This window comes from Janthinobacterium longum, from assembly GCF_051380735.1.
Lineage (GTDB): Bacteria > Pseudomonadota > Gammaproteobacteria > Burkholderiales > Burkholderiaceae_D > Janthinobacterium.
The window spans coordinates 56513-169167 of the sequence record NZ_JBNYXQ010000010.1; the positions used below are offsets into that span (position 1 = coordinate 56513).

Below are 112655 nucleotides of genomic sequence, written 5' to 3' on the forward strand. Positions count from 1 at the left end.
CTGGCGCAGCACGCCTTCCTGCGTAAAGCCGCATTTTTACGCAATCCGCTCGGAGCCGGTGTTGAGCGGATCCATCAGCAGCTCCAGCCGGTGATAAGGGTAGGCCTTGAACAGATAGTCGACCAGCAGTTGCGTCGCCTCGCTGGTATAGCCGCGTCCGTTGTTTTGCGGATCGAACAAACGGTAGCCAATCTCGCGGCTGGTCGGGGTGCGGCTCTTGAAATGGGTAATGGTGCCGATCATGGCCTGGTGCTGGTCTTCAATGATGAACAGCTCGCTGTCTTCGGTGACGAAGCCGGTTTGCATGAAGTCGCGCCGGATCGCCTCGGGCGACCTGAGCTGCGACGAAAAGAATGCCCCGCGCGAGGGCAGGTCGTTGACCAGGGCAATATAGGTGGCCAGGTCGGCGGCCTGCAGGTGGCGCAAGCTGCACAATGTTCCTTTGATCATGATATTTCCCGTAACAAGGCAGGCCCCATGGTAAGCGATAGCGGCCGCGGCAGGCAATCGGCGGGCTTCAAAGTTGCTGCAAACAAAGATCAAATGCGCTATCGTGCCGGGCTGCCCCATCCACTTTTACAGGACTCGCATGCCTTCAGTACCATTTCACCGCTCCCTTGTTTCCGTGCTGCTGGGCAGCGTCGTCAGTGCCGGTGCACTGGCCGCCGCGCCGGGCAATGACCCGGCTGCGCTGGCGCAAGTGCGCGACACTGCGCTGCAAAGCGACTGGGCGTATGCGCGCCTGGCCGACATGACCGACCTGATCGGTCCGCGCCTGTCCGGTTCGGCCGGCGCCGCTGCCGCCGTCGAGCAGGTGGCCGCCACCATGCGCGGCCTCGGTGCAAAAGTCAGCTTGCAGCCAGTCAAAGTGCCGCACTGGGTGCGCGGTGTGGAAACGGCGCAAATCGTCGATTATGCTGGCCGTCCGCAAGGTGTTATGCAGCGCGTGGTACTGACCGCCCTGGGCGGCTCGGGCGCCACGCCTGCCAGCGGCCTGACAGCACCCTTGATCATCGTCAAGAGCTTCGAGGAACTGAACGCACGCGCCGCTGAAGTGAAAGGCGCCATCGTGCTGATCGACGCGCCATTCGACCAGGAAATGGCCGAACGCGGCCTGGCTGGCGTCACCTACGGCCAGGGTTCGCGCTTCCGCTTTGGCGGCCCGAAAGCAGCGGCCGAACTGGGCGCCGCCGCCGCGCTGGTGCGCTCGATCGGCGGCGCCGATTTCCGCATTCCCCACGCCGGTGCAACCGGCCTGGAAGACGGCAAGCGCATCCCGGCCGCCGCCGTGACGGTCGAAGACGCGCTGCTGATAGCGCGCCTGGCTGCGCGCGGACCGATGAAAATGCATCTGACCCTGACCCCGCAAAACCTGCCCGACGCCGACAGCTACAACGTGATCGCCGACTGGCCGGGCACCGACAAGGCCGGCGAAGTGGTGATCGTTTCCGGCCACCTCGACTCGTGGGACCTGGCCACTGGTGCGCATGACGACGGCGCCGGCGTGGTGGCGGCAATGGGTGTGATCGAAACCCTGAAAAAGCTCGACTACCGCCCGCGCCGCACCATCCGCGTGATTGCCTGGATGAACGAGGAAAACGGCGGCCGTGGCGGCCAGGCCTATTTCGAGGCGAACCAGCAATCGCTGGCCAAACAGTACGCCGCCATTGAAATGGACATGGGCGCCGGGCGCCCGTTCGGCATCCTGGCCAGCGTCGGGCCGAAATCGGAAAAACTGTTTGCGCCCTTGCGCTCGGCCCTGCAGCCGATCGGCGCGCACGCCTTTACCCGCCGCGACGCGCTGGGCTCGGGCGATTTGCACCGGCTTGAAAAAGGCGGCGTGCCGAGCTTCGAGCCGCTGGTCGACAGCCATAGTTACTTCCACTACCACCACACGCCGGCCGATACGCTGGACAAGGTGGACCCGGCCAACCTGAAGCGCAACGTGGCGCTGATGTCGTCGCTGGCCTGGTATCTGGCCAATCTCGATGGCGAGATCGGCAGGGCGCCCGAGCAGGAGTAAGCGTAATAAACGCGGTTACTGCGCCCAGCCCTGGCTGAGACCGATGGTCTGGGCCGCTTTTTCAGCTTCCATCATGGTCCAGGTCGAGGAAGTCATCGTTCTCGGAATAATGATTGAGGCAAGAGACAAATTCGTCGATGCTGGCGTCATTTTTTTGCGAATAGGCCAGATCGATGACGTCCTGAAAATTCTGGCAGGAATAATGAAATTCCAGATGATTTTTCAGGACGTGGTCTGGATAGACCTTGTTGTCATTGGCATCAATTTCAACGCACGGGCCAACATATAGCATCGAGTTCGCGTTCAATTCCTCATTTTCAGCGATGTACACGTCGTACAGATTCTCCGGTATATAGCGTTCTTTTCCATTCTGGTCGAAGTCACGGTCGGCTTTGTTCTTTACAATTTCTACCAGTTCCTTGACGCCATATGACCGGCCAATGTCCAATTTCATTCGTATCCTTTGTTGATTTGTCTGCTCTTCAGCATGTTTATTGCATTAGGAGGGGTCAGAGGGCGTTCAGCGGTATTTTCAGATAGCGCACGCCATTTTCTTCCGGCTCGGGCAGCTTGCCCGCGTTGATGTTGACCTGGATCGCCGGCAATATCAATGCCGGCATGTCCAGGGTGGCGTCGCGACCCGTGCGCAGGGCCACGAACTGTTCTTCCGTGATGCCGTCGCGCAGATGGATATTGCTGGCGCGCTGTGCGGCCACCGTGGTTTCCCAGCGCGCCTCGCGGCCGGCCGGCGGGTAGTCGTGGCACATGAAGAGGCGCGTGGCCGGCGGCAGCGCCAGCAGGCGCTGTGCCGAGCGGTAGAGCAGGGCCGCCGAGCCGCCCGGAAAGTCGCAGCGGGCCGAGCCCACGTCGGGCATGAACAGGGTGTCACCGACAAATACGGCGTCGCCGATCTGGTAGGCCAGGTCGGCTGGCGTGTGGCCCGGCACGTGCAGCGCGCGCACTTCCAGCGCGCCGATATGAAACACCTGGTCGGGTGCGAACAGCTGGTCGAATTGCGAGCCGTCGGCGGGGGCGCCATGCTGGTGATAGACGTCGGCAAACGCTCTTTGCACCGTCTGGATGGCAGCGCCGATGGCCACCTCGCCGCCCAGTTGCCGCTGCAGATACGGTGCTGCCGACAGGTGGTCGGCGTGAGCATGGGTTTCCAGCAGCCAGCGGCATGTCAACTTGTGTTCGCGCACAAAGGCGATCACTTTGTCGGCCGAGGCGGTGGCCGTACGGCCCGCCTTGGGATCGTAGTCGAGCACCGAATCGATCACGGCGCAGGCGCCGCCTTCGCCTTCATACACCACATAGGTGACGGTGGCGGTGGCGGGGTCGAAGAAGGCTTGTATTTGGGGCATCATCATGGTGGCGTGGTGCTGGCAGGGATGCTCATTATATCGCCGTGATCGCTTGAGAAATATCTCGGATCGCGATTTGATATGTAAAAACCGCATATCAAGCAGGGCCTGCCGATGCAAGGTGCGCGCATGCGCCCGGGCTTCGTGCTAACCTGATTGTCACAAGGAGGAAGTCCATGAACGATACTACTGCACGTAGCGAACAGTACCGCGGTTTCACGATCTCGGTGACGCCGCAAAAGGATAATGACGACCTGTGGGATTTCACCTACCACCTGCAGCGCGAAGCCGGTGCCGAGGGCGAAGCCAAGGACATTGAGCGCAGCCGCACCCTGGGTGGTTATGCCACGCCCGAGACCGCTTGCACGGCTGGCCTGGAAGTGGCGAAAACGGAAGTGGACAATCTGCTGCGTCCTTGAGACGCCGGTTTTCTTTATTGCGCAAGGAGTAGCCCATGAACAGCAGTTCCAAGATCCACTATAAAGGCTGGGAAATCGTTCCCCTGGCCGTACCGACCAGCGATGGCAAATGGTCGGCCAGTTGCGATATCGAACGCGCCACCGCCGAAAGGCTGGAAGTGTTCGAAGGCTCGACCATGCAATTCGTGCGTGACGACGAAGACGGCGCAATTGCTGCCGCCTGCGAAGAAGCTGTACGCCAGATCGACAATATCATTGCCAACCCGCTGGTGCGCCTCGCCTGAGGCGGCCACGCATCGCCTGTCGCAGCCGGCACTCGCTGGCTGTTTTTATTTCAGCAACGTTTCACCTATGTTTCAAAGTGAAACTTGAAACATAAGTGAAACGTCATGTTGAAACGCCAGACCACTTTCTATTCCATACCCTTTATCACCTGCCACCCGCCAGCCGCCACCAGGCCGCCGTTTTCCCTATGGCGAAGCAATTTTGGGTAGAACAATGCGCTAGCTGGCACGGCATTTGCTGTAACGATGTTCATAGCAGGTCCATGAAACATTCGAACCCATAAGGTGAACATATGAGTCTTTACTCCGCAGGTGCCGCATTTCGCAAGGCCGTCCAGGAAGAATCCCCGTTGCAAGTGGTGGGTGCCATCAATGCCAACCACGCCCTGCTGGCCAAGCGCGCCGGTTTCAAGGCCATCTACCTGTCCGGCGGCGGTGTCGCGGCCGGCTCGCTGGGCTTGCCTGATCTGGGCATCTCCAACCTGGACGATGTGCTGACCGATATCCGCCGCATCACCGACGTGTGCGACCTGCCGCTGCTGGTCGACGCCGATACCGGTTTCGGCTCGTCCGCCTTCAATGTGGCGCGCACCGTGAAATCGATGATCAAGGCTGGCGCGGCCGCCCTGCATATCGAAGACCAGGTGGGTGCCAAGCGCTGCGGTCATCGCCCGGGCAAGGAAATCGTCAGCAAGGAAGAAATGGTCGACCGCATCAAGGCCGCCGTCGATGCGCGCACCGACCCGGACTTCGTCATCATGGCGCGCACCGATGCGCTGGCCGTCGATGGCCTGGAAGCGGCACTGGAACGGGCCGTGGCCTGCGTCGAAGCCGGCGCCGACATGATCTTCCCGGAAGCGATCACCGACCTCGAGATGTACACCACCTTCGCCAACGCCGTGAAAGTGCCGGTGCTGGCCAATATCACCGAATTTGGCGCCACGCCCCTGTTCACGGTGGACCAGCTGCGCGGCGCCGATGTAGGCCTGGTACTGTATCCGCTGTCGGCCTTCCGCGCCATGAACAAGGCCGCCGAAAACGTCTACATGGCGCTGCGCCGCGACGGCACGCAACAGAATGTATTGGACACCATGCAGACGCGCATGGAACTGTATGAATCGATCAACTACCACGACTTCGAACAAAAACTCGACGCGCTGTTTGCCGCGCAAAAGAAATAATCACACCTATATCCGGAGATCACAATGACTGCACCACAAGCTGCCACTTTCAAGCCTAAAAAATCCGTCGCCCTGTCCGGCGTTACCGCCGGCAATACCGCCCTGTGCTCGGTCGGCAAGACCGGCAACGATCTGCACTACCGCGGCTACGACATCCTGGACGTGGCCGACAGCTGCGAGTTCGAGGAAATCGCCTATCTGCTGGTGCACGGCAAGTTGCCGAACACGGGCGAGCTGAAAGGCTACAAGGCCAAGCTCAAGTCCTTGCGCGGACTGCCCGCCAATGTCAAGGCGGCGCTCGAAGCGCTGCCGGCCGGCGCGCATCCGATGGATGTGATGCGCACCGGCGTGTCGGTACTGGGCTGCACCCTGCCTGAAAAAGATGACCACAATGTGCCGGGCGCGCGCGATATCGCCGACCGCCTGATGGCCTCGTTCGGCTCCATGCTGCTGTACTGGTACCACTACAGCCATAACGGCAAGCGCATCGAAGTGGAAACCGACGACGACTCGATCGGTGGCCACTTCCTGCATCTGCTGCACGGCAAGAAGCCGTCGGCCTCGTGGGAAAAAGCCATGCACACTTCCCTGATCCTGTACGCGGAACACGAGTTCAATGCGTCCACCTTCACCAGCCGCGTGATCGCCGGCACGGGTTCGGACATCCACTCGGCCATCACCGGCGCCATCGGCGCACTGCGCGGCCCGAAACACGGCGGCGCGAATGAAGTGGCGCTCGATATCCAGAAACGTTACGACAGTGCCGACGAAGCCGAAGCTGATATCCGCGAACGCGTCGCCAACAAGGAAGTGGTGATCGGCTTTGGCCATCCGGTCTACACGATTTCCGACCCGCGCAACAAGGTCATCAAGGAAGTAGCCCGCTCGCTGTCGCAGGAAGCGGGATCGACCAAGATGTTCGATATCGCCGAACGGCTGGAATCGGTCATGTGGGAGATCAAGAACATGTTCCCGAACCTGGACTGGTTCTCGGCCGTGTCGTACCACATGATGGGCGTGCCAACGGCGATGTTCACCCCGCTGTTCGTTATCTCGCGTACCTCGGGCTGGGCGGCCCACATTATCGAACAGCGCATCGACAATAAAATCATCCGCCCCAGCGCCAACTACGTGGGCCCGGAAGACTTGCAGTTCGTGCCGATCAGCGAGCGCACATAATGAGCATCAACATGAACACACTGTACCGCAAGCCCTTGCCGGGAACAGGGCTTGACTACTTCGATGCGCGCGCCGCAGTGGAAGCGCTCGAAGCCGGCGCCTGGGCGGGCCTGCCATACACCTCGCGCGTGCTGGCCGAAAACCTGGTGCGCCGCTGCGACCCGGAGACTTTGAACGCCTCGCTGCGCCAGTTTATCGAACGCCGGCGTGACCTGGACTTTCCCTGGTTCCCGGCGCGCGTGGTCTGCCATGACATTCTTGGCCAGACCGCGCTGGTGGACCTGGCCGGCCTGCGCGACGCCATCGCGGCCCAGGGCGGCGACCCGGCCTTGGTCAACCCGGTGGTGCCGACCCAGCTGGTGGTCGACCATTCGCTGGCCGTCGAATGCGGCGGCTTTGACCCCGACGCCTTTGCCAAGAACCGCGCCATCGAAGACCGCCGCAACGAAGACCGTTTCGACTTTATCGACTGGACCAGGAAAGCCTTTAAAAACGTCGACGTGATCCCGCCCGGTAACGGCATCCTGCACCAGATCAACCTCGAGCGCATGTCGCCCGTGATCCAGGTGCAGGACGGCGTGGCTTACCCGGACACCCTGGTCGGTACCGACTCGCACACCCCGATGGTCGATGCGCTGGGCGTGATCGCCATCGGCGTGGGCGGCCTGGAAGCGGAGAGCGTGATGCTGGGCCGCGCTTCGTGGATGCGCCTGCCCGACATTATCGGCGTCGAGCTGACCGGCAAGCCCCAGCCCGGCATTACCGCCACTGACACCGTGCTGGCGCTGACGGAGTTTTTGCGCAAGCAGAAGGTGGTGTCGTCGTATCTGGAGTTTTACGGCGAGGGCGCGTCGCACCTGACCCTGGGCGACCGCGCGACGATCTCGAACATGGCGCCTGAATTCGGCGCTACCGCCGCCATGTTCTATATCGACGAGCAGACCATCAAGTATCTGAAGCTGACCGGCCGGGAAGACGCGCAGGTGGCGCTGGTGGAAACCTATGCGAAAGAAACGGGACTGTGGGCCGACAGCCTGGTGGATGCCCGATACGAGCGCGTCCTGCGCTTCGACCTGTCGTCGGTGGTGCGCAATATCGCGGGCCCGTCCAATCCGCATAACCGCGTGCCAACTTCCGAGCTGGCCGCGCGCGGCATCTCCGGCGTGGTGGAAAACGAGCCGGGCAAGATGCCGGACGGCGCCGTGATCATTGCGGCCATTACCAGCTGCACCAACACGAATAATCCGCGCAACATGATCGCGGCCGGCCTGATCGCCCGTAACGCCAATCGCCTCGGTTTGCTGCGCAAGCCGTGGGTCAAGTCCTCGCTGGCGCCCGGCTCGAAAACCGTCGAGCTGTACCTGCAGGAAGCGGGCCTGATGAACGAGCTCGAAAAGCTCGGTTTTGGCGTGGTGGCGTTTGCCTGCACCTCGTGCAATGGCATGTCGGGCGCGCTCGACCCGGTAATCCAGGACGAAGTAGTGGCGCGCGACCTGTACGCCACCGCCGTCTTGTCCGGCAACCGCAACTTCGACGGCCGCATCCACCCATATGCGAAACAGGCTTTCCTGGCCTCGCCGCCGCTGGTGGTGGCCTACGCGATCGCCGGCACGATCCGCTTCGATATTGAAAAAGACGTGCTGGGGACCAGCCCCGACGGGCAGCCGATACTGCTGAAAGACATATGGCCATCGGACGAGGAGATCGACGCCATTGTCGCTGCCAGCGTCAAGCCCGAGCAGTTCCGCAAGGTGTATATCCCGATGTTCGCCAAGCAGCATGACGACGGCATCAAGGTCAGCCCGCTGTACGACTGGCGCCCGCAGACCACTTATATCCGCCGCCCGCCATACTGGGAAGGCGCGCTGGCCGGCGCACGCCCATTAAAAGGCATGCGTCCGCTGGCGGTGTTGGGCGACAATATCACCACCGACCACCTGTCGCCGTCGAACGCCATCATGGCGGGCAGCGCGGCCGGCGAGTACCTGGCGAAAATGGGCTTGCCCGAGGAAGACTTCAATTCCTACGCCACCCACCGTGGCGACCACCTGACGGCGCAGCGCGCCACCTTTGCCAATCCCACCCTGAAAAACGAGATGGTCATCGAGGACGGCAAAGTCAAAGCAGGTTCGCTGACCCGCATCGAGCCGGACGGTACCATTTCGCGCATGTGGGAAGCGATCGAGATTTATATGGAGCGCAAGCAGCCATTGATCATTATCGCCGGCGCCGATTATGGCCAGGGTTCCTCGCGCGACTGGGCTGCCAAAGGCGTGCGCCTGGCCGGCGTGGAAGCGATCGTTGCCGAAGGCTTCGAGCGCATCCACCGCACCAACCTGGTCGGCATGGGCGTGCTGCCGCTGGAATTCCTGACTGGCGTGACGCGCAAGACCCTGGGGCTGGACGGCAGTGAAACCTACGACGTGGTGGGTGAACGCACACCGCGCTCGATGCTGACCCTGGTGATTCACCGCGCCAATGGCGACAGCGAGCAAGTGCCGGTGACCTGCCGCCTCGATACGGCCGAAGAGGTGTCGATCTATGAGGCCGGCGGCGTGCTGCAGCGCTTTGCGCAGGATTTTTTGGAGTCTTCGAAAGCCGCATAATTCACTGGGAACGCAACGTAAATCTGGGGTCAGACCCGTCGGGTCTGACCCCAGCTCTTTGCCTTTGGTTTTAATGACATAGTCAACGCAGGAACTTCAATGACCCATCCCCCCCAAATCAAAATCCCCGCCACCTATATGCGTGGCGGCACCAGCAAAGGCGTGTTCTTTCGCCTGCAGGACCTGCCGCCAGCAGCGCAGGTTGCCGGCGCCGCGCGCGATGCCTTGCTGCTGCGCGTGATTGGCAGCCCGGACCCGTACGGCAAGCAGATCGACGGCATGGGCGGCGCCACCTCGAGCACCAGCAAGACGGTGATCGTCTCAAAAAGCAGCAAAGCTGACCACGATGTCGATTATCTGTTCGGCCAGGTTGCCATCGACAAGCCGTTTGTCGACTGGAGCGGCAACTGCGGCAACCTGTCGGCGGCCGTCGGCTCGTTCGCGATCGCCAGTGGCCTGGTCGATGCGGCGCGCATTCCGGACAACGGCGTGGCTGTCGTGCGCGTGTGGCAGGCCAATATCGGCAAGACCATTATCGCCCACGTGCCAGTGACGAATGGCGCAGTGCAGGAAACCGGCGACTTCGAACTCGATGGCGTGACCTTTCCGGCCGCCGAGGTGAAACTTGAGTTTCTCGATCCGGCGGCCGAAGAGGAGGGCGGCGATGGTGCAACCTCTGCGATGTTCCCCACCGGCCAGCTGGTCGATGAGCTGGAGGTACCCGGCATCGGCACCTTGCGCGTCACGATGATCAATGCCGGCATACCGACAATCTTTGTGGACGCCGATGCGATCGGCTACACGGGCACCGAGCTGCAGGAGGCGATCAATGGTGATCCGGTGGCCATGGCGCGCTTTGAAACCATTCGTGCCCACGGCGCCCTGCGCATGGGGCTGATCAAGAACCTCGATGAAGCGGCCAGGCGCCAGCATACGCCGAAGGTGGCGTTTGTCGCCAGACCGGCCAGCTATGTCTCGTCGAGCGGCAAACAGGTTATGGCACAGGATATCGACCTGCTGGTGCGCGCCATGTCGATGGGCAAACTGCATCATGCCATGATGGGCACGGCGGCGGTGGCCATCGGCACGGCGGCGGCGATTCCCGGCACGCTGGTCAACCTGGCGGCCGGCGGCGGCGAAAAAAGCACCGTGCGCTTCGGCCACCCGTCCGGCACCCTGATGGTGGGCGCCGAAGCGACGCAGGTAGATGGCGACTGGAGCGTCACCAAGGCCATCATGAGCCGCAGTGCGCGCGTGCTGATGGAGGGCGTGGTGCGCGTACCCGGCAACACCGTTCCGACATAAAGCAAACGGCCGGGGCGCCGCCCTGGCCATAACAGATTTGCCACCGGAGGAGACATGGACTTTGCCCAGTTTTACCAGCGTTCAATCGACGCGCCTGAAGCGTTCTGGCGCGACGAAGCAGAAAAAATCGACTGGCACACACCGTTTTCACAAGTGCTGGACTATTCCCGCCCGCCGTTTGCCCGCTGGTTTGTCGGCGGCACCACCAATCTGTGCCACAACGCGGTGGACCGCTGGGTCGGCAGCCGTGGCGACGCGCCGGCCTTGATCGCCATTTCCACCGAAACCAATACCGAGCGAAGCTACAGCTACCGCGAGCTGCAGCGCGAGGTGGAGCGCTGCGCGGCGGTGCTGCTGTCGCTGGGCGTGGCCAAGGGCGACCGGGTGCTGATCTATATGCCGATGATCGCCGAAGCGGCGTTTGCCATGCTGGCCTGCGCGCGCATCGGCGCGATTCATTCGGTGGTGTTCGGCGGCTTTGCCGCCAACAGCCTGGCCAGCCGCATCGACGACGCGCAGCCGAAACTTGTGTTTTCCAGCGACGCCGGCTCGCGCAACGGCAAGCCGATCGCCTACAAGCCGCTGCTGGACGAAGCGATCCGCATTGCCGTGCACCAGCTTGAACATGTGCTGCTGGTCGACCGTCATCTGGTGCCGATGGCACTGGTTGCCGGGCGTGATGTCGACTACGCCACCGCGCGCCAGCAGCATCTGGAGGCGCAAGTGCCGATCACCTGGCTCGAATCGAACGAGGTCTCGTATGTGCTGTACACCTCGGGCACCACCGGCAAGCCGAAAGGCGTGCAGCGCGACGTGGGCGGCTATGCGGTGGCGCTGGCCTCATCGATGCAATACACGTTTTGCGGCAAACCCGGGGAGACTTTTTTTGCCACCTCCGATATCGGCTGGGTGGTGGGCCACTCGTATATCGTGTATGGCCCCCTGATTGCCGGCATGGCCACCATTCTGTACGAAGGCTTGCCGATTTGCCCCGACGCGGGCATCTGGTGGAGCATCGTTGAAAAATATCGGGTCACGCGCATGTTCTCGGCGCCGACAGCGATCCGCGTACTGCGCAAGCACCCGGTGGAACTGATGCGCAAATACGATCTGTCGTCCCTGAAGGCACTGTACCTGGCGGGCGAACCGCTCGATGAAACCACCTCGCAGTGGATTGCCGACGAACTCAAGGTCGATATCATTGACAACTACTGGCAGACCGAAACCGGCTGGCCGATTCTGTCGGTGGCCAGGGGCGTGGCCGACACGCCGACGCGCCTGGGCAGCCCTGGCCTGGCGATGTACGGCTACAAGGTCAAATTGATCAACGAGACGACCGGCGAGGCGTGTGGCGCAAATGAAAAGGGCGTGCTGGTGCTGGAAGGCCCGCTGCCGCCGGGCTGCCTGCAAACCGTGTATGGCGACGACCAGCGCTTTGTCGACACCTACTGGTCCACCTTCAGCGAGCAACAGGTGTACTCGACATTCGACTGGGGCCTGCGCGACGCCGACGGCTATTACTTTATCCTGGGCCGCACCGATGACGTGATCAACGTCGCGGGCCACCGCCTGGGTACACGCGAAATCGAGGAAAGCATTTCCAGCCACCCGAATGTGTCGGAAGTGGCGGTGGTGGGCATGGAAGACAAGCTCAAGGGCCAGGTGGCAATGGCCTTCGTGATCCTGAAAAATCCGCAAGGCGTCGAAAGCGTCGAGGCAAAAGCGGCGCTGGAGCGCGAAGTGATGGCGGTAGTCGACCGCCAACTGGGCGCCGTGGCACGGCCTGCGCGCGTGCTGTTCGTGGCGCAGTTGCCGAAGACGCGTTCGGGCAAGTTGCTGCGCCGTTCCATCCAGGCCATTTGCGAAGGGCGCAGCCCGGGCGACCTGACCTCGATCGAAGACCCGGCCTCGCTGCAGCATATCGAAGCGGCATTGTCCTGAGAATCTTTAGCAGAGTTTATCATCGGATAAACTCTGCATTCAGATCCGTTCGCTTTCCTTGCGCACTACGCGCCCGACGATGATGCATTCATTGCCCCGGCACATCTTGCGATGATATTTGCGCTGGTCCGGGTTGTCCGACGTCAGCCACCATTCGCCGATATCGCGCGCCAGCCGCTTGACCACCGGCTCGCCTTCGTAGTTGACTGCATAGACGATGCCGTCAACGGGGCGGATATCGGCCGTGTTGATGATCACCACATCGTCTTCATACAGGGACGGCTCCATGCTCTCGCCCTTGACCTTGATCGCCACCAGTTTTTCCGGGTGATAGCCATTGCGGTCGACCCAGCCGCGTGGCACGCTGATGGTACTGCCATCATGGGTTTCCGGTTCCACCGCAAAGCCTGTGATGCCCGCCGACAGCCGCAATTTTACCTTGCGGATATCGTAAAAGCGCTCGTCCTCGCCATCGTTGACGAACACCGGCTTGACACCGGCCAGTGCACGGGCGGCCATGGCAGCCTGGTCGGGTGCGGCGCCCTGGTCGAAGTACATGCTGTCCAGGCGCAGATCGGCTTCGAGCTTGCGCGCAATCTTCTCGCTGAAGGCGCGGCCCTCGCGGTAGGTGGGCGACAAAATCTGCGAAATGCGCGCCTCGCTCCAGCCGCTGGCGTCGGAAATTTTTTTGCGCGTGTGCTCATAGCGCTCGCTGATCAGTGCCAGCAGTCGTTCGCGTCTGTATTGATACATATCCATCTCCGCATTAAACCTGAAACTTACTGTTTGATAAATTACCAAATGCTTGACTTTAACATTAGCGATTGATAAAGTCCACTCGTTGCCTGTCGCAAATTCGCACACAGCGTTTCCCGGCAGGCCACTACAGGGAGGATGGAGATGTTGAACAGCAGTCAGGTGGTGCGTAGCGGAGCGCCGCCGCAGACAGGTCGCAGGATTTTGGGGCGCAGCAAGAAATCGCAGTTGCATATTGCCCGCATCGCGCAGCATATCGCCGAGCAGGGGCAGGCCAGCGCCGCGCAGTTGTCGGCCCTGCTGGGGCTTGATGCCGGCACCATGAGCCGCTACCTGCGCCATATGTGTGGCGCAGGACTGATCCACCTGGCGCAGCGCCACTGCACCGAGCCCGGGCGCCAGCGGCCCGCCCTGTATGCGCCGGGCGAGGCGGAAGATGAAGGCGAAGCCTGGGCCGAATTGCCGCCGCAGGTGCGGCGCATGGCCAGCTGGCCCGTCGGCACGGCCAGCCGCGATCCACTGGTGGCGGCCCTGTTTGGGCCAGCCAGCAGTCACCACGGCGCCTAGCGCGCCTCACCACAGGAACGGGCAACATGAATTTCGATATTACCGCCGCCGGCAGCATATGGATCAAACTGTTGGGCCTGCCGTTGCTGGCCGCCTTGCTGGCCACGATGCTGAGTTTCATGGTCATGTGGCCGCGCTCGAGGAAGGAGGCGGTCATCCGCATCTGTTCGAGCATTATTATTGCCACCTTTACCGGTCCGGTGCTGGTGGCGGCCGTGCTGTCCTGGTGGCCCGCGCTGTTCGACAGTGCCAATGCGGTGGCCGTGCTGTATGGCTGCGATCCTGCCACCGGCTTCCTGTTCATTGCCGCGCCGCTGATGGCGGCCATCGGCTTGCCGGCGTGGTGGGTGCTGGGGGCGTGTGTGCGCTGGTTTGATCGCCGCCGCGACAAGGACATCGGCGAGCTGGCGGCCGACGTGGCGGCAGCCGTCAAGGAGGTGCGGTCCGGACGGTGATGCTGGTGGTGGCGCTGCCATGGTGCGCATATGCATGAAAAAAGTGCAAGCCAGTCACGGTTTTCTGCTGAAGGCGCGCCAGGGCTTGAACTGGCGCGCGTGGTTTCTGGCACGATGCATGCATGGCAGGTCACATCCCTTTTCCATCGCCCACTGCCTGGAGCGCATCTTGCCAAAACCTCATTTGACCGCCATCCCCCGCCGTAGTGCAGCGCCTGCCGGCGACGCGCCGTCGCCCGTCGATGAAATGCTGCCGCCTGGTAAGTTGTTCACCCTCGGCCTGCAGCATGTGCTGGTGATGTACGCGGGCGCCATCGCCGTGCCGCTGATCGTTGGCCGTGCCCTCAAGCTGCCGCCCGGGCAGGTAGCGGCACTGATCAGCGCCGACCTGTTCTGCTGCGGCCTGGTCACCCTCATCCAGTCGCTGGGCCTGGGCAAGTATTTCGGCATCCGCCTGCCGGTGATGATGGGCGTCACCTTTGCCGCCGTCAGCCCCATGCTGGCGATGGCGAACAACCCCGAGCTGGGTATCACGGGCATCTTTGGCGCGGTGATCGGCGCCGGTATCGTATCGATGCTGATTGCGCCGTTGATCGGCCGCATGCTGGGCCTGTTTCCGCCGGTGGTGACGGGCAGCATCATCGCCGTGATCGGCGTGTCGCTGATGCGCGTTGGCGTGAACTGGGCCATGGGCGGGCCGCCATCGATGGCGAAAATTCCCGATCCCGCATTCGTCGCCACCGCCGGCAGCGGCATGGCGCCGCTGATCGCCAACCCCGCCTATGGCGCGCTGGACAATTTGGGCATCGCGCTGTTCGTGCTGGTGGTGATACTGCTGGTGGCAAAGTATGGCCGCGGCTTCCTGGCCAATATCGCCGTGCTGACCGGCATTATTGCCGGCACGGCGCTGGCGTTTATGTTGGGCAAGACAGACTTTTCCAAGGTGGCCGGCGCCAAGGCGTTTGCGGTCGTCACGCCGTTCCAGTTTGGCATGCCGACCTTTGACGCAGTAGCGATTCTGACCATGAGCCTGGTGATGATCGTGGTCATGATCGAATCCCTGGGCATGTTCCTGGCACTGGGCGAGATGACCGGCAAACGCATCGATCAGGCTGACATCAGCCGCGGCTTGCGCGTGGATGGCCTGGGTACGCTGATCGGCGGCATCTTCAACACCTTCCCCTACACCTCGTTCTCGCAGAATGTCGGCCTGGTCGGCGTCACGGGCGTGCGCAGCCGCTGGGTCTGCGTGGCCGCCGGCCTTATCTTGCTGGTGATGGGCGTGATCCCGAAAATCGCCCAGGCGGCCGAAGCCGTGCCAGTATTTGTGCTGGGTGGCGCGGGCCTGGTGATGTTCGGCATGGTGGCCGCCACCGGCATCCGCATCCTGGCCGGCGTCGACTACAAGAGCAACCGCAACAACCTGTTTATCGTCGCGCTGGCGATTGGTTTCGGCATGCTGCCGCTGGTCGCCGAGCAGTATGCCCAGCATATGCCCAAGGCCTTGTCGCCACTGCTGCACAGCGGCATCTTGCTGGCGGCAATCGCGGCGGTACTGCTGAACCTGTTCTTCAACGGTATCGGTTCCCGGGAAGAGGCCAACGCCAGGGCGCGCGACAGCAGCCATGGCAGCGAGTAGCTTATAGACTGCTGGCTCAGGCGTCGTGATACGCCGCTTCGAGTTCGTCCCGGCGCGGCGCTGCGGCGATATGCAGTATCAGCGTTGCGCGCAGTTCGGCGGGGTGCACGGCGCGATGCTTGGCGAACCAGAACACCTCGCTCAGCTCCTCATCTTCATGCCAGGTCGTCGCCAGCGCTTTGTCCGGCTCCACGTCGTCGTAATTGGTCGCTTCCAGATAAGCATCGTCGATGGCGTCATGCCAGGCTTCGCACTGCTTGCCCCAAACCGATGCGTACAAGCAACCTGCCGTGACCAGCGCACGGCATGTTTCCCACATCGTCATTTCCGCCACATCGGCTTCGATAATCAAGATGGCTTTGAATGGAGACAGTTCTTCCAGCACGGGGAAATCGCTGTCGGGCGTAAGATGCAGGTAGCGCAGGATTTGTTTTTGCATGGCGGGGAATATTGCAGAAATGAGTGCGCGCCACCGTTGCAGCCAGCATGTGCGCTGGTGCCCGGAGCCGGAATCGAACCGGCACGCCCTTACAGGCGGGAGATTTTAAGTCTCCAGTGTCTACCAGTTTCACCATCCGGGCAGCGCGGCAAGATTCTAGCACAAGAGGTAGCCTTTATGCCATCAGCGGCAGGCTGGCAGGAAAAATGCCGTCCGGCTTGCACCGAACGGCATCTTTGAGCCGATGGTCTTCGTCAGCGATCAGCGATCAGAACGTCGCCTTGAACTGCACCCCATAGGTGCGCGGTTCATTGACGATGCCCGTCAAATTGTCAAAATCGATGGCCCCCAGCGACTGGATCTGGTTGGTGATATTGCGCCCGTAGGCCGACAGTTCATAGCGATCCCATTTGTAGCCGACGCGCAGGCCGCCTTCGAGCAGTTCCTTGGCCTTGTATTCCTTGGCTTCGTACAGGAAGAAGTTGTAGCTGGTGCGGTAGGCCCAGTCGGTGTAGGCATAGAACTCGCCGTTGGCGACCGGGATGCTGTATTTCAGGGTGAAGTTGCCCTGCCATTCCGGTGCGCGTGGCAGCGGGTTGCCGTCGATATAGGCGGTGCCGGGGAAGGGGCCGCGCGGGTCGGTGACGGTGCAGCCGCTGGCGGCATTGTTGCTGGCGTTGCCGCAGCTTTGCACGAACAGGCTCTTGTCCTGGATCTCGGTATGGTTGTAGCTGCCGCCAAGGGTCATGCTCCAGGCATCGCTGAGGTTGGCCTGGAAGTCCAGTTCCACGCCGCGGCCGATGGCCTTGTCGGCATTGATCAGCTGGTTCATGTTGACGGCGCCACTGCCGGCCGTCAGCTGTTTGTCCTTGACGCGGTACTGGAACACGGCCAGGCTCAAACGGGCGCGCTTGTCGAACAGGTCCTGCTTGATGCCGGCCTCGACCGACAGCGCTTTTTCCGCGCCGGCAAACGAAGGGCGGTCGGCCAGGCCGTTCAAGCGGCCCTGCATCGACGGGGCGCGGTAGCCGGTGGCCACGCGGGCGTAGGCGTTGGTCGACGGCGTCAGCACATAGGTGCCGCTCAGGTCCCAGCTGATATTGTGCGAGGTGTCGTCCAGGTTGAACGGGCCGGCCGTGGTCGCTTCCACCCGCTTGGCGGAAAAGTCCTTTTCGTCGCGCGTGTAGCGCACGCCGGCGCGCAGTTTCAGCGCGTCCGATACCGTGTAGTTGAGCGAGCCGAAGGCGGCGTACGATTTCGAGCTCTGGTTCTGCGTCGAATAATTCGGGCTTTGCGGGTTGCCTGGCGACAGGCTGTCAAACGCGATGCTGTCGATCTGGATGTCTTCCTTGAAGTAGAACAGGCCGCCTATCCATTGCAGCGGACCTTTCGCGCTCGATTCAGCGCGGAACTCCTGCGAGATCTGTTTGTGATTCGGAATCACGTCGGCCGTTTCCACCACGAACGGAATGAAGCCTGGCCCCATCGGTGGCGCATACACGGCGCCATAGCCGCCGTCGACGTCGGCGCGGCTGAAGAAATCGAGCTTTTCGTAGCCGGTGATCGAGTGCAGGGTGACGCCTGGCAAGTCCCATTTCAGGCGCATGCTGCCGCCCTTGGTTTTCAGGTGCTGGCGGTTGATGCCGTCGGTTGGATAGTTGTCGTAGTCAAAGCCGTCAACCAGGTCGTTGGTGCCTTGCTTGAGGATATTGGCGCGGAACAGGGTGGCGGTGCCATCGAGGTTGCGCGCGTGCACATTGAACAGGGCGCTGAAGTCGCGGTTGGGCTTGACCAGTACCTGCAGGCGGCCGGCGCTGTCTTCATAGCCTTCGAAATCGCGCGTGCCGGTCGGGCGCGGATTATGCACGCGGTCGTCGCGGCGCTGGGTCTGGCCCGAGAAGCGCAGCGCCACGGTGTCGCTGACGGGCACGTTGAACGCGCCTTCCACGTTTTTCATGCCATCCTTGCCGAAGCCGCCGCTCAGGTAGCCTTCGGTCTTGAAGACCGGCTTGGCCGAATCGAACTTGATCACGCCGGCCGGCGAGTTGCGGCCGAACAAGGTGCCTTGCGGGCCGCGCAGCACTTCCACCTGGTCGACGTCGAAGACGGGAAAGCCCTTGAGCATGGCGTTTTCCATCACCACATCATCCATTACCAGGCCGACCGGCTGCGATGCGTTCAGGTCGAAGTCGGTATTGCCCAGGCCGCGAATATAGAAACGCGGGAAGGTGCGGCCATAGTCGGACTCGACCGATACGCTGGGCGAGCGGCTGTTCAGGAAGCGGATATCGGCGCCGCCGGCAGTCAGCACGTCGAGCTTGTCGCCCTTCAGCGTGGCGATCGACATCGGCACATCCTTGATGTTTTCGGCGCGGCGCTGGGCGGTGACGATCACGGTTTCAAGTTGGCCTGCGCCCGAGCTGCTGGCGGCGGGGGCGGCGGGCGGGGCGTCCTGCGCGACTTCCTGCGCCATGGCCTGCAGCGGGAAGGCGGCGGTAATTGCCAGGGCGATCAAGGTGCGGCGCACCATGCCTGCATGCTGTGTGATCATCAAACGACTCCTATCGGTCTGGTTTTGGGAATGGAAAGGCCGGCTTTCACGGTCATTAAAAGTCATGCTAGCACGGAAACTTTTGCCAATCGGACCATTTTTTGGACGATCAATTCATAGCAATTTCCTCTGAATCCACCAAGAAAATCGTATTTGTCGTTGCTTGCAGGCTGATGCATAGTGAGGAGCCAGCGCGTCCGCGACCAAGCCGGAAAACAGGCTGTTTCCGCCTGAATAGCCACGGAACGTGGTATTGCCCCACGCTTCCGAGACGTAAAAACAACAGTTTGGAATGGCACGGTGGTATGCGCCGCATGTTGCTGCAATGCGACATGCTCCTGTCTTGAAGGCATCTCTGCGATTGCTCCAGCCTTGCCATGCGTCACCGATGGCGAGATAGCTGACCGTCATGCACACAGGCAAGGCATCGCGTAAAATAGAAAATAATTTCACAAAAGAAATTTTAATTTCCACCATGCTAATTTCAAGCAGCACGCCATTGCCAGCTGACAGCATCAAGCTGTCCGAACTGATTGCCGCCCTGAGCCAGGCGCTGGACATTACCGAAGGGCAGCCTGAGGGACACTGCATCCGCTGCTGCTGGATCGGCATGCACCTGGGGCGCGCGACCGGCATGAACGAGGAAGACCTGTGGAACCTGTATTACACGCTGCTGCTCAAGGACCTCGGTTGCAGCAGCAACGCGGCGCGCATCTGCGAGCTGTACATGACGGACGACCTGGCTTTCAAGCAGGGCTACAAGACAGTCGGCGACAGCCTGCCGCAGGTGCTCAAATTCGTGCTCAAGCATACGGGCCTGAAAGCTGGCCTGGCCGAGCGGTTTCGCACCGTCATGACGATATTGCGCGACGGCACGCGCATCGCCCAGGAACTGGTGGCCACGCGCTGCCAGCGCGGCGCCGAGATTGCGCGCCTGTTGCGTTTCCCGGAAAGCGTGGCGGCCGGCATCTACAGCCTGGACGAGCATTACAATGGCCAGGGCAAGCCCGGCAAACTGGTTGGCAACGACATTCCATTGTTCGCACGCATTGCGCTGATGGCGCAGGTGATCGATGTGTTTCATACGGCTGACGGCGCCAGCGAGGCGCGCGCAGAAGTGCGGCGCCGCGCCGGCAGCTGGTTTGATCCGCAACTGGTTGACGCGTTCGAACGGGTGGCCGAATCGGGCGCGTTCTGGTCGATGTTGCGCTCGCAGGATATCGGCGCGGCGGTCGCTGCCCTTGAGCCGGCAGCGCGCATGGTGCCGGTCGATGAAGACTACCTCGACGATATCGCCGCCGCTTTTGGCCAGGTAGTCGATTCGAAAAGTCCGTACACCAGCGGCCACAGCGAACGGGTGGCGCTGTACACCGACATGATAGGCGAGGCGCTGGGGCTATCGGTGGAGCGGCGTCGTTGGCTCAAGCGTGGCGCCTTGCTGCATGACGTGGGCAAGCTGGGCGTCAGCAACAGCGTGCTCGACAAGGCAGGCAAGCTCGATGCCGACGAGTGGCTGGCGGTGCAGCTGCATGCGGGCTACACGGAAAAAATCCTGTCGCGCATCGACGCGTTTGCCGAACTGGCCGTCGTGGCGGCCGCCCACCATGAGCGGCTCGACGGCAAGGGCTATCCGCGCGGCATTGCCGGCGACGCCATTTCGCTGGAAACGCGCATTATCACCTGCGCCGATATCTTTGACGCGATTACTGCCGACCGGCCTTATCGCGGGCCGATCCCGGTGCCGAAAGCGCTCGACATCATGGCCGAAACGGTAGGCACGGCCATCGATGCCCAATGTTTCGACGCCCTCAAGGCGGCCCTCGCACGCTTGCCGCCACTGGACGCGTCGGTGCCGCTGGCCGCCTGATGATGGTTAGATTGGAAACGCGCCGGCGCCCGACACGTTCAGACAGGCCACTTTGTCGCTGGAAAAATACTTGGTCTGGCCCAGGCCGATGGCGTAGCAGCCCTCGGCCAGCGGCGAGATCGGCCCGGTGAGTTTTTCGCCACTGACCAGCGTCACCACCCATGGCGTGCTTGCCGACTTGCCCGCGTGGGCCAGTGCTTGTTGTACCAGATCCGACATGCTGCCTCCGATGAAAGATTGAAGATCAGATCATAGCAGCGACTGGCGCATGGCTTCAACGCGCCCGGCATGCGGGCGCGTCATAAATCGGCAGGCAGCACAAGATCGGCCAGTTGCCAGTCCAGCATGCCACGTCGGCGCAGCACGAAGCTGCCGGCCGCCTGATCGGCGCCGGCGCGCCGCAGCACCACCTCGTTCCAGGAACGGTAGAACATGCGGAAATCGTGGCGCCGGCCATCGGCTCCCTGCTTGCCGTGCAGGATCAGCACTGTCAGGCCGGGCGGCGAGACGATCCTGCCCAGCAACTGCCGAAGTTCCTCCTCGCTGCCCGCTTCACCGGCCGCGCGCAACTGCCGGGCCACGCTGGCGCGCAGGGCCGGCAGGTCGGCGTATTGGGCCAGGCTCGCCGTGCGCACCGACCTGGCGGCCATGCTGATGCGGTACATGGCGATATACGGGCTGACATACGTGAAGCCGACGGCGGCAACGGTAAAAATCGCCGCGACGGCGTGCTTTCTTTTCATGGCTCGATGCCGGGCTGATGGGAGTGGCCGTGATTTTACCCGGTGCGGCAAAGCAGATGGTGTAGCATGCGTGCCGGCGCGCACCATTGCGCCGTATTACAGAGGACATCCATGAATATCATTATCAACCAGGCTCTGCAGTCGTATGTCGACCCGCTGACCGAGAGCGAATACGCCGCGCTCGAGCGCAGCCTGCTGGCCGAAGGCTGCCGCGATGCGCTGGTGCTGTGGAACGACGTGCTGATCGACGGCCACAACCGCTACGCCATCTGCCGCAAGCACAATATCGAGTTCAGGACCATCCAGAACAGCAGTTTCGAGTCGCTCGACGATGTGATGCTGTGGATGATCGACAATCACCTGGCGCGGCGCAGCGTGTCGGATTTCCAGCGCGGCGTGCTGGCCTTGCGCAAGAAGGAAATCGTTGCCGCGCGCAGCCCGGCGCCGGCCGCCGACGAGGAAGCGGCGGAGGGCGAAGCTGTCGCCAGGCCGGCCATGAGCACGCGCGAAGACGTGGCCAGGGCGGCGCGCCTGTCCAGCAACCAGATCAGCCAGATTGAAAAGATCCAGAAGGCGGCCACGCCGGAGCTGGTCGAAGCGGTGCGTTCGGGCACCATCTCCATCAACGCAGCGGCAACGGTCGCTTCCTTGCCGCAGGACGAGCAGGTGGCGGCCGTGGCCGGCGGCAAGAAGCTGCTGCGCCAGGCAGCCAAGGAGATCCGCGAACAGCGCGCCGCCACGCGCACGCCGCGCGAACCCAAAACGCCGCATGTGTCGCAGGATACGCCCGAGACCGGCAACGAGCCATGGGCCGAAAACGCCGCCCAGGCGCCAGGCGAAGTGGAACGCCTGCGTGGCGAACTGGCCAGCCTGAAGCAGCGCGTGGCTCAGCTGCAGGCGGAAAATACGGAATTAAATCAGCGCATTGCGGCGCTGATTGATGGTTCCTGATCCGCCGGCACCGGCCATCAAGGCCATGGTTGCAAGGCAGGCTGTCGCGCTCCCGGCAACAGCCTTATAATGGCGCCTCCAGGAACGTGGTAAATCGTATTGAGACAGGGCAGGCAGCAGTGGCAAAACTTTATTTCAGGTATTCCGCAATGAACGCGGGCAAGTCAACGGCCTTGTTGCAGGTCGCGCACAACTATGAAGAGCAGGGCCAGAAAGTGCGCCTGTACACGGCCGCCATTGACAGCCGCTATGGCGTGGGGCGCGTTACTTCACGGCTGGGACCGCAGCGCGAAGTCGATATTTTCGACGCCAATACCAACTTCCTGCTCGATATTCCGCAAGTCGCCTGCCTGCTGGTCGATGAGGCGCAGTTCCTGACCACCCAGCAAGTGCAGCAGTTGCACCAACTGGCGCAAGTGAAGGGCGTGCCGGTTATCTGCTATGGCCTGCGCACCGATTTCAAGGGCGAACCGTTTCCCGGCTCGGCCTATCTGCTGGCGCTGGCCGACGATATCGAAGAACTCAAGAACATCTGCACCTGCGGCAAAAAAGCCACCATGAATATCCGCGTCGACGAGCAGGGGCGCCGTATCAAGGAAGGCGAGCAGATCAGTATTGGCGGCAATGAATCGTACCGCCAGGCGTGCGGCCGCTGTTTTTATTCCTGAAAAGCGCCCCGGCGCTAATGCCTCACTTGCTGGCCATGGTTGCCTGGGTCTGCTCCACCATTTTTTCCCATGCGATAACGCTGGGCCGTTGCTGCATGCGCTGATGCCAGGCGTGCAGCGCCGCGTATTCCGGCGGCACCGGCAGCTTGACGATGGCTGCAAAAATAAAGGCACCGATCACGGTAATATCCGCCATTGAGAAGGTCTCGCCGGCAACATACGGCTGCTTCTGCAATACCGTGTCAAAGTATTTCATCGCGCGCAAGGCGCGGTCGCGCTGGCGCAAGCCCCATTCCCTGTTCTGATACAGCTCTACCGTTGGCCCCAGGCCTGGCGTGGCGTGGTGAAAATAGGTGCTGATCGCGTCGAGCAGTTCCAGTTCGGCACGCCGGCTCATCATATGGATGGTGCCTTTTTCCAGTGGCGTGGTGCCGCTCAGAGTAGGCGTACCTGCCAGATTATCGAGGTACTCGGTAATGGCCGTGCATTCGGCAATCAGAGTGCCGTCAGCCAGTTCCAGCACGGGCAGGGTGCCGGAATAGTTTTTGGCCAGGAACGCAGGCTGCTTGTGTTCGCCGGTCCACAGATTTACCGCTTCGTAGCGGATCTGTGACTGCATCTGCTTTTCGGCGACAGCAATGCGTACCCGGGCCGGATAGGGCCCATCAAACCAGTCGTGGATCGTCATATTGGCAATAGTTGTGGTGTTCATGATCAGCTTCCATGTATCTACCTAACATTCGGTAGGTTGAGTGTAGGTGCTATAATCTGCACTGTCAACGTATTATTCAAAAGAGAAAGCAGGTAGAAAGAATGGCTGCAAATTATCGGGATGCCATCATGGACGCCGCCAGGAAGGCGGCGCAAGCCCATGGCTACAGCGGGCTGAACATGCGCTCGCTGGCAGACACCGTCGGCATCAAGAGTGCCAGCATCTACTACCATTTCCAGAGCAAGGCCGACCTTGCCGCTGCCGTGGCGAAACGTTATTGGGAAGACTCCGCCGCCGAACTGTTTGCGCTGGAGGAGGCGGGCGACGATCCGCTCGCCTGCTTGAAGTTGTATCCCGGCACGTTTCGGCGTTCGCTGGAGAACGACAACCGCATGTGCTTGTCCAGTTATATGGCGGCCGAATTCGATGACCTGCCCGAGGAAGTCAGGGCGGAAGTGAAGATGTTTGCCGATGTGAATGTGGCCTGGCTGGCCAGGATGCTGCTTGCCGCCGGCAAGGCCAGCGCGCAGGACAGCGGCGACAGAGCGCGTGCGATCTACGCTGCCATGGTCGGCGCGCAGCTGGTGGCGCGCAGCCGGGCCGATATCGCCTTGTACGATACGATGATCAACACTTATCGCGCGGTGGGCCTGCTGCCCGCTTGAACGCCATCATTTATGACAGGTAAGCGCCGAATAATTGATGCGCCTTTGCCCAATCCACGCCAAGCTTCCCTTGCCATCCGGCCCACGGCATTTCCATATCTGAACGGCCTTTGGTGTTATTCGGAGGCACTTCAGGATCTGCGATGTCTTCAAAGGCAGTCCAGGTGCCGGGATTCAATTGGATATGTGAATTGGGAAGAATCCCGGCAAACGACAAGGATTGCAGAACATCACGGCGCGTGCCCGCGTGACCTTTGATTAATTTGCTGGCTGTCAGGCTTTTCTCATACGAACCAGGCGTCATGTCCTGATCTGCCTGATCCAGCTGTTGTAACAGCTTGCGAAAGACAGCGATATCTTGTTTCGTCGGCGATATGGCCGGCAAACTCATGCGCTCTTGCAGATCAGTGTAAACGCCGATCAGGCTGTCATATAATCTTCCTTGATATAAAGCATAACGTATCGCGGCGATATTCTCGCAATGTTCTCGACCCGATGCAGCGTCGTGTTCCGGAAATCCGCAAATTCCACAGGCAAGCAAGCGACGGGCGGGCTGATATGCATGATCAGGTACATGATATGCAAAAAGCGTGCTATGCAAGACCGTCATGCCGCGAGGATAACTTCCGCCAACAGCCGCCACGAATTCGGCGCTCGCACGGGTCAGCGACAACGCCGCATGTTGCCCCCAGCTTCGAACGCATTGAACAAGGGAATCATGATTGACAGCCAGAATATCGTTGGCCTTCCATTCATCTTGTTCCAATTGCTGGCGTTCCTGCGTTGTCAATATGTCTTCTTGATAGATGCTGACATGACGCACTGGGTCATAGTGCGCATTTTGATGGTGGTACAGCTTTTTTAATATTTTTAATGAGGTGAGATTATTTGAAGTCGCCGGCTTCATTGTCTGTTTCCTTGAATATAAATACGACTTATACCATTTGCCTGTCATTCTCTCGCGGTGGGCTTGCCACCTGCCTGAACGCGATCAGCAATTTTCGGCAATCTTTTCAGGGCCAGGAGTTTTTGGGAAAGTTGTGCCTTGAAATCAGCCAGTTGCGATGCTGTCATGCCAAAAGTCACAAACCAGTCGATGCTGTCGTATAGCTGAGCTTCAGACAGGTAATTTGAAAGGTCCCTGATGAGAGCGTCACATTCGTCATCAAAAACATGCATGTTGAAGTGAAGCAGGTCTTTCAAGGGGTGATCGCCGGGTCCGCCTGCTGCCATTTCGTGTGCTTTCAGATCAAGGTGCTACTCGGCTACCGGCGCGCCCACGTCGGCATCGTCCGACAAGGCCAGGTCGCCGCGTTCGAACGCCGCCAGTATTTCTTTCGCGCGCGCCACGTCGTGTTCACGCACCATGATGCGCGCACCGCCGATGGCGGCCGCCAGCAGCATGTCGGCCTGCATATGCTGGTCGTCCGTCAGCAGCACGTCGATGTCCGAGGCGGCCAGGCAGCCGCGCAGCACGTGGGCGTCGGTGGGGATCATCAGGCGGGCAATCAGAACGTAGTCGTCGTGCATGGAAGGCTCCCGGCAGTGGCTGTGCCCGATCTTAGCATTACAGCTTGAACACGCCCACCATGCGCTGCATATCGTGCGCCTGCTCCTGCAGCGCATCGGCCGCCGCCGCTGCTTCTTCCACCAGCGCCGCGTTCTGCTGCGTCACCTGGTCCATCTGTGCGATCGCCTGGTTGACCTGGTCGATGCCGCTGCGCTGCTCTTCGCTCGCTTGCGCCACTTCCGCCATCAGGGCGCTGACCTTGTGGACGCTGTCGACCACCTTGGCGATGGTGGCGCCGGCCTGGCTGACCTGCGCATGGCCCAGGTCTACCGTACTGGTCGAGGCCTCGATCAGGTCCTTGATTTCTTTTGCCGCTGCGCTGGAGCGGTGCGCCAGATTGCGTACTTCGGTGGCCACCACGGCAAAGCCACGACCCTGTTCACCGGCGCGTGCCGCCTCCACCGCCGCGTTCAGCGCCAGGATATTGGTCTGGAAGGCAATGCCGTCGATCACGCCGATGATGTCGGTGATCTTGCCCGACGAGGCGCGGATCGCTTCCATGGTGCTGGTCACTTGCGCCACGGCCGCGCCGCCCTGGGCCGCCAGTTCGGATGACGTTTGTGCCAGGCTGCTGGCCTGCTGCACGTGCTCGACGTTCTGGCGCACGGTCGAGCTCAGTTGTTCCATCGAGGCGGCAGTTTCTTCCAGCGAACTGGCCTGCTGTTCGGTACGGCTCGACAAATCAATGTTGCCACTGGCGATTTCACCGGAGGCGGTGGCGATCTGGCCGGCGCTGCCGCGCACCTGGCCCACCACTTTCGACAGGTTGTCGCTGATATGGTTCAGGGCGCGCAGCAAGCGGCCGATTTCATCCTCGCTGGTGGTGTCCAGGTGCACCGTCAGGTCGCCGCCGGCAATCTGTTCGGCGGCCTTTTCGGCATGCGCCAGTGGGCGCGAGATGAGCTTGTGCACCAGCAGGTACAGCAAGATGGCAAACACCAGCAAAGCGATCAGGCCCGAGATGGCCAGCTGATTGCGCATCTGGCGTGCCTCCGCCGTAATTTCATCGGTAAATGTGCCGCCAGCGATAATCCATTGCCATTTTTTGAACTCGCGGTAATACAGCTGCTTTTCGCGCGCGGCAGTGGCGCTCTGGCCCGGTGCGCTCCAGGTATAGCGCATGGCGCCGGTTTTCTGCTTCAGCATGTCCTGGATAAACAGGCGGCCGTCGCTGCCCTTGAAGTCGAGCGCGCTCTTGCCTTCGCTGTTCGGATGCAGCACCAGGTGGCCATAGTTGGCCCCGGGCGCCGTGTCAATGATATAGATGTAGCCGGTCTGGCCGATCTTTACCTGGCGGATTTTTTCTTTCAGCATCGCCAGGTTTTTCGTGATGTCAAGGCCAATGAACAGCACTCCCACCACCTTGCCGGCGGCGTCGCGCACGGGGTCGTATTGCGTGATGTATTGCTTGCCGAACAGGGTCGCCATGCCAACATAGCTTTGGCCGGCGCGCAGCGGGGCGTAGCTGGGGTGGTTATGGTCGAGCTCGGTGCCGATGGCGCGTTCGCCATCCTGCTTCTTGAGCGAGGTGCTGATGCGCACGAATTCATCGCCGCTGGCAGCGAAAATGGTGGCGATCACGCCGGTTTGTGCCGTGTAGCGGTCAACCAGGGCGGTATCGAGATTAAGCACTTTGTCGCCATTGGACAACTGCGGCGTGGCCTTGCCTGCCACGGCCACCATGGTGGCACTGTCGACCGCGAACGGGCCGGGAAATTCCGCAGCAAACAGCCGGGCGAAGCTGGCTGCTTCATTCACCATGGCTGCATGAAAAACTTCAGTGGTGGTCATGACGCCGTTCAGTTCACTATTGACGGCAGCCTCTGCGCGCTGCTCCAGCACATGCGAGGTACGGAGGCTGGTCAGCGCTGTCAGGCTGGCCAGGATCAGGCTGACCAAGGCAAAGGTAAAAACGGTGATCTTGCCGCCGACACTCCAGTGCCGGGGATGAAAGGAAAATTTCTTCATGGGTAGTAAATTCAAAAAGTCAAAATGGCTGCGCGCGGTGCACGCACGATATGCCTCGCCGGTCAAAAAACAGGCAATGGCAAGCGAATGAAGCGCAGGTACAAGAGTGCTGAAAAAGGGGGTGGGACTGGCCGGTGGCGGTGTTGAAAGCACGGCGACCAAAGGCGGATGATATCACAGCAAGCACATTTGTGTTGCCATGTGGAATTATAAAGTTCAATGAATACAAGCACTTGAGATTAATGTAGGCAAGCATGCCATGTGCAGATGGCACTGGAAGCTGGTCTTTGTGCCAGTGACATCTGCGTGATAATGTTTCAGTTTGTAAGGAATACGCCTGGCTGTTTAACGCGCGCTTAAGCTTCCGGGAAGAAACTGATTGCCTGCCGTAGGCTGGCTGTGTGTATCCTGTAGAATAAGAGCCAGACCAGTCGCAACATCCCCATTTTTTACCGTCTTATAGGCAGCTGCAAGATCGTTATGCGATCAGTTGCACTGCCAGTAAATGATTTAACCAATTTTCGGAGAAGCCGATGAAGAAGCAATTAATCCTGGTCACCCTGGCGCTTGCCATGTCAGCGCACGCTGGCGCAGCCCAGACCGACAAGAGCGCCGCTCCTCCGCCCATCATGAAGCCATTGGCCCAGCAGACGCAAGCAGCGCTGTGGGCTTCGCGCGTGCTGTCGCGCTATCACTACAAGGCCACTCCGCTCGACGATGCGATGTCGGAAAAAATCTTCGACCGCTATTTCAAGTCGCTCGATAGTGAAAAGCTTTTTTTCGTGCAGGCCGATATCGACCGTTTCGCGCCCTTGCGTACCAAGCTCGACGATGCCATCAATGGCGAAGACCTGACGGCGCCGTTCGCCATCTACAATCTGTACCAGCAGCGTTTCGATGAGCGCATGGCGTATGCACGCGAATTGCTCAAGACCAAATTCGATTTCTCGGCTGACGAAAGCTACCAGATCGACCGTGAAAAAGCCGCCTGGCCGAAAAACGAAGAAGAAGTACGCGACCTGTGGCGCAAGCGTGTCAAGAATGACTGGCTGCGCCTGAAGCTGGCCGGCAAGGAAGACAAGGCCATCCGCGAGACGCTCGACAAGCGCTATGAAAGCTACACCGCGCGCTCGCGCAAGCTGAACAATGAAGACGTGTTCCAGATCTTCATGAACGCCTACGCCATGTCGATCGAGCCGCACACCAACTACCTGGGCACGCGCGCCTCGGAAAACTTCGATATCGCCATGCGCTTGTCGCTGGAAGGCATTGGCGCCGTGCTGCAGACGCGCGACGAATACACAGTCGTGCGCGAAGTGGTGCCGGGCAGTCCGGCTGGGCTGTCGGGCAAGCTGAAAGTCGGCGACCGCATCGTTGGTGTGGGGCAGGGCGACAGCGGCCCGATCGTCGAGGTGCTGGGCATGCGCATCGACGATGTGGTGCAGCTGATCCGCGGCACCAAAGATTCCACTGTACGCCTGGACATCCTGCCGGCCGATGCCGGCCCGGACGCCAAGCACACCATTGTGCCGCTGGTGCGCAAGAAGATCAGCATGGAAGAGCAGGCTGCGAAGAAATCCATCATTGAAGTGCGCGACAACGGCGTCAAACGCCGCATCGGCGTGATCTCCTTGCCGACCTTCTACCAGGATTTCGAAGCGCGCCGCCGCGGCGACAAGGATTTCAAGAGCGCCACGCGCGACGTGACCCGCTTGCTGGGCGAGCTGAAGAAAGACAAGGTCGACAATGTACTGATCGACTTGCGCAACAATGGCGGCGGTTCACTGAATGAAGCAGTGGAACTGACGGGCCTGTTTATCGACAAGGGACCGGTGGTGATGCAGCGCAGCGCCGAAGGCAAGGTCGACATTGAAAGCGATACCAATGCGGGCCTGGCCTGGGATGGTCCAATGGGTGTGCTGATCAACCGTGGTTCGGCTTCGGCTTCCGAGATTTTCGCCGCCGCCATCCAGGACTATGGCCGTGGCCTGGTAATCGGTGAAGGCAGCTTCGGCAAGGGCACCGTGCAGACGCTGATCAACCTCGACCGTTTTGGCGGCAGCGAGAAAGCGCGCCTGGGCGAGCTGAAGATGACGGTGGCGCAGTTCTTCCGCATCAATGGCGGCACCACGCAGCTGCGTGGCGTCACACCCGATATCAAGCTGCCGGCCATGTCGGACACCGACAACTTCGGCGAATCGAGCTACGACAACGCCTTGCCATGGGTGGCCATCAAGCCCGCGCCGTTCACGCCGACCGGCGACATGAAGGAAGTCGTGCCGCTGCTGGACAAAAAGCACGAAGCGCGCGTGGCCAAGGACAAGGACTTCCAGTACCTGCAGGACGACATCGCCCTGGTCGTCAAGCAGCGCAAGGAAAATCAGCTGTCGCTGAACGAAACCGTGCGCCGCAAGGAACGTGATGCCCAGGAAGCGCGTACCCGGGCGCGTGAAAAGCGCCTGATCGCGCAAATTTCCAACCCTGCCGACGACCTGGTGGTGATCCAGGATCCGAAAGACGTGTTGAAAGGGGCGAAAGCTGCCGCCAAGACCGCCAAGCAGATCGCAGCTGTCAAGGGTGCCTTGCGCACCGATGACGGCTTGCAGGGTGACGAGCGTGCCTTGAGCGCCGAGCTCGATGCCGAGTCCGCCGCCAAAAGCGCAAAAGACGTGTTGCTGAACGAAACCGTGCGCATCCTGGCCGACGAAGTGGCGCTGATCAAGGCCGATACCCGCCTGGCCGCCAAGGTGCTGCCATATGGCGCCGATACCAAGGCAACGCCGGTAGCGACCAAGTAACGAGCGCGCTATCGACTACCGGGCCGGAACCGCAGGGGACCGGCCCCGTTTTTCATGGTCGTACCGCAGTTATATCACTTGCCTATTTCTATCATTTCCATAATCAATTGGAATAATATGCCGCGATGCAGCATACTTCATTTGTCTCCTCTATTCTCCTCCAAGAAAATAGATTCAGCCCGCTCCCGTAGCGGGCTTTTTTTTTGCGCCTTTGATTCCAATCGAATCGTTCTTGCGAAAAATATAATTCTCATGCTAGCGTACAGTTCCCTTTCCTTGGAGATACTTTATGATCCGTCGCACCACCTTGTTGTCCACTATCGCCTTCAGCCTGTTGCTGGGTGCTTGCAGCAAGCATCCGGAAGCGGCTGACGCCGGGGAGGGCAAGCAGGCCCAGGCAGCCGCCGACGCTCAGGTGGCAGAAGCGCCCGCCGCCGAGCCTGCGCCTGAACGCAAGCTGGATTACTGGAAAGCGCTGGGGCCATTGCTGGCCGGCAGCTACAACGGCAACTGCCTGCGCATGCCGGACGGGCGCAGGATGGAGGCGCTGGTCACGATAGGCGCCGACGGCAAGGTCGCGTCCGGCGACATGCAGCTCGATTTTCATGCTGCGAAAATGGCCATGATGATGCGTTCGCGCGACGAGAAAGGCCAATACAGCACCGTGGGCACGCTCGCCATCGATGACGGCAAGACCGGCATGCTGTCGCTGATGTCCAGTCCGGCTGGCAAGGAAAGCACCATCAGCCTGTCGAGCGGAGACATCGGCCTGATGTGCAGCAATAACAGCGGCGTTGGCAGCTTCAACAATCAGGCACTGTTCCTGACTGCGGCAAAGCTGCTGAACGGCAAGAAGCAGAGCATCGGCTGCCTCGACACCAAGAACCTGCTGGTGCGCCGCAAGGTCGATGTCGAGGTGGTCGACGGCGTGATCAGGATCGGCGACGATGCCTTCGACATGAAGACGGCCGTCAGCGAAGGCTTTACGCTGATGGAGGGCGGCAGCTCGCTGATGCTGAACGTCGTCATGCCGCAGGAAAAAACCGTCAACGTCGCGTATGACGGCGCCGGCAAGCTGGTCAATGTGCAGGCGCGCGACAAGCAGGAAAGCACGCATTTTTGTTCTATTGAGAATTGAGGGGCCGCTATGGATCAAGCCACCGCCCAGAAACTCATGTCGCTGTACCAGGACATCGGTCTAGTCTTGAACGAAGCCGATACCGTGATCCGTACCTTGCCCGATGCCGAACGGCATCAGCATTTGAGCGGCCTGGCCGAGACGGTGATGCAGATATGGAGCAAGCTGCAGCTTCCGGTCGTACGACAGTATCCGGAACTCGACCCGGACCGAGAGCATTTCCGGAAATCATCGGACGCTTGAACCAGCGAACGCTTGAATCAGTGCCGGTCCGGCTGCTGCACATCCTCGTTTTGCGCCAGCAGCGCCGTCAGCCAGGCGGCAAACGCCTGTACTTTCGGCACGGCCAGCCGGCCTTGCGGCGCCAGCAGCGACATCGGCATCGGTGTCGGCGGGCAGTCTTCCAGCACCGGCACCAGCGCGCCGCTGGCCAGGTGCTCGCGCGCCTGGTAGACGGCCAGCTGGCCCAGGCCCATGCCCTGCAGCACGCACGCCAGGTTGGCCTCGGCATCGTTGATGGAGACCATGCCCGTCATCTGCACCCGCACCACTTCCCCGTTCTGCACGAAATCCCATTCGAAGGCGCGCCCGGTGCGGCCTGAAAAATGCATCACGCCACGGTGGCGGGCCAGGTCGGCCAGGGTCTGCGGCCGGCCATGGCGTTCAAGGTAGGCGGGCGCCGCGCAGGTAATGAAACGCATATTGCCGATGCGCTTGCCGATAAAGGCCGAATCCTGCAACTGCCCCACGCGCAGCGCGCAATCGATGCCTTCCCCGGTCAGGTCGACCAGTCGGTCCGTCAAACTCAGGTGCAGCTGCACGGCGGGGTAGGCGGCATGGAATTGGCCGATATACGGCATCACCAGGGTGCGGCCCACGGTGCCAGGCAGGTTGACGCGCAGCATGCCGCGCGGCTTGTTGGCGTCGGGGCCGCGAAACGCCTGCTCGGCCGCATCGACGGCGCCTAAAATCGCCAGGCAATGGTTGAAATACTCGGCGCCATCGGGCGTCAGCGAAAGGCGGCGCGTGGTGCGTTGCAGCAGCTGCGTGCCCAGGTAGGCTTCCAGCTTCTGCAAGGTGGCGGTCAAGGCCGCGCGCGGCAAGTTCAGCGTTTCGGCCGCCTTGGAAAAGCTGTTCGCTTCCACGATGCGCACAAAGGTTTGCATGGCCTTGATCTTGTCCATAAAAAGCACGGCTCCTCGATTGTTCATCTAATGTGAAATGTATAGAACGATTATGCACTAATTATCTTCTTCGATAAATTCCCTACAATGGCCTTACTTTATTCAACCGAGGAAATAACATGAACAAGGCCTCCAAAAATTCCACCAACGTCGGCGAGGTGCCCGATATCTCGTCCGGCATGGTGTTGCTGCTGGCGATCGCATCCGGCCTGATCGTCGCCAATCTGTATTACGCACAAACCCTGGTCGGCCCCATCAGCGCGTCGACCGGCCTGTCGGCCAAGGCGGCCGGCCTGATCGTCACCCTGACGCAGATCGGCTACACGCTGGGCCTGCTGTTCGTGGTGCCGCTGGGCGACTTGCTGGAAAACCGCCGCCTGATCATCACCGGCCTGCTGGTCACTGCCGTTGCATTGATTGTCGCTGCCCTCAGCACCGGCGCCATCGTGTTCCTGGCCGCCGCGCTGGCGATCGGCCTCGGTTCGGTGGCGGCGCAGGTGATTGTGCCGTTTGCCGCCCATTTGTCGAAGGAAGCGACGCGCGGCCAGGCCGTCGGCAAGGTGGTCAGCGGCTTGTTGCTGGGCATTATGCTGGCCCGTCCGGCCGCTTCGCTGGTGGCGGCCCATGCCAGCTGGCACGTGGTGTTTGGCGGCGCGGCCGTGCTGATGCTGGCCCTGGCCGCAGTGTTGCGCCGTGCCTTGCCGCTGCGCCAGCCGGTCTCGACTATCCGCTACCCAGCGCTGATGGCTTCGCTGTGGCATTTGCTGCTGGGCACGCCTGTGCTGCGCCGCCGCGCCGCTTATCACGCTGGCCTGTTCGGTGCCTTCAGCCTGTTCTGGACCGTCACGCCACTGGTGCTGGCCAGCCCCGCTTTTGGCCTGTCGCAAACCGGCATCGCCATCTTCGCCCTGGTCGGCATGGCCGGCGCCGTCGCTTCGCCGATCGCCGGCCGCCTGGCCGATGCGGGCCATACCTTGCCGGCCACGGCCGTCGCTTTGATCCTGGGCATGGTGGCGTTTGCCTTGCCGATGTTTGTACCGAAATCGCAACATCTGGCGCTGGGCTTGCTGGTGATCGCTTCCATCGTCCTCGACATGGGCGTGGCCGCCAACCTGGTGTTGGGGCAGCGCGCCATCTTCAGCCTGGCGCCGGAAGTGCGGGGCCGCTTGAATGGCCTGTATTTCGCGCTGTTCTTTGCCGGTGGCGCAGCCGGTTCCGCAGTCGGCGCCTGGGTGTACGCCAGTTATGGCTGGCAAGCGACGTTGTTGACCGGCATGGCGTTTCCGGCGCTGGCGCTGCTGGTGTGGCTGGGAGAATTCTTGCCGAGCTTGTCGCGCCGCACCGCCTGAAAAGCGAGCGTTCGCATGGTTATCATGAAAACGCATTTCTATCATCATGAATGACAATTGGTTTTATATGCCGCGATGCAGCATCATTCAGTTGTCTCCTCTAACTCCTCAACGGAATTAGATTCAGCCCGCTCTCGCAGCGGGCTTTTTTTTGACGGGATTTTTGTCTACACCACGGAAATGCCCAGCTCGCGCACGAAATTGGCCGCTTGCGCATGCGTAATGACTGCGCCCTTGAACAGCGCCGCTTCCGTCAGCTTGAAGCCGTCGATATCGGCGCCGCGCAGGTCGGCGCCCTGGAACTTGGCCAGTTTCAATACGGCATTGCGCAAGCTGCCGCCTTCGAAGATCACGTCGCGAAAGTCGCAGCCGGCCAGATAGGCTTCGGAAAAATCGAGCTGCTTCAAGATGGACTTGCGGAAGGAAAAGCCGCGCAGGTCGGCGCCGATCAGCAGGCTGTCTTCGAAGCTGGCGCCCAGGTGCGCCACTTCCTCGAACGAGGCGCCGGTCAGCTTGCAGCCGCGCCAGGACGCGGAAGCGAGCTTGGCGCGCCGCCATTTGGTATTGTTCAGGTCGCAGCCTTCGAAGCTGGCGTCGACCGCGTCGACGGATTCGAAATCGGCGCCGCCGGCGCGGCAACGGCGCCAGGTCGTGCGAGCCAGCTTGCAGGCGAACAGGTTGGCACCGGTAAAGGTGCAGCGCTCGAAGGAGCAGCCCTGCAGGTCAAGCCGGGCCAGGTCGGCGTCGTCAAAGGCGCAGCCCTCGAAGGTGCGCACCGCTTGCGCCAGCAGTTGTTCCAGCGCGCTGCGCTCCAGTGTCAGCCCGGTCGCGGTTGTCTCGTGTATTGCCATCCGTTTATTTCCTTGTAAAAGCGGGGGAGGGATGGCGCGGCGGGAAGCGTGCACGGACCATAACGCAGCCCCCGACTGGTGTAACAGCCAGGATCAGCGCCGTGGGTCCGCGTGGGGCGGGAGCATGTTGTGCTTCAACACCTACCGGGTTACCAACCGGTTTGCTCATTTTCGACAGGCAACCATTGTAGCCTTTCAAACGTGCCCTTGCCAGCCTGAACGGCGCCAGGTTAGTATCGCTGCAGGTGCACGCAGTGCGCCAACGTCGCTCGGACGGATCCGGGCGCTTACGTACAGAGGTCTCATGACAAACAGCCAAACTCCGCGCAGCTTTTCGCGCATCAATCGTCTTCCCCCCTACGTTTTCAATATCACCGCCGAACTCAAGATGGCCGCGCGCCGCCGTGGCGAGGACATCATCGACATGTCGATGGGTAATCCCGACGGCGCCACGCCCAGCCATATCGTCGACAAGCTGATCGATACGGTCAAGCGCCCCGACACGCACGGTTATTCCGCTTCGAAGGGCATTCCGCGCCTGCGCCGCGCCATTTCCCACTGGTACAAGCAGCGCTATGAGGTCGAGATCGATCCCGACAGCGAGGCCATTGTCACGATCGGCTCGAAAGAAGGCCTGGCCCATTTGATGCTGGCCACCCTGGACCGTGGCGACACGGTGCTGGTGCCCAACCCCAGCTACCCGATCCATATCTGGGGCGCGGTGATCGCCGGCGCCGATATCCGCTCGGTGCGCATGGGGCCCGGCGTCGATTTCTTTGCCGAGCTGGAGCGTGCAATCCGCGAAAGCTATCCCAAGCCCAAGATGATGGTGCTGGGTTTTCCATCGAACCCCACCGCGCAATGCGTGGAACTGGAGTTTTTCGAGCGCGTCGTGGCGCTGGCCAAGCAGCACAATATCCTCGTGGTGCACGACCTGGCCTATGCCGACATCACTTTTGATGGCTGGAAAGCGCCGTCCATCATGCAGGTGCCCGGTGCGCGCGACGTGGCTGTCGAATTTTTCACCATGTCGAAAAGCTATAACATGGCAGGCTGGCGCATCGGCTTTATGGTTGGCAATGCGGAGCTGGTTGCGGCCCTGGCGCGTATCAAGAGCTACCACGACTACGGCAGTTTCACGCCGGTGCAGGTGGCGGCGATCGCGGCGCTGGAAGGCGATCAAAGCTGCGTGATGCAAATCTGCGCGCAATACCAGCGCCGCCGCGACGTGCTTGTCAAAGGTTTGCATGAAGCTGGCTGGATGGTGGAAACGCCCAAGGCCTCGATGTATATCTGGGCGCATATTCCGGCAGCGTATCGCCACCTGGGTTCGCTGGAGTTTGCCAAGCTGCTGCTGGAAAAAGCCAAGGTCAGTGTATCGCCGGGTATCGGTTTCGGCGAGTACGGCGACGAATACGTGCGCTTTGCCCTGATCGAAAACGAGGCGCGCGTGCGCCAGGCGCTGCGCGGCATCAGGAACATGCTGCGCGCACCGGCAATGGCCGGGGGAGAGGCCGCAAAATAATGCCGCATGGAATCAATGATTGCCACTGTTATCACTCAAGCGTATTTCCCATATCATCAATATAAAGTGGTTTTATAGCTTGCGATCCGGCATGATGCTTCTGTCTCCTCTACTTCCTCACAGGAAATAGATTCAGCCCGCTCCAGTAGCGGGCTTTTTTTTGCCTGCATTTTTGTGACTGTCCGGGTACCATGCGCATCCGTCCAATTATTTGCAGAATGCCAAATGTTCAAGTCCAAGGCCAAGGCCAGGTTTGCACGCCACTCGCCATCGTCCCTGCGCCGGTTGGCCTGGTTTTGCTGTTTGTCGATATTGACCGTGCCGCAGGCGTTTGCGCTGGACAGCCACTTCCGCATCGGCGACTACCGCCACGACGTGTGGGGCGCGAAGGAGGGTGCGCCAGCCATGACGACGGCAATGACGCAGACCAGCGATGGCTGACTGTGGCTGGGTACCACGCGTGGCCGGTACCGTTTTGACGGAACTACCTTCGAACGTTTCGTGCCGCTTCCCGGCGAAGCGTTGACCTATAACGGCATTTCCACCATGTTTGCGGCGCCGAATGGCGATTTGCTGATCGGCTACTTGCTCGGTGGCTTCAGCATTTTGCGCAATGGCCATGTGCTCAACCTGACGTCAGTCCAGAACCGGCCCTTTTCCACGCCTTTTTCCGTGCGTGCCGACGCGGACGGCACGTTCTGTGTCGGTGCCGGCAACGGCTTGCGCCGACTGCGCGGCACGACCTGGGAAACCATCGGCAAGAGCTGGGACTATCCCACCGAGAAGGTGGAAAACATGGTGCTGGACCAGTACGGCAGCCTGTTTGTCGGTGATGGTAAGCAGCTGTTTCTGCTGGACAGGGAAAAGCGCAAATTTCATCCGGTTGGCCCGTCCGGCGACAGTCCGGGCCTGATCATCTCGCCCGATGGCCAGCTATGGCGGCGCGAGGGCACGCAACTGATACGCTTCGATCTACCCCACGCGGGGCCGGCACTGGCGCGCCTTCCGCAGGCGGCCTCGGCATCGATGGCGGTCAACAAGTTGTTTGACCGCGACGGCAACCTGTGGATGTCCTCCTGCCCGGAAAAGGTCTGCATGGTCAGGCGCGGAGCGCTGCCGGCCGGGCCTGGTTCCACGCTGGAAATTGCCCTTGTCTATGCGCCGGCGCATTTCACGCTGCAGGTCACTGACGATGGTGGCGGCATCGATGCCGCCATCCTTGCCGCAGGCGGAAAATCCGCCCATTGGGGCCTGACCGGCATGCGCGAACGCGCGCGCGGCATCGGTGGCAAGGTCAGCATTGCCAATACGGGCGCTGGCACCGAGGTGAAGCTGCAAGTGCCGGCACGCGCAGCGTATGCCAGAGTTGACGGCAACTGGCGGCGCAAATTTCTGCCTTGGTGGCGTCGCACTTGATGGCGATATTGGTAGCACTCCCTTGCCTGATCCATGGACCAGGCCGTTTCCATGCAAGAAGATCGGGTCGTTAATCATTCCGGAAAAGTTGCATTTTTGAGTGCTAGTATCGCCGCACCTGAACGTCAGGGCCGTAAGCCAACTATCACCACCGGGGACCACCGTGAAAAACTTCAACTATCCATTCTCGATCGCTGCCATCATCGGCACCTTGTTTGCCGGCGTCGTTCCAGCGAGCCAGGCATCGGCTGCAGCCGTCAAGCCGACCATCATCCTCGTGCATGGCGCTTTTGCCGATTCGTCGAGCTGGGATGGCGTGACTGCCAGGCTGCAAAAAGATGGCTATACCGTGATCGGCGCAGCCAATCACCTGCGCAGCGTGAAAACCGACGCGGACTCGGTGGCACGCGTGATCAAAAGTGTGCCTGGCGACGTGATCCTGGTGGGTCATTCCTATGGCGGCTCGGTGATCAGCGCCGCAGCCCAAGCTGGCGCCAACGTCAAGGCGCTCGTCTATGTCGCGGCATTTGCCCCGGAAGCGGGCGAGACGGCAGCCGGCTTGTCAGGCAAGTTCCCCGGCGGCACTTTGGGTACGGCGCTGGGCAAGCCGGTGCCACTGGCCGATGGCAGCAATGACCTGTATATCGAACAGGCCAAATTCCACGCGCAGTTTGCGGCCGACCTGCCGGCAGACAAGGCGCGCCTGATGGCAGCGGGCCAGCGCCCGATCACCGATGCGGCCTTGAACGAAGCGTCGCCGGCGCCAGCCTGGAAGGATATCCCGTCGTGGTTTGTCTACGGCAAGGCAGACAAGAATATTCCTGCCGAAGCGCAAGCCTTCATGGCCAAGCGTGCAAATGCAAAGAAAACCATCGTGATCGACGGCGCCTCGCACGTGGTGATGACCTCGCACCCGGCGGAGGTCGCCAAGCTGATCGAAGAGGCGGCCAGCAGCGCCAGGTAAGGCAACCGTTGTCTGGTCCAGATATTGATGAAGCGTATTTCTGTCATCACAACAGATAATTGGATTTATATGCTGCAATGCATCAAGATGCACTTGTCTCCTCTACTTCCTCAAAGGAAATAGATTCAGCCCGCTCCAGTAGCGGGCTTTTTTTTGCGCCCGGTATCGGCGCTCTTGTCCCGGTGGCGCCGTGTTACTGGTAAAATAACGCCCCGGGCAAGGAAAGTGCGTTATCCATGTGGTGAGCGATGCCTGGCGATTCTGGCCGCCGCTGCCACTGATCGTGCCACTGCCGCGCAAAAAAAGCGACTCCACCAATAAAGTTGTATCACTATAGGAAATTCGATGGCAAAAGATGATGTCATAGCAATGCAAGGCGAAATTTTGGAAAACCTTCCCAACGCCACGTTTCGCGTCAAGCTCGAAAATGGACACCTCGTACTGGGCCATATTTCGGGAAAAATGCGCAAGAACTATATCCGTATCCTGCCTGGTGACAAGGTCAACGTGGAACTGACCCCGTATGACCTGAGCAAGGCGCGTATCGTATTCCGTACCAAATAAGCGACTCCCTGTGACGGGGGCGGCAAAGCCGCGTGCTGCGCTGCCGTTCATTCGAGCGAACTGCTCGCGCGTGCGAGCGCTCGATGTGGCTTGCAAGCAGATATAGGTTTTGCATATCGGCACCATAGGAAAAGATGATTGGATAAATATGCTGCGATGCGGCATGATTGTCCTGTCTCCTCTACTTCCTCACAGGAATTAGATTCAACCCGCTCCCGTAGCGGGTTTTTTTTGGCTTCACTACTTGTCAAGCTGGCATCAATGCTACACTGTCAACTTTTAACCTTGGGAAACTGTCAGATGATGGAATTGTTGCGTCATACGCTGGAATCGACGCCTATCCTGGCGCTGTTCCTGGTTATCGGCCTGGGCTATGCGCTGGGACGTATCAGTGTGTTTGGTTTTTCGCTGGGCGTCGGTGGCGTGCTGTTTGCCGGGCTGGCGCTGGGCGCGTTTGCGCCCGGTTCGGTGCCGCCGCCGCTTGTCGGCTCGATCGGCCTGTTGCTGTTTTTGTATGGCATAGGCGTGCAGTACGGCACGCAGTTTTTTGCCGGCCTGCGTGGCGCCGGGCAGAAACATAACCTGATCGCCCTGGCTGCCGTAATGGGCGGGCTGGCCGTGTCCATCTGGGGTGGGCAGTGGATCGATATTTCCCTGCGCATGGCCAGCGGCGTGTTTGCCGGCGCCATGACCAGCACTGCCGCGCTGCAGGCGGCGATGGAAGCGTCGCATGGCAATCGCGATGCGGCCGTCGGCTATGCGGTGGCGTATCCTTTCGGTGTGGTGGGCCCGATGCTGGGCCTGTATCTGGCCGGACGCGTCCTGAAGCCCGTGCTGGCCCCGCCGCCGGTGCCCATCGTTGTCTCTGAAATCGCAATTGACCGCGATGCGCTGGCGGGCGCCACCCTGTCCGAGCTGGCCGACGGCCCGCTGGCAGGCGTGCAGGTGATCGGCGTGCGCCATGGCCATCAGAACAGCCTGCCAGATCCCGGCCTGGTCATCGGTGTCGGCGACGCGCTGATGGTGGCTGGTACGGTGGCCGCCGTCGACGCTGCGCGCGCCGCGCTGGGCCATCTGGACCCGGGCCGGCTGATGAAAGACCGCCGCGATTATGACGGCATCGAGGTGTTCGTCTCGGACGCCGAAATCGTTGGCGTGCCGTTGGGCGAGCTGAACCTGTTCAAGGATTTTCCCGCCAAGCTGGCCTTTATCCGCCGCGGTGACGCCATGATCCTGCCGCAGCCCTTTCTGACGCTGGAGTTTGGCGACCGGGTGACGGTGATCGCGCCAGCCAGCCACGCGGCCGACGTGCGCAAGCTGTTCGGCAATTCGATCACGGCCACGGCCGAGTTCAGCTATGTGTCGCTGGGCATGGGCATGGTGCTTGGCGTGCTGCTGGGCCTGGTGCCGATTCCTTTGCCCTGGATAGGTTCGTTCAGCCTGGGCCTGGCTGGTGGGCCGCTGGTGATGGCGCTGATCCTGGGCCGGCTGGGCCGTGTCGGCAAGATCAGCTGGCGCTTGCCGCTGTCGGCCAATCTGGTCATGCGCAACTATGGCCTGACGATCTTCCTGGCCTCGGTTGGCATGGCGTCCGGCTTGCCTTTCCTGCAGCAGGCCGGCGCCGACGGTTTGCCGATGTTGCTGCTGGGCGCCGTCACGGTGCTGGTGGTGGTCGCGCTGGTGGTGTTGCTGGGCAAGTTCTTCCTGCGCCTGCCGTTCCCCGAATTGCTGGGAATCGCCGCTGGCGCCACTGGCAATCCGGCCGTGCTGGTGTTTGCCAACCGCCTGGCCAAGTCCGACCGGCCCAACCTCGGTTACGCCATGATTTTCCCCAGCATGACCATCGTCAAAATCATCGCCGTGCAAATATTGCTGCACCTGTACGGCTAAGTGCCCCTCGCGCCGGCGGCCTGAAAACCGCTGGCGCCACTCCCATTCTGTTGTACAATCCTTGAGAACGGTCGTGCTTTTTTTGTGCGCTGAGCTTTCTTGCGCGCAATCGCCACGCGACATATAACAAGAGGGAGACAGACATGGATTTGAATTATTCAAGCGACGAGATGGCGTTTCGCGACACGGTGCGCGCCTTTCTGGACAGCCACTTGCCGTTGGAGCTGCAGCGCAAGGTGCGTGGCCACTTGCGTTTGACCCGTGACGATTACGTGCGCTGGCACAAGATCGTCGCGCAGCAGGGCTGGGCTGCGCCGGCCTGGCCGGTCGAATACGGCGGCACCGGCTGGACAGCCGTGCAGCGCCATATATGGGAAGACGAATGCGCGCGCGCCGCCACGCCGCCGATTTTGCCATTCGGCATCAACATGGTGGCGCCCGTCATCATGGCCTTCGCCAGCGAAACACAAAAAGCCCATTACTTGCCGCGCATCCTCAATTGCGACGACTGGTGGTGCCAGGGCTACTCCGAGCCGGGCGCCGGCTCCGACCTGGCCTCGCTGAAAACCACGGCCGTACGCGATGGCGATGACTATATCGTCAACGGCCAGAAAACCTGGACTACCCTGGCCCAGCATGCCGACATGATCTTCTGCCTGGTGCGCACGGATACGAGCGTGCGCAAGCAGGAAGGCATCAGCTTCTTGCTGATCGACATGAAAACGCCAGGCATTACCGTGCGCCCCATTATCATGCTCGACGAAGACCACGAGATCAACGAAGTGTTTTTCGACAATGTAAGAGTGCCGGTGGCCAACCTGGTGGGGCAGGAAAACCGCGGCTGGACTTACGCCAAATACCTGCTGGGCCATGAGCGCACGGGCATTGCCGCCGTCGGCCGCTCGAAACGCGAGCTGGCCTTCCTCAAGCAGCTGGCCATGCAGCAATTCAAAAAAGGCCAGCCGCTGCTGCGCGACCCGGCCTTTGCGGCCAGGGTGGCCGGCGTGGAAATCGAATTGATGGCGCTGGAGATGACGGTGCTGCGCGTGATCAGCGAGGAAGGCAAGGGGCCGGGGCCGCAGGCCTCGATGCTGAAAGTGCGCGGCTCGGAAATCCAGCAGCAGCTGACGGAACTGATGGTCGAAGCGCTGGGCCCGCAAGCCTTGCCCTTCGATCCGGCCTATCTGGACGGTGAACAGGAACACAGCGCAGCCGGCAACGACCTGGCAGCACCGCTGGCCGGCTATTACTTCAATTACCGCAAGACGTCGATCTACGGCGGCTCGAACGAAATTCAAAAAAACATCATCACGCAGATGATCCTGGGCCTGTAAGGCAGACAAGGCAGACAAGGAACACAATATGGACTTTACTTTCAACCAGGAACAGCAGCAGTTCGCCGATGCGCTGCGGCGCTGGGCCGTCAAGGATTACCGTTTCGAGACACGCCAGGCCATTATTCACTCCGCCAGCGGCACCTCGGATGCCGCCTGGGCCACGCTCGCCGAGCTGGGCATGACGGCCTTGCCGCTGCCGGGCGAGCAGGGCGGCTTTGACGGCACGGCCGTCGACATGCTTTTGGTAATGCAGGAGCTGGGACGCGCACTGGTGGTCGAACCGTATTTCGCCACCGTATTTGCTGCGCACTTTTTGAAGCTGGCCGGCGGCCACGCCAGCGTGCTGGAGCAGGTGGCGCAAGGCAGCGTCAAGCTAGCCAGCGCCCTCGGCGAAGCGCAGTCGCGCCACGACTTGCACGATATCGCCACCACGGCCACCGGTAGCGGCGACGGCTTTGTCCTGGACGGCACGAAAACCGTGGTGATCCATGGCGCGCAAGCCGATTACCTGGTCGTCTCGGCCCGCAGCCACGGGGAACATCGCGATACGGACGGCATTTCGCTGTTCCTGGTGCCTGTCAACGCGCCCGGTGTCAGCGTGCGCGACTACCGCACCATCGACGGCCAGCGCGCCGCCAGTGTGACCCTGGTACAAGTGGTGCTGGGTGGCGATGCGCTGATCGGCGGCGCTGGCAAGGGCTGGCAGCTGCTCGACGCGGCAGCAGACTACGGCGCCACGCTGTTATGTGCCGAAGCCGTCGGCGCGATGGACGCCATCTTCGCGGCCACCCTGGAATACCTGAAAACGCGCCAGCAATTCGGCGCGCCGATCGGCAAGTTCCAGGCGCTGCAACACCGCATGGCCGATATGTTCATCCACCTCGAACAGGCGCGTTCGATGGCCATGCTGGCGGCCGCCAGGGTCGATACGGCAGAGCCGGTGGAACGGCGCCGCATCGTCTCGGCCGCCAAGGCCAGGGTAGGGCAGGCGGCGACCTTTGTCGGCCAGCAAGCCGTCCAGTTGCATGGCGGCATGGGCGTCACCAACGAAGTGCTTGCCGCCCACCATTTCAAGCGCCTGACCATGATAGGCCTGAGCCTGGGCGATGCGGACCATCATATCGAGCGCTTTGTTGCCCAACCGGGCTTTTTGCCATCGGAGAGCGCATGACTGCCACGGCGCCAAAACTGTGGTATTTCGAAGGTGAGGCGGCCAATGCATAATATTGATGGTATCGCCGGCTTCCGGGCGCTTGCCGGCCAGCATGTGGCCGTCTCCGAATGGATCAGCATCACCCAGCAGCGCATCGATGCCTTTGCCGCCGCCACCGACGACCATCAGTGGATTCATGTCGATCCTGATCGCTGCGCGCGCGAGTCGCCATATGGCTGCACGGTGGCGCACGGTTTTTTGACCCTGTCGCTGCTGCCGGCCATGCTGCAAAATGCCCTGCACATGGCCGGCATCAGCATGGCCATCAACTACGGCCTGAACAAGGTGCGCTTTCCCGCACCGGTGCCGGTCGGCAGCCGCTTGCGCGCGCGGCTCGATATCTTGTCGGTGGACAATTTGGCCGAAGGCGCCCAGGTGAACTGGGCAGTGACCATGGAGCGCGAAGGCGATGCCAAGCCGGTGTGCGTGGCGCAATTCCTGATGCGCTGTTACGCGTGATGCGACTTTCACGAGCGCTGTAACGAGCTGGCAGCAAGGTTGTCAAATCAAGCAGGCAAAGATATTTTCTTTAAGAAACAACACGTTCTGGAATAGAATGCCGGTGCAATACCGTCAGGCGCGTGGGCGTCGATTCTGTTGAGGAGCAAGCATGGCAAGGCCAGAGAAAGTTCGGCTCGGTGAAATTTTGGTGCAGCAGAACCTGCTGACTGAAGAACAGTTGGGCATGGCCTTGACGGAGCAGAAACGTTCGGGCCGCAAGCTGGGCCGCGTGTTCATCGAGCATGGCTATGTCACGGAAGAACAGATCTCGGGCGCCCTGGCGCGCCAGCTCGACATTCCCTATATCAACCTGAAGTTTTTCAACATCAATGCGGAACTGGTGCGATTGCTGCCGGAAACCCAGGCCCGCCGCTTCCGGGCGCTGGTGCTGGAAGACCGTCGCGAGGGGCTGCTGGTCGGCATGTCCGACCCCACCGACCTGTTCGCCTACGACGAGATCGCGCGCTTGGTCAAGCGCAATATCGAACTGGCGGTGGTCAACGAAACCGAAGTGCTGGCGGCGATCGACCGCATTTACCGCCGCACCGAAGATATTTCCACGCTGACGCGCGAGCTGGAGCAGGACTTGGGCGACGTCTCGGTCGACTTCGGCGCGCTGGCCGCCAATCCGGGCCTGGAAGAAGCGCCTATCGTCAAGCTGCTGCAGTCGGTGTTCGACGATGCGACCCAGGTGCGCGCTTCGGACATCCATATCGAACCGCAGGAAAGCCGGCTGCAGATCCGTTTCCGCATCGACGGCGTGCTGCACCTGCAGACGGAAGCCGATATCAAGATCGCGCCTTCGCTGGCGCTGCGCCTCAAATTGATGTCGGATCTTGATATTTCCGAAAAGCGCCTGCCGCAGGACGGCCGCTTCGCCATACGTGTAAAAAACCAGCGCATCGACGTGCGTATTTCCACCATGCCGACGCAATACGGCGAATCGGTGGTGATGCGTCTGCTGAACCAGGGCGGCACCGCGCTGCGCCTGGACGCGATCGGCATGCCGCCGGCGCTGGTCAAGAAATTTCGCGCCATCGTGCAGCGCCCGAACGGTCTGGTGCTGGTAACGGGCCCGACCGGTAGCGGCAAGACCACCACCCTGTATTGCGCGCTGGCCGAACTCAATTCGGTGGAAAAAAAGCTGATCACGGTGGAAGACCCGGTCGAATACCGCCTGCCCGGCATCAACCAGGTGCAGGTCAACGACAAGATCGAGCTGAACTTTGCCAGGGTGCTGCGTTCGGCCCTGCGGCAAGACCCGGACATCGTGCTGGTGGGCGAGATGCGCGACCAGGAAACGGCGCAGATCGGCCTGCGCGCCGCAATGACGGGCCACCTGGTTCTTTCGACCCTGCACACGAATGACGCGGCCAGTACCCCGCTGCGCCTGATGGACATGGGCGTGCCGCGCTATATGGTGGGCAGCTCGCTGCAAGCGGTGCTGGCGCAGCGCCTGGTGCGCGTGATCTGCGAAAGCTGCACCACGCCATACACGCCGACGCCGACCGAGGCCGAATGGCTGCGCATGGAGCTGGGTGAACTGGTCGACCGCACCCAGTACCACCATGGCAAGGGCTGCTCGCATTGCAACGGCATGGGTTACCGGGGCCGTACCGGCGTGTATGAACTGCTGGAAATGACGCGCGCCGTGGTCGATGCCGCCAACCATGCCGACCCTTCGCACTTCCTGAAGGCCGCCAACGCCGAGATGGCCGGCGAAACCCTGCGCCGCCACGCGGTGCAACTGGTGGTGCAAGGTCGCACGACAATCTCCGAAGCGATGCGCATCAGCAACCAGAACGAGGAGTAACGTGCCTTTTTTCGCCTACAAAGCCCGTAACGCCAGTGGCGAATTGCTGCAAGGCGTGATGGAGGGCGCCGACAGCGGTGCGGTGGCCAACCAGCTGTTCGCCACCGGCGCCACGCCGGTCGATATCGTGGAAACGAAGAAGGCAGTCACCACCAGCGGCGATATCGGCCTGTGGCAGCGCCTGACTGAAAAGAAAGTCACGTCGATGGACGTGCAGCTGTTCAGCCGCCAGATGTATACCTTGCTGAAAGCCGGCGTGCCCATCATGCGCGGCCTGGCCGGCCTGCAGGAGTCGGCCATCAGCCCCGCGTTTGGCCGCGTTATCAAGGATATCCGCGAGTCGCTTGATGCCGGGCGCGAACTGTCGGCCGCCATGGCGCGCCACCCGGCCGTCTTTACGCCGTTTTACCTGTCGATGGTGAGGGTGGGCGAAATGACGGGCCGCCTCGACGAAGTCTTCCTGCGCCTGTTCGATCACCTGGAATTTGACCGTGAAATGCGCGCCCGCGTGAAGTCGGCCACCCGCTACCCGACCTTCGTGGTGTTCGCCATGCTGGCCGCAATGGTGGTAGTCAACATGTTTGTCATTCCGCAGTTCGTCAAGGTATTCGACAGCTTCAATGCCGAACTACCGCTGATGACGCGCGTCCTGATCGGCACGTCGCGCTTCACCACCGACTACTGGCCTTTGCTGCTGCTGGCAGGCGCTGTCGGGCTGTTCAGCTGGCGCGCCTGGCTGAAAACCGCCGATGGTCGCTACGAATGGGACCGTATCAAGCTCCGCGTGCCGATCGCCGGCAAGATCATCCAGAAGGGCACCATGGCCCGTTTCGCGCGCAGCTTTGCCTTGTCAAGCAGCAGCGGCGTGCCCATCGTACAGGCTTTGACGGTGGTATCGCAGACGGTCGATAATCACTATCTGTGCGCACGGGTCGAACAGATGCGGGATGGCGTGGAACGCGGCGAGAGCATTTTGCGCACCTCGGTGGCGGCGAATGTGTTCACGCCGGTAGTGCTGCAGATGATCGCCGTCGGCGAGGAGTCGGGCTCGCTGGACGAGTTGATGGACGAGATCGCCGACATGTACGAACGCGAGGTCGATTATGAATTGAAGACCTTGTCGGCGCAGATCGAGCCAATATTGATTGTGTTTCTAGGCGCAATGGTACTGGTATTGGCTTTAGGCATCTTCCTGCCGATCTGGGACCTAGGCCGGGTAGCGCTGCATTGACGGCGATACGACAACGCCAGCGCGGATACACGCTGTTCGAACTCGGGGTGGTGGTGGCCGTTTTCTCGATCCTGGCGACGGTCTTGCTTAGTCGCCTCAGTTTTTACCAGGAGCAAGCTGAACGCGCGGCCGTCGCGCGCATGATCGGTGCGCTGCGGACCAGTTTGCGTGTGCAGGCGCTGCGGTTGGTAATTGATGGCAAGCGCTCTCAATTGCCGTTGTTGCAGCAGCAAAATCCGCTCGATTGGCTGGCTGAACGGCAATCGAATGACCTGGGTGAGCTGCAAGCACCTGAAATAGATACTTTGCCAGGAGGGAATTGGTATTTTGATAAAGCTGATCAAAAATTGGTGTATTTGTTAAGGGTAGGTAATATTTTTTCAGCTAAAAGTATTGTCCCGCTGAAATTTAAGGTAACCTTGCCCCAAGTTGATGCCAACATTGAGCAGCTGGCAAGCGTGCCTGACATTGTGGCGCTCGATGCGGCACAGTCTGGCAGGAAATAAGCCAGCGGCATGCCGCGTGGTGATCGGTTTCACGGATTTATTTTTTTGATTTTTGGAGAGCAAGCAATGAACAAGTCGTTACGCAGTTTCAAAAGTGGCGCCCAAGCAGGTTTTACCCTGATTGAGCTGGTGGTCGTTATCGTTATCCTGGGTATTCTGGCTGCGACGGCCATTCCCAAGTTTGTTGATATGTCGACCGACGCGCGTGTGGCCAAGATGCAGGCTGCCGCTAGCGCTGTTAAGGCTGGTGCGGCGCTGTATCATGCGCAATGGCTGGTCGCAGGTTCGCCAGCTGACGGTAGTACTGTTCAGATGGAGGGTACGGGTGTTGCTGGCGTGAATGGATATCCGGCAGCAAGCGTCACTGGTATCCAGTTTGCGTCCGGTCTGACGGCTACGGATTATGGTTTGACTGTTGCTGGTACCGGCGCTACAGCCACGCTGACCGTGACGGTCGATCCAACTGCTACTGCAAGCCGTGCAAGCTGCTCGGTGGTCTACACCGCCCCAACCGCAGCTAACGGCTCACCTAATATCGTGGTCAATGCAAGCACCACCACGTGCAAATAATGTTGTAGCCGTTTGACAGAATGGCATGGACAGTCCTGCCATTCTTTGCGTCACCAGCCCAACCCCAGGCCCCCGCCAGTTGGGCTTTTTTACGGGTCTTCCCTTGCAACCAGTATCAACACCCATTGCCTACCCTGACGCGCGCGGCTTTACGCTGATCGAGTTGATCTCCCTGCTGGTTATTGCGGGCATCCTTGCCACCTTTGCTGCCGGCCGCTTCTTTCAGCGCGAGACGTTTGATGCGCGCGCGTTTGCCGACCAGGCGACCGATATGCTGCGCTATGCGCAAAAGCTGGCCGTGGCGCAGAACCGGCCTGTCTACGTGCGCCTCGATGGCCAGAGCGTGGCCCTGTGTTTCGACGCGCTTTGCACTGCGGCGGCCAGGGTGAGGCCGGCAGTAGGAAGTAACAACGGCAGCAAGGAAACGCTGGCGTATTGCAGCAACAGCCCCGACTGGCTGTGCGCAGGGCGTCCGGACAAGGTAACCTTGTCCATCCTGGCGGTGACTCCGCCACACGGCAGCGGCTTTTATTTCGATGCGCTGGGCCAGCCTTATGAGACGGCCGATGTTTTCCCGGCCGCTTCCACCTTTACCCGGGGATTGACGTTGCGTGTGGCGGGCGACGGCATGAACCGCGATATCGTGGTCGAGAACGGCACTGGCTATGTCCACTAGAAGGTTACCTTCGCGCCAGAACGGCGTCACCCTGATCGAACTGGTGCTGTTCATCGTTATCATCGGCGTAGCCACCTCCGCCATCGTGGGAGTGATGAGCTTGACCACCAGCCGTAGCGCCGATCCGCAATTGCGCAAGCAGGCGCTGGCTGTTGCCGAAAGCATGCTCGAGGAAATCACGCTGGCGCGCATCACTTATTGCGATCCGACAGATGCTGCTGCAGAAACAGCGACTAGCAGCGCCGGCTGCACGGTTCCCGAAGGAATGGGACAGGAAGCTGGCGGTGTGCCACGTCCGTTTGACAATGTTAGCGATTATGGCAGCGCCAGCGGCGCGGCTGTCGAGTACAGCAGTGATGCGGCCGGTGTGCCATTTTCAGCCACCGGTGGCATATTGAAGCCTTTGGTCAAAATCACTGCCACCAGCCTGAATGGCCTGCCCGCCAGCGAGGTGCTGCATATCGAGGTGCGCGTGCCGTATGGCGACAAGCAGGAAATTGTGCTCGATGGCTACCGCACGCGCTACGCACCGAATAATATTCCATGAAAAGACATCTGGCTTTCCTCAACCGTGCACGTGGCTTTACGCTGGTGGAGATGATCATTGTGATCGTCATTACCGGCATCATAGGTGGCATGGTGGCTGTGTTCATCCGAGTGCCGGTGCAAGGCTATATAGACGCTACAGCGCGCGCCAGCCTTGCCGACGCCGCCGATACTGCCGCACGCCGCATTACGCGCGACCTGCGTCTGGCCTTGCCCAACAGCGTGCGTGTCAGTACCAACGGCCAATACCTGGAATTGCTGCTGACAAAATCGGGCGGGCGCTACCTGAGCGATGCGGATGGCCCCGGCTTGGGCGACGCGCTGGGTTTTGACCCCAGTATTGCGCGCGCCAATCCGAATAAATTTACCGTCGTGGGCGCCATGCCGGCTGATGCGCAGAGCGCACGCCAGCAAATCCGCCCAGGAGATTTTATTGTTGTGTATAACCTGGGCCCAGGCTACGTACCGGCCGATGCCTATAATTGTGCGGCCGGCTGTAACCGCGCTACTGTCACCGGGGTAAGCGGCAACGTGATCACACTGGAAAACAACCCCTTCCTGGCGCAGTCGCCGCCACTGGCGTCGCCATCGTACCGCTTCCAGGTCGTCTCCACCCCGGTCAGTTATGCCTGCGACAGCGTCAAAGGCACGCTCACGCGCTATTCAGGCTACGCCATCCAGGCCACCCAGCCGGTCGACGCCGCCGCCGCGCCGCTGCTGGGAACCGGCGCCTTGCTGGCGCAGTCGGTGACTGCGTGTTCTTTCAATTACAGTGCCATTGCGAATGTTCAACGTGGTTTGGTCAGCGTTGCACTGTCCCTGGGCGCCGCCAACAGCAATACCGGCACCATCAGCTTGTTACAGCAGACGCAAGTGGTTAATACTCCATGAAGCCGATCAACCCTGCTCAATTTCGCCATCAGCGCGGTTTCAGCATGATCACCGCTATTTTTCTGCTGGTGGTGCTGGCCGGCCTTGCCGTGGCGATGGTCACCATGTCGGTCAGCCAGCAGACTTCTTCGGCAATGGATGTGCAGGGCGTGCGCGCCTTGCAGGCCGCGCGCGCCGGTATCGAATGGGGCGTGTACCGCCAGTTGAGACCGACGCAGGCGGCCAATTGTTTTGCCGATACCTCGTTTGCGCTGCCGGCGGGCGACACATTGTCAGGTTTTACGGTGAGCTTGCAGTGCAGCCGCGTGATTGGACCGGGCACGCTGAGTACTTGGACCATTACCTCCACCGCCTGCAACCAGCCAGCTGCCACGGAGCCGCGCTGCCCGAATCCCGGCAATAACGCCGATTACGTGCAGCGGCGATTGCAGGCAGTGTTGTCGAATTGATGCAGGCGCAAAAAGACTGGCTAATTTATTGTTTTTATGCAATAAGTTAGCTCCATGAATTAAAATTGGTGTGATGCATTATCTGCGCGGTACGCTCGTAGCAGGCACTTAAATTTGGACAGGGCGCATGGGTTTATTCGCTAGAGCAAAAAAACAGGACGGTTGGCTGGCGACGGTGTTCGGTAGCGATGGTATCAGCGGCGCGGTGGTTGTGCGTGAGACTGAGGGCATGCCGCAAGTCAAAAGCCTGCTGTTCCAGGCCTGCTCCCGGCCGGCGTCTGCCGAGGCGCTGGACCGTCTGGGCAAGCAATTGCAGGCGCCGCAGCGCCATTGCACAACCTTGCTGGCGGCAGGCGAGTACCAGTTGCTGTCGGTCGAAGCACCTGCCGTGCCGCGCGAAGAGTTGAAGACAGCGGTGGGCTGGCGCCTGAAAGATATGCTCGATTTTCCGTTGATGGAGGCGACCATCGACGTCTTCAACGTGCCCGCTGACCAGGGCGCCGTGCAGCGCGGCAGCAGCGTGTTTGCCGTCGCGGCGCGCAATAACGCCGTCGCCATGCGTCAGGCACTTTACACTGAATGCAAAATTGCCCTGTCCGTGATCGATATTCCGGAAATGGCCCAGCGCAATATCGCGACCTTGCTGGAAACCCCGGGGCGTGGCATCGCAATGTTGTCGTTCGATGGGGATGGCGGGTTGCTGACCATGAGTTTCAACGGAGAGTTGTGCCAGTCGCGCCGTATTGACGTGAAACTGGCGCAATTGCTGTCCGCCGACGCCAGTTCCTATTACGACAGGATCACGCTGGAGCTGCAGCGTTCCTTCGACCATTTTGATCGTCAGTTTCATTTTATCTCCCTGTCGCGCCTGATGCTGCTGACGGGTGGTGCCGATGGCCTGCACGGCTACCTGGCCGATAACCTGTACATGCCGGTCGAGCGGCTGGACCTGGCCAGTGTGTTCAATCTGGACAGCGTGCCGGATCTGGTCGAGCCAGCCATGCAGGCGCGCTATTTCCTGGCGCTGGGCGCTGCGCTTCGGCTCGAAGCCAAAGGTGATGGCAAGAGTGAAGGGAAGGAGGCATGAGTCAGCAGATCAATCTGTTCAATCCGCAATTTGAACAACAAAAACATCAGTTATCAGCGCGCATGGCAAGCCAAGCCTTGGGTGTATTGGCGGTGTTCCTGTTGGCGCTCAATTTTTACGGGCAGCGCCAGCTATCGGCGCTGCAGCGCGACGATGACGCCGCAAAAGCTCAGTTGACGCAACGCCAGGCGCTGCGCGATAAAACCTTGCAAGAGTTACCACCACGTAAAAAAGATCCCACCCTGGAGCAGCAGATTGCCGCCGCCGAAACGCAGCGCCAGTCGCTGCGTCATGCGGCGGACGTGCTGCGCGGTGGTGAATTGGGTAATACGCAAGGCTACGCCGGGATTTTTCGCGCGTTGAGCCAAGCCCGCGTAGAAGGCGTCTGGTTGACCGGCGTGCGCGTCTCGGGCCAGCAGATCGGGCTTGAAGGGCGCACCTTGCAAGCAGACCTGATCCCCGCATTGATCACTCGCCTTGGCCAGCAAAACGTGCTCAAGGGCAAAACGTTCGCCAGCCTTGAGATCGGCACGCCGCAAGCAGTTAACACCGGTGAGGCGCTGGCACCCGCGCCGAAGTCAGGCTATCTGTCGTTCAGCCTGCAGTCGGTTAACACCGCCGCCAGCACGCCGACTATAGCAAAAGGAGGAGCGCGCTGATGCAAGCCCGACTGAAACAATGGGCGCTGGCGTACGACGCACTGAGCCTGCGCGAGCGCGGTATGCTGCTTGCCGCCGCCGTCGCCGTGGTGATGTTCGTCTTTTACTTCCTGTTGCTTAATCCCATGTTGGTCAAGCGTACCCTGCTGACCGGCGGCATTGCCCAGAAAAACATGGAAATGACCAATCTCGACAAGGAAATCACGCTCATCAGGGCCGCTCACGAGTCGGACCCTGACCGGGACGCGCGCGCCAGGCTGGCGACGATGCTCAAGGAGACGGACGAGCTGCGCGGCGACCTGCGCCGCAGCCAGCATGGCCTGGTGGCGCCCGAGCGCATGGTGTCGCTGCTGGAAAACCTGCTGCGCCAGCATGCCAGGCTGCGGCTGGTATCGCTCAGGACCTTGCCGGTCGAGGCGGTCGGTGAGTCCGTGACCACACCGGCAACGCCGCCGGTAGCAGGTGCTGCGGTAGTCGACGCATCGCCGTCCATCGCCGCAGCCGTGCTGCACCGGCATGGGGTGGAAGTGGTGGTTCAGGGCAGCTACGCCGACATGGTGGCCTATATGCAGGCGCTGCAAACGATGCCCACGAGTGTGTTCTGGGGTCAGGCCCAGCTTGATGCGCAAGCTTATCCTGCCGCCAGCCTCACACTGACCTTGCATACCCTGAGCACTGATGAATCATGGATGGCCTTATGATGCGGCAGCACTTGATCGCTGGACTGTTGCTGGTGGGTGTTGCTGCGGGTGCACAGGCGCTGGATGATCCGACACGACCTCCCGCAAGCCTGCTGGCGCCAAGCCAGGCCAAACCTGTAATACCTGGCAAGCCGAAGCTGCAGTCGGTACTGGTGGCGAGCCAGGCTGGTGGACGTCGCCTTGCCGTGATCGATGGTCAAATCGTGCGTGTGGGCAGCAAGGTAGGCGACGCAGTTGTTCTGGAGATACGCGATACCCTCGTGGTGGTACGGCGTGGCAAGCGGCACGAAACCTTCAGGCTGTACCCAGAAACCAGAAAAGCCGATCGTCAGACCGGCGGCAAGCAGGAGTAAAAGAAGTGGCGATGCAACTCAATCAAGATAAGGCGAGCATGTTCAAGATCAGCACGATGGCGGCGGTAATCAGTGTCAGCCTGGGCCTGTCGGCCTGCAACGTCACGCCACTCAAGCGCGATACCTATAATGCCATTACCGACGCCGTCAAGGGGGCGGCAGTGACCACCGCACCTGCTGCCCAGCCTGATGCCGTGGAGGCTGCCCTGCTGCCGCCCGTCGCCACTCTGGCCGGCCAGTTGCCGAAAGCGCGTGCGGTGCTCGACGAGCGTTTCAACGTGGCCTTCAACAATGTCTCGGCGCGCCAGTTCTACAACTCGATCGCCACCGGCACCCGCTACAACATCCTGGTGCACCCTGACGTGCAGGGCAATGTTTCTGCCAACCTGAAGGACGTGACGATTTTCGAAGCGCTCGACGCCGTACGCGAGATGTATGGCTACGACTACAAGGTCGAAGGCACGCGCATTTCGATCCGCCCGCTGACCATGCAGACGCGCATGTTCCAGGTCAATTACCTGACCGGCAACCGCAAGGGCAGCTCCAACCTGCGGGTATCGTCCACGTCCGTCAATAGTGCCGGTACCAGCAGCAGCGGCCAGAGTTCGGGCGGCGGCAACAACCAGTCGCAGCCCCAGCAGCAGCCGGGCCAGCCGGGGCAGGGCGGTCAGGTGCAGGACAGCGCCAACGTCAGCACCAGTTCCGACAGCGATTTCTGGAAAGAACTCAAGGAGTCGCTCAGTGCCATCGTCGGTGGCGACGCCGACGGGCGCAAGGTAGTGCTCAGCCCGCAGTCGGGCGTGGTGGTAGTGCGCGCCATGCCGGAAGAGCTGCGCAATGTCGACGCCTATCTGAAGGCGACCCAGTTGTCGGTCGACCGCCAGGTGATCCTGGAAGCGAAGATTATCGAAGTGGAATTGAACGACAACTTCCAGAGCGGTGTGAACTGGGCTTCGTTTGCCTCCATCAAGAGCGGCCATACGAACCGCATTTCGACCGGCTTCCTGGCGCCCGGTACCAGCCTCGCGCCGTTGCCGTTTGCCGGTGGCCAGCCACCCGCGATCACCAATGGCGCCAGTGGCATTTCGGCCAGCACCGGCTTTGGCCTCAGTTCCGCGGCGTCGGCTGCCGGCTCGATGTTCGGCTTGGCGCTGCAGACGAGCAACTTTGCCGCCATGATTTCCTTCCTGGAATCGCAAGGCAGCGTGCATGTGCTGTCGAGCCCGCGCATCGCCACCATGAACAACCAGAAAGCCGTGCTGAAGATCGGTACCGACGAGTTTTTCGTCACGGGAGTGAGCACCACCGTCACCTCGACCGGCACCACCGGCGGCAACACGTCCAGCCCGAATGTCACCTTGCAACCGTTCTTCTCCGGCGTGGTGCTCGATGTGACGCCGCAGATCGACGAGAGCGGCAATATCATCCTGCACGTGCATCCGTCCGTCAGCCAGGTGACCACCGTCACCAAGGATGTCGACCTGGGCAGCGCTGGATCGTTGAAACTGCCGCTGGCCGCGTCCAGCACCTCCGAGATGGACAGCATGGTGCGCAGCCAGGACGGCCGCATCGTGGCAATTGGCGGCCTGATGCGCCAGTCGACCACCAATGACCGCTCGCAGGTGCCGGGCGCCGGCAATGTGCCGCTGCTCGGCGCGCTGTTCCGCAATACCGGCCAGACCGTCCAGAAGCGCGAACTGGTGGTGCTGATCAAGCCGACCATCGTTGAAGGCGCCAATAGCTGGAACGAGGATCTGCTCGATTCTGGCAAGCGCATCGAGGCGCTCGACCCGCGCCGGCCGGCGGAGCGGCGCTAAATGTACCGGGCCCATTTCGGCTTGCGCGAGGCGCCGTTCGGCCTCACGCCCGATACCAGTTTCTTTTTCAATGGCCCGCAGTCGCAAAAGGCGCTCAACACCTTGCTGGTGGCGGCGCGCAATGGCGAGGGCTTTATCAAGATTACCGGCGAAGTGGGCACCGGCAAGACGTTTTTATGCCGCAAGTTCATGCAGTCGCTGGGGCCGGAGTTTGTTACTGCGTATATACCGAATCCGAACCTGTCGCCGCAGTCGCTGATCCTGGCGCTGGCCGACGAACTGGCCGTGCTGCTGCCGAAGGATACAGACCAGCACCAGTTGTTGAAATCGATCAACCTGCGCCTGCTGAACCTGGCGGCGCAGGGCAAGCAGGTGCTGCTGTGCCTCGATGAAGCGCAGGCGATTCCCGTCGACAGCCTGGAAGCGCTGCGCCTGTTGACCAACCTGGAAACGGAAAAGCGCAAGCTGCTGCAGATCGTGCTGTTCGGCCAGCCCGAGCTGGACGACAAGCTGGCGCTGCCGGAAATCCGGCAGTTGGCGCAGCGTATTACCTTTCACTACCACCTGGGGCCGCTGTCGCGCGACGACGTGGAATTCTATGTGGCGCACCGCCTGCGCGTCGCCGGTTTCGACGGTGCGCGCCTGTTCAGCCGTGGCGCGGTGGCGCGGCTGTACGACGCCAGCGGCGGCATTCCGCGCCTGGTCAATATCATGGCGCACAAGTCGCTGATGGTGGCGTATGGCGAAGGGCGCCAGCAGGTCAGCCGGGGCCACGTGGCGCTTGCCGCCAGCGACACGCTGGCCAGCAGGGCAGGCTGGCGCGCGCGCTGGCCGTGGCTGGCTGGTGCCGGGGTGGTGCTTGCCGCCTGCACCGTGAGCTGGACCTTACTGAACCGATGAGACGAGATTGTAGATGAGCCTGATTAACAAGATGTTGCAAGATCTGGATGCGCGCAGCAAGGACGGCCATGGCCAGGGCGCTGACACGGGCGGCATCCGCCCGGTGCCGGAACGCGAACGCGGTCTGCCGCGCGCGGTGGTGTTCGGCGGTGCAGCCGGCCTGACGGCGATCGCCATTGCGTTGGGCTGGATTTACTGGAAGCGCCCGGAAGTGCCGCCGGTGCTGGTCAATGTGGCGCAGGCCCCGGTCCCGGTCCCCGTTTCGGTGCCGACACCGGTTCCTGTACGTGTGCCAGTCGTGGCTGCGGCACCCGAGCCTGCGGTGGTGCCGCAGCCCGAGCCCATGGTCGAAGCGGCGCCTGCCGCTGCCGCACCGATGGCGCGCGAGTTCAAGGCGAGCGAACCGCGCCGCGTGGCGCCCAAGCCGGTCACCGTCGCTGCGGTCAAGCCTGTACCAGTTGTCGTCGAAAAGATTATCGAAGGCAAGCAGGTTACACCCCAGCAAAGTATCGACAATACCTATCGCCGCGCACTGGGCGACTTGCAGGATGGCCGCGTCGACGACGCGATGAACGGCTTGCAGCGCACCTTGCAGCGCGATCCGCGCCACCAGGGGGCGCGCGAAACGCTGGTGCGCCTGCTGCTTGAAGCGCAGCGGCCCGACGAAGCAGTGCGCCAGTTGCAGCAAAGCCTGGCGCTGGACCCGAAACAGCCGGCGCAGGCGATGATGCTGGCCCGTTTGCAGCTCGACCGTAGCGGTGGCGGTGCGGCCGCATTGGATACCCTGAAGCGCAGCCTGCCGTTCGCCGGCGAGCATCTCGACTACCGCGCCTTCCTGGCCGGCGTGCTGCAGCGCGAACAGCACTACCGCGAAGCTGCCGAGCAATACCAGCTTGCCTTGCAGTCAGCGCCCGACAACAGCGTCTGGTGGATGGGGCTGGGGATTGCATTACAGGCCGACAATCAAGCGGTGCAGGCCAAGGCGGCTTTCGAGCGGGCCAAAGCCTTGCAGACCCTGTCGCCGCAATTGCAGGCGTTTGTCGAGCGCAAGCTGGTGCAGCTGGCGGGGGCTGGCAAATAGAGAGAAGCTGCACGGCGCGTCGATAGCGTGTATTCTGGTGTGCGAGCTGCCGGCAGTAATAATAGCTTGCAGGCACCGACTGATACTTTGACAGGGCACCACATGAAAAATCCCCAGCAACTGCGCGCGCGTATCCTGGTATTTGGCGGACTGCTCGCCATGTCCGCCTATCAGGTCATGCTGCATGTACAGCATCCTGCCCTGATCGACAACGATCTGGTGCACGGCCTATGGCTGGGTAGCTGTTTCGGGCTTGAGCTGCTTGGGCTGTATCTGATGGCCAGACAAAGCAGGGTGCCGGTGTCGCCAAAGCCGGATCGTTCCTGATCACGGCGCCTGGCAATGATGTCAAATCATCATCGAGTTGCCTGATCAGGCATGGCTTTGTACTTCAATCTGGCACATGGAACCAAACCGTTGCCTTATGCGGCAAACTTTCCATGGCCCTTCGATATTGACCTCTGTTTCGAACCGGTGCCGCACCCGGTCACGTTCAGCGAAGGCGTCGGCCACGGCGCCGCAGGCCTTGCAGTGTCGGCCAGCGACGCGCTGCTGCCGACATGGCGGGCGCATTTCGACATCACGCAGTCGGCATGGCTGATCCCTTATATCGAGCGCCTGGCGCAGGGCATGCCGCTGCCGCGCGAGGAAATGCTGCGCCGCTATGCCGAATTGCATGGAAGGCAGCCGGAATGCTACCACTCAACTTTTTCATGATTTGCTGGCCAAACGAAGCAGGATGCCGCTGTCGCGCCGCCAGCTGGCACCCCCAGTTCAGATAGTGCGCAAGCGCTCAAGTGCCAGCTTCAACGTCTCGTCGCGCTTGGCAAAGCAGAAGCGCACAATGCCCGACTCCTTGCCCTGTGCATAAAACGCCGACACAGGTATTGCCGCCACCTTCAGTTCGGTGGTCAGCCACTCGGCGAACTGCGCTTCGCTGTCCTGCGAGATGGCGTCGTAGCGTACGCATTGAAAATAAGTGCCGTCGGCGGGCAGCAGTTCGAAGCGGCTGCCGGCCAGGCCGGCGCGGAACAGGTCGCGCTTGCGCTGGTAAAAGGCGGGCAGTTGCAGATACGGTTGCGGATCCATCATGTAGCTGGCCAGGCCGTGCTGCATCGGCGTATTGACGCTGAATACATTGTATTGGTGTACTTTGCGAAACTCGGCCGTCATGGTCGAGGGCGCCGCCACGTAGCCGACCTTCCAGCCTGTCACGTGATAGGTCTTGCCGAAGCTTGAAACGATAAACGTGCGCGCCGCCAGCTCGGCGTGGCGGCTCAGCGAGGCGTGCGGCGCGCCGTCGTAGACCATATGTTCATAGACCTCGTCGGACAGCAGCAGGATCTGTGTGCCGCGCACGATGTCGGCCAGTTTTTCCAGGTCGGGCGCACGCAGAATGGTGCCGGTCGGGTTGTGCGGCGTGTTGATGATGATCAAGCGCGTTTGCGCGGTGACGGCGGCGGCCAGCTTGTCCCACGGCACGCTGTAGCCCTGTTCGTTCAATGTCATTGCCACTGGCACCGGTACGCCGCCGGCCAGCGCAATGGCCGGCAAGTAGCTGTCGTAGGCCGGCTCGATGACGATCACTTCGTCGCCCGGATGCACGCAGCACAGAATCGCGGTGGTCAGGGCCTCGGTGGCACCAGCGGTGACGGTGATGTCGGTGGCGGCGTCGTATTCATGGCCGTACAGGTGGGCAATTTTTGCGGCGATGGCGGCGCGCAGGGGCGCCGCGCCCGTCATTGGCGGGTATTGGTTATGGCCGGCGCGCATCGCCTCGCTGACGGCCCCCACCAGTGCTGGCTCGCAGTCGAAATCGGGAAAGCCCTGACCCAGGTTGACGGCGTTGTACTGGGCTGCCAGTGCCGACATGCGGGTAAATACCGTGGTGCCCACCAATGGCAGGCGGGTTTGCAGGACAGGGGTGAGGATGGGGTGCGAAGAGGGCGTCATGGCTGTGCGGAAGTGGAAACGTTGCCTATTCTAGCGCAGCGTGCCAGCCTTCCGGCACCATGATCTTGAACAGGCCCGCTTTGGCCGTCTTGCGCGCCAGCTTCAGCAAGGCCTTATCCTTGGTGATCAGTACATCGGCGCTGGCGTCGCGCGCCAGTTCCAGGAATTTCTGGTCGTCCTTGTCGGTGCACACAGGCAGGCGCACGCCCGAGACAGGCGGCGCCACGACGGTGATCAGCGCGTCGAAACGTGCGGCGGCCACCGCGCGGCTCGCTTCATCGAGCGGCAGGTGCTTGTAGTGCAGGACCACCAGGTATTCGGCGCGGCAATCCTCGCGCGTGATGGCTTGCACCGCGCCGCTTTCCATGGCGGCAAGCAATCGCGCCCAGCGCGGATCGTTGAAGACAAACAGGTCCAGGCAGACATTGGTGTCGAGGACGAGTTTCTGTGGAGCAGGTATCATGTCGGCAATTCTATTTTGTAGTGAATATTATGTTGATCGTGCTTTCGCCCGCCAAGAGTCTCGACCTGGAGACGCCGCCAACCACATCCTTGCACAGCACCCCCGATTTTCTCGACCATTGCGCGCAGCTGATCGAGCGCATGCGCCAGTTTTCGCCTGCCGAAGTAGGCAGCCTGATGGGCATCTCGGACGCCTTGTCGGTGCTGAACGTAGCCCGCTACGCATCGTGGACCCCCGAGCTGACTGATGCACGCCAGGCCATCATGGCCTTCAATGGCGACGTCTACGCCGGCTTCGAAGCGCGCACCCTGGAACCGGCCCAGCTCGATTACGCCCAGTCGCAGGTGCGCATTCTGTCGGGCCTGTACGGCTTGCTGCGTCCGCTGGACCTGATCCACCCGCACCGGCTGGAAATGGGCACGCGGCTGTCGACCGCGCGCGGCAAGGACCTGTATGCGTTCTGGGGCGATACCATCACCGACGCCCTGAACCGCACCGCCAGCGAGAAGAAAGCCAAAGTGCTGGTCAACCTGGCGTCGGAAGAATACTTCAAATCCGTCAAGCCGCGCCAGTTGAACGTGCCGGTGATCTCGCCCGTGTTCGAGGACTGGAAAAACGGCAAGTACAAAATCATCTCGTTCTACGCCAAGCGCGCGCGCGGCATGCTGGCACGCTATGCGGCCGTGCACCAGATCCGCGATCCCGAGCAACTCAAGCAATTCGACGTCGATGGCTATGCATATGTGCCGGACGCATCAAATGACAGCAAATGGGTGTTCCGGCGCAAAGTTGCCGAGTAAGAAAAAACCGGAGCAAGCTCCGGTTTTTTGATGCTTACTGCCAGAACTTCCACCACTTGCGTTCCTTGTTTACCCCTTCAGGGCTGAGGAAGGCGGTGGTCGGGTAGTTCTTGGTCAGCACGCGCAGGGTGTCGTCGCGCAGGTCGGTCAAGCCCAGCTTGTCGTAAGAGCGGTACATGATGAACAGCGCTTCTTCGATCGCCGGCGAGGCGGCAAAGTCGCTGACGGTGGTTTGTGCGCGATTGGCTGCGGCCAGATAGGCGCCGCGGCGGTAGTAATAGCGCGCCACATGCACTTCGTACTTGGCCATGGCGTCGATCAGGTAGTTCATGCGCGCCAGCGAATCGGGCGTGTACTGGCTGTTCGGGAACTTGTCGACCAGTTGCTTGAAGGCCGCAAACGCTTCGCGCGTGGCTTTCGGATCGCGTTCGGTCGGGTCCTGCTCGTACAGGAAGTTCAGGAAGCTGATCTGGTCGTTAAAGCTGATCAGGCCACGCAAGTAGTACATATAGTCCACATTGGCGTGGTTCGGATGCAACTTGATGAAGCGTTCGACGGCGGCCAGTGCCTGTGCCTGGTCTCCCGACTTATAATACGCGTAAGCGATCTCCATCTGCGCTTGCAGAGCGTAGTTGCCGAAAGGGTAGTTAGCCTCCAGCTTCTGGAACAGTCCGATTGCAGCCTCATAGTGCTGACCGGACATTTCTTCGCGCGCCTCCGAGTATAATTTCGTAACAGACCAGTTTTTGGTCTCATCCACTTTTTCCGGCAACAAGCTGCAAGCGGACATGCCGAGCAGAACGACTGAAGCGACTACCAACGATAATTTTTTTTGCATGACGTTTTGCAAGAAGGTTTTAACCAAGATTTTACAATAGGCTGATTATAGCCGATGGGAATGCTGTGATATTAACTCCGAAGCCTAATTTGGCTGACCCGATGTCTGACTCTACTACTGACTCTCTTTCTGAACCGGACTTTGACGCCGCCCTCGATGGTGATTTTTCGCCCGATGAGCTGGTCGACCACATGGCTCCGATCGAACTGGAACTGACCCCGGACGCCTGTGGCGAACGCCTCGACAAAGTCATTTCCAAACTGGTGCCGCAGTACTCGCGCAGCCGTTTGCAACTGTGGGTAGAGGCCGGATTCGTCACCGTCGACGGAAAAGTTGCCAAGCGCAATATGACCGCCTATGGCGATGAAAAGATCGTCATTCTGCCGCAAAGCGCGCCGGAAGACGAGGCTTTTAAGCCTGAAGCGATGGAATTGAACATCGTGCACGAGGACGAGCATATCATCGTCATCAACAAACCGGCCGGACTGGTGGTGCATCCGGGGCCAGGCAACTGGTCGGGCACCTTGCTCAATGGCCTGCTGCATCACTGCCCGCAGCTGGCCGGCGTGCCGCGCGCCGGTATCGTGCACCGCCTGGACAAGGATACCAGCGGCCTGATGGTGGTTGGCAAGACGCTGGCCTCGCAGACCGATCTGGTGCGCCAGTTGCAGGCGCGCACCGTCAAGCGCGAATACTTTGCCCTTGTATGGGGTACACCGAAACCTTCCGGCACCATTGACGCCTCGATCGCGCGCCACCCGCGCGACCGCGTGAAGATGGCCGTGTCGGAAAATTTTTCGGCCAAGCCGGCGATTACCCATTACGAGCTGCTCAATAGTGGCGAACTGGACCGCCGTCCTGTCAGCCTGATGCAGTGCCGTCTGGAAACGGGCCGTACCCACCAGATCCGCGTGCACATGCAGCATCTGGGCTTTGCGCTGGTTGGCGACGCCGTCTACGGCAAGCAGCACCTGGTGTCGGTGTTCCCGCGCCAGGCGCTGCAGGCGCGCCGCCTGGGCCTGGTGCATCCGGGCAGCGGCAAGCAGTGCGAGTGGATCGTGCCGGTGGCCGACGACTTTGCCGAGCTGCTGGCCACGGCCGGCATTCCCGAGCCGGAACAGGTCTGATGGCTGCCTTGCCTTTCATCGTGCCGCATTGGCCCGGCCTGCCCGCCAACGTGAGCGCCTTGTCGACCACGCGCGCGGGCGGTGTCAGCCTGGCGCCGTATGATGACGGGCAGGGCGGTGGCGGCCTGAACCTGGGCGTGCACGTGTCCGACGATCCCGGCCACGTAGCGCAGAACCGTGCACTGCTGGCGACTGTGCTGCCGGCGCAGCCTGCCTGGCTGAACCAGGTGCACGGCGTGGCGGTGGCGGATGCCGCCAGCCTGGCCGGGAGGGTAGCCGACGCCGACGCCAGTGTTGCGTCCGAGCCTGGCGTGGTCTGCCTGGTCATGACGGCCGATTGCCTGCCGGTGCTGTTCAGTTCAAAAGACGGCCAGGTGGTGGCCGCTGCCCATGCGGGCTGGCGCGGCCTGGCGAATGGTGTATTGCAGCGCACGGTGCAAGCCATGCGCGAGCGGGGCGCGGTGGATATCCTGGCCTGGCTGGGGCCTGCCATCGGTCCCCGGCAATTTGAAGTGGGGCCTGATGTAGCGCAGGCGTTTCTCGATGGTGCCACCGATGCGGCGGAACGCCAGGCCTTTCAAAACGGGTTCAAGGCGATAGCCGACACGCCGTGCAAATACCTGGCCGATATCTATGCGCTGGGGCGTTTGATGCTGGCGCGCGAGGGCGTGACGCAGGTGGCGGGTGGCGAGTATTGCACCGTCAGCGAGGCGGCGCAGTTTTACTCGTATCGGCGTGACGGCGTCACGGGACGACAGGCCAGTTTGATCTGGCGCAAATAGCCTTGACGCATTAGAGCGGCAGACAGTTATGTGTCTGCCGTTTTTGTTTTTGCGGCCGCCTCTGCCAGGCGCTGTGCCTTGCGTTTGCGTCGCCGCGAACCGGTCAGATAGAATAGGATCGACAGCGGCAGCACGCAGTACAGCAAAAACGTCATCAGGCCGGCGACGACCGACGGTTCCGTCAGCGCCATCAGGCCGACGACGTAGATCCAGGCGATGGCGGTCATCAGCATCATCAGTAAAGAGTATCCGTAAAAGTTTGCATGCAGGGCCCGGTAGCGATAGCCTTTTTAAATTCTTGAATGGACTTAATTATATGAATATGCCCGATCCTCAAGCAATGACCAAGGAGTGGATGGCGCAGATCAGCGACCCGGACCATTGGAAGACATGGTTCAACATGGTGCCGCAGCCCGCAAGCAATCCGCTTGCCGGCATTTTGCAGGATGCGGGCGCCAGCATCAAGCCGGAAGTGATCGAGCAACTGAAAAACGCCTACGTGGCCAAGCTGACCGGCTTGTGGACCGACTTTATTGCTGGCAAGGTGCCCGAAGTGAAGGACCGCCGCTTTGCCGCGCCGGCCTGGCACGCCAGCCCCTTGTCGGCATTCAACGCCGCCGCCTATCTGCTCAATGGCGAATTCCTCACTGCCATGGTCGAGGCCGTGGAAGCGACGCCGCACCAGAAACAGAAGCTGCGCTTCGCGGTGCAGCAGATTGTCGACGCCATGTCGCCAGCGAACTTCCTGGCCACCAACCCCGATGCCCAGCAAACCCTGATCGAGACCAAGGGCGAAAGCCTGGCCAAGGGCCTGACGAACATGCTGGCCGACATGCAGAAGGGCCGTATTTCGCAGTCCGACGAAAAAGCCTTCGAAGTGGGCCGCAACGTGGCCAACACGGCCGGCACGGTGGTGTTTGAAAACGCCTTGTTCCAGCTGATCCAGTACACGCCAACGACGGCTACAGTACATCAGCGCCCGCTGCTGATGGTGCCGCCGTGCATCAATAAATTCTATATCCTTGACTTGCAGCCAGAAAATTCGCTGGTGCGCTATGCGGTGGAGCAGGGCAACACCGTATTCCTGATGTCCTGGCGCAACGCCGACATGAGCATGCAGCACATCACCTGGGATGATTACGTGGAGCAGGGCGTGATTGAGGCAATCAAGGTCACGCAGGATATTTCCGGCCAGGAAAAACTCAATATGTTTGGTTTCTGCGTGGGCGGCACCATCGTCTCGACCGCGCTGGCCGTCCTGAAGGCGCGCGGGCAGGATCCGGCCGCCAGCCTGACCCTGCTGACGACCTTCCTCGATTTCTGCGACACGGGCGCGCTGGAAGTGTTTATCGACGAGCCGCAAGTGGCGCTGCGCGAGCAGAGCCTGGCCAATGGCGGGCTGATGTCCGGACGCGACCTGGGCAGCACTTTTTCCAGCCTGCGTCCGAACGACCTGGTGTGGAACTACGTACAGTCGAACTATCTGAAAGGCAAGGAGCCAGCGGCGTTTGACTTGCTGTACTGGAATAGCGACGGCACCAGTTTGCCCGGTCCCATGTTCTGCTGGTACTTGCGCAATACCTACCTGGAAAACAGCCTGAAAGTGCCGGGCAAGCTGACGGTGGCAGGTGAAAAGGTCGACTTGTCCAGCATTGACGCGCCGGCCTTTATCTACGGTTCGCGCGAAGACCATATCGTGCCCTGGGGCGCGGCGTACGCCAGCACGGCGCTGCTGAACCCGAAAAAACCCAAGGCCAACCGCTTTATCCTGGGCGCCTCGGGCCATATCGCCGGCGTGATCAATCCGGCCTCAAAGAAAAAACGCAGCTACTGGAGCAACGATCAACCGACCTCCGCGCGCGCCAAGGCCAAGGTCCTGAGCGCCGAACAATGGATGGAAGGCGCGACCGAGCACGCGGGCAGCTGGTGGCCGGAATGGGCCGCTTTCCTGGCCCAGCATGGTGGCGCCGACGTGAAAGCGCCGTCCAAGCCCGGCAACAAACGCTATCCGGCCATCGAAGCGGCACCGGGCCGTTATGTGAAAGTGCGCGCGGATTGAGCGTGCGGCACCGGGACGGCAAGGCCGGGCAATATGCCGGCCTTGTCAAGACCTTGCTTTAGTTGCGTTGCAATAAAATCAGGAAACTTCGACCCGAATGTGCAACTTCGCCATTTTCCACTCTATAATGCAAACAGTAAGCAGGTGCGAAAGCGAGCCTCGCGTTCGCTTTTTTTTCGGATCAACTCAGTATGCGTTGCGGCGCAATAAGTGGAACTTCTGATGAGCAGTGCAAAAAAAAGTCTAGACCGCCTGATTAAAAAATACCCCAACCGCCGGCTGTACGACACCCAGACCAGTTCCTACATCACGCTGACGGACGTCAAGCAGCTGGTGCTGGACAATGAAGAATTCACGGTGGTCGATGCCAAATCCAGCGAAGACCTGACGCGCAGCATCCTGCTGCAGATCATCCTGGAAGAAGAGGCCAGCGGCGTGCCGATGTTCTCCAGCGGCGTGCTGTCGCAAATCATCCGCTACTATGGCCACGCCATGCAGGGCATGATGGGTTCCTACCTGGAAAAGAACGTGCAGGCGTTCACCGATATCCAGCACAAGTTCACGGGCACCTCGGCCGGCAGCTTCGAAGGCAAGCCGTTCAGCCCTGAAATGTGGACGCAGTTCATGAACGTGCAGGGCCCCATGATGCAAGGCATGATGAACAACTATATCGACCAGAGCAAAAGCCTGTTCGTGCAGATGCAAGAGCAAATGCAGAATCAGAGCAAAAGCCTGTTCGGCGCCTTTCCGTTCGTGCCACCAGTGGTGCCACCTGCGGACAAGAAGTAAGCAAATTAACACTGCTCAGTGCGGTTTGCGCCGCCTGGCAGTTGTATTCGCAGCATAGTTGTGCAGGCAGGGGGCGGCTCGGGGTACAATAGCCGATTCGCCTCACCATTTCCCAGCTGCTAACTATGTCTGAAATTCACCGTATTGCTGTTCCTTCCGCCAAGCCAGAGGCCATGCAGGCCATGCCAGGTGTGGCGCCGAAAGTGGGCTTTGTCTCGCTCGGCTGCCCGAAAGCGCTGGTCGATTCCGAACAAATCCTGACCCAACTGCGTGCCGAAGGCTACGAAACGGCGAAATCCTATGCCGGCGCCGATCTGGTGATCGTCAATACCTGTGGTTTTATCGATGCCGCCGTGCAAGAGTCGCTCGACGCCATCGGTGAAGCGCTGGCTGAGAACGGCAAGGTGATTGTGACCGGTTGCCTGGGCGCCAAGAAAGATGCTGCCGGCGACGACATCATCATGAAGGTGCACCCGAAAGTGCTGTCCGTAACGGGCCCGCATGCGTTGGCCGAAGTGATGGATTCGGTGCACTTGTACCTGCCGAAGCCGCACGCGCCTTTCCTCGACCTGGTGCCGCCGCAAGGCGTCAAGCTGACGCCGAAACACTACGCCTACCTGAAAATTTCCGAAGGCTGCAATCACCGTTGCAGCTTCTGCATTATTCCATCGATGCGCGGCGACCTGGTATCGCGCCCGATCGGCGAGCTGATGATCGAAGCGGAAAACCTGTTCAAGGCCGGCGTCAAGGAATTGCTGGTGATTTCGCAGGATACCTCTGCCTATGGCGTGGACGTAAAATTCCGCTCCGGTTTCTGGAATGGCCGTCCGGTGAAAACCCATATGACGCAGCTGACCGAAGCGCTGGGCGAACTGGCCAAGTCCTACGGCGCCTGGGTGCGCTTGCACTATGTCTATCCTTACCCGCACGTGGACCAGATCATCCCGATGATGAGCGGCGGCCACATCCTGCCTTACCTCGACATTCCGATGCAGCACGCCCATCCCGATGTGTTGAAGCGCATGAAGCGCCCGGCCAGCGGCGAGAAAAACCTGGACCGCATCCAGGCCTGGCGCGCCATTAACCCGGACCTGACCATCCGCTCGACCTTTATCGCCGGTTTCCCGGGCGAAACGGAAGCGGAATTCGAATACCTGCTGGACTTCCTCAAGGAAGCGCAGATCGACCGCCTGGGTTGTTTCGCTTACTCGCCGGTGGAAGGCGCGACCGCCAACGAGATCGCCAATCCGGTACCGGAAGAGCTGCGCGAAGAGCGTCGTGGCCGCGTGATGCTGCTGCAGGAAGAAATTTCGAAAAAACGCCTGCAGGCCAAGGTCGGCAAGACCGTGCGCGTGTTGATCGACGAAGTCACCCGCACCGGCGGCGTGGGCCGCTCCAGCGCCGATGCGCCGGAAATCGATGGCGTGGTGTATGTCAAGCCGCCGTATGAACCGCACCGCAAGCTGGCCGTTGGCCAGTTTGTTGATGTGAAAATCACCTCCGCCGACGCGCACGACCTGTGGGGCGCTGCCGAGTAAGCAGATGTAACAGCCGTACGGCGAGCAAGGGCGGTAGCCCTTACAATCAAGGCGGACCAGCAATACTGCGGTCCGCCTTTTTTAATGCCCATGCCATGACGACAAAAAAATCCGTGCAAACAGCGCTGATCCACAGCGACTACCAGGCGCCACCAGGCTTTGCAGCCTTTCCCAACGCCATCCACCATGCGTCGACCGTGCTGTTCAAGGATGTGGCGGCCATGCGTTCGGGCGACTGGAAGGACAAGAGCGCCTATACCTATGGCTTGCACGGCACGCCCACCACCTTTACGCTGGAAGCGCGGCTGGCCGACATTGACGGTGGCAATTTTTGCCTGCTGGCGCCGTCCGGCCTGGCGGCGATCGCCATGGCCGACTTCGCCCTGCTGAAAAGCGGCGACGACGTGCTGCTGCCGGAAAACGTGTATTACCCGAATAGCGAACTGGGACGCTGGCTGTCGCAGGATTTCGGCATCACGGCGCGCTATTACGATCCGCTGGTCGGCGCCGGCATAGCCGACCTGATACAGCCGAACACCAGGCTGATCTGGACGGAGGCGCCAGGTTCCGTGACCATGGAAGTGCCGGACCTGCCGGCCATTTGCGCCGCAGCCCATGCGCGCGGCGTGCTGGTCGCGCTGGATAATACCTGGTCGGCGGGCCTGGCACTGCGTGGTTTTGACCATGGCGTTGACATCGTGATGCAGGCGCTGACCAAATACCAGTCCGGCGGCTCGGACGTGCTGATGGGCGCCGTGATCACGCGCGACCGCGCCCTGCACGAACGGCTGGCGCTGGCCCATATGCGCCTGGGCATGGGCGTGGGGGCCGATGACGCCTACCTGGTGCTGCGTGGCCTGCCGACCATGAAGCTGCGTTTCGATGCACACGATGCGGGCGCGCGCACGGTAGCCGGCTGGCTCAGGGATCGCGCCGAAATTGCCACCGTGCTGCACCCGGCATTCGAGGATTGCCCGGGCCATGCCATTTGGCAACGCGACTTTACGGGCGCCGGTGGCTTGTTTTCCGTGCTGTTCGACGCCAGCTATACGGAACAGCAGACCGACCGCTTTGTCGACGCCTTGAAACTGTTCAAGATCGGCTACAGCTGGGGTGGTGCCAATAGCCTGGTGATGCCGTATCGCATCGCAGCCATGCGCAAAGACTGGCAGCAGGGCGGGCAGTTGGTACGCTTCAATGTGGGGCTGGAAGCGCCGCAGGATTTGATGGCCGATATCGAACAGGCGTTTGCCGCGATGTAGAAGTCGGCAGGCCGGCTGGCCTGCCGCGCAGAGGATTACGGCATCGGACTATTGTTGTTCAGGTCGATAAAGCCGCGCACCAGCCGGTAGGCTTTCCATAACCAGGCCAGGCCCCACACCAGCACTGCCACCGGGATGCCGATCAGGGTGATCCACAGGATGGCGCCGACGACGACCCAGAACACGTACCACCAGAACGAGCGGATCTGCCAGCTGTGATGGCTGTGGACAAAAGTGCCGGCCGACTCGCCTCGCTTCAGGTAATTGACGATCAGTGGAATGAAGGACAAGGCGCCCAGCGAAAACACGAAGCTGGCGCCATGCACCAGGTACAACCACCAGGCCAGGTTCTTTGCCTGTTGGACATTGTTATCCAGAATAAGTTGTTGTGACATGTGTACTCCTCGCTTGCAAAGGTTTTGATTGTAGCAAGCTAAATTGACCCGGGTGGTCGCCAAGCGCAGAAAGAGAGTGCTATCAGTGCAATATACAAACAAGTTAATCGCCGTGGGGCGCTGTCTGCGCCGCGCTTGCCAGGCGCTGCTGCTGTCTGCTGTGGCGTATTCGGCCCATGCCGCAGGTAGTACCCTGGCCGGCGATGTGGCTGCCAGTTTGCAGGAAGAGGGCCTGGCCGGCGCCGTGTGGAGCGAGGTACGCGAAGATGGTGCCATCAGCACCGGTGCCGCCGGCCTCAAGAATGCCGCCAGCAAGGCCGCCATGCGGGCCGACACCAGGGTGCAAGTGGGCTCGGTGGCCAAGGTCGGACTGGCGCTGGGCGTGCTGCGCCTGGTGACGGAAAACAAGCTGGCGCTCGATACGCCTTTGGTGCAGATATTGCCCGAGCTCAAGCTCAAGAATCCCTGGCAGGGCAGCGATCCGGTACGCATCCGCCATTTGCTCGACCATACCTCGGGGCTGGACAATGTACGCTTCTGGCAGGCCTTCAGCAGCAATGCTGCGTTTGACACGCCTTTGGCGCAAGCCTTCCAGGGCGGCGGCGGCCTGCTGCGCGTGCGCGACCGCCCGGGCAGCCGTTATGCGTACTCAAACATGGGCTATGGCATCCTTGGCATGGTGATTGAAAAAATCACCGGCCAGCCGTATGAGCGCTACCTTGATGCGCAGGTACTGGCGCCGTTGGGCATGCGCGACAGCACCTTTGCCTTTGTCACGCAAAGCGGCGCCGGGCTTGATGATCGCCTGGCCATGGGCCACTTCGAGCACGGCGCCACGCATGCAGCCACACCGATGTACTTGCGCCCGGCCGGCCAGCTGACCACTACCGCGCACGACATGGCCAAGCTGGCGCAATTCCTGCTGGGAGACGGCAGCGCGCAGGGTGCGCCTTTCATCGCACCGGCCCTGATGCAGATGCTGTCGCGGCCAAACGGCACCGAAGCGTCGCAAGCGGGGCTCGATATCGGCCACGGCCTGGCGCTGGCCGTGCGCGACCGCCACAATGTGGTCGGCGAGTGCCACCCCGGCACCACGGCCGGCTTTCGCGCCATGCTGTGCATTTATCCCGAGCAGAAAAGCGCGTTCTTTATCGGCTTCAATACCGACGCCGAAAGCGCCGACTATGAACGTTTCAACCGCCTGCTGATGCGCGACCTGGAGCTGCCGCTGCGCCCGCCGGCCGCGCACGGCCAGCCAGCGCCGACGGTGGAAAACTGGCAGGGCGTGTATGTACCGGCACCGAGCCCGATGGCCAGCATGGCCTGGCTGGACGCGGTGTTCGGTTTCGTGCGCGTGAAATGGGATGGCGATTCGCTGTTCCTGATCCCGTTCCAGGGTGAGCCAAAGGAACTCGAACCGGTGGGCGGCTTTTTGTTTCGCGCCAGCGACCGCAGCGCGCCCTCGCATGTGCTGCTGCAGGTCGATGGCCGCCATGTGCTCAGCGATGGCCTGCACAGCTACGAACGCGCGTCGATGCTGCGCATGCTGGTGTTGTGGGGTAGCCTGGCGCTGGGCGTAATCGGTTTGCTGTACGTGCTGCTGGTGGGTTTGTGGCGCGCCGCCGGTCGCAAGCTGGATCGCAAGGATCATCTGTTCGCGCCCTTGCTGTCGCTGCTGGCGCTGTTGCTGCCGTTGCCGTTTTTCTATTTTCAGTCTTTCATGCGCCTCGGCGACGTGACGTTTGCCAGCGTGCTGGCGGCCATCGCGACGGGCGCGCTGCCGCTGGCGATGGCTTATGGCCTGGCCCGCTGCTGGCGCACGCGCGGTACCGGCACGGTGGAAAAGCTGGACTGGATAGGGTTGCTGGCGGCGCTGCAATTGCTGCTGGTGCTTGCCTGGTGGGGGCTGCTGCCGCTGCGCATGTGGCAGTTGTAATCAGTAGTGCCAGCGGCCCAGCAAGCGGCGCCACCAGCCTTGCCGTGGCTTGGCGTGTGCGCCATGCGCATCGCGCTTGTGCTGAAAACTGGCGGCCGCCATCTGCAGGCCGATGCGGTCGATTTCCGCCATCGCGTCCGCCTCCTGCGGTGACAAGCCATGCAGCAGCGCCTGCGCATGCGGCGCCTGCAAAAAGGCGTGGCGTTTGGCGTCGTCGGTGTACAGCACGGCCAGGTACGCTTCGAGGCCCGCGGAACTCATGCCGCTCTGCCTGCCCGCAGGGCGGCGCGCGCCAGTGCCAGCTGATCGAGCACATGCTCGAAAGACGGGTAATTGCCATCGCGTTCAAGGATCACCGTCAGCGCTTGCGGCGCCTGGCGCGCCAGCACGGTCAACAGATCGAAGACTTCGGCGGGTACGTCGTGCAGATGGTCGTCCAGCAGGCGCCGGCCGGTGCCCCCGGGTTCGTCTATCCAGTGGCCGCCACTGAGGTGCACGGCACCGACCCTGGTCAAAGGCAAGCGCAGCAGCAGCGCTTGCGGGTCCTGGCCACTGTTGACGGCGTTTGCATACAGATTGTGCAGGTCGAGCAGCAGCGGCACTTGCGCACCGTCGATGATCTGCGCCAGCCATTCGGCTTCGTCCAGGGTGCTGGCCGGCGGTTTGACCAGGGTGGCGATATTTTCCATCAGTGGCGTGCTGCCAACGATGCGGCTGGCCAGCGCGATATTGGCCAGGGTGCCGGCCACAGTTTCCGGCGTGCGTGGCGGCGCGGCCAGGTGGCCGATCTCGACCCCGCCGGCGCGTACAAAGCTCAGGTGTTCGGACCACGATTCTGCCTGTACAAGTTTCATCAGGCGCGCCATCGCGTGCAGCCGGCGCGGCTCGGCCGCGATGGTTGACGCCAGTCCCATGCCGACACCGTGCAGACTGACAGGCACCTGGCGCGCCAGGCTGCAAAGCGCATCCATGCTGGCGCGCGAGGCACGGTAATAATCGTCGGCGATCACTTCCAGCACATCGATCTGCGCCAGGTTGGACAGGATGCCGGCAGCCAGTTCGCCACGCCAGCCCAGGCCGACGCGATCAGCTGCCACAACCGCCGCCGCCGCAACCACCGCAGCCGCTGCCGCAGGACGAACCACCGCTGTCGCCGCCGCCGTCACCGCCGGAGGACGAGTCGCCCGAGCCGCCGGACGACGAATCGCCGCTGTAACTCTGGCGCGGCAGCGGGTACATCTCGGCCACATACGCGTAGACGGACAGCGGCAGCGCGCCGATGCCGAAAATGGCGGCCAGCAGCGCCATGTCCGCGCTGCCGTTGCCTGCCTGCAGGCGCGACGAGCGCACGTTCAGGCGGCTGAACAGCATGCGCAGGTCACTGATCAGGCGCTGCGCGGCCGCACTGCTGGAGGTGGTGCGCAGGCCGCGCAGTTTCAGCAAAAATACCGCCGTCAGGATCGCCAGGAACAGCAGGTTGTAATGCCCGGTGCTCACCGCGATGATGGCTTTGACAAGGGCGACAGTCAGCAGCAGGTAATGGGCGACCCAGGTGGCTCTTGCACGCCGGCGCATCAGTGGCGCACCGACCAGCAATTGCTGCTCTGTCAATGTGCGCAAATACGCCCGGCATGACGGGAAATCGTCGGCTTGCACCTCCAGCTCCTTGCTGTGGGCCTGACGGCCCAGGTACAGCCGCAGTACATCGCGTTCGATGTCATGGCTGGCAAAGCGCAGGCTGTCGGCGCTGGTTGTCTCGAGCAGCGGCCCATCGGCGCGCAGCAGGCCGCGGTCAACCAGCACGATGGCGGCAATTTTTACCGCTTCGAGCGCGCCGCCACGCAGGAACGCGATGCAGTAAGGGTCCTCGGCCAGCGACAATTGCGCATGCGGATTGCGCAATTCCTGGCGCAGCAGCAGCTCGCGCACGCCGTAATAGACGATCAGGCCCAATACCAGGTAGGCCGCCAGGAACCACGGGCCGGTCCAGTAAAACGGATTGGCGCCTGTCACCGCAACTGCTCCGCATGGTCGCGCAGTTGTGCGGTAATGTCCATCAGGCCCCTGAACGCGGGCATTGCCATTCCCGGTGCCAGATGCGCCGTTTCGCGCGCGTTCGACATGGCCTGCAAGGCCGTCTGCAGTGCGGGCTGGTTCAGGCTGTCGACAAATGCTTCCAGCGCCTGCTTGCCCGGCAGCGGCGCCTTGCCGCTCAGTTGCGCCAGCGAGGCGGCAGCCGCGCGCAACGGGGCTGCCGCATCGGCGATGACGTCGGCCAGTTGTTCTTCATTGATGCTTACCAGCAGATAGCGTTCGCGCATGCGCAGTTGCTGGTTCAGCAGCACCTGGCGCACGCGCCTGAGCAGGGCGTCGCGATTGGTGTGCAAGCGGGCAAATGGATCCTGTCCGAACAGCACTTTGTGGCGTGCGATGATATCGGCAAATTTGACGGCGAATGCCTCGGCCGCGTCGTCCAGTTCACTATCGAGCAGGAACATCACCTGCAGTTCGATGGCGGCGTTCGCCATACGCAATGTGCCGCGCAGTTTGTCAGCCGATTCAGTGGAAAATCGCTTCAGCAGCAACAGCAGATTGACGTCCGAGGTGGCGCGTAACTGGCCATCGGCGGCCGAACCGAACAGCACGGCGCAGGAAAGGTCGGAACCGAAGGCGTTTTGCGCGGCGTTGACAAACAGCGTCAGGTGGCGTTCGATCTCGGTTGGCAGGGGTGTCGGCATCGCGTCTTCTTTCAGGTTGGCAAGCAAGATGTTCACTTATTTGCAATATAGCAAAAATATGCGGCCAGGCGCGCGCGTGCATGCAATTGTCACGCTGGCGTCACAATCGGACGTCAAGATGCATACTGGGGCAGTGATGCCATCGATTTTGAATGACGGGGCATGATGAACAAGTATTGGACGAGGAGTGCGTTGCTGGCCGTGGCCGGCATCTTGCTGGCTTTCGCATCGCTGGAAATATTGGGTGGGCCGCTCGGCTGGCTGGCCGACGGTCGCGAGGCGGCTGGTCTGCTTGTCGGTGATGGCATACCGCTGCTGCAGTTGCTGCTGCTGGCGATGCTGCTGGACCACCTTATGTGGGCGTTAGCCGCACGCGGTCGCACCCTCGACATGCGCGTGCCGCGGCTGGCGCTGCAGATCGTCACCTTTTTGATTTATGCGCTGTCTTTTTGCGGCATATTGAACCAGGTCTTCGGCCTGTCGATGACGGCCATGCTGGGCGCGTCCGGGGTGATTGGCCTGATACTCGGTTTCGGCCTGCGCGGCCTTGTGGCCGACGTGTTTTCAGGTATCGCTCTGCACCTCGACGCGTCGATCGGCGTCGGCGACTGGGTCGACCTGCAATATCGTGGCCGCGACCTGTCAGGCAAGGTGCTCGATTTTGCATGGCGCACCGTGGTGTTGGCCGACCGCGCCGACAACCTGGTACTGATACCGAATGGCGAATTTGCCGGCGTGATGGTGACCAATCGCTCGCGCCCAAGTCCCTTGTCCAAATACGAGTGCGTGCTGGAACTCGATGCCGACCACGATACGGCGCGCATCCTGGCCATCCTCGATAACGCTCTGGCGCGCGCGGTGCAGGACGGCATGCTGGCTGCCCTGCCGGCGCCGTATGTGCAGGTCGCGGCGCTGAAAGACGGCCTGGTGACCTACCGCCTGGTGTATTTCGTCGAGGTGGGCGCCAGGTCGCCCGGCACCCACAGCCACGTGGCGCTGCAATATGGCGCCCAATTCCTGCGTGCGGCCGGCGTGCCGCTCGCCAGCCCCCGGCAGGTTGAATGGCGCCGCCATGGCGGTGATGGCCGGCATGTCATCGAACGGCCCGAGGTGCGCGTCAGCGTGCTGGCCAGCGCGCCTTACCTGGCGGTGCTGTCGCCGCAGGAGCTGGCCGTGATCGCGGCCGAAACGGTGACGGTGCATACGGGCGCCGGGCAGACGCTGCTGAACGCCGGCGACCCCGGGGAAACCATGTTCGTGGTGCTGGAGGGCAGTTTCGATGTCGTCATCGATGGCCCACACGGCCCGCTTGACGTGGCGCGACTATGGCCCGGCGACTGTTTCGGCGAGATGTCGCTGTTTACCGGGGCACCGCGCTCGGCCCATGTACGTGGCCGCACCGCCTGCCTGACCCTGGAAGTGACCAAGCACACCATGGCCGGCATTTTCGCGCGCAACCCGAAACTGGTGGAACGTATTGCCGAACTGATCGACCAGCGACGCAGCGTCAACCAGGACGCCTTGCTGCGCCCGGCGGGCCTGCCGGCCGACGCGCCGCAGTCGCCTGGGATGCTCGAGCGCATCCGCGAATTTTTCAGGCTGGCGAAATAATCAGGACAGCACGTTCAGGATGCCGTCGAGGCCGACAAAATTGAGCGCCACGTCGGCCTGGGCGCGCACCACGGGCTTGGCGCGGAAGGCCACCGACATGCCGGCGATGCCCATCATTTTCAGGTCGTTGGCGCCGTCGCCCATGACGATGGCCTGCGATGGCGAAATGCCCAGTTCCTCGCATACACGCTCCACGGTGCGCTGCTTTTCCACGGCGTCGACGATGCGGCCCAACACCTTGCCGGTCAGCTTGCCGTCGACGATTTCGAGCTCGTTGGCGTGCGTGTAGTCCAGGCCCATGCGTTCCTTCAGGCGATCGGTGAAGAAGGTGAAGCCGCCCGATACCAGCAAGGTTTTCAGGCCGGCTGCTTTGACGGCCGCCAGCATTTTTTCGGCGCCCGGCGACAGTTTCAAACGCTCGTCATAGACGCGCTGCAGGGCCGAGGCGTCCAGGCCTTCGAGCAGCGCCACGCGCTGCGTCAGGCTGGCGGCAAAATCGAGTTCGCCGCGCATGGCCGCTTCGGTGATCGCCGCCACCTGCGGTTTCAACCCCTGCATGTCGGCGATTTCATCGATGCACTCAATGGTGATCAAGGTCGAATCCATGTCCATCGCGACGAGCTTGAATTCGCTCAGCGTGCGATGCCCCATCAGATAGGTGGCGTCCAGCTGGGCCGCCTGCGCCGCCACCTCGATGGTCGGCAGCAGTGCTTTGGAGTAGCTGATTTTTTCGCAGCGCAGCGCATAGGGCCCCAGGCGCGTGATACTGGTCGGCGCGGCCAGCGCGGCGATGCGCTCCAGGCGTGCCGGGTCGCCGTCGACGCCCTGCAGTATCAGATTCATGGTCATGGAAGAGGTATTGGTCATGGTAGCCTGCGGTAAAAGTCTAAACGGTCAATTGCTTGATGGTGGTCTTGATTTGCATCACGCGCGCGGCCAGGTCGGGCATGGCGGCGCTGATTTTGAGCTTGTCCTGGCCATGCAGCTTGATATGCCGGTTTTTCTGTATCAGTTCGATGATGCGCATCGGATCGATCGGCGGCTTGGCCATGAATTGCACCGTGGCTGCTTCTCCATGTACGTCGATCTTGATGATGCCGACGGTTTTTGCAGCGATGCGCAGGCGGTGCGTTTCGATCAGCGCTTTCACCGGGTCGGGCAGCTTGCCGAAGCGGTCGATCAGCTCTTCCTGGATATCGTCGATCTTGTCCTGCGTGGCGCAGTTGGCCAGGCGCTTGTAGATCGACAGGCGTTCGTGCACGTCGCCGCAGAAGTCGGCCGGCAGCAGCGCCGGCACATGCAGGTTGATCTCCGTGGTCGAGGCGAGTGGCGCGGCCAGGTCCGGCTCCTTGCCAGCTTTCAAAGAGCGCACCGCTTCGTTGAGCATGTCCGAATACAGCTGGAAGCCGATTTCCGTCATCTCGCCAGACTGGCTTTCGCCCAGCACTTCGCCGGCGCCGCGAATTTCCAGGTCGTGCATGGCCAGGTAAAAGCCGCTGCCCAGTTCTTCCATCTGCTGGATCGCGTCCAGGCGGCGCTGCGCCAGCTTGGTCAGGCCCTGCACATCGTGCACCAGCAAATAGGCATAGGCCTGGTGGTGCGAGCGGCCGACGCGGCCGCGCAGCTGGTGCAGCTGCGCCAGGCCGAACTTGTCGGCGCGGTGCATGATGATGGTGTTCGCGGTCGGCACGTCGATGCCGGTCTCGATGATGGTGGTGCACAGCAAAATATTGAAGCGCTGGGCGACGAAATCGCGCATGACTTTTTCCAGGTCGCGCTCGTGCATCTGCCCGTGCGCCACTGCGATGCGCGCCTCGGGCAGCAGTTCGGTCAGCATCGCCAGGCGGTTCTGGATGGTTTCCACTTCGTTGTGCAGGAAGTAGATCTGGCCGCCGCGTTTCAGTTCGCGCAAGCACGCTTCGCGGATAATCGCTTCGCCTTCGCTGCGCACAAAAGTTTTGATCGCCAGGCGCTTTTGCGGCGCGGTGGCGATAATCGAAAAGTCGCGCAAGCCTTCCAGCGCCATGCCCAGCGTGCGTGGAATCGGCGTGGCCGTCAGCGTCAGCACATCGACTTCGGCGCGCAGCGCTTTCAGTGCTTCCTTCTGGCGCACGCCAAACCGATGTTCCTCGTCGATGATGACCAGCCCCAGACGCGTGAATTTCACGTCGTCGGACAGCAATTTATGGGTGCCGATAACGATATCGAGCGTGCCGTCTGCCATGCCCTTGAAGGCTTGCGTGATCTCCTTGCCGCTGCGAAAACGCGACAGCTCGGCAATGCGCACCGGCCAGTCGGCAAAGCGGTCGGCAAAGGTCTGCGCATGCTGCTCGGCCAGCAGCGTGGTCGGTGCCAGGATGGCCACCTGCTTGCCGCCCATGACGGCGATAAAGGCCGCGCGCAATGCCACTTCGGTCTTGCCGAAGCCGACGTCGCCACACACCAGGCGGTCCATCGGTTTGCCGGACGTCATGTCCTTGATCACGTTGTGAATCGCTTCGGCCTGGTCCGGCGTTTCATCGAAGCCGAAGCTGTCGGCAAAGCGCTCGTAGTCGTGCGAGGAATACTCGAAGGCGTGGCCCTGGCGCAGCGCGCGGCGCGCATACAGGTTGAGCAGTTCGGCGGCCGTGTCGCGCACCTGGTCTGCAGCGCGTCTCTTGGCTTTTTCCCACTGGCCCGAACCGAGCGAGTGCAACGGTGCGTCTTCGGGCGAGGCGCCCGAATAGCGCGAGATCACATGTAGCTGCGACACCGGCACGTACAGCTTGGTGTCTTTCGCGTATTCGAGGTGCAAAAACTCGGTTTCGCCTTCGCCCAGGTCCATGCTGGTCAGGCCCATATAGCGCCCGATGCCATGGTTGATGTGCACCACCGGGTCGCCGATTTTCAGCTCCGACAGGTCGCGCACCATCGATTCGACCTGCGTCACGCCTTCCTGCTTTTTCTTGCCTACGCGCCGGCCCGAGCCCGCATACAGCTCGGTCTCGGTAATGAACGCCAGGTTGCCTTCGTCCGTGTACAGCTCGAAGCCCGCATGCAGCGGCGCCACGCCCAGCATCAGCTTGGCGCTTGATTGCAGGAAGCCGTCGCTGCCTTCGACCGGCGTCAGGTGAAGGTCGTATTCGGCAAAGTACTGTTGCAAGGTTTCGCGCCGGCCGTTCGATTCGGCACACACCATCACCCTGCGGCCCGGCTGCAGCAAGAAGCTGCGCAGATTGGCCAGCGGATCGTCGGCGCGGCGGTTGACGGCAATATTGGGCAGCGGCGCCGACAGTTCGGACGCCAGCGCATCGCTCGACTTGGCAATCGCCAGCCGTGCATGGGGCTTGGCCAGTGCAAAGAATTGCTCGTCGCTCAGAAACAGCGACTCGGGCGGCAGGATAGGACGTTCGCGGTCGGCCTTCAGGAAGCGGTAGCGCGACTGCGTGTCGGTCCAGAAGCGTTTGATGCCCTCGTCGATCTCGCCCACCAGGGCCAGCGAGGCGTCGGGCGGCAGGTAGTCGAACAGGGTGGCGGTCTGCTCGAAAAACAGCGGCAGATAGTATTCGATGCCGGCCGAGGCGATGCCGCTGCTGATGTCCTTGTACACGACCGAGCGCGAAGGGTCGCCTTCGAACTGTTCGCGCCAGCGGCTGCGGAAGGTGGTGCGCGCCGCTTCATCCATCGGAAATTCACGGCCTGGCAGCAGGCGTACTTCGTGCACCGGGTAAAGCGAGCGCTGGGTATCGGCATCAAACGTGCGGATGGTTTCGATGGTGTCGCCGAACAGGTCGAGCCGGTAGGGCAGGGCGGAGCCCATCGGGAACAGATCGAGCAGGCCGCCGCGCACCGAGTATTCACCGGGCGACATCACCTGCGATACATGGCTGTAACCGGCCAGCGTCAGCTGCGACTTCAGGCGCGCTTCGTCCAGCTTTTCACCCTTCTTGAAAAAGAAGGTGTAGGCGGCCAGGAACGACGGCGGCGCCAGGCGCACCAGCGCGGTGGTGGCCGGCACGATCAGCACGTCGCACTGGCGGCTGCGGATTTCGTGCAGGGTGGCCAGGCGTTCGGAGACCAAGTCCTGGTGCGGCGAGAAGGCGTCGTAGGGCAGGGTTTCCCAGTCCGGCAGCAGATGGCAGCGCAGCTCCTTGCCGCCGAACCACGGTATTTCATCGAGCAGGCGCTGGCCATCGCTGGCCTGCGCCACCACCACCGCCAGCATCTGGCCGCGCGACTTCAGTTCCAGCGCGGCCAGTGCCAGCGCATAGGCGTCGGATGAACCATACAGGGCGGGCAGCGCGTAGCGGTTGCCGGGCTTGGGGAGCGATTTTTTCAGGGCTGAGGACATGCAGGCGATGATACTGGTGACAGAAGCAGTTGACAGGAAAGGCTGTATTGTGCGCGGCGCCTTTCATCAAGGCGCGGCAGGCACGATTATAGACCATCGCCCGTGCGTACATTGGCGATGCCGAACGGCACGTGCACCATCGGTATCGTGCCCCCTGCTGATTTTAAATGGCTCAACTGGTCATCGAAAAAGATATGCGGCCTGAACACGGCCAGCACGCGCGACTTGTCCATGCCGCCGAGGAAAAACGTTTCGTCGGCGGCGACGCCCCAGCTTTTCAGGGTGGTGACCACCCGTTCGTGCGAGGGCGCGTTGCGCGCCGTGATAATGGCGATACGCAGGATCTTCCTGTAGGCCGGATCGCGTTTTTGCGCGCGTTCCTCCAGCCGCTGCATGGCGGCCAGTTTCTGGAACAGATCGGCCAGCGGCCCGGGACGGTGCGGCGTGCCGACGTTCAGGGTTTCATGGGCATGGAATTCGTCGACGTCGTTATTACGCTTGAAGACGGTTTCGGCCTCGTCGTCGGCGATCACGCCATCGAAGTCGAAGGCCACGCGCAGTTCGTCGTCGGCCTCGTCGTCTTCGGTGCGCGACGGCAGCACCAGGCCGGCAGGAAAATTGCAGGCCAGCGCGCCGCGCACATCGTCTTCATTCGCGCTCAGGAAGAGCGAGGCGTTGAACGCCGGCAGGTAAGGGTAGGGCGACTTGCCGGTCATGAAGGCAGCGCGCGAAATATCGAGTCCATAGTGGGCGATCGAGTGCATCACGCGCAACCCGGTTTCCGGCGAATTGCGTGAAAACAGCACCACTTCCACCGGCGCCTCGTGCGGATGGTGCTTGTTGATATTCAAAAAACGCCGGATGAAAGGAAACGCCACGCCGCGCCCCAGCACGGTGTCGAGGTGGGTTTCCTGGTATTTGCGGTATTCCTCGGGGCCGCTGTCCAGGTAGACCTGGTGCGATTCGGACAGGTCGAACAGCGCACTTGAAGCGACGCCGATCACCAGTTTTTGTTCGATTAGATAAGCCATGGTAGTTCCGCTGTGGTCTTGTCGTCCATCTTAGACGAATATCAATTGCGCGACCAGCTATCGATACCCGGGAAAATAGTGATGGGATTTCATTTTTGCGCCGGGCCGGTGCACTTTTGTTTCTGTTACACCACAAGCAACTATTAAAAGTTGTTTTGCGTCAAGTATGGTTCTGCCCGCAGGCATTTGGAGCTGTTTGTCAGTTTTTACCAGCAGTACGGTGCTTCGCACGATCTGTTCGCCAAGGCAGAAGCCTCGCTGAACCAGGTCATTGCGCTCAACAAGCAGATCGCCGACGCCAGTGTCAAGGCTGGCGCCGCCTTGATCACGCGCGCCATCACGCGGCCCATCATCGCGGCCGTGGAGGCTGCGGGTGCCGGCGAGCAGGGGCGCGGCTTTGCGGTAGTCGCCACCGAGGTGCGCAACCTGGCGCAACGCTCAAGCCAGGCGGCGAAGGAAATCAAGACGCTGATCGGCGAATCGGTCGAGGCCGTTGATGCTGGCGGCAAGCTGGCGGCAAGCTGGTGGCAGAAGCTGGCGGCACCATGGCCGAGATCAGCCTGGCCACGCAGGAGCAAAGCTCGGGCATCGACCAGATCAACCAGGCCATCAGTCAGATGGACCAGGTGACGCAGCAGAATGCGGCACTGGTGGAAGAAGCCGCAGCAGCGGCCGAATCGCTGCAGGAACAGGCCGGAAAATTGTCGGAGGTGGTCAGTGTGTTCCGGCTCGATGGCGTGCAGGTGCAAGCGCCTGCGGCGCCGCGCAAAGCGGCTACCCCGAAGCGTCCCGCCATCCGTGCCGCAAATCACTCCACCGCACCACGCGCAGCATTGAAAGCAGCGCCTGCCACCGGCTACGGCAAGCCCGCGAACGATGACTGGGAAGAGTTCTAAGCGCTTGCCTACTCGTAGGCGCCGAGGCGCCGCTGCTCTTCCGGCGAAAACAGGGTGGCAGCCAGTTGCGCCAGCTGTGCCGCATCCTGCGCGCCCAGTGCCGCCTTTTGCGCTTTCCAGGCCATAATGCGCTGCTGCCAGTGCGCTTCCTCGCGATCGAGTTCGGCCAGCCGCGCGGCCGCTTCCGGGCTGAAGGTGGCGGCGCGCAGCTGGTACACCTCATTGTCGCCGCCGCCCTGCGCGCGCAAGGCGCGTACCGAAGCGTCGAGCGCGCTGACTTGCAGCGGCGCGTCGCGTTCGAGACGCTGTGCAGGTGACAGCGCGGCGTCGAGCGCGGCCAGCCTGCGCTGCTGCTCCGCGTCGCCCAGCGTGCTGTCTTGCAATACCACCATGCGCGCCAGGGCGTCGTCATCGCGGGCGTCCAGTGCGCCGAACAGGCCGGCACTTTCCTGCTCCGTAAAGTAAGCCGGCCGCAGTGCGCGCATCGCCTGCAGGCGTGCGCTGGCCGCCTGCAGCGCGTCGGCAGATGACGGCAGTGCCTGTTCGGTCAGCACCAGTGCCTGTTTGTAAGACAAGTAGGCCGCCAGCAGGCGCTTCGCTTCGCGCGCCGGCCCCGGCGGCAGGCGCCGCTCCAGCTCCAGCTCGATCTGGCTGCGTATGGCCTCCAGTGGTTTTTCGCCCAGGCCCGCCAGATAGTAGTCGAACAGGTGGCCCAGCTCCGCGTCGACTTTCAGCGTTTCACCGGCGGAGACCGTCAGGTTACCATCGGGCCGCGTGCCCTCCATCGAACGCACGAACGCAAACAGGTCGGGATCTTGGGGTGGTGGCGCCGGCGCTTCGCCCGGCGCCTGCGTCCAGTACAGCGCCAGCGCGGCCAGTGCGCCGGCCGCGATCAGGGTCGTGTGCAAGCGCATGGCCGCCTCCTTACAGGCCGAGGCCCTGCAGGCGGTTGGCCTGCTGGCGGAACACGGTGACCGGCGACGTTTCGAACAGGTTGACAATGCCGATGAACTGGTTGACCTCGTCGAGGTGGTTCATGGCGTAGTCGTCGCGGATCACCTTGCCCAGGTGGCTGGAGCAGCTGCCGACCAGGCCGTCATTCTTGTCGCTGCCAAAGGCCAGGCTGACGGCTGCCAGTGCCGGGTCGCCTGCGTCGAGCGCATTGGTATAGGGCTGGGCGCCGCTCCACGAAAAATAGTACACGCCGCGTTCCTGGTAGGCGCCTTCGCCGCAGGCGGTTGTTGGTACACCTTGCGGATGGCGGGTATTGAAGGCCAGCGAACCGCTGGTCGACAGCGAGGCCAGCGCGGCGCCCGCGTTTTGCGGCAGACCTTTGTTGCCGGAGATGATGCCGATCAGCGAGGCGAGGGCGTTACCGAGCGCGCCACTGGTATTGGGTATCGTGCCGGCCAGGATGTCGGCCACTTTCGAGCCCTTGTTGACGCCCGCCACGCTGGTCACCGAGGCCACCAGGTCGGGCCGCACGGAGGCCACGTAGCGCGCCGTGGGGCCGCCATGGCTGTGGCCGATCAGGTTGACCTTGGCCGCGCCGGTGACGGCGAGGATTTGCCGTACCTGCGACAGCAATTGTTCGCCGCGTACTTCGGTGCTGTTGGCGGCCGACACCGTGGTCAGGTAGACATTTGCGCCGCCGCTGCGCAGGGCGGCGGGGATGCCGTAAAAGTACTCGACCGGCCCCAGTTTGTCGAAGCCGAACAGGCCGTGCACCAGCACGATGGGATACTTGGTTTGCGTGTAGCCGGCGGCGCTGGCGGTGGCAGGCAGACCAATGCAGCAGGCCAGGACGAGGGTGGACAGCAATTGCCAGAAGCGGGTCTTCATTTTGTCTCCGTTATTTTTAGTGGGAAATGTCGATGCCGTAGCGGTACCGGCGTCGCCATCTGCCGCCATCTGTGTGGCAGCTAATATAGCGAGCGCTCGGTCTATTAAATGTAGCACCGTCGTGCCGCAATAGCTTGCCAATTCGATATTGCAGTGCAATATGACGAGCAGCGCTGTTGCGGGGATGTTGCGATTGACCAGCGTGGTCAGATTGAAAAGACCAAGCGCGATTTTGCTGGGCTATAATCAGGGCCGATTTGCACCCCCGCCGTGGTTGCCGTACCCGGCGGCGCCGTTTTTACACTGTCTTTTGGGAATGCACTTGTCGACCCATTTCAACTTTGAACAGTTCCAGCAGATGACGCCTTTGAATGGCGTGAATATCTGGGAATACATCCTCGACCGCCATGCGGGCCGCATCGGCGTCAAGCGCCGCAAGCCTGCGCTGGAAAACCTGGAACGCATCTTCGGCGCCACCTTCAGGCTGGCCAACGACGTGGGCTTTCGCGCCATGAGCTTGCGCGACCTGTGCCGCGAGACCGGGCTGTCGATGGGCGGTCTTTACGGCTATATCACCGGCAAGGATCAATTGGCCGAAATGATCGAAGACGTGGTGCGCCACGCCACGCAAGCGTTGCCGCAGTTGTTTGTCGATGTGGCGTCGCCGCTGGACCGGTTAGAGGCGATGATACGCTCATCGATCTATTTGTCCGAGATACTGCAACCGTGGTTTTATTTTGTGTACATGGATTCGCGCGTGCTGCAGGTCGAGCAGCGCAGCATGGCCAAGCAGTCCGAATTGTACGTGCAGACTTTGCTGGCCAAAACCATCGCCGAAATCAGCCCACAGCCGCAGGGCGACCCCACCATGCTGGCCTCGCATTGCCTGGCACTGTTCCAGGACTGGTATGTCAAGCGCTGGAAGTACCGCGCGGCCAAGGTCAGCGTGGATGATTTTGCCGACAGCACGGTGCGCACGGTGCGCGGATATTTGAGCGTCGCAGCTTGACCAGACCCAATGGCAAATACCGGGGTCGGACGGGGTCGCCGAGACCCGGCGGGGGAATAAGTCCCAATGGGACTTATTCCGATCGCGAAGCGACTGACCCCAGTTTTACGCTGCTGGCTAGTTGGTGGTTTCCACCGGCAGCGCCTCCGGCACCGCCGCCGGGTCGGTCGGCGTTTCGGTGTCCATGTCCAGCGTTTTGACGCCATTCATGTCGATGAATTCGTCATACATCCACTCACCATCGACCTGGCTCAGGCCGGCCGGCACGGCGCGCGTGATTTGCGGCCGGGTGGCCAGCGCCGTCTGCATGTAGTCGATCCAGATCGGCATGGCCAGGGTGGCGCCGAATTCGCGCCCGCCCAGCGACTTCGGTTCGTCGTAGCCCATCCACGCGACTGCCACGATGCCGCCGCTGTAGCCGGCGAACCAGCCGTCAACGGCGTCGCTGGTGGTGCCGGTCTTGCCGGCGATATCGTTGCGCCCCAGTTTGCGGGTGGCGCCCGCGCCGGTACCGGAACGGGCCACTTCGCGCAGCATGCTGTCCATCACAAAGGCGTTGCGCGGATCGAGTGCCAGGGTCTTGTCGTCGCCGGGCGCCGGCGGCTTGGTCTGCATCAGCACCACGCCCTTGGCGTCGACGATGCGGTCAATCAGATACGGTTCGACCTGGTGGCCGCCATTGGCAAACAGGGCGTAGGCGCCGGCCATCTGCACCGGCGTGACGGAACCGGTACCGAGCGCCATGGTCAGGTTGTTCGGCTGGCGTGCCGGGTCAAAACCGAATTTTTCGATGAACTCGTGGGCGTAGGGCACCCCCAGCGCGCGCAGTATGCGCACCGAAGCCACGTTCTTCGACTGCGCCAGCGCATAGCGCATGGTGATCGGGCCGTCGAACTTGAAGTCGTCATTTTGCGGCGACCAGATCTTGCCGCCGGCCGGCAGTTCCAGGGGCACGTCATTGATCAGGGTCGCTGGTGAAAAGCCTTTTTCCAGTGCCGCCGAATATACGAAGGGCTTCATGGCCGAACCGGGCTGGCGCCACGCCTGCGTGACGTGATTGAACTTTTGCAGGTTGTAGTCGAAGCCGCCCACCATCGCATGATAGGCGCCCGTGTCGGCGTCGAGCGAGACGAAAGCAGCGGCTACCAGCGGCACTTGCGTGATCATCCAGTTGTCTTTCGCGTCCTTGCTGACGCGGATCACGGCGCCCGGACGCAGCTTGATGCCGGCCGCCGCTTTGGCGGACAAGGCAGGGGCGGCAAAGCGCAGGCCGGCGCCGCTGATGACTTTCGCTTCGCCGTCGCCGGTGTCGACCGTGACCTTGCCATTTTCGACCTCAGTGACTACTGCGGCGATCAGACCGTCGCTGTCAGGGTGTTTTTGCAGGGCAGCATCGATGGCGTCGTCGCGCAGTTCGGGTTCTGGCGGCAGCTCGATAAAGGTTTCAGGCCCGCGGTAGCCGTGGCGCTGGTCGTAGGCGATCACGTTGCGGCGGGTGGAGGCGTAGGCTGCATCCTGGTCGGCTTTCAGAATGGTGGTGTAGACGCTGATGCCCTTGGTGTAGCTGTCTTCCTTGTATTGCGCAAAGACGGCCTGGCGCGCCAGTTCGGCGACGTATTCGGCGTGGGTATCGAAGCCCTGGTTGCCGCGCGTGTTGTAGCGCAGCGGCTGTTTGAGCGCTTGCTGGTACTGGCCGTCGCTGATGTAATCGAGATCGCGCATGCGCTTCAATACCAGTTGCTGGCGCGCGTGGGCCCGTTTCGGATTGCTGATCGGGTTATGGCGCGACGGGTTTTGCGGCAGGCCGGCCAGCATCGCCATTTCGGCGATCGACAGTTCGCCCAGCGGTTTGCCAAAATAAGTTTGTGCCGCGCTGCCGAAGCCGAACGAGCGCTGGCCCAGGTAGACTTGGTTCATGTACAGCTCAAGGATCTGGTCTTTCGACAGGGCCGCCTCGATTTTCAGGGCCAGCATGACTTCATTGAGCTTGCGCGAGGCGACCTTGTCGCGTGTGAGGAAGAAATTGCGCGCTACCTGCATGGTCAGGGTCGAGCCGCCGCCATGGCCAAAGCCGTGGCGCAGGTTAGACATCATGGCGCCGCCGACTCGCACGAAGTCGATGCCATTGTGTTCATAGAAGCGGCTGTCTTCGATGGCCATCAGGGCCTTCTTCATCATTTCCGGCACCTGCGCGATCGGCACGAAATCGCGGTGTTCTTCACCGAATTCGCCGATCAGCACATTGTCTGCCGTATAAATGCGCAGCGGTATTTTCGGCTGGTAGTCGGTAATCACGTCAAGCGCGGGCAGGCGCGGTTTGACAAACAGGAACAGATAGGCGGCCAGAGCGATGGCGCAAGCCAGGGCGGCGCAGCCGGTAAGCAGCAGGCCGCGCACGACGGCGCGGCGGGATGGCCAGGGGAAGCCGGATCGGTTAGCAGTCAAGACAGTCTCGCGTAAGCATGCAGGGCACGGTGGCAGCGATTATAGACCAAGCGCCTGCCGGCTCGCCCGTCGGGGCAGGGAAAGCAAAAAACCTTTTCAGGCAAACGTGGCTGTGCGATAGTCACGGCTTCAAGAAAATAGCCCGGGCGCCAATCCGGGCTGTTTTGATTTATACATAACGAGGAACCTATGGCGAAAGATGCAAACCCGGGCGCGTTCAAACCGTACATTCCGGCCGACGCGCAGCTCCCCGAGATGACCTTCCGCGCGCTGCTGATGGGCGTTATCCTCGGCATGGTATTTGGCGCGTCGTCGCTGTACCTGGTACTCAAGGTAGGCCTGACCGTCAGCGCCTCGATTCCCGTCGCCGTGATTGCGATCACCCTGTTTGGCCTGGCCAAGAAGGTGGGCGGCAAGGATTCGTCGATCCTGGAAAACAGCATCACGCAGACTGCCGGTTCGGCCGGTGAATCACTGGCCTTCGGCCTGGGCGTGACCATGCCGGCGATCCTGATCCTCGGTTTTGACCTGGAGATTTCGCGCGTGATGCTGGTCGGTATCCTGGGGGGCTTGCTGGGTATCCTGATGATGATCCCGATGCGCCGCACCATGATCGTCGATCAGCACAAGGAACTCAAATTCCCGGAAGGCACGGCCTGCGCCGAAGTGCTGAAGGCGGCTGCCACCGATGAATCGCGCATCGCTGCCGGCGAGAGCATCGCGTCCGATTCGGCTGCCGCGAAAGACGCCAAGCGCCGTGCCAAGATCATCTTCGGCGGCTTCGCCGTCGGGCTGTTATACAAGGTGTTCAACATCTCGTTCAAGGGCTGGAAGGATACGCCGGGCGTGGAATTCGGTGCGCCTCTCAAGGCCGGCTCGATCGGCGCCGAGATTTCGCCCGAATTGCTGGGCGTGGGCTATATTATCGGCCCGCGCATTGCCGCCACCATGGCGGCCGGCGGCGTGTTGTCGTATCTGCTGCTGATCCCGATGATCAAATTTTTCGGCGACAATCTCACCACCGTGCTGTCGCCGGGCACCAAGTTGATCAGTGCGATGGGCGCCGACGATATCCGCAGCGCCTATGTGCTGTATATCGGCGCCGGTGCCGTGGCCGCCGGTGGCCTGATTTCGCTGGTGCGCGCCATGCCGATGATCTGGCGCAGCCTGTCGGCTGGCCTGGCCGGCATCGGCAAGGGCAGCAAGGCCAATTCGACCTTGCGCACCGAGCAGGATATTCCGCTCAAATGGGTGATGATAGGCTGCCTGGCGATTATCGCCGCGATCACCTTCGCCACCCCGTTGCACATGAATTTGCTGGGTGCGTTGCTGATCCTGGTGTTCGGCTTTCTGTTCGCCACCGTGTCGTCACGCCTGACCGGTGAAATTGGTTCCTCGTCGAACCCGATTTCCGGCATGGCCGTGGCCACCTTGCTGTTCACGTGCCTGATCTTCTTGCTGATGGGCTGGACCGGTGGCCGCTACTACGTCACTGCCTTGTCGGTCGGCGCCATCGTGTGTATCGCCGCCAGCAATGCCGGCACCACTTCGCAAGACCTGAAGACCGGCTACCTGATCGGCGCCACGCCGCGCTTGCAGCAGTATGCGATCCTGGCCGGCGCCTTGTCGTCGGCGCTGATACTGGGCCCGATCCTGCTGAAACTGAACGAGGCCAGCACCGTGTACGTGCCGGCCGCGCAGGTGGCGCCCGGCGTCACGGTCGATGCCTCGAAACTGGCGGCGACGGGCGAACTGCACGGCCCGCAGGCCGAAACCGACCACAACACCTATAAAGTCTGGCAGAAGACCGACACCGTCGGCGGCCCGGCCGGCAAGTATTTCGTCAAGGACGATGGCCAGTTGGCCTATCTCGTCGACCCGGGCATCAACGGCGCCTATAACAAGCGCCCGGACGGCTCGGAAGTGAAGAAATACGATGCGCCCAAAGCCGTGCTGATGTCCTACATTATCAAGGGCATACTCGACCAGCAGCTGCCATGGACGCTGGTGCTGTTCGGCGTGATGATCGCCGTAGTGCTGGAAATGGCCGGCATCGCCTCGCTGGCGTTCTCGGTAGGCGTTTACCTGCCGCTGTCGTCGACCCTGCCGATTTTCGTCGGCGGCGTGATCCGCTGGCTGGCCGACCGCCGCAACAACAAGCTCGAACACAACGCCACGCTGAGCGAGGAAGAGCGCCAGCTGGCCGGCGACCGCAGCTCGGGCGTGTTGCTCGCTTCCGGCTATATCGCCGGCGGCGCACTGGCCGGCATCATCATTGCGATTACGGCCGGCGTGCTGACGCACTTCGACCAGATGATGGCCGATTGGGCGCAGCACGGCAATCCGTTCTATGCCGGCACCAGTTCGGACGCGCTGTCCCTGCTGCCGTATGCGGTGATGATCGTCTTGCTGTATGTGGTGGCGCGCGAGAAGAAAAAGGATGGCTTGCAGGATTGATTTCGTGAAGCTCTCATGAAAAACCGCTCGTGTCACTGTTGACGCGGGCGGTTTTTTTTATGCGGCTAGATGCCGAACACCTTCAGCACCGCATCCGTGAACCCCTCGAACCAGCTGCCCACCTTGCCCGGCTGCTTGCCGTGGCGCGGCGTCTCTTCGTACAGATAGACGCCGTCGCCGTCGAAGCGGTCGTTGAGCAGCGCCTGCTGGCCGCGCAGATACGGAATAAAGGTTTCGCTGCGGGTAGTTGAATACAGCACGCCGGTGCCAAAGCCCAGGGTAGCGGCCTGGCTGATGCTGCGGCCTTGACCAGCCATCTCCATGCGCACGCCACGCGTGCCGCGCACGATCAGGGTGACGGGGCCGCGAAAAACGATAAAGCGCAGCTGCAAGGTCAGCCAGGCGTGCAGGCTGGCCAGGCGCCAGTGGCTGCTGATGGCGGGCTTTTGCTTGCCGTGAACGATCAATCCCGCCAGTCCACGCGGTTGCAGTACCAGCGCCGCGCCTTGCGGCAGGTGCAGTACGGCCACTTCCATCAAGGGGTCGTCGCTGGCAGACAGCGTGATCGATGCCGGCCCGGTGCTGGTAATGCGCGTGAGTGCCGCCATGCCTGCGGCCAGGCTGGTAAAAGGGTAGGCCCAGTCCAGCAGCCACTGTGTGCGCTTGCGCGTGCCGCTTGGTGACGATTGCAAATACGCCGGATGGATCAGCATGGTGTCCCCGGGCGCCAGTTGCAAGGCCTGCGAGACGCCGGAGATGCGCGACTCCTGCGCCAGCGGCAGCGTAGCACTGCCAACCTCGAAGTGCAGTTCGCGTGCGATCGACAAGGGCTTCAGGCGCGCTGCCAGCGGCGCCAGCACGAAGTAGAAAAAGGCCTTGATGGCAAGTGGCGTGGCGATGGCCGACAGCACCAGCAGGGCGGCCATGGGTATCACGTCGAGCACGGGCGCGCGCCAGCGGGCAATCCAGTGTTGCGCCAGCCTCGATTCGCCGGCGTCTATGGTCTGCCGCAGCGGCGCCAGCGCGCCTGCCAGCGCCGCTGTGTCGATGGCGAACGGCGCGGGCCGCTTGGCGCTGTTGGTGCGCGCGCGTTGCAGCAGGTATTGCTGGTAGGCCGCCAGATTGGCTTGCCGCAGGCGTTCTTCCTGTTCTGCCAGGGGCGCCAGTTGAGCATGGACCACGCTGCCGGGCAGGTGGGCCGCCAGCGGATGCGCCAGTTCAAGCTGGCGCTGCTGTTCCAGGTTGGCCTGCAGCGCAGCATAGGCCTGTACGTGTTCGCGATGACGGCGCGCCAGCAACTGGCGAGCATCGTCGCCACGCAAGGCCGCTTGCAAGGCGTCCAGGTAGTGCGCTTCCTGGGACAGCACTTCGATCTCGACCCGGCGTGTGGCCTCCTGCTGCGCGTGTTCGGCCAGCAGCTTTGCATCGGGCAAGGGCAGGGTGAACAATGAGGGAGATTGTGCCGACGCCAGTAGCCGCAGTTGTTCCTGCACCTTGGCCAGGCGGGCCTCGACGGCGGCCAGGCTGGCGCCTTGCATGGCTGCCAGCCTGGCCTGAGCTGTTTGCGCAAGCGTGGCGCCATGGCTGTCGCCAGCGCTGGCGGCCTCGCGCAAGATGCCGACCGAGGCGGTGCTTGTCTGAAAACCGCGCCATTCGGCCAGCAGATAGCGTCCGGCCAGCAGGATGACCATAAACAGCACGAACTGCAGCGCATGGCGCAGCAGGAAGTGGAAAACGGTCGTCAGCAGCTGGCGCAAGGCGGTCGCGTACTAGCTGGCCGCGCCATCGGCATCGGCACAGCACTTCTTGTACTTCTTGCCGCTGCCGCAGTGGCATGGATCGTTGCGTCCCGTCTTCGGCACTTCACGCAAAACCGTGCTGCCGGCCTGGCTGTGGGCCTGGCTTTTCAGGTGGCGCTGGCGCGCCCAGGCCGCATTGATGGCGATCACGGAGGGAATCACGCCATCCATCGCAGCTTCGGCCGCTTCATCATCGAGCTCGGTGGCAATGGCCAGGTGCCTGAACGGCGCCAGGTATTCGGGGTGGCTGACGGCCAACGCCGCCCATTGCGGCTTGTCCAGCGCCGTGCCGCGCAGAAAGCCGCTGCACCAGCCTTGCACGCTCCATTCAGGGCCGCATTCGTAGATCGGCTCGAAGCTGTCCGGGTCTTTCGCCAGCCATTCGACCATATAGTCGAAGTGGCGCTGCGCCAGCGCTTGCGCGCGTTCGGTGTCGCCCGGCGCCAGGCTGGACGCGGTGCTGCCGGCAGCCTTGTCCCATACCCATGGCAGCCACGCGGCACCGGCAAGCTGGTTCGGGCTCAGCGCCACGGCGGTAATCAGGCCTTCCAGCATCGACACGTCCATTGCGCGTCCTTCAAGTTCTGGCCTGGCAAGCAGGATAGCGAGTTCGGCGTATTCGTCGTCGGAGAGGGGCGAGGTGGTGGAGATGCTTGACATAGGTTTCAATGGTAGTGGTTGGACGAGGCGGTAGCCTTGACGGTATTGTAACCGGCAATAAAAAACGGCGGCCCGCAGGCCGCCGTGTTCTTGAAGCAGAGATGAATTACTTCACGCCGTGCATCAGTTTGTTGATCAGCGGTGCGATCAGGAACAACACCAGGCCAGCGCCCAGCAGTGACCAGAAGCCGACGGTGTAGCCGGCCAGTGCCGACTGGGCCGACATGCCGCTCTCGCCGCTGACATAGCTGGCAAACATGCCCGACAGATTGTTGCCGATGCCGGTCGACAGGAACCAGCCGCCCATGCCCAAGCCGACCAGGCGTACCGGCGCCAGCTTGGTGACCATCGACAGGCCGATCGGCGACAGGCACAGCTCGCCGATCGACTGGATTACATACACCATGAACAGGGTCCAGAACGGGATCTTGTTGTCGGCGCTAACCAAGCTCGACAGTGCGAAGATCAGCAGGCCGAACGCAATCGCGTTACCCAGCAAGCCCAGGCCGAATTTGCGCGGGATCGACGGGTTGACGTTGTGGCGTGCCAGGAACACCCAGACGGCGGCGATGATCGGTGCGAAGACGATAATGGCCACCGAATTGACGCTCTGGAAGTAGGCGGTCGGGAATATCCAGAAGCCCAGGTCGCGGTTGACGATGTTCTCGGCCAGGAAGGTAAACGAGCTGCCAGCCTGTTCGAAGAATATCCAGAACAGGATGTTGAAAGCGAAAATCACCAGCATGGCAATGGTCTTGTCACGCGCGACCTTGCCGTTGCGGATGCCTTCGATCATCAGCATGATGGCCAGGCCGACGAACAGCACGGTCAGCACGATTTGCAGGTTGGCGGCGCCAACGGTCAGCAGGAAGTACATCACGGGAATCACGCACACGCAGCCGAGCGCCACCCAGACCACGCGCATCGGGTTGCCCGCGTGCGCTTCCGGTGCACCGATGCCTTTGAGCGCGGCACGGCCGATATAGAACCATACCAGGCTGATCAGCATGCCGACGCCGGCTGCCATGAATACCACCTTGTACGACGGCATGCCGCCGGTGCCAAAGACCGATTCGGCCAGCCACTGGGTGAACACGGGAGCGATCATGGCGCCCAGGTTGATGCCCATGTAGAAGATCGTGAAGCCGCTGTCGCGGCGCGGATCGGCGGTGGTGTACAGCTTGCCGACCATGGTCGAGATGTTCGGCTTGAACATGCCGTTGCCGACGATCATGGTGGCCAGGCCCAGGTTGAAAATATCCTGGTTTGGCACGGCGATGCAGAACAGGCCGGTAGCCATGAAGATGGCGCCCAGCAGAATGGAACGCTGGTAACCGATCACGCGGTCGGCGATATAGCCGCCGAACAGGGCGCCGGCATACACCAGCGCGAGGAAGGAACCATAGGTAAGGTTGGCCGCAGCCTGTCCCGACGCATCGCCACCATGGAACTGGGCAACGATATACAGGACCAGCGCCCAGCGAACTCCGTAGAACGCGAAGCGTTCCCAGAATTCAGTCATGAACAACATCCACAGTGGGCTGGGGTGGCCCATGATCTGCTTGAACTCGGGAATTACGGCTTCCTTGTTGGGCGTAGTCGCACCGCTCATGCGGTTCCTCCTGAAAATTATTATAGTCAATCGATAAAACAACCATATGGAAGGTGGCGCACTGCCTGCACTCTTGTGAAGTACCGGCAGCATGGCAATTCCAATAGGCAGGCATTCTAATCTACAAATTGCGCTGGGCGAAGGTTTCGATTTGCATTGGCAAGAACGTTGTTTCATATTGGTCAAACCGGTTTGCATGCAAGTGGGCCGGGGCCGATTTCTCCACGGTGCAGCACAAGCGGGCCGACTTGTCGTATATTGGCAGTGCAACACATCCGAGGATCGATTTTTAAAGGGATTTTTCGCATTATGGAACACGACGTTATCGATGCTCTGGTTTCACCGGAAGGCCGCCTGGACGTGCTCTCCAAGACTGAAGTCAACAAATTGCTCGACACCAGCCAGGGCGGCCTGTACAACACGTTCCGCCGCTGCGCGCTGGCGGTGCTCAATTGCGGCAGCACCATCGACGATGGCCGCGCCTTGCTGGAACGCTATGAATCGTTCGAGATTTCGATTATCCAGCGCGAGCGCGGCATCAAGCTCGACATCAAGGGCGCGCCGGTAATCGCCTTTGTTGACGGCAAAATGATCAAGGGCATCCACGAGCATCTGTTTGCCGTGTTGCGCGACATTATCTTTGTCAGCGACGAAGTGACGGGCAACCCTAAATTCGACCTGCACAGCACGGAAGGCGTAACCGACGCCGTGTTCCATATCCTGCGCAACGCGAATGTGCTGCAAACCCAGCTGAACCCGAACCTGGTGGTGTGCTGGGGCGGCCACTCGATCAACCGCGCCGAATACAATTATTCGAAGGAAGTGGGCTACCAGCTGGGCTTGCGCGGCCTCGATATCTGCACTGGCTGTGGCCCGGGCGCCATGAAGGGGCCGATGAAGGGCGCCACCATCGGCCACGCCAAGCAGCGGCTGCACAACGGCCGCTACCTGGGCATTACCGAGCCGGGCATTATTGCCGCCGAATCGCCGAACCCGATCGTCAACGACCTGGTCATCATGCCGGACATCGAAAAACGCCTGGAAGCGTTCGTGCGCGCCGGTCACGGCATTGTCGTGTTCCCGGGCGGCGCCGGCACGGCCGAGGAAATTTTGTATATCCTTGGTATTTTGCTGCACCCGGAAAATGCCGAGATTCCGTTTCCGCTGATTTTCACGGGGCCGGAAACCTCGCGCGAATACTTCGTGCAAATCAACCAGTTCATTCACGACACCCTGGGCCCGGAAGCGCAGCAGCGCTACAAGATCATTATCGACGACCCGGAACTGGTGGCGCGGGAAATGCTGGAAGGCATCAAGCAGGTGCGTGAGTTCCGCAAGGCGCACAGCGACGCCTATTATTTCAATTGGCTGCTGAAAATTGACCACGAATTCCAGAAGCCGTTCCATCCCACGCATGAAAACATGCGTAACCTGAGCCTGCACAAGAACCAGCCGACCCACCTGCTGGCGGCCCAGTTGCGACGTGCGTTCTCGGGCGTGGTGGCCGGCAACGTCAAGGACGACGGCATCCGCTCGATCGAGCAATACGGCAACTTCGAGATCCACGGCGACAAGGACATCATGGGGCCGATGGACTCGCTGCTGGCCTCGTTCGTGGCGCAGCACCGCATGAAGCTGGCCGGCACGGCCTATGTGCCGTGCTATACCGTGATTCAATAGCAGCAACTGTGCGGGCGTGCTTATTATGTCGCATTGTGTGCACTTGTTACTTTTGGCTAGATTGTTTGCCTGCAATACGCTTTAATATTGCTCCACGCTAATGCTTTAACCGCATATCCTTATGCGGAAAAGTTTGGTGCAAGCCTTGGGGGCAATATCGTATGAAACTGGACAGGCTTACAATTGCAACACGTCTTGGCATGGGCTTCGGCCTGGTCGCCATGCTGCTGGTGGTGGTTATCGTGCTGGGGCTGAGCAGCATGCGCGACATGCAGGCGCGCATGGACGAGATCAGCAAGGTGAACGATGTTGAAACGCGGCTGGCGCAGGCCATGGACCTGACTGTCACCGAACGGGCGCTGGCCATGCGCAACCTGATTTTGCTGAAGGAAGCAAAGGAAATCCAGATCGAGGTCGACCGGATTACCGCGCAGGAGCGCAAATATGCCAAGGCGCAGGAACAATTGACGACGATGTTCGGCTCGCTGTCAGGCACGTCGAGCGAAGAAAAAGACCTGCTGGCACAGATCACCAAGCAGGCTGCGCTGGCGGCGCCCTTTATCGAGCGCGCCACCACGCTGGCGCGCGGACAGCAACAGGACGAAGCTTACAAAATACTGCGCTACGAATTCCGGCCGGTGCAAAAAGCCTGGTGGGAACAGATCCGCAAACTGATCGCCATCGAGGAAAAACAGAACGTTGAAGCGACGACGGCGGCGGCGGCGGCGTATGACAGCGCGCGCACGCTGATGCTGGTCACCGGCGCGCTTGCGCTGATCGCCAGCGCCGTTGCCGCGTTCCTGATCACCCGCGGCGTTACCCGCCAGCTCGGTTGCGAACCGGGCCAGGCTGCCGAGATCGCCAGCCAGATCGCTGCAGGCAACCTCGTCGTCCATATCGAGCCGCACGCCGGTGACAAGCACAGCCTGATGTTCGCCATGCGCTCGATGCGCGACAGCCTGGCGCTGATCGTCCGGCAGGTCCACAGCAGCACCGAATCGATCTCCACCGCCGCCGGCCAGATTGCCTCGGGCAATCTGGACCTGTCTTCGCGTACCGAGCAGCAGGCCAGCACGCTGGAGCAAACCGCGTCGTCCATGGAGGAACTGACCAGTACCGTACGCATCAATACCGAACACGCCCACAAGGCCAACGCCCTGGCTACATCGGCTTCCGATGTGGCTGTCAAAGGTGGCGCGGTGGTAGCGCAGGTGGTCGACACCATGGCCGCCATCGACGGTTCGGCGCGCAAGATCGTCGATATCATTGCCGTCATCGATGGCATTGCCTTCCAGACCAATATCCTGGCGCTGAACGCCGCAGTCGAGGCGGCGCGGGCAGGCGAGCAGGGTCGCGGCTTTGCCGTCGTCGCCACCGAGGTGCGCAACCTGGCCCAGCGCTCGGCGGCGGCGGCCAAGGAAATCAAGACGCTGATCAGCGATTCTGTCGACAAGGTGCAGGTCGGCAACCGCCTGGTCGAACAGGCCGGTTCCACCATGCACGAGGTGGTGACCAGCGTCAAGCGGGTGACCGATGTCATGTCCGATATCCTGTCGGCCAGCCAGGAACAGTCGTCCGGCATTGAGCAGATCAATATCGCCGTCACGCAGATGGATAATGTGACCCAGCAGAATGCCGCGCTGGTGGAGGAGGCTGCGGCCGCCTCGCAGGCCATGCAGCAGCAAGTCAGCAGCCTCAATGACGTGGTCAGCGTGTTCCAGATTGGCGCCGCTGCCAGTGCAACGCACGCGCCACGGGTTGCACTGGCGGCGACTGCGCCGCGCGCCCCGGCACAGCGCGCCATACAGCAGCGGGCTCCGGCGTCACGCGTGGTGGCAATGCGCAAGCCCGCCCTGGCCAAGGTGGCCAAGGTTGCTGAATCCGATTGGGAACAGTTCTGACACTGACCTGAAAGTCAACATGACAACGACAAGTAATACAGGTGATGCACAGGGTGGTGGAGCGCAGGTTTTCTGGCATGCCGGCCTGGTCAGCGCCGAAGAACGCCGCCTGCATGGCGGCCAGCGCCCCGCCACTGTATGGCTGACGGGCCTGAGCGGCGCCGGCAAGTCGACCCTGGCGTGCGCGCTGGAGCAGCGCCTGATACAGGCGGGACGTTCGGCCTGCGTGCTCGACGGCGACAATTTGCGGCTTCGCCTGAACAGTGACCTGGGCTTTTCGGCACAGGACCGCCAGGAAAACATCCGCCGCAGCGCCGAGGTGGCGCGCCTGATGAACGACGCCGGGCTGATTGTCGTGTGTGCATTTATTTCCCCGCTGCGGGCTGATCGCGATATGGCGCGCCGCATTATAGGCGAGGACAATTTTGTCGAGGTGCATGTCAGCACGCCGCGTACCGTGTGCGAAGAGCGCGATCCCAAGGGTCTGTACAAGAAGGCCAGGGCCGGACTGATCCCGGAATTTACCGGCGTCTCGGCGCCTTACGAGGCGCCGCTGCTGCCGGCACTGGCGCTCGATGGCGGCGCATTGTCGCTCGATGCGTGCTGCGAGCGCCTGTTGTCGCACCTGTCGCAGCGCCTGGCCTGAGCGCCTTCATCCCGAATCGAAGTTTCACTGAAAGCTGCCATGCTGCGTCCACGTCCTGTCATGATGATACCGCTGCGCCGCTGTGGCAGCCATGCGCTGCGCCTTCGGCTGAATATGTCGCCGCAGTTTTACGCTCCCTATCCGCTGCACATTGTCGACCTGATGCCCCTGCTGCCGCTGTATGGCGACCTGGCCAGCGATCATGCTTACTTCCGCCTGGTGGTCGACGTGATCGGCCTGCAGGCGTCCAGCATGGTCAAATGGCCGGACGTGGCGTTCGATCCGGTCGAGATCTTCGAGACGATCCGGTACCAGCCGCGCAGCGTGCACAGCATCGTCTGGGAGCTGCTGCAGCGCGCAGGGCAGCGCCGTGGTGCCAGCGTAGTGATGGACAAGTCGCTCGACAGCGTGCATTACGCCGACGAGCTGATGACACTTCATCCGGACATGCTGTTCATTAACATGGTGCGCGACCCGCGCGCCCAGGTCGCCTCGATGAACCGCGCCATTATCCACGATTTTGACACGCTGCTGAACGCGCACACCTGGGTAGCAGCGCATCGCGCCGCCGACCATGTAACGGCGCGCTATCCTGGCCGTGTGCTGACCATCCGCTACGAAGACTTCCTGTCGCAGCAGCAGGCGACGCTGGAACAGGTATGCCATTTCCTGGAGATCGAGTTTTTGCCCCGGATGACAGACATCGTCGCTTCCAGGGAGGCGCGCCAGCTGTCGCAGTTGTCGGCCTTATGGTCGTCGAACAGCCATGCGCCGATCACTGCCAATATCGACAAATTCAGGCAGCAGCTGTCGGACGAGGAAATCGCGGTGATTGAAACGCTGGCTGGCGACTATATGGAGCGCTATGACTATGAACGGCTGAGCTGTGGTGGCGGTAGTGCAATCTCGTCCGGGCCGCTCGCTGCGGCGCTGGAGCGCTCGAACCAGGGCAGAGAGCGGGCATGGCGCGAGCTGGAACAAAGCAATTTTCGCGATTTTGCGCTGCGTCGCTGCCGCGCCGACTATCTGGCGCAATTGCAGGCGCGCCTGGAGCGGCACGCGACACAGCCGGCATCAAACCTCGGCAGCAAGCTCGATGAGCTTGACCCCATGTCGTTCGAGGTAGCCGACTGAATCAGCAGGACAGGCCGGCGAGGTTGCCGGCCTGTCCTGCTGATTATTCCTCGCGGCGCAGGTGAGGGAACAGCAGCACGTCACGGATATTGGGCGAATCCGTGATGATCATCATCAGGCGATCGATGCCAATGCCGCAGCCGCCGGCTGGCGGCATGCCGTATTCCAGCGCACGGATATAGTCGGCGTCGTAGAACATCGCCTCTTCGTCGCCGGCATCCTTGGCGGCCACTTGGGCCAGGAAGCGCGCCGACTGGTCTTCGGCGTCGTTCAGCTCGGAAAAACCATTGGCGATTTCGCGGCCGACCATGAACAATTCGAAACGCTCGGTAATGCCGGCCACCGTGTCGGAGGCGCGCGCCAGTGGCGACACTTCAACCGGGTAATCGATGATGTACGTCGGCTCCCACAGCTGGGCTTCCGCCGTTTCTTCGAACAGCGCCAATTGCAGTGCACCCAGGCCGGCGGTGGCGAACGGTTTGACGCCGAATTTCTTCAGTTCTTCCTTGATAAAGGCGGCGTCGTTCAGCTGCTGCGTCGTGTAGTGCGGCGCATACTTGTTGATGGCGCCGACGATGGTCAGGCGGTGGAACGGTTTTGCCAGGTCCAGTTCGCGCCCGCCGTAAGTCAGGGTGGCGGTGCCGTGGGCGTCGATGGCGGCCTGGCGGATGACCGCTTCGGTAAAGTCCATCAGCCATTTGTAGTCGGTGTAGGCCGCGTAGAATTCCATCATCGTGAATTCAGGATTGTGACGGATCGACACGCCTTCGTTGCGGAAGTTGCGGTTGATCTCGAACACGCGGTCAAAGCCGCCCACCACCAGGCGTTTCAGGTACAGCTCGGGTGCGATGCGCAGGTACATTTCCATGTCCAGCGCATTGTGGTGCGTGACAAACGGTTTTGCCGCAGCGCCGCCAGGTATCGTGTGCAGCATCGGCGTTTCCACTTCCATGAACTCGTTCTTCTCCATGAAGCGGCGGATCGACGAGATGGCCGCGGTACGGGCCTTGAAGGTGCGGCGCGTCTCTTCGTTCATGATCAGGTCGACGTAGCGCTGGCGATATTTCGTTTCCTGGTCGGCCAGGCCGTGGAATTTGTCCGGGAGCGGGCGCAGCGACTTGGTGATCAGGCGCAGTTGCGTGACCTTGATGGTCAGCTCGTCGGTCTTGGTCTTGAACAGGGTGCCCGTCACGCCCAGGATATCGCCCAGGTCATAGTGGTGCAGGGCGGCCATGGCTGCTTCGCCGGTCAGGTCCAGCGTGGCGTAGATCTGGATGCGGCCGTCGGCCTTCGCGCCCGAGGCGTCCTGCAGGGTGGCGAACGCGGCTTTCTTGCCCGCTTCGCGTTTGAGCATCATGCGCCCGGCCAGCACCACGCTAACAGGTTCGGCTTCCAGCTCTTCGCGCGTCTTGCTGCCGTATTGCGCGTGCAGATCGGCCGCCTTGTTTTCAGGGCGGAAATCGTTCGGGAAGGCGATGCCTTGTTCGCGCAGGGCGGCCAGCTTGACGCGGCGCTCGGCGATGATCTTGTTTTCATCGGGGGCGGCGGCTTGTTCTTGGATGTCCGTGGTCATGATTGTGGTCTGTTCTTGTTGATTAAATGGGGTTGGCCATGGCCGGCGTGCTGGCAAACAATGCGTCGAGATCGAGTTCGGAAAAATCGGCGGCGATGCAGATCACATTGTCGAATTCGGCAAATGCCGAGGCGGGCAGGGTGGTGGTCAGGACCACCGCGCGCATGCCGGCGCGGCGCGCCGCTTCCACGCCCAGCGGCGCGTCTTCGAAGACGATGCAGTCGGCCGGCAGTACGCCAACTTTTTCTGCGCCGGCCAGGAAGACGTCCGGGTTCGGCTTGCCGCGCGCAACGTCGCCGGCACCGACGATGGCGTCGAACTTGCTGCGCAAGTTGAGGCCATCGAGCGTGAAGACGATGTTTTCATTGGGCGCGGCAGTACCCACCACCAGCTTGACGCCGGCAGCGGCGGCCCTGGCGATCAGCGCGTCGAAGCCCGGCACGGTGGCCAGGTGCGGTGCATACAGTTCGCGGTACAGTGCTTCCTTCTCGGCGTTCAGGGTGACATGGTCGACATCTTCGCCCAGGTAGCTGCGCATGATTTCATGGCCCTGGCGTCCTGCCGTGTCGAGGAAAAACGCATCCGGGTCGATCACAAGGCCGCGGCGCCGGAAAAACTCCAGCCACGACTTGGTGTGGAAGGCCATGTTGTCGACGATGGTGCCGTCCATGTCAAAGATCAATGCACGCTGGGAATTGGTCATCTGTGAAGTCAACTTTTATACGCCTTGTTTCAGGGAAGCGGAAATAAACTCGTCGATGTCGCCATCGAGCACGCCCTTGGTGTTGCCGGTCTCAAAACCCGTGCGCAAGTCCTTGATGCGGGACTGGTCCAGCACGTAGGAACGGATCTGGTGGCCCCAGCCCACGTCGGTCTTCGAGTCTTCCAGCTTTTGCTGCTCGCTCATGCGCTTGCGCAGTTCGTGTTCGTACAGCTTGGCTTTCAGCATTTCCATCGCTTCGGCGCGGTTGCGGTGCTGCGAACGGTCGTTCTGGCACTGCACCACGATGCCGGTCGGCGCGTGCGTCATGCGCACTGCGGAGTCGGTTTTATTGATGTGCTGACCACCGGCACCCGAGGCGCGGTAGGTATCGACGCGGATATCGGCCGGGTTGACGTCGATCTCGATCGAGTCATCGACTTCCGGGTACACGAACAGCGAAGTGAACGAGGTATGGCGGCCATTGGCCGAATCGAACGGGGACTTGCGTACCAGGCGGTGTACGCCGGTTTCCGTGCGCAGGAAGCCATAGGCGTGATCGCCCTCGACTTTCAGCGTGGCGGTCTTGATGCCGGCCACTTCGCCGTCGGATTGTTCAAGGATCTCAACCTTGAAGCCCTTGCGTTCGCAATAGCGCAGGTACTGGCGCAGCAGCATCGAGGCCCAGTCCTGGGCTTCGGTACCGCCGGCACCGGCCTGGATGTCGATGAAGCAGTTGTTCGGGTCCATCGGATTGTTGAACATCCGGCGGAACTCCATGCTTTCGATGACCTTCCGGATTTCTTCCACGTCGACTTCGATCGCTTCGAGCGTCTCGTCGTCGCCTTCTTCGCGCGCCATGGCGAACAGGTCCTTGGTATCGCTCAGGTCGGCGTCCGCCTTGGTCAGGGTAAAGACGATCGCTTCAAGGGCCTTCTTCTCTTTACCGAGATCCTGGGCGCGCTTGGGATCGTTCCAGACGGTAGGGTCTTCCAGTTCTTCGTTGACTTGCTCTAGTTTCTCCGACTTGACAGTGAAGTCAAAGATACCTCCGAAGTTCGGCTTCGCGGACAGTCAGGTCAGCGAGCAGGGCGGAGATGATATTGATGCGTTCGGCTTCCATGATTTTGGTCTTTTAGTAGTGTAATCAAACCTCACATTATACGCTACAGCGCACACAAGCCGGGCTTCACGTGGCGGTACGCAGGAATTAATCGTGCGTAATCAAGCCGATGCTGGTTACGCGATCGATACGTGGGAAAGTGCGGGAAAGTGCGGGAAAGTGTGCAGATATGTGGCGGTGCGCAGATATGTGGCGTTTACATGCAAGGCAGGTAATATTTTGCCCGATGCGCGAAGCAGCTGGGCAATCAGGACAATGCGACAGAACTGCCTTGCCACGATGGCAGGCATGCTGTGCAAGCTTCAGATGGTTTCTTTGGTCGCCAGTATCATCACATGCTCCTTGAGGATTACTCCTTGATGATCACCAATGTATACCCCTGTCCGGGCAAAAGCAATTTGCCCGGCACGGCCAGTACCCAGCGCAGATAGCCGTCGGTATCGGCGACCGGATCGTCATTGGCCATTTCGATGCTGTCATTGATAAAACGTATGTGATAACCGTCGCTGATGCGCGTCTTGATCACCGCGCCATTGATGAAACGCGTGAGGGTGGCGTTGATGAATGGTTCGCTGTGCATATTCTGCTCGCTCCTGAATGCCCGTTCCAGGCGCGCGCTGCCGGTATGGGGATTGATGTGCTCGGTCAGGTCCAGCGTCAATTTCATGCTGCGTGGACTATGGGGCACTACCTGGAAGTCATACGTGGCAAAGGTTTTGTCATTGATGCGCAGCCAAAGCAGTTTGGTGGGCCCATCGCCTTCGATGGTCTGGACGAATACCGGCTGTTTGCGCTTGGGCGCGAGCAAAATGTCGGCTTTCAGGGTATTGCTCACGCTGCCCTCGCCGTCTGCCTGGACTTCGATATCGATGAACTTTCGATAGAGATCCATCATCAACCTTCCTGTGGTGTGCCGGTTCGCCGTGCTGGGGGTCAACAGCTGGGGTGCGTCGATTGTCTGCAAGGGGAGCGGCGCGTATGATAGCCAGTTTTACCTATTCTGCCCCTGCCATGTCGACTGCCTTGCGCCTGCTCATACTCCCGATCGCACCCGTCCTGCTGGCAGCCTGCAGCACCTTGCCTGCTGCCACCCCGGCCGGCAGCACCGCTACCCTGGCGTTGCTGGAAACGACGGACTTGCACGCCAATGTGCTCAGCTATGATTATTACAAGCTGCAGGCCGAGCCCTCGATCGGCCTGGAACGCACGGCGGCCCGGATCGCGCAGGCACGTACGGAGTTCCCGAACAACCTGCTGTTCGACAATGGCGATACCATCCAGGGCACGGCGCTGGCCGATTACCAGGCGCTGGTCAAACCGCTGGCCTGCGACGAGACCCTGGCCATTTACAAGGCCATGAATTTGCTGAAGGTCGATGGCGGCGGCATCGGCAACCACGAGTTCAATTACGGCCTGGCTTACCTGAGCCAGGTGACAGGCAACCGCTTCGACGTCGACAGCGTCGATGCGGCCAAACCGCGCTGCGCAGGGCCGCAGTTTCCCCAAGTGCTGGCCAATGTCTACAGCGTGAAAAGCGGCAAGCCGCTGTTCGCGCCGTACCACATCATCGACAAGCAGATCACGGCCGTGGGCGCCGATGGCAAAGCCATCACCAGCACCGTAAAGGTCGGCATCATCAGCTTTGCGCCGCCCACCATCATGTCGTGGGACAAGCGCTGGCTGGAAGGGCGCGTGTATACCCAAGGCGTGCGCGAGACGGCGGAAAAATTCATCCCGGAAATGCGCGCCAGGGGTGCCGAGCTGGTGGTGGCGATTTCGCACGGTGGCCTGGACAACAGTCCTTACTCGCCGACCATGGAAAACGGCAATTATTACCTGTCGCAAGTGCCGGGCGTGGACGCCATGCTGATCGGCCATTCGCACCAGCTGTTCCCGAACGCGACCAGCAGCGTGCCGCAATTTAACTTGCCTGGTGTCGACAAGGTCAAAGGCCTGGTCAATGGCGTGCCGACCGTGATGGCCAATCTGTGGGGCAAGCACCTGGGCGTAATCGGCCTGCGCCTGCGCCATGACGGCAAGCAATGGGTGATCGACAAGTCGCAAACGACGGTCGAAGCGCGCGGCATCCAGAACGCCGACAAGAGTTACGTCCAGGCCGATCCGGCAATCGCCAGGCTGGTTGCCGCCGAACATGCGGCCACCATCGCCTATGTGCAAACGCCAGTCGGCTCGACGGACTTCCGCATGTCGACCTATTTTGCCGACGTGGGCGATATCAGCGCCATCGAAGTGGTGAATCAGGCCCAGGCCGGCTACCTGGCCGCCTATGTCAAAGCCAATTTGCCGCAGTATGCCAACTTGCCGGTGCTGTCGATGTCGTCGCCATTCAAGAGCGGCTCGGCCGGCGTCACCGATTACACCGATGTCAAAGCCGGCAATGTGGCGCTTAACAATGCAGCCGACCTGTACCTGTATCCGAACGCGCTGTACGGCGTCAAGATGACGGGCGCGCAACTGAAGGACTGGCTGGAACACTCGGCCCGGCGTTTCAATACCATAGACCCGGACAAGACGGCGCCGCAGGAGCTGATCAATACAGCCCACCCCAGCTACAATTTCGACACCATCACCAGCAAGGACGTCGGCTACGAGATCGACGTGACGCAGCCGCCCGGCCAGCGCATCAAGAGCTTGAGCTACCAGGGCAAACCGGTGGACATGCAGCAGGAATTTTTGATTGCTACCAATAACTACCGCGCCAGCGGCGGCGGCAATTTCCCTGGCCTGGACGGCAGCAAAACGGTGCTGGCCTCGCCCGATAACAACCGCGACTTGCTGATCGCCTATGTCACGCAAGAAAAAAACCTGACGCGCGCGAAAAACGGCGCTGCGCGCAGCTGGCGCTTTGCCAGGGTCGCCACCCGGGGCCCGGTAGTGTTCCATACGGCGCCGAAGGTGCTTGAGCTGGCGAAGGCGGCCGGCATCGACAATGTGACCCTGTTGCAAGCCGATGATGGCACCGGCAAGGGCTTTGCGCTGTACCAGCTCGACCTGTCGAAGTGAGCTTCAAGGCTGTTCTGGTCGCCTTGATGCTGATCGCCGCTCCCATGGCTGACGCCCTGGATGCGGCTGCGCAAGTGGACCAGGCCAAGGCCCTGATGCGCTCGGGCGAGGCGGGTGGTCCACAGGCGCGAGTACTGTTCGAACAGGCCGCTGGCGAGGGTAGCGGCGCAGCGGCCTATTATCTGGGGCTGATGCTCAAGAATGGCATGGGTGGCGAACAGGACAGCACTGCCGCCTTGCGCTGGCTGGAACTGGCAGGGGAGCGCCAGGTGGCGCCGGCCATGTTTATCGCGGCCAACATGCTTGCCAGCAGCGATCCAGCCAGGGCGCGCCAGTGGCTCGACGCCGCCTGCGCGCTGGAATACCCGGAAGCCCTGATGCAAAAAGCCATCGCCTTGCAGGAAGGAACGATGGCTTATGCGCCGGACCAGAAACAGTCGGCCTTGTATTTCAGGATGGCGGAACACGCGATGGGGCACCGCCAGCCGGAGCCGTAATCAGCTTGCCGGCTCGTCTTTCTTCGGCTTGCTGCGCAGGCCGGCGGCCGCTTCCACCAGCGCTACCGGGTCGCGCGACAAGATCGCCGCGCCGAGGTCGACCAGCTTGGCTGCCGTGTCGATGCCAGCCTTGATATCGGTGATGCGCTTGAGCCTGGCCTTGCCCTTGGCTATCGCCTGTTCCAGCTCGCGGCTTGCCTGCCGCGCGTCTTCGGTGATCAGATAAATGCCATAGGCGCGAAACAGCGACACCAGCATGTCCAGGTGGTCTTCATGTTTTTCCAGCAGCACCTGCTCTTCCTCGGACAGGCTGGCGCGCTGGTGGATACGCAATTCCAGTATCAGGCTCGAGGCCTGGGCCAGACTGTCGGCGATGGCGTAGGTTTCTTCTTTCGTCAGTGCATGGGGCGTGGCCATAAGGTTCTCCGGTTATTACCAGCGCGAGGGTGAGGGCAGGGCGGCCTGGCGTTCCAGCCTTGCCACGCGCTGCGCAAAGGTGTCGAGCTGTGCCTGCCATTGCGGATCCTGCGCATTCGCGAGGTGGGTGGCCAGTCCGGCCAGGCTTTGCTGCATGGCGTCGATCGCCTGCGCATAGGCGGTGGCGGATTCCTGCCGCTGGGCCAACTGCTTGCGTTCCTGATACAGATGGGTGCCGACATAGTTGGCGGCCAACGGTTCCGTGCCCGCCATGGCGCCGACGGCGCCGCGCAACTGGTCCACTTCACGCGCTTCCTCGCGCAGATTGGGCAGGTGGATGCGCAGCGCGTACTCCTTTAATGCATTGCTGGTGATGGTGATGGCCTCCTGGTGCGCCAGCAGCTCGCGCAGGCTGGCCTGTTGCATGCGCTGCGTCGCCAAGGTGCTCATGTATTGCGCCAGTTTCATCACCACCGACAGTTGGCTGGCGTCGAGCAGCGGCGCGCCTCCGCCTGGCTGTTCCAGCCCTTGCAGCGCATCGCCCAGTCCCTTGAACTGCTCCTTGTAAGAAGGCAGCTTGCCATCTGCCGTGTCCACCAGCACCTTGCCGTAGGCAACCAGCACGTCGTTGAGCGCCACCAGGCGCGGACTCATCTTTTCTTCCATGGCGCAGCGCTGGCGCGCCGCCTGTTCGCTGGCCTGCGCGTCAAAACGCGTGGCCATGATCAGTTGCCGGCGCATGGCCTTGGCGATGCAGCTGTCGGCCGCACCCGCCAGCATGGGGTGGGCCGCCGCAGACAGCTTTTGCGTCTGTTCGCCTACGCTGCGCACGGATGCCAGCTTGCTGGCGCAGCCGCTCAGGAACAAGACTGCCAGCAGGCCGATAAAGACCAGGCGGGACGAAAAAAAGGCGGGATGTCGCATAAGGCCTCCAGGTGGAAAAAACCTGCGCACGCGCGCTGGCATGGCCGACCTTAGCATAGCCGCGCGGCATCACTTTGCGCCAGATCAGTTCGTTTGAAGGGCTTGCCTATGCCAGTTTTGCTGCACAGATTCCTTACAAAATACTGACAGCGATTCTGGAAATATGTTGTTTTTGATATGCTGCGACGCGTCATATGTAGTTGTTGCTGGTGCCACATTACTACCCTACAATGATTTATCGATGGGGCGGTTATCCAGCGTACGACTATAAGAATAAGTGGCTTAAAAACGTTGTATCAGAGGAGATGACAATGAAGTTCAAACAGAAATTGCTCGTGGCAAGTTTGGTGTTGGGTTTCTCGCAAGCGGCCGTGGCAGCCGACCCCATCAAGATCGGCGTGTCCGGTCCGTTCACCGGCGGCTCGGCGCCGATGGGCGTGTCGATGCGTGACGGCGTGAAGCTGGCCGTGGCGGAAATCAATGCCAAGGGCGGCGTGCTGGGCCGTTCGCTGTTGCTGATCGAACGCGACGACGAAGCCAAGAACGAACGCGGCGTGCAGATCGCCCAGGAACTGATCAACAAGGAAAAAGTCGCCGCCACCGTTGGCTATATCAACACCGGCGTGGCGCTGGCCTCGCAGCGCTTCTACCAGGAAGCCAAGATTCCCGTGATGAACAATGTGGCTACCGGCTCCATCATCACAAGGCAATTTGCCGATCAGCCTGAAAACTATATCTTCCGCAACGCCGCCAGTGACCAGATCCAGTCGCACATGATCGTCGAGGAAGCCGTCACGCGCCGCAATTTCAAGAAAGTGGCGATCCTGGCCGACTCCACCAACTACGGCCAGTTGGGTCGCGAAGACCTGGAAAAAGCGCTCGACAAAAAAGGCCTGAAGGCGGTGGTGGTCGAGAAATACAATATCAAGGACGTCGACATGACGGCCCAGCTGTTGAAGGCGAAACAGGCCGGCGCGGAAGTGGTGCTGACCTACGGCATTGGCCCGGAACTGGCGCAGATCGCCAACGGCATGGAAAAACTGGGCTGGAAAGTGCCGCTGATCGGCAGCTGGACCCTGGCCATGGGCAACTTCATCGACAATGCCGGCAAGAACGGCAACGGCACGCGCATGCCGCAAACCTTTATCCAGGATGCCAGCACACCCAAGCGCAAAGCCTTTATCGATGCCTATGTAGCCACCTACAAGCCGTCCGGCGGGCGCATGCCGTCGGCCGTGTCGGCTGCGCAAGGCTACGATTCCATCTACCTGCTGGCGGCCGCCTTCAAGCAGGCAGGCGGTACGGACGGCCCGAAAGTGCGCGCCGCACTGGAAAACCTGACGGAAAAAGTGGAAGGAGCTGTCACTACCTACAATAAACCGTTCAGCAAGACCGACCATGAGGCGATCACCGCCGACCTGACCGTATTTGGCGAAGTCAAGGATGGCAAGGTCGTCCAGGCGAAATAAGCACACCTCGGCTAGACCTGCCCTGTGGCCAGCCTTGATTGATTCAAGCCTGGCCATTCGTTTATCGTCCGTCGGCAGCTGCCAGGCTGCCGCCACACGGGGAATACCATGGAAATCTTCCTGCAGCTAGTGTTTAGCGGCGTAGCATTGGGCATGATTTATGCCGTCATCGCCTTCGGTTACCAACTCACCTTTGCCACGTCCGGCACGCTCAATTTCGGCCAGGGCGAATCCCTGATGCTCGGCGCGCTGGTCGGCCTGTCGCTGGTGGGCAGCATTCACGGCGGCCCCTACATGAGTTATCTGCTGATGATCCCCATCGTGATCGCCTTCGGTGCGCTGCAAGGCGTGTTCGTCGAGTGGATCGGCGTGCGCCCGGCGATCAAGATCAAGTCCGAATTCGGCTGGATCATGTCGACCATCGCGCTGGCCATCATCTTTAAAAACGTGGCGGAAAATATCTGGGGCAAGGATGATCTGATGTTTCCCTCGCCGCTCAGTTCCGCGCCGTTCCAGCTGTTTGGCGCCAACGTGCAGCAGATGCAGGTGGCCGTGATTATCGGCGCGCTGGCCATCATGCTGGCGGTCGAGTTGTTCAACCGCAAGTCGATCTACGGCAAGGCTGTGGTGGCCACCGCCAACGACCGCGATGCAGCTGGTCTGATGGGCATCAATACCGGCATGGTGATCACGTTTTCGTATGCGCTGTCGTCCGCCACGGCCGCGTTCGCCGGCGTGCTGGTCGCGCCATTGACCCTGACCGGCGCCACCATGGGCGCTTCGCTGGGCCTGAAAGCGTTCGCGGTGGCCATTATCGGCGGACTGACCTCGGGCATGGGCGCGATAGTCGGCGGCCTGATCCTGGGCATCGCCGAGACCACCACCGGCTACTACATCTCCACCGGCTTCAAGGAAGTACCGGGCCTGCTGCTGTTATTGCTGGTGCTGGCCATCAAGCCGTCCGGCCTGTTCGGCAAAGCCGCGATCAAGAAAGTCTGAGGGAACCATGAACAATTTCACCAAGCTGGCACTGTCTGTCGCCGGGCTGGCCGTGCTCGCGCTGTTTCCGGTCGTCATTCCCAACCCCTATTACATCCATCTGGCCGAGACCATTTTGATCTACGCCATCCTGCTGTTCGGCCTCGATATCGTGGTCGGCTACACGGGCCAGGTGTCGCTCGGCCACGCCGGCCTGTTCGGTATCGGCTCGTATGCCACCGGCGTGCTGGTGTTCAAGCTGGGCCTGCCATTCTGGCTGGCCATGCCGGCCAGCATCTTCGGTGCGGCCGTGTTCGGCGCCATCCTGGCCTTGCCGGCCCTGCGCGTGACCGGGCCCTACCTGGCGATGGTGACCCTGGCCTTCGGCACCATCGTGCAAATCCTGATCAATGAAATGAGCTTCCTGACGGAAGGCCCGATGGGCATCAAGATCCACAAGCCGTCGATGTTCGGCCATAAACTGTCGGAGGTCGAGTATTACTATATGGTGGCGGCGCTGATGGTGATCTCGCTGATCGTGGTGCACCGCATCCTGAAATCGAACCTGGGGCGCGCCTTCGAAGCGCTGCGCGACAGCCCGATCGCGTCCGACTGCATGGGGGTGTCGGTGTACCGCTACAAGGTGTATGCGTTTGTCATCAGCGCCGGTTTCGCCGGCCTGGCCGGCAGCCTGTATGCGTATTCGGAAGAATATATTTCGCCGAATACCTACAACTTCGAGCTGACGATATTGTTCCTGCTGGCCGTGATCATGGGCGGGCGCAAGACGCGTTCCGGTTCATTGATCGGCGCGCTGATTGTCGTGATGCTGCCCAGCCTGCTGTCGGACATCGAACTGTTCCGCAAGATTGCGGTGGCTGCCGCGGTGCTGGGCGTGATCGGATCCGTCTTTATGCTGGCAAAGAAACGCAACACCGTGCGTGGCGTGATCGTGCCGGTGGTGGCCACCATTGGCCTGGCCGCGTTTTCTTACAAGCTCGACAATATGGTCGACTGGCGCCTGACCATCTTCGGCCTGATGACCCTGTTTGTCGTGTACTACCTGCAGGACGGCATCGTTGGTTTCCTGATGAGCTTTGTCGGCAAGGGCCGGCGCCATGTACAGGCCGTGGCCGCCAGCGGCGTGGCGCCATTTGCCCAGCTTGGCCCCGCGCAAGGTGGCGCTCAAGGTGCGACACTGTTGCGGGTCGACCAGGCCTTGATGCAGTTCGGCGGCCTGAAAGCGCTGAACCAGGTCGACCTGAACGTCACGCAGGGTTCCGTCCACGGCCTGATCGGGCCGAACGGCTCGGGCAAGAGCACCATGATGAATGTGCTGACCGGTATCTACAAGCCGACCGCCGGCAAGGTGGAATTTGCCGGCGCCGTGATTTCCGGACGCACGCCGTCCGAAATCGCCCTCGGTGGCGTGGCGCGGACCTTCCAGAATGTGCAATTGTTCGGCGAAATGACGGCCACCGAAAACGTGCTGGTGGGCTTGCACAACACGTTTCAGTCGAATGTGCTGGACGTGATGCTGCAAACGCCGCGTTACCGCCGCGAAGAAAAGGCGGCGCGCGCGCGGGCCGCCAGCATCCTGGAATTCGTCGGCCTGGCGGACCTGGCCAACGAAGAGGCGCGCAACCTGCCGTACGGCAAGCAGCGGCTTCTTGAAATCGGCCGCGCGCTGGGGCTCAATCCACGCCTGCTGCTGCTCGATGAACCAGCCGCCGGACTCACCGCGCCCGATATCAAGGAGTTGATGGCGATTATCCGCAAGATCCGCGAGCACGGCATCACCATTATCCTGATCGAGCACCATATGGACGTAGTGATGGCCTTGTCCGACGTGGTGACAGTGCTGGACTTCGGCCAGAAGATAGCCGAAGGCATCCCGAGTGCGGTGCAGAGCGATCCGAAAGTGATCGAAGCCTACCTGGGCGGCAGCGACGAAACCCTGGCCACCGCCCCACTGAGAGGAACACCATGCTGACCATTAACAATTTGCACGCCGCCTACGGCAAAGTGGAAGTGCTGCACGGTATTTCCCTGGAAGTGCCGAAAGGCAAGCTGGTAACCCTGATCGGCTCGAACGGTGCCGGCAAGACCACCACCATGCGCGCCATTTCAGGCATGATCAAACCGAGGTCCGGCAGCGTTACCCTGGGCGGCAAGGACGTGACGGGCCTCGACTCGCACCGAATCGCGCGCGCCGGCCTGGCCCATTCGCCGGAAGGGCGGCGCGTGTTTGCCTCGATGTCGGTCACCGACAACCTGCTGCTGGGCGCCTTTCCCCGCTTTACCAGGGCGCGCCCCAGGGGCGATATCAAGCGCGACCTGGAGAAGGCACTGGA

Annotated in this window: 108 protein-coding genes and 1 tRNA gene (1 of these 109 cut by a window edge); 68 read left to right on the plus strand and 41 right to left on the minus strand. The window is 61.4% G+C overall.

Annotation, left to right across the window (positions count from 1 at the left end; translation table 11 throughout):
• Positions 1 to 36 precede the first annotated feature (36 nt).
• Positions 37 to 450 carry a GNAT family N-acetyltransferase gene (locus tag ACQ4WM_RS20960; protein ID WP_436548583.1) on the minus strand — a complete coding sequence of 138 codons (414 nt, stop codon included), beginning with the start codon at positions 448 to 450 and terminating at the stop codon, positions 37 to 39.
• A gap of 139 nt (positions 451 to 589) precedes the next feature.
• On the opposite strand from ACQ4WM_RS20960, the gene ACQ4WM_RS20965 reads away from it, so the two are divergent.
• Complete coding sequence (locus ACQ4WM_RS20965) at positions 590 to 2023, plus strand: M20/M25/M40 family metallo-hydrolase (RefSeq protein WP_436548584.1); 1434 nt, start codon at positions 590 to 592, stop codon at positions 2021 to 2023.
• A 61-nt stretch (positions 2024 to 2084) separates the two neighbouring features.
• Here ACQ4WM_RS20965 and ACQ4WM_RS20970 read toward each other — a convergent pair whose 3' ends face one another.
• Together ACQ4WM_RS20970 and ACQ4WM_RS20975 are read right to left on the minus strand one after the other, a co-directional pair.
• Complete coding sequence (locus tag ACQ4WM_RS20970; protein WP_436548585.1) at positions 2085 to 2477, minus strand: DUF7716 domain-containing protein; 393 nt, start codon at positions 2475 to 2477, stop codon at positions 2085 to 2087.
• Between the two features lie 55 nt (positions 2478 to 2532).
• On the minus strand, positions 2533 to 3390 hold the full coding sequence (locus ACQ4WM_RS20975; RefSeq protein WP_436548693.1) for an MBL fold metallo-hydrolase: 858 nt from the start codon (positions 3388 to 3390) through the stop codon (positions 2533 to 2535).
• Positions 3391 to 3563: 173 nt separating this feature from the next.
• Between ACQ4WM_RS20975 and ACQ4WM_RS20980 the strand changes: the two genes are divergently transcribed.
• The 7 genes from ACQ4WM_RS20980 (at position 3564) to ACQ4WM_RS21010 (ending at position 12302) form a co-directional block, all read left to right on the plus strand.
• Complete coding sequence (locus ACQ4WM_RS20980) at positions 3564 to 3806, plus strand: hypothetical protein (RefSeq protein ID WP_436548586.1); 243 nt, start codon at positions 3564 to 3566, stop codon at positions 3804 to 3806.
• Positions 3807 to 3841: 35 nt separating this feature from the next.
• Positions 3842 to 4090 (plus strand): hypothetical protein, encoded by a 249-nt coding sequence (locus ACQ4WM_RS20985; RefSeq protein ID WP_436548587.1) that lies wholly within the window; start codon positions 3842 to 3844, stop codon positions 4088 to 4090.
• A 293-nt stretch (positions 4091 to 4383) separates the two neighbouring features.
• The gene (prpB, locus tag ACQ4WM_RS20990; RefSeq protein WP_436548588.1) at positions 4384 to 5271 is read left to right on the plus strand and encodes a methylisocitrate lyase; all 888 of its coding nucleotides are present in this window, start codon (positions 4384 to 4386) and stop codon (positions 5269 to 5271) included.
• A gap of 24 nt (positions 5272 to 5295) precedes the next feature.
• On the plus strand, positions 5296 to 6450 hold the full coding sequence (gene prpC / locus ACQ4WM_RS20995) for a bifunctional 2-methylcitrate synthase/citrate synthase (RefSeq protein ID WP_436548589.1): 1155 nt from the start codon (positions 5296 to 5298) through the stop codon (positions 6448 to 6450).
• An 11-nt stretch (positions 6451 to 6461) separates the two neighbouring features.
• Positions 6462 to 9056 (plus strand): Fe/S-dependent 2-methylisocitrate dehydratase AcnD, encoded by a 2595-nt coding sequence (gene acnD, locus ACQ4WM_RS21000; protein WP_436548590.1) that lies wholly within the window; start codon positions 6462 to 6464, stop codon positions 9054 to 9056.
• 99 nt (positions 9057 to 9155) lie between these two features.
• Complete coding sequence (gene prpF / locus ACQ4WM_RS21005; protein ID WP_436548591.1) at positions 9156 to 10361, plus strand: 2-methylaconitate cis-trans isomerase PrpF; 1206 nt, start codon at positions 9156 to 9158, stop codon at positions 10359 to 10361.
• A gap of 54 nt (positions 10362 to 10415) precedes the next feature.
• A complete protein-coding gene (locus ACQ4WM_RS21010; protein WP_436548592.1) occupies positions 10416 to 12302 on the plus strand; it encodes a propionate--CoA ligase in 1887 nt (628 codons plus the stop codon).
• A gap of 39 nt (positions 12303 to 12341) precedes the next feature.
• Here the strand turns inward: ACQ4WM_RS21010 and ACQ4WM_RS21015 are convergent, their stop codons facing one another.
• Positions 12342 to 13055, minus strand: a complete 714-nt coding sequence (locus tag ACQ4WM_RS21015; protein WP_436548593.1) for a S24 family peptidase — start codon at positions 13053 to 13055, stop codon at positions 12342 to 12344.
• A gap of 147 nt (positions 13056 to 13202) precedes the next feature.
• Between ACQ4WM_RS21015 and ACQ4WM_RS21020 the strand changes: the two genes are divergently transcribed.
• From ACQ4WM_RS21020 to ACQ4WM_RS21030, 3 genes are all read left to right on the plus strand, one after another.
• Positions 13203 to 13625 carry a hypothetical protein gene (locus ACQ4WM_RS21020; RefSeq protein ID WP_436548594.1) on the plus strand — a complete coding sequence of 141 codons (423 nt, stop codon included), beginning with the start codon at positions 13203 to 13205 and terminating at the stop codon, positions 13623 to 13625.
• Positions 13626 to 13651: 26 nt separating this feature from the next.
• Positions 13652 to 14080 (plus strand): hypothetical protein, encoded by a 429-nt coding sequence (locus tag ACQ4WM_RS21025; protein ID WP_436548595.1) that lies wholly within the window; start codon positions 13652 to 13654, stop codon positions 14078 to 14080.
• 247 nt (positions 14081 to 14327) lie between these two features.
• On the plus strand, positions 14328 to 15719 hold the full coding sequence (locus tag ACQ4WM_RS21030) for a nucleobase:cation symporter-2 family protein (protein ID WP_436548694.1): 1392 nt from the start codon (positions 14328 to 14330) through the stop codon (positions 15717 to 15719).
• Between the two features lie 16 nt (positions 15720 to 15735).
• On the opposite strand, the gene ACQ4WM_RS21035 is transcribed toward ACQ4WM_RS21030, so the two are convergent.
• The 4 genes from ACQ4WM_RS21035 to ACQ4WM_RS21050 form a co-directional block, all read right to left on the minus strand.
• A complete protein-coding gene (locus ACQ4WM_RS21035; protein ID WP_436548596.1) occupies positions 15736 to 16158 on the minus strand; it encodes a DUF7684 family protein in 423 nt (140 codons plus the stop codon).
• 55 nt (positions 16159 to 16213) lie between these two features.
• Positions 16214 to 16300: transfer RNA gene (locus ACQ4WM_RS21040), tRNA-Leu, on the minus strand.
• A 126-nt stretch (positions 16301 to 16426) separates the two neighbouring features.
• Complete coding sequence (locus tag ACQ4WM_RS21045) at positions 16427 to 18709, minus strand: TonB-dependent receptor (RefSeq protein ID WP_436548597.1); 2283 nt, start codon at positions 18707 to 18709, stop codon at positions 16427 to 16429.
• A 114-nt stretch (positions 18710 to 18823) separates the two neighbouring features.
• Positions 18824 to 19186: a hypothetical protein gene (locus ACQ4WM_RS21050; protein ID WP_436548598.1), complete on the minus strand. Its 363-nt coding sequence runs from the start codon at positions 19184 to 19186 to the stop codon at positions 18824 to 18826.
• On the opposite strand from ACQ4WM_RS21050, the gene ACQ4WM_RS21055 reads away from it, so the two are divergent.
• On the plus strand, positions 19185 to 20576 hold the full coding sequence (locus ACQ4WM_RS21055) for an HD-GYP domain-containing protein (RefSeq protein WP_436548599.1): 1392 nt from the start codon (positions 19185 to 19187) through the stop codon (positions 20574 to 20576). The genes ACQ4WM_RS21050 and ACQ4WM_RS21055 overlap by 2 nt on opposite strands.
• A gap of 6 nt (positions 20577 to 20582) precedes the next feature.
• Here the strand turns inward: ACQ4WM_RS21055 and ACQ4WM_RS21060 are convergent, their stop codons facing one another.
• A complete protein-coding gene (locus tag ACQ4WM_RS21060; protein ID WP_436548600.1) occupies positions 20583 to 20795 on the minus strand; it encodes a hypothetical protein in 213 nt (70 codons plus the stop codon).
• 80 nt (positions 20796 to 20875) lie between these two features.
• Entirely contained in the window at positions 20876 to 21319 is a 444-nt protein-coding gene (locus tag ACQ4WM_RS21065) for a DUF2939 domain-containing protein (RefSeq protein WP_436548601.1), read from the minus strand.
• Positions 21320 to 21430: 111 nt separating this feature from the next.
• On the opposite strand from ACQ4WM_RS21065, the gene ACQ4WM_RS21070 reads away from it, so the two are divergent.
• Both ACQ4WM_RS21070 and ACQ4WM_RS21075 read left to right on the plus strand, forming a co-directional pair.
• Complete coding sequence (locus ACQ4WM_RS21070; protein WP_436548602.1) at positions 21431 to 22270, plus strand: hypothetical protein; 840 nt, start codon at positions 21431 to 21433, stop codon at positions 22268 to 22270.
• A gap of 119 nt (positions 22271 to 22389) precedes the next feature.
• A complete protein-coding gene (locus ACQ4WM_RS21075) occupies positions 22390 to 22938 on the plus strand; it encodes a thymidine kinase (protein ID WP_436548603.1) in 549 nt (182 codons plus the stop codon).
• Positions 22939 to 22960: 22 nt separating this feature from the next.
• Here ACQ4WM_RS21075 and ACQ4WM_RS21080 read toward each other — a convergent pair whose 3' ends face one another.
• Positions 22961 to 23650, minus strand: a complete 690-nt coding sequence (locus tag ACQ4WM_RS21080; RefSeq protein ID WP_436548604.1) for a glutathione S-transferase — start codon at positions 23648 to 23650, stop codon at positions 22961 to 22963.
• A gap of 101 nt (positions 23651 to 23751) precedes the next feature.
• Here ACQ4WM_RS21080 and ACQ4WM_RS21085 point away from each other — a divergent pair, with 101 nt between their 5' ends.
• Positions 23752 to 24315 carry a TetR/AcrR family transcriptional regulator gene (locus ACQ4WM_RS21085; RefSeq protein WP_436548605.1) on the plus strand — a complete coding sequence of 188 codons (564 nt, stop codon included), beginning with the start codon at positions 23752 to 23754 and terminating at the stop codon, positions 24313 to 24315.
• 10 nt (positions 24316 to 24325) lie between these two features.
• Here ACQ4WM_RS21085 and ACQ4WM_RS21090 read toward each other — a convergent pair whose 3' ends face one another.
• Genes ACQ4WM_RS21090 through ACQ4WM_RS21105 form a run of 4 tightly spaced genes read right to left on the minus strand, consistent with a single transcriptional unit; the run spans position 24326 to position 27853 of the window.
• Positions 24326 to 25222, minus strand: coding sequence for a hypothetical protein (locus ACQ4WM_RS21090; protein ID WP_436548606.1), 897 nt, complete (start codon positions 25220 to 25222; stop codon positions 24326 to 24328).
• Between the two features lie 44 nt (positions 25223 to 25266).
• A complete protein-coding gene (locus ACQ4WM_RS21095; RefSeq protein ID WP_436548607.1) occupies positions 25267 to 25548 on the minus strand; it encodes a hypothetical protein in 282 nt (93 codons plus the stop codon).
• Between the two features lie 24 nt (positions 25549 to 25572).
• Positions 25573 to 25845 (minus strand): putative signal transducing protein, encoded by a 273-nt coding sequence (locus ACQ4WM_RS21100; RefSeq protein ID WP_436548608.1) that lies wholly within the window; start codon positions 25843 to 25845, stop codon positions 25573 to 25575.
• A 37-nt stretch (positions 25846 to 25882) separates the two neighbouring features.
• Positions 25883 to 27853: a methyl-accepting chemotaxis protein gene (locus tag ACQ4WM_RS21105; RefSeq protein WP_436548609.1), complete on the minus strand. Its 1971-nt coding sequence runs from the start codon at positions 27851 to 27853 to the stop codon at positions 25883 to 25885.
• Between the two features lie 533 nt (positions 27854 to 28386).
• Between ACQ4WM_RS21105 and ACQ4WM_RS21110 the strand changes: the two genes are divergently transcribed.
• The 3 genes from ACQ4WM_RS21110 (at position 28387) to ACQ4WM_RS21120 (ending at position 32032) form a co-directional block, all read left to right on the plus strand.
• Positions 28387 to 30651 (plus strand): carboxy terminal-processing peptidase, encoded by a 2265-nt coding sequence (locus ACQ4WM_RS21110; protein WP_436548610.1) that lies wholly within the window; start codon positions 28387 to 28389, stop codon positions 30649 to 30651.
• 289 nt (positions 30652 to 30940) lie between these two features.
• The gene (locus ACQ4WM_RS21115) at positions 30941 to 31789 is read left to right on the plus strand and encodes a hypothetical protein (RefSeq protein ID WP_436548611.1); all 849 of its coding nucleotides are present in this window, start codon (positions 30941 to 30943) and stop codon (positions 31787 to 31789) included.
• A gap of 9 nt (positions 31790 to 31798) precedes the next feature.
• Positions 31799 to 32032 (plus strand): hypothetical protein, encoded by a 234-nt coding sequence (locus ACQ4WM_RS21120; RefSeq protein WP_436548612.1) that lies wholly within the window; start codon positions 31799 to 31801, stop codon positions 32030 to 32032.
• 17 nt (positions 32033 to 32049) lie between these two features.
• On the opposite strand, the gene ACQ4WM_RS21125 is transcribed toward ACQ4WM_RS21120, so the two are convergent.
• Entirely contained in the window at positions 32050 to 32973 is a 924-nt protein-coding gene (locus tag ACQ4WM_RS21125) for a LysR family transcriptional regulator (protein ID WP_436548613.1), read from the minus strand.
• A gap of 119 nt (positions 32974 to 33092) precedes the next feature.
• Between ACQ4WM_RS21125 and ACQ4WM_RS21130 the strand changes: the two genes are divergently transcribed.
• A complete protein-coding gene (locus tag ACQ4WM_RS21130) occupies positions 33093 to 34322 on the plus strand; it encodes an MFS transporter (protein WP_436548614.1) in 1230 nt (409 codons plus the stop codon).
• A gap of 167 nt (positions 34323 to 34489) precedes the next feature.
• Here the strand turns inward: ACQ4WM_RS21130 and ACQ4WM_RS21135 are convergent, their stop codons facing one another.
• Positions 34490 to 35173, minus strand: a complete 684-nt coding sequence (locus ACQ4WM_RS21135; RefSeq protein ID WP_436548615.1) for a pentapeptide repeat-containing protein — start codon at positions 35171 to 35173, stop codon at positions 34490 to 34492.
• Between the two features lie 304 nt (positions 35174 to 35477).
• On the opposite strand from ACQ4WM_RS21135, the gene alaC reads away from it, so the two are divergent.
• The 26 genes from alaC (at position 35478) to ACQ4WM_RS21265 (ending at position 58580) form a co-directional block, all read left to right on the plus strand.
• On the plus strand, positions 35478 to 36698 hold the full coding sequence (gene alaC, locus ACQ4WM_RS21140) for an alanine transaminase (RefSeq protein WP_436548616.1): 1221 nt from the start codon (positions 35478 to 35480) through the stop codon (positions 36696 to 36698).
• A gap of 225 nt (positions 36699 to 36923) precedes the next feature.
• Positions 36924 to 37139 carry a hypothetical protein gene (locus ACQ4WM_RS21145; protein ID WP_436548617.1) on the plus strand — a complete coding sequence of 72 codons (216 nt, stop codon included), beginning with the start codon at positions 36924 to 36926 and terminating at the stop codon, positions 37137 to 37139.
• Between the two features lie 60 nt (positions 37140 to 37199).
• Entirely contained in the window at positions 37200 to 38114 is a 915-nt protein-coding gene (locus tag ACQ4WM_RS21150) for a sensor histidine kinase (RefSeq protein ID WP_436548618.1), read from the plus strand.
• 163 nt (positions 38115 to 38277) lie between these two features.
• The gene (locus tag ACQ4WM_RS21155; protein WP_436548619.1) at positions 38278 to 39078 is read left to right on the plus strand and encodes an alpha/beta fold hydrolase; all 801 of its coding nucleotides are present in this window, start codon (positions 38278 to 38280) and stop codon (positions 39076 to 39078) included.
• Positions 39079 to 39423: 345 nt separating this feature from the next.
• Complete coding sequence (gene infA, locus ACQ4WM_RS21160) at positions 39424 to 39642, plus strand: translation initiation factor IF-1 (RefSeq protein ID WP_166105866.1); 219 nt, start codon at positions 39424 to 39426, stop codon at positions 39640 to 39642.
• Between the two features lie 300 nt (positions 39643 to 39942).
• On the plus strand, positions 39943 to 41532 hold the full coding sequence (locus tag ACQ4WM_RS21165) for an aspartate:alanine exchanger family transporter (RefSeq protein WP_436548620.1): 1590 nt from the start codon (positions 39943 to 39945) through the stop codon (positions 41530 to 41532).
• A 143-nt stretch (positions 41533 to 41675) separates the two neighbouring features.
• Positions 41676 to 42866, plus strand: coding sequence for an acyl-CoA dehydrogenase family protein (locus tag ACQ4WM_RS21170; protein WP_436548621.1), 1191 nt, complete (start codon positions 41676 to 41678; stop codon positions 42864 to 42866).
• Between the two features lie 28 nt (positions 42867 to 42894).
• Positions 42895 to 44040, plus strand: a complete 1146-nt coding sequence (locus ACQ4WM_RS21175; protein WP_436548622.1) for an acyl-CoA dehydrogenase family protein — start codon at positions 42895 to 42897, stop codon at positions 44038 to 44040.
• Positions 44041 to 44085: 45 nt separating this feature from the next.
• On the plus strand, positions 44086 to 44541 hold the full coding sequence (locus tag ACQ4WM_RS21180; RefSeq protein ID WP_436548623.1) for a MaoC family dehydratase: 456 nt from the start codon (positions 44086 to 44088) through the stop codon (positions 44539 to 44541).
• Between the two features lie 151 nt (positions 44542 to 44692).
• Complete coding sequence (locus ACQ4WM_RS21185) at positions 44693 to 46396, plus strand: GspE/PulE family protein (RefSeq protein WP_436548624.1); 1704 nt, start codon at positions 44693 to 44695, stop codon at positions 46394 to 46396.
• A gap of 1 nt (position 46397) precedes the next feature.
• Positions 46398 to 47627: a type II secretion system F family protein gene (locus tag ACQ4WM_RS21190; protein ID WP_436548625.1), complete on the plus strand. Its 1230-nt coding sequence runs from the start codon at positions 46398 to 46400 to the stop codon at positions 47625 to 47627.
• A complete protein-coding gene (locus ACQ4WM_RS21195; RefSeq protein ID WP_436548626.1) occupies positions 47624 to 48133 on the plus strand; it encodes a type II secretion system protein in 510 nt (169 codons plus the stop codon). Before ACQ4WM_RS21190 ends, ACQ4WM_RS21195 begins: the two co-directional genes overlap by 4 nt.
• A 9-nt stretch (positions 48134 to 48142) precedes the next feature.
• A complete protein-coding gene (locus ACQ4WM_RS21200; RefSeq protein ID WP_436548627.1) occupies positions 48143 to 48703 on the plus strand; it encodes a pilin in 561 nt (186 codons plus the stop codon).
• Between the two features lie 103 nt (positions 48704 to 48806).
• Positions 48807 to 49379, plus strand: a complete 573-nt coding sequence (locus ACQ4WM_RS21205) for a pilus assembly FimT family protein (protein ID WP_436548628.1) — start codon at positions 48807 to 48809, stop codon at positions 49377 to 49379.
• Complete coding sequence (locus ACQ4WM_RS21210; RefSeq protein ID WP_436548629.1) at positions 49369 to 49926, plus strand: type IV pilus modification PilV family protein; 558 nt, start codon at positions 49369 to 49371, stop codon at positions 49924 to 49926. Before ACQ4WM_RS21205 ends, ACQ4WM_RS21210 begins: the two co-directional genes overlap by 11 nt.
• Positions 49923 to 50816 (plus strand): prepilin-type N-terminal cleavage/methylation domain-containing protein, encoded by an 894-nt coding sequence (locus ACQ4WM_RS21215; protein ID WP_436548630.1) that lies wholly within the window; start codon positions 49923 to 49925, stop codon positions 50814 to 50816. The genes ACQ4WM_RS21210 and ACQ4WM_RS21215 overlap by 4 nt, the downstream gene beginning before the upstream one ends.
• 44 nt (positions 50817 to 50860) lie before the next feature.
• The gene (locus tag ACQ4WM_RS21220) at positions 50861 to 51265 is read left to right on the plus strand and encodes a pilus assembly PilX N-terminal domain-containing protein (protein ID WP_436548631.1); all 405 of its coding nucleotides are present in this window, start codon (positions 50861 to 50863) and stop codon (positions 51263 to 51265) included.
• 229 nt (positions 51266 to 51494) lie between these two features.
• On the plus strand, positions 51495 to 52352 hold the full coding sequence (locus tag ACQ4WM_RS21225; RefSeq protein WP_436548632.1) for an agglutinin biogenesis protein MshI: 858 nt from the start codon (positions 51495 to 51497) through the stop codon (positions 52350 to 52352).
• On the plus strand, positions 52349 to 53011 hold the full coding sequence (locus tag ACQ4WM_RS21230) for a PilN domain-containing protein (protein ID WP_436548633.1): 663 nt from the start codon (positions 52349 to 52351) through the stop codon (positions 53009 to 53011). Before ACQ4WM_RS21225 ends, ACQ4WM_RS21230 begins: the two co-directional genes overlap by 4 nt.
• Positions 53011 to 53712 carry a type II secretion system protein GspM gene (locus ACQ4WM_RS21235; RefSeq protein WP_436548634.1) on the plus strand — a complete coding sequence of 234 codons (702 nt, stop codon included), beginning with the start codon at positions 53011 to 53013 and terminating at the stop codon, positions 53710 to 53712. Before ACQ4WM_RS21230 ends, ACQ4WM_RS21235 begins: the two co-directional genes overlap by 1 nt.
• On the plus strand, positions 53709 to 54065 hold the full coding sequence (locus ACQ4WM_RS21240; protein ID WP_436548635.1) for an MSHA biogenesis protein MshK: 357 nt from the start codon (positions 53709 to 53711) through the stop codon (positions 54063 to 54065). The genes ACQ4WM_RS21235 and ACQ4WM_RS21240 overlap by 4 nt, the downstream gene beginning before the upstream one ends.
• Before the next feature lie 11 nt (positions 54066 to 54076).
• The gene (gene mshL, locus ACQ4WM_RS21245; RefSeq protein ID WP_436548636.1) at positions 54077 to 55882 is read left to right on the plus strand and encodes a pilus (MSHA type) biogenesis protein MshL; all 1806 of its coding nucleotides are present in this window, start codon (positions 54077 to 54079) and stop codon (positions 55880 to 55882) included.
• On the plus strand, positions 55883 to 56782 hold the full coding sequence (locus tag ACQ4WM_RS21250; protein ID WP_436548637.1) for an ExeA family protein: 900 nt from the start codon (positions 55883 to 55885) through the stop codon (positions 56780 to 56782). It begins immediately after the preceding gene.
• Positions 56783 to 56795: 13 nt separating this feature from the next.
• A complete protein-coding gene (locus tag ACQ4WM_RS21255; protein WP_436548638.1) occupies positions 56796 to 57863 on the plus strand; it encodes a tetratricopeptide repeat protein in 1068 nt (355 codons plus the stop codon).
• 102 nt (positions 57864 to 57965) lie between these two features.
• Positions 57966 to 58190, plus strand: a complete 225-nt coding sequence (locus tag ACQ4WM_RS21260; RefSeq protein ID WP_436548639.1) for a hypothetical protein — start codon at positions 57966 to 57968, stop codon at positions 58188 to 58190.
• Positions 58191 to 58241: 51 nt separating this feature from the next.
• Entirely contained in the window at positions 58242 to 58580 is a 339-nt protein-coding gene (locus tag ACQ4WM_RS21265) for a hypothetical protein (RefSeq protein WP_436548640.1), read from the plus strand.
• 57 nt (positions 58581 to 58637) lie between these two features.
• On the opposite strand, the gene ACQ4WM_RS21270 is transcribed toward ACQ4WM_RS21265, so the two are convergent.
• Both ACQ4WM_RS21270 and ACQ4WM_RS21275 read right to left on the minus strand, forming a co-directional pair.
• Positions 58638 to 59816: a pyridoxal phosphate-dependent aminotransferase gene (locus tag ACQ4WM_RS21270; RefSeq protein ID WP_436548641.1), complete on the minus strand. Its 1179-nt coding sequence runs from the start codon at positions 59814 to 59816 to the stop codon at positions 58638 to 58640.
• Positions 59817 to 59841: 25 nt separating this feature from the next.
• Complete coding sequence (locus tag ACQ4WM_RS21275; protein WP_436548642.1) at positions 59842 to 60279, minus strand: putative toxin-antitoxin system toxin component, PIN family; 438 nt, start codon at positions 60277 to 60279, stop codon at positions 59842 to 59844.
• Between the two features lie 29 nt (positions 60280 to 60308).
• Between ACQ4WM_RS21275 and yaaA the strand changes: the two genes are divergently transcribed.
• Entirely contained in the window at positions 60309 to 61079 is a 771-nt protein-coding gene (gene yaaA / locus ACQ4WM_RS21280) for a peroxide stress protein YaaA (protein ID WP_436548643.1), read from the plus strand.
• 34 nt (positions 61080 to 61113) lie between these two features.
• Here yaaA and ACQ4WM_RS21285 read toward each other — a convergent pair whose 3' ends face one another.
• Complete coding sequence (locus ACQ4WM_RS21285) at positions 61114 to 61917, minus strand: outer membrane protein assembly factor BamD (protein WP_436548644.1); 804 nt, start codon at positions 61915 to 61917, stop codon at positions 61114 to 61116.
• Positions 61918 to 62018: 101 nt separating this feature from the next.
• Here ACQ4WM_RS21285 and ACQ4WM_RS21290 point away from each other — a divergent pair, with 101 nt between their 5' ends.
• Positions 62019 to 63044 carry an RluA family pseudouridine synthase gene (locus ACQ4WM_RS21290; RefSeq protein ID WP_436548645.1) on the plus strand — a complete coding sequence of 342 codons (1026 nt, stop codon included), beginning with the start codon at positions 62019 to 62021 and terminating at the stop codon, positions 63042 to 63044.
• Positions 63044 to 63826, plus strand: a complete 783-nt coding sequence (gene pgeF, locus ACQ4WM_RS21295; RefSeq protein ID WP_436548646.1) for a peptidoglycan editing factor PgeF — start codon at positions 63044 to 63046, stop codon at positions 63824 to 63826. The genes ACQ4WM_RS21290 and pgeF overlap by 1 nt, the downstream gene beginning before the upstream one ends.
• A 26-nt stretch (positions 63827 to 63852) precedes the next feature.
• On the opposite strand, the gene ACQ4WM_RS21300 is transcribed toward pgeF, so the two are convergent.
• Positions 63853 to 64059, minus strand: coding sequence for a hypothetical protein (locus ACQ4WM_RS21300; protein WP_436548695.1), 207 nt, complete (start codon positions 64057 to 64059; stop codon positions 63853 to 63855).
• An 83-nt stretch (positions 64060 to 64142) separates the two neighbouring features.
• On the opposite strand from ACQ4WM_RS21300, the gene phaC reads away from it, so the two are divergent.
• From phaC to ACQ4WM_RS21320, 4 genes are all read left to right on the plus strand, one after another.
• Positions 64143 to 65885, plus strand: a complete 1743-nt coding sequence (gene phaC, locus ACQ4WM_RS21305) for a class I poly(R)-hydroxyalkanoic acid synthase (RefSeq protein WP_436548647.1) — start codon at positions 64143 to 64145, stop codon at positions 65883 to 65885.
• 222 nt (positions 65886 to 66107) lie between these two features.
• Positions 66108 to 66674 (plus strand): polyhydroxyalkanoate synthesis repressor PhaR, encoded by a 567-nt coding sequence (phaR, locus tag ACQ4WM_RS21310; RefSeq protein WP_436548648.1) that lies wholly within the window; start codon positions 66108 to 66110, stop codon positions 66672 to 66674.
• 182 nt (positions 66675 to 66856) lie between these two features.
• Positions 66857 to 68212, plus strand: a complete 1356-nt coding sequence (gene rimO / locus ACQ4WM_RS21315) for a 30S ribosomal protein S12 methylthiotransferase RimO (protein WP_436548696.1) — start codon at positions 66857 to 66859, stop codon at positions 68210 to 68212.
• A 95-nt stretch (positions 68213 to 68307) separates the two neighbouring features.
• The gene (locus ACQ4WM_RS21320; RefSeq protein ID WP_436548649.1) at positions 68308 to 69474 is read left to right on the plus strand and encodes a cystathionine beta-lyase; all 1167 of its coding nucleotides are present in this window, start codon (positions 68308 to 68310) and stop codon (positions 69472 to 69474) included.
• A 35-nt stretch (positions 69475 to 69509) separates the two neighbouring features.
• Here the strand turns inward: ACQ4WM_RS21320 and ACQ4WM_RS21325 are convergent, their stop codons facing one another.
• Positions 69510 to 69869, minus strand: a complete 360-nt coding sequence (locus ACQ4WM_RS21325; RefSeq protein WP_436548650.1) for a DUF4870 family protein — start codon at positions 69867 to 69869, stop codon at positions 69510 to 69512.
• Between the two features lie 85 nt (positions 69870 to 69954).
• Between ACQ4WM_RS21325 and ACQ4WM_RS21330 the strand changes: the two genes are divergently transcribed.
• Positions 69955 to 71805 (plus strand): serine hydrolase domain-containing protein, encoded by a 1851-nt coding sequence (locus ACQ4WM_RS21330; RefSeq protein WP_436548651.1) that lies wholly within the window; start codon positions 69955 to 69957, stop codon positions 71803 to 71805.
• Here ACQ4WM_RS21330 and ACQ4WM_RS21335 read toward each other — a convergent pair whose 3' ends face one another.
• The 4 genes from ACQ4WM_RS21335 to ACQ4WM_RS21350 are packed head-to-tail and all read right to left on the minus strand — an operon-like array spanning position 71806 to position 74579.
• Complete coding sequence (locus ACQ4WM_RS21335) at positions 71806 to 72066, minus strand: hypothetical protein (RefSeq protein ID WP_436548652.1); 261 nt, start codon at positions 72064 to 72066, stop codon at positions 71806 to 71808.
• Positions 72063 to 72902 (minus strand): MbnB/TglH/ChrH family RiPP precursor modification enzyme, encoded by an 840-nt coding sequence (locus ACQ4WM_RS21340; protein WP_436548653.1) that lies wholly within the window; start codon positions 72900 to 72902, stop codon positions 72063 to 72065. Before ACQ4WM_RS21340 ends, ACQ4WM_RS21335 begins: the two co-directional genes overlap by 4 nt.
• Complete coding sequence (locus tag ACQ4WM_RS21345; protein WP_436548654.1) at positions 72892 to 73818, minus strand: TIGR04222 domain-containing membrane protein; 927 nt, start codon at positions 73816 to 73818, stop codon at positions 72892 to 72894. Before ACQ4WM_RS21345 ends, ACQ4WM_RS21340 begins: the two co-directional genes overlap by 11 nt.
• Entirely contained in the window at positions 73815 to 74579 is a 765-nt protein-coding gene (locus ACQ4WM_RS21350) for a hypothetical protein (RefSeq protein WP_436548655.1), read from the minus strand. Before ACQ4WM_RS21350 ends, ACQ4WM_RS21345 begins: the two co-directional genes overlap by 4 nt.
• A 126-nt stretch (positions 74580 to 74705) precedes the next feature.
• On the opposite strand from ACQ4WM_RS21350, the gene ACQ4WM_RS21355 reads away from it, so the two are divergent.
• Positions 74706 to 76154, plus strand: a complete 1449-nt coding sequence (locus ACQ4WM_RS21355) for a cyclic nucleotide-binding domain-containing protein (protein WP_436548656.1) — start codon at positions 74706 to 74708, stop codon at positions 76152 to 76154.
• On the opposite strand, the gene serB is transcribed toward ACQ4WM_RS21355, so the two are convergent.
• From serB to ACQ4WM_RS21370, 3 genes are all read right to left on the minus strand, one after another.
• On the minus strand, positions 76155 to 76997 hold the full coding sequence (gene serB, locus ACQ4WM_RS21360; RefSeq protein WP_436548697.1) for a phosphoserine phosphatase SerB: 843 nt from the start codon (positions 76995 to 76997) through the stop codon (positions 76155 to 76157).
• A gap of 43 nt (positions 76998 to 77040) precedes the next feature.
• Complete coding sequence (mfd, locus tag ACQ4WM_RS21365; RefSeq protein WP_436548657.1) at positions 77041 to 80484, minus strand: transcription-repair coupling factor; 3444 nt, start codon at positions 80482 to 80484, stop codon at positions 77041 to 77043.
• Positions 80485 to 80570: 86 nt separating this feature from the next.
• Positions 80571 to 81515 (minus strand): 5'-nucleotidase, encoded by a 945-nt coding sequence (locus ACQ4WM_RS21370; RefSeq protein WP_436548658.1) that lies wholly within the window; start codon positions 81513 to 81515, stop codon positions 80571 to 80573.
• A gap of 186 nt (positions 81516 to 81701) precedes the next feature.
• On the opposite strand from ACQ4WM_RS21370, the gene ACQ4WM_RS21375 reads away from it, so the two are divergent.
• Positions 81702 to 82145, plus strand: coding sequence for a methyl-accepting chemotaxis protein (locus ACQ4WM_RS21375; protein ID WP_436548659.1), 444 nt, complete (start codon positions 81702 to 81704; stop codon positions 82143 to 82145).
• Positions 82061 to 82411: a hypothetical protein gene (locus ACQ4WM_RS21380; RefSeq protein ID WP_436548660.1), complete on the plus strand. Its 351-nt coding sequence runs from the start codon at positions 82061 to 82063 to the stop codon at positions 82409 to 82411. The genes ACQ4WM_RS21375 and ACQ4WM_RS21380 overlap by 85 nt, the downstream gene beginning before the upstream one ends.
• A gap of 8 nt (positions 82412 to 82419) precedes the next feature.
• Here ACQ4WM_RS21380 and ACQ4WM_RS21385 read toward each other — a convergent pair whose 3' ends face one another.
• The gene (locus tag ACQ4WM_RS21385; RefSeq protein ID WP_436548661.1) at positions 82420 to 83325 is read right to left on the minus strand and encodes a lipase secretion chaperone; all 906 of its coding nucleotides are present in this window, start codon (positions 83323 to 83325) and stop codon (positions 82420 to 82422) included.
• Positions 83326 to 83335: 10 nt separating this feature from the next.
• On the minus strand, positions 83336 to 84253 hold the full coding sequence (locus ACQ4WM_RS21390) for a lipase family alpha/beta hydrolase (RefSeq protein ID WP_436548662.1): 918 nt from the start codon (positions 84251 to 84253) through the stop codon (positions 83336 to 83338).
• A 316-nt stretch (positions 84254 to 84569) separates the two neighbouring features.
• On the opposite strand from ACQ4WM_RS21390, the gene ACQ4WM_RS21395 reads away from it, so the two are divergent.
• On the plus strand, positions 84570 to 85262 hold the full coding sequence (locus tag ACQ4WM_RS21395; protein WP_436548663.1) for a TetR/AcrR family transcriptional regulator: 693 nt from the start codon (positions 84570 to 84572) through the stop codon (positions 85260 to 85262).
• A 117-nt stretch (positions 85263 to 85379) separates the two neighbouring features.
• On the opposite strand, the gene ACQ4WM_RS21400 is transcribed toward ACQ4WM_RS21395, so the two are convergent.
• Positions 85380 to 87707, minus strand: a complete 2328-nt coding sequence (locus ACQ4WM_RS21400; RefSeq protein ID WP_436548664.1) for a penicillin-binding protein 1A — start codon at positions 87705 to 87707, stop codon at positions 85380 to 85382.
• Positions 87708 to 87896: 189 nt separating this feature from the next.
• On the opposite strand from ACQ4WM_RS21400, the gene ACQ4WM_RS21405 reads away from it, so the two are divergent.
• Complete coding sequence (locus ACQ4WM_RS21405) at positions 87897 to 90164, plus strand: OPT family oligopeptide transporter (protein ID WP_436548665.1); 2268 nt, start codon at positions 87897 to 87899, stop codon at positions 90162 to 90164.
• Positions 90165 to 90229: 65 nt separating this feature from the next.
• On the opposite strand, the gene ACQ4WM_RS21410 is transcribed toward ACQ4WM_RS21405, so the two are convergent.
• The 3 genes from ACQ4WM_RS21410 to ACQ4WM_RS21420 form a co-directional block, all read right to left on the minus strand.
• Positions 90230 to 91921: a hypothetical protein gene (locus ACQ4WM_RS21410; protein ID WP_436548666.1), complete on the minus strand. Its 1692-nt coding sequence runs from the start codon at positions 91919 to 91921 to the stop codon at positions 90230 to 90232.
• A 12-nt stretch (positions 91922 to 91933) separates the two neighbouring features.
• The gene (locus ACQ4WM_RS21415) at positions 91934 to 92623 is read right to left on the minus strand and encodes a UPF0149 family protein (protein WP_436548667.1); all 690 of its coding nucleotides are present in this window, start codon (positions 92621 to 92623) and stop codon (positions 91934 to 91936) included.
• Positions 92624 to 92729: 106 nt separating this feature from the next.
• Positions 92730 to 94235 (minus strand): peptide MFS transporter, encoded by a 1506-nt coding sequence (locus ACQ4WM_RS21420; RefSeq protein WP_436548668.1) that lies wholly within the window; start codon positions 94233 to 94235, stop codon positions 92730 to 92732.
• A gap of 309 nt (positions 94236 to 94544) precedes the next feature.
• On the opposite strand from ACQ4WM_RS21420, the gene ppnN reads away from it, so the two are divergent.
• From ppnN to ACQ4WM_RS21440, 4 genes are all read left to right on the plus strand, one after another.
• The gene (gene ppnN / locus ACQ4WM_RS21425) at positions 94545 to 95915 is read left to right on the plus strand and encodes a nucleotide 5'-monophosphate nucleosidase PpnN (protein ID WP_436548669.1); all 1371 of its coding nucleotides are present in this window, start codon (positions 94545 to 94547) and stop codon (positions 95913 to 95915) included.
• A gap of 161 nt (positions 95916 to 96076) precedes the next feature.
• Positions 96077 to 97816, plus strand: a complete 1740-nt coding sequence (locus ACQ4WM_RS21430) for a methyl-accepting chemotaxis protein (protein WP_436548670.1) — start codon at positions 96077 to 96079, stop codon at positions 97814 to 97816.
• A gap of 19 nt (positions 97817 to 97835) precedes the next feature.
• A complete protein-coding gene (gene cysC, locus ACQ4WM_RS21435) occupies positions 97836 to 98462 on the plus strand; it encodes an adenylyl-sulfate kinase (RefSeq protein ID WP_436548671.1) in 627 nt (208 codons plus the stop codon).
• A 39-nt stretch (positions 98463 to 98501) separates the two neighbouring features.
• On the plus strand, positions 98502 to 99596 hold the full coding sequence (locus ACQ4WM_RS21440; protein WP_436548672.1) for a sulfotransferase family protein: 1095 nt from the start codon (positions 98502 to 98504) through the stop codon (positions 99594 to 99596).
• A gap of 43 nt (positions 99597 to 99639) precedes the next feature.
• On the opposite strand, the gene lysS is transcribed toward ACQ4WM_RS21440, so the two are convergent.
• The 4 genes from lysS to ACQ4WM_RS21460 all read right to left on the minus strand — a co-directional run bounded on the left by lysS (position 99640) and on the right by ACQ4WM_RS21460 (position 103887).
• Entirely contained in the window at positions 99640 to 101169 is a 1530-nt protein-coding gene (gene lysS / locus ACQ4WM_RS21445; RefSeq protein ID WP_436548673.1) for a lysine--tRNA ligase, read from the minus strand.
• Positions 101170 to 101191: 22 nt separating this feature from the next.
• Positions 101192 to 101872 carry an HAD family hydrolase gene (locus ACQ4WM_RS21450; RefSeq protein WP_436548674.1) on the minus strand — a complete coding sequence of 227 codons (681 nt, stop codon included), beginning with the start codon at positions 101870 to 101872 and terminating at the stop codon, positions 101192 to 101194.
• Positions 101873 to 101887: 15 nt separating this feature from the next.
• A protein-coding gene (gene prfB, locus ACQ4WM_RS21455) for a peptide chain release factor 2 (protein ID WP_436548675.1) occupies positions 101888 to 102992 on the minus strand; the annotation gives its coding sequence in 2 pieces (ribosomal slippage) (positions 101888 to 102910 and positions 102912 to 102992; 1104 coding nt in all).
• A gap of 349 nt (positions 102993 to 103341) precedes the next feature.
• Positions 103342 to 103887, minus strand: a complete 546-nt coding sequence (locus ACQ4WM_RS21460) for a hypothetical protein (protein ID WP_436548676.1) — start codon at positions 103885 to 103887, stop codon at positions 103342 to 103344.
• A gap of 116 nt (positions 103888 to 104003) precedes the next feature.
• Between ACQ4WM_RS21460 and ACQ4WM_RS21465 the strand changes: the two genes are divergently transcribed.
• The gene (locus tag ACQ4WM_RS21465; protein ID WP_436548698.1) at positions 104004 to 106016 is read left to right on the plus strand and encodes a bifunctional 2',3'-cyclic-nucleotide 2'-phosphodiesterase/3'-nucleotidase; all 2013 of its coding nucleotides are present in this window, start codon (positions 104004 to 104006) and stop codon (positions 106014 to 106016) included.
• A 44-nt stretch (positions 106017 to 106060) separates the two neighbouring features.
• Positions 106061 to 106513, plus strand: coding sequence for an SEL1-like repeat protein (locus tag ACQ4WM_RS21470; RefSeq protein ID WP_436548677.1), 453 nt, complete (start codon positions 106061 to 106063; stop codon positions 106511 to 106513).
• Here ACQ4WM_RS21470 and ACQ4WM_RS21475 read toward each other — a convergent pair whose 3' ends face one another.
• Both ACQ4WM_RS21475 and ACQ4WM_RS21480 read right to left on the minus strand, forming a co-directional pair.
• On the minus strand, positions 106514 to 106930 hold the full coding sequence (locus tag ACQ4WM_RS21475; protein ID WP_436548678.1) for a hypothetical protein: 417 nt from the start codon (positions 106928 to 106930) through the stop codon (positions 106514 to 106516). It abuts the gene before it with no gap.
• Positions 106931 to 106945: 15 nt separating this feature from the next.
• Positions 106946 to 107854: a hypothetical protein gene (locus tag ACQ4WM_RS21480; RefSeq protein WP_436548679.1), complete on the minus strand. Its 909-nt coding sequence runs from the start codon at positions 107852 to 107854 to the stop codon at positions 106946 to 106948.
• A gap of 311 nt (positions 107855 to 108165) precedes the next feature.
• Here ACQ4WM_RS21480 and ACQ4WM_RS21485 point away from each other — a divergent pair, with 311 nt between their 5' ends.
• From ACQ4WM_RS21485 to ACQ4WM_RS21500, 4 genes are all read left to right on the plus strand, one after another.
• Complete coding sequence (locus ACQ4WM_RS21485; RefSeq protein WP_436548680.1) at positions 108166 to 109323, plus strand: ABC transporter substrate-binding protein; 1158 nt, start codon at positions 108166 to 108168, stop codon at positions 109321 to 109323.
• Positions 109324 to 109431: 108 nt separating this feature from the next.
• On the plus strand, positions 109432 to 110322 hold the full coding sequence (locus ACQ4WM_RS21490) for a branched-chain amino acid ABC transporter permease (protein ID WP_436548681.1): 891 nt from the start codon (positions 109432 to 109434) through the stop codon (positions 110320 to 110322).
• Positions 110323 to 110329: 7 nt separating this feature from the next.
• The gene (locus ACQ4WM_RS21495) at positions 110330 to 112294 is read left to right on the plus strand and encodes a branched-chain amino acid ABC transporter ATP-binding protein/permease (RefSeq protein ID WP_436548682.1); all 1965 of its coding nucleotides are present in this window, start codon (positions 110330 to 110332) and stop codon (positions 112292 to 112294) included.
• Positions 112288 to 112655: the 5' portion of an ABC transporter ATP-binding protein gene (locus ACQ4WM_RS21500; RefSeq protein WP_436548683.1), read on the plus strand. The gene runs 355 nt beyond the window's last position; the window shows 368 of its 723 coding nt (coding positions 1–368); it begins with the start codon at positions 112288 to 112290; the stop codon falls past the right edge of the window. The genes ACQ4WM_RS21495 and ACQ4WM_RS21500 overlap by 7 nt, the downstream gene beginning before the upstream one ends.

Excerpts from the sequence above, each read along its gene's own strand:
- ACQ4WM_RS21105 (WP_436548609.1), bottom strand. The coding sequence starts at position 27,853 with ATGAAGAAATTTTCCTTTCATCCCCGGCACTGGAGTGTCGGCGGCAAG.
- ACQ4WM_RS21460 (WP_436548676.1), bottom strand. The coding sequence starts at position 103,887 with ATGATGGATCTCTATCGAAAGTTCATCGATATCGAAGTCCAGGCAGAC.
- ACQ4WM_RS21390 (WP_436548662.1), bottom strand. The coding sequence starts at position 84,253 with ATGAAGACCCGCTTCTGGCAATTGCTGTCCACCCTCGTCCTGGCCTGC.
- yaaA (WP_436548643.1), top strand. The coding sequence starts at position 60,309 with ATGTTGATCGTGCTTTCGCCCGCCAAGAGTCTCGACCTGGAGACGCCG.
- ACQ4WM_RS21145 (WP_436548617.1), top strand. The coding sequence starts at position 36,924 with ATGTTCAAGTCCAAGGCCAAGGCCAGGTTTGCACGCCACTCGCCATCG.
- ACQ4WM_RS21325 (WP_436548650.1), bottom strand. The coding sequence starts at position 69,869 with ATGTCACAACAACTTATTCTGGATAACAATGTCCAACAGGCAAAGAAC.
- ACQ4WM_RS21110 (WP_436548610.1), top strand. The coding sequence starts at position 28,387 with ATGAAGAAGCAATTAATCCTGGTCACCCTGGCGCTTGCCATGTCAGCG.
- ACQ4WM_RS21175 (WP_436548622.1), top strand. The coding sequence starts at position 42,895 with ATGGACTTTACTTTCAACCAGGAACAGCAGCAGTTCGCCGATGCGCTG.
- ACQ4WM_RS21220 (WP_436548631.1), top strand. The coding sequence starts at position 50,861 with ATGATCACCGCTATTTTTCTGCTGGTGGTGCTGGCCGGCCTTGCCGTG.
- ACQ4WM_RS21125 (WP_436548613.1), bottom strand. The coding sequence starts at position 32,973 with ATGGACAAGATCAAGGCCATGCAAACCTTTGTGCGCATCGTGGAAGCG.
- ACQ4WM_RS21090 (WP_436548606.1), bottom strand. The coding sequence starts at position 25,222 with ATGAAGCCGGCGACTTCAAATAATCTCACCTCATTAAAAATATTAAAA.
- ACQ4WM_RS21380 (WP_436548660.1), top strand. The coding sequence starts at position 82,061 with ATGGCCGAGATCAGCCTGGCCACGCAGGAGCAAAGCTCGGGCATCGAC.
- ACQ4WM_RS21060 (WP_436548600.1), bottom strand. The coding sequence starts at position 20,795 with ATGTCGGATCTGGTACAACAAGCACTGGCCCACGCGGGCAAGTCGGCA.
- ACQ4WM_RS21335 (WP_436548652.1), bottom strand. The coding sequence starts at position 72,066 with ATGAGTTCCGCGGGCCTCGAAGCGTACCTGGCCGTGCTGTACACCGAC.
- ACQ4WM_RS21085 (WP_436548605.1), top strand. The coding sequence starts at position 23,752 with ATGGCTGCAAATTATCGGGATGCCATCATGGACGCCGCCAGGAAGGCG.
- ACQ4WM_RS21030 (WP_436548694.1), top strand. The coding sequence starts at position 14,328 with ATGCTGCCGCCTGGTAAGTTGTTCACCCTCGGCCTGCAGCATGTGCTG.
- ppnN (WP_436548669.1), top strand. The coding sequence starts at position 94,545 with ATGGAACACGACGTTATCGATGCTCTGGTTTCACCGGAAGGCCGCCTG.
- mfd (WP_436548657.1), bottom strand. The coding sequence starts at position 80,484 with ATGTCCTCAGCCCTGAAAAAATCGCTCCCCAAGCCCGGCAACCGCTAC.
- ACQ4WM_RS21405 (WP_436548665.1), top strand. The coding sequence starts at position 87,897 with ATGGCGAAAGATGCAAACCCGGGCGCGTTCAAACCGTACATTCCGGCC.
- ACQ4WM_RS21465 (WP_436548698.1), top strand. The coding sequence starts at position 104,004 with ATGTCGACTGCCTTGCGCCTGCTCATACTCCCGATCGCACCCGTCCTG.
- ACQ4WM_RS21210 (WP_436548629.1), top strand. The coding sequence starts at position 49,369 with ATGTCCACTAGAAGGTTACCTTCGCGCCAGAACGGCGTCACCCTGATC.
- ACQ4WM_RS21020 (WP_436548594.1), top strand. The coding sequence starts at position 13,203 with ATGTTGAACAGCAGTCAGGTGGTGCGTAGCGGAGCGCCGCCGCAGACA.
- acnD (WP_436548590.1), top strand. The coding sequence starts at position 6,462 with ATGAACACACTGTACCGCAAGCCCTTGCCGGGAACAGGGCTTGACTAC.
- ACQ4WM_RS21485 (WP_436548680.1), top strand. The coding sequence starts at position 108,166 with ATGAAGTTCAAACAGAAATTGCTCGTGGCAAGTTTGGTGTTGGGTTTC.
- ACQ4WM_RS21095 (WP_436548607.1), bottom strand. The coding sequence starts at position 25,548 with ATGGCAGCAGGCGGACCCGGCGATCACCCCTTGAAAGACCTGCTTCAC.
- ACQ4WM_RS20970 (WP_436548585.1), bottom strand. The coding sequence starts at position 2,477 with ATGAAATTGGACATTGGCCGGTCATATGGCGTCAAGGAACTGGTAGAA.
- ACQ4WM_RS20980 (WP_436548586.1), top strand. The coding sequence starts at position 3,564 with ATGAACGATACTACTGCACGTAGCGAACAGTACCGCGGTTTCACGATC.
- ACQ4WM_RS21010 (WP_436548592.1), top strand. The coding sequence starts at position 10,416 with ATGGACTTTGCCCAGTTTTACCAGCGTTCAATCGACGCGCCTGAAGCG.
- ACQ4WM_RS21225 (WP_436548632.1), top strand. The coding sequence starts at position 51,495 with ATGCCGCAAGTCAAAAGCCTGCTGTTCCAGGCCTGCTCCCGGCCGGCG.
- ACQ4WM_RS21490 (WP_436548681.1), top strand. The coding sequence starts at position 109,432 with ATGGAAATCTTCCTGCAGCTAGTGTTTAGCGGCGTAGCATTGGGCATG.
- ACQ4WM_RS21285 (WP_436548644.1), bottom strand. The coding sequence starts at position 61,917 with ATGCAAAAAAAATTATCGTTGGTAGTCGCTTCAGTCGTTCTGCTCGGC.
- ACQ4WM_RS21240 (WP_436548635.1), top strand. The coding sequence starts at position 53,709 with ATGATGCGGCAGCACTTGATCGCTGGACTGTTGCTGGTGGGTGTTGCT.
- ACQ4WM_RS21300 (WP_436548695.1), bottom strand. The coding sequence starts at position 64,059 with ATGCTGATGACCGCCATCGCCTGGATCTACGTCGTCGGCCTGATGGCG.
- cysC (WP_436548671.1), top strand. The coding sequence starts at position 97,836 with ATGACAACGACAAGTAATACAGGTGATGCACAGGGTGGTGGAGCGCAG.
- ACQ4WM_RS21415 (WP_436548667.1), bottom strand. The coding sequence starts at position 92,623 with ATGTCAAGCATCTCCACCACCTCGCCCCTCTCCGACGACGAATACGCC.
- phaR (WP_436548648.1), top strand. The coding sequence starts at position 66,108 with ATGAGCAGTGCAAAAAAAAGTCTAGACCGCCTGATTAAAAAATACCCC.
- ACQ4WM_RS21130 (WP_436548614.1), top strand. The coding sequence starts at position 33,093 with ATGAACAAGGCCTCCAAAAATTCCACCAACGTCGGCGAGGTGCCCGAT.
- ACQ4WM_RS21015 (WP_436548593.1), bottom strand. The coding sequence starts at position 13,055 with ATGTATCAATACAGACGCGAACGACTGCTGGCACTGATCAGCGAGCGC.
- ACQ4WM_RS21320 (WP_436548649.1), top strand. The coding sequence starts at position 68,308 with ATGACGACAAAAAAATCCGTGCAAACAGCGCTGATCCACAGCGACTAC.
- ACQ4WM_RS21250 (WP_436548637.1), top strand. The coding sequence starts at position 55,883 with ATGTACCGGGCCCATTTCGGCTTGCGCGAGGCGCCGTTCGGCCTCACG.
- ACQ4WM_RS21045 (WP_436548597.1), bottom strand. The coding sequence starts at position 18,709 with ATGATCACACAGCATGCAGGCATGGTGCGCCGCACCTTGATCGCCCTG.
- infA (WP_166105866.1), top strand. The coding sequence starts at position 39,424 with ATGGCAAAAGATGATGTCATAGCAATGCAAGGCGAAATTTTGGAAAAC.
- ACQ4WM_RS21430 (WP_436548670.1), top strand. The coding sequence starts at position 96,077 with ATGAAACTGGACAGGCTTACAATTGCAACACGTCTTGGCATGGGCTTC.
- rimO (WP_436548696.1), top strand. The coding sequence starts at position 66,857 with ATGCCAGGTGTGGCGCCGAAAGTGGGCTTTGTCTCGCTCGGCTGCCCG.
- ACQ4WM_RS21420 (WP_436548668.1), bottom strand. The coding sequence starts at position 94,235 with ATGAGCGGTGCGACTACGCCCAACAAGGAAGCCGTAATTCCCGAGTTC.
- ACQ4WM_RS21230 (WP_436548633.1), top strand. The coding sequence starts at position 52,349 with ATGAGTCAGCAGATCAATCTGTTCAATCCGCAATTTGAACAACAAAAA.
- ACQ4WM_RS20975 (WP_436548693.1), bottom strand. The coding sequence starts at position 3,390 with ATGATGCCCCAAATACAAGCCTTCTTCGACCCCGCCACCGCCACCGTC.
- ACQ4WM_RS21255 (WP_436548638.1), top strand. The coding sequence starts at position 56,796 with ATGAGCCTGATTAACAAGATGTTGCAAGATCTGGATGCGCGCAGCAAG.
- ACQ4WM_RS21270 (WP_436548641.1), bottom strand. The coding sequence starts at position 59,816 with ATGACGCCCTCTTCGCACCCCATCCTCACCCCTGTCCTGCAAACCCGC.
- phaC (WP_436548647.1), top strand. The coding sequence starts at position 64,143 with ATGAATATGCCCGATCCTCAAGCAATGACCAAGGAGTGGATGGCGCAG.
- ACQ4WM_RS20960 (WP_436548583.1), bottom strand. The coding sequence starts at position 450 with ATGATCAAAGGAACATTGTGCAGCTTGCGCCACCTGCAGGCCGCCGAC.
- ACQ4WM_RS21440 (WP_436548672.1), top strand. The coding sequence starts at position 98,502 with ATGCTGCGTCCACGTCCTGTCATGATGATACCGCTGCGCCGCTGTGGC.
- pgeF (WP_436548646.1), top strand. The coding sequence starts at position 63,044 with ATGGCTGCCTTGCCTTTCATCGTGCCGCATTGGCCCGGCCTGCCCGCC.
- ACQ4WM_RS21480 (WP_436548679.1), bottom strand. The coding sequence starts at position 107,854 with ATGCGACATCCCGCCTTTTTTTCGTCCCGCCTGGTCTTTATCGGCCTG.
- ACQ4WM_RS21475 (WP_436548678.1), bottom strand. The coding sequence starts at position 106,930 with ATGGCCACGCCCCATGCACTGACGAAAGAAGAAACCTACGCCATCGCC.
- ACQ4WM_RS21290 (WP_436548645.1), top strand. The coding sequence starts at position 62,019 with ATGTCTGACTCTACTACTGACTCTCTTTCTGAACCGGACTTTGACGCC.
- mshL (WP_436548636.1), top strand. The coding sequence starts at position 54,077 with ATGCAACTCAATCAAGATAAGGCGAGCATGTTCAAGATCAGCACGATG.
- ACQ4WM_RS21275 (WP_436548642.1), bottom strand. The coding sequence starts at position 60,279 with ATGATACCTGCTCCACAGAAACTCGTCCTCGACACCAATGTCTGCCTG.
- ACQ4WM_RS21450 (WP_436548674.1), bottom strand. The coding sequence starts at position 101,872 with ATGACCAATTCCCAGCGTGCATTGATCTTTGACATGGACGGCACCATC.
- ACQ4WM_RS21215 (WP_436548630.1), top strand. The coding sequence starts at position 49,923 with ATGAAAAGACATCTGGCTTTCCTCAACCGTGCACGTGGCTTTACGCTG.
- ACQ4WM_RS21135 (WP_436548615.1), bottom strand. The coding sequence starts at position 35,173 with ATGGCAATACACGAGACAACCGCGACCGGGCTGACACTGGAGCGCAGC.
- ACQ4WM_RS21055 (WP_436548599.1), top strand. The coding sequence starts at position 19,185 with ATGCTAATTTCAAGCAGCACGCCATTGCCAGCTGACAGCATCAAGCTG.
- serB (WP_436548697.1), bottom strand. The coding sequence starts at position 76,997 with ATGAATCTGATACTGCAGGGCGTCGACGGCGACCCGGCACGCCTGGAG.
- ACQ4WM_RS21385 (WP_436548661.1), bottom strand. The coding sequence starts at position 83,325 with ATGCGCTTGCACACGACCCTGATCGCGGCCGGCGCACTGGCCGCGCTG.
- ACQ4WM_RS21370 (WP_436548658.1), bottom strand. The coding sequence starts at position 81,515 with ATGGCTTATCTAATCGAACAAAAACTGGTGATCGGCGTCGCTTCAAGT.
- ACQ4WM_RS21265 (WP_436548640.1), top strand. The coding sequence starts at position 58,242 with ATGGCTTTGTACTTCAATCTGGCACATGGAACCAAACCGTTGCCTTAT.
- ACQ4WM_RS21065 (WP_436548601.1), bottom strand. The coding sequence starts at position 21,319 with ATGAAAAGAAAGCACGCCGTCGCGGCGATTTTTACCGTTGCCGCCGTC.
- ACQ4WM_RS21470 (WP_436548677.1), top strand. The coding sequence starts at position 106,061 with ATGGCTGACGCCCTGGATGCGGCTGCGCAAGTGGACCAGGCCAAGGCC.
- ACQ4WM_RS21200 (WP_436548627.1), top strand. The coding sequence starts at position 48,143 with ATGCCGCGTGGTGATCGGTTTCACGGATTTATTTTTTTGATTTTTGGA.
- ACQ4WM_RS21170 (WP_436548621.1), top strand. The coding sequence starts at position 41,676 with ATGGATTTGAATTATTCAAGCGACGAGATGGCGTTTCGCGACACGGTG.
- ACQ4WM_RS21115 (WP_436548611.1), top strand. The coding sequence starts at position 30,941 with ATGATCCGTCGCACCACCTTGTTGTCCACTATCGCCTTCAGCCTGTTG.
- ACQ4WM_RS21395 (WP_436548663.1), top strand. The coding sequence starts at position 84,570 with ATGCACTTGTCGACCCATTTCAACTTTGAACAGTTCCAGCAGATGACG.
- ACQ4WM_RS20985 (WP_436548587.1), top strand. The coding sequence starts at position 3,842 with ATGAACAGCAGTTCCAAGATCCACTATAAAGGCTGGGAAATCGTTCCC.
- ACQ4WM_RS21050 (WP_436548598.1), bottom strand. The coding sequence starts at position 19,186 with ATGGTGGAAATTAAAATTTCTTTTGTGAAATTATTTTCTATTTTACGC.
- ACQ4WM_RS21070 (WP_436548602.1), top strand. The coding sequence starts at position 21,431 with ATGAATATCATTATCAACCAGGCTCTGCAGTCGTATGTCGACCCGCTG.
- ACQ4WM_RS21100 (WP_436548608.1), bottom strand. The coding sequence starts at position 25,845 with ATGCACGACGACTACGTTCTGATTGCCCGCCTGATGATCCCCACCGAC.
- prpB (WP_436548588.1), top strand. The coding sequence starts at position 4,384 with ATGAGTCTTTACTCCGCAGGTGCCGCATTTCGCAAGGCCGTCCAGGAA.
- ACQ4WM_RS21120 (WP_436548612.1), top strand. The coding sequence starts at position 31,799 with ATGGATCAAGCCACCGCCCAGAAACTCATGTCGCTGTACCAGGACATC.
- ACQ4WM_RS21035 (WP_436548596.1), bottom strand. The coding sequence starts at position 16,158 with ATGCAAAAACAAATCCTGCGCTACCTGCATCTTACGCCCGACAGCGAT.
- ACQ4WM_RS21185 (WP_436548624.1), top strand. The coding sequence starts at position 44,693 with ATGGCAAGGCCAGAGAAAGTTCGGCTCGGTGAAATTTTGGTGCAGCAG.
- ACQ4WM_RS21165 (WP_436548620.1), top strand. The coding sequence starts at position 39,943 with ATGATGGAATTGTTGCGTCATACGCTGGAATCGACGCCTATCCTGGCG.
- prpF (WP_436548591.1), top strand. The coding sequence starts at position 9,156 with ATGACCCATCCCCCCCAAATCAAAATCCCCGCCACCTATATGCGTGGC.
- ACQ4WM_RS21025 (WP_436548595.1), top strand. The coding sequence starts at position 13,652 with ATGAATTTCGATATTACCGCCGCCGGCAGCATATGGATCAAACTGTTG.
- ACQ4WM_RS21180 (WP_436548623.1), top strand. The coding sequence starts at position 44,086 with ATGCATAATATTGATGGTATCGCCGGCTTCCGGGCGCTTGCCGGCCAG.
- lysS (WP_436548673.1), bottom strand. The coding sequence starts at position 101,169 with ATGACCACGGACATCCAAGAACAAGCCGCCGCCCCCGATGAAAACAAG.
- ACQ4WM_RS21495 (WP_436548682.1), top strand. The coding sequence starts at position 110,330 with ATGAACAATTTCACCAAGCTGGCACTGTCTGTCGCCGGGCTGGCCGTG.
- alaC (WP_436548616.1), top strand. The coding sequence starts at position 35,478 with ATGACAAACAGCCAAACTCCGCGCAGCTTTTCGCGCATCAATCGTCTT.
- ACQ4WM_RS20965 (WP_436548584.1), top strand. The coding sequence starts at position 590 with ATGCCTTCAGTACCATTTCACCGCTCCCTTGTTTCCGTGCTGCTGGGC.
- prpC (WP_436548589.1), top strand. The coding sequence starts at position 5,296 with ATGACTGCACCACAAGCTGCCACTTTCAAGCCTAAAAAATCCGTCGCC.
- ACQ4WM_RS21080 (WP_436548604.1), bottom strand. The coding sequence starts at position 23,650 with ATGAACACCACAACTATTGCCAATATGACGATCCACGACTGGTTTGAT.
- ACQ4WM_RS21235 (WP_436548634.1), top strand. The coding sequence starts at position 53,011 with ATGCAAGCCCGACTGAAACAATGGGCGCTGGCGTACGACGCACTGAGC.
- ACQ4WM_RS21260 (WP_436548639.1), top strand. The coding sequence starts at position 57,966 with ATGAAAAATCCCCAGCAACTGCGCGCGCGTATCCTGGTATTTGGCGGA.
- ACQ4WM_RS21355 (WP_436548656.1), top strand. The coding sequence starts at position 74,706 with ATGATGAACAAGTATTGGACGAGGAGTGCGTTGCTGGCCGTGGCCGGC.